Genomic DNA, 112013 nt, shown 5'->3' with positions numbered 1-112013 from the left:
TACTGCCGAGGCCGCTTTGATTTTGCGCGCCGGAATGCCGCCCCAGATTTCGCCGGCGCCGATGTGGGTATCCTTGGTCACCACCGCGCCGGCCGAGACGATGGCGTTGTCGCCGATGCGCACGCCCGCCATCACCACCGCCTTGGCGCCGATGGTGACCGTGTCGCCGATGACGACGGCCTTCAGTTCCAGCCGGCTGCCCTCGATCACGTGCGCGAAGATCACCGCGTCGTGGCCGATGATGGTGTTGCTGCCGATGCGCGTGAGCGGCGGATCGAGCAGGGCGCCGGCGCTGTAGGTGTTGGCGCCCAGCTCGGCGCCCAGCGCCAGGTAGATCAGCCGCACGATCGGCACCGGGATGAAGTGCGTGCGGATCAGCGAATTGAACAGCAGCAGGTAGAACAGGATGTTGACGTTGGCCGCCAGTTCGTGGCGCGAGTTTTCCGCCACCTCGCCCTCGCGCAGCGGCATGACGAACAGGAAGCCGCGGTACACGGCGAAGGCCGCCAGATAGGTCAGCAGCACGGCCGCCAGCAGCAGCGCCACGCCGCGAAAATCGCCCAGCGGCAGGCCGCCCAGCAGCAGCGCGGTGGCGCCGATGCCCAGCGCCAGGATCGCGGTCAGCAAGCCCAGGAAGACGGCGATCTGCAACGGCTTGATGGCGCGCATCAACGCCCCCCCGCCGGCGGGCCGACCAGCAGTTCGTTCAGCGGCTTGCGGATCGAGCGCGCCGCCGCCGGCTCGCCGGCGCCGATGCGGCCCATGAACACGGCCGTCTCCCACACCTGCTGGCCGACCAGCAGCTCGCCCTGTCGCGACAGGTCGGCCGCGCGCTGCTGCATGCCTTGTGTGCCGGAAAACACCCGGCCCTCGCGCACATAGCGGGAAAAGATCAGCGGCGTCAGTTCCGGCTGCAATTGCAGTCCCAGCGCGGTGGCCGTCAGCCAGAAGCGCTGCATGGCCCGGCCCGCCGCGACGTAGTCGTCGATGCGCTGCGGGCGGCGCTCCGCCGTCAGCACGAAGTGGGCGGCGCAGGCCAGGCCGGGGATCAGGTCCATCTGCAGGCGCGGCGCCACCGTGCCGGCCAGCCAGGTGTTGAAGAATTCCACGCGGCGCCAGTCGCGCATGATCCAGCGCATCAGCTTGGCGGTCATCGGGTCCACGCCCAGCGCCTGGTCGGGCATGCGGTCCTCGCTGTAGCGGGCGTTCCATTCGATGACGGCCTGGTGCACCTGGTGCGCCTCCGGCATCGTCAGGCGCAGCTTGGCGTTGCGGTACATCAAACGCGCCGCCGCCACGCGCTGGCGGCCTTCGAGCCAGGTCACGCGGAAGCCCGGCGGCAGGGTGGCGGTCAGCGCGGTCTTCTCGGCCGTCGTCAGCGGGCGCCGGCTCAGCGGCCGGCGCTGCACGCTGCGCGCCAGGATGGCGTCGGCCAGCGGATCGCCTTCGCGCTGCGGCGCCGGCACGAAGTCGACGATGAACATGGGGCGCGCCTCCGGCGCCTCCGGCCGCCGCGCGGCGAGCATCGCCAGCCCGAAGGTGCTGGCGGCGATGGCCATCGTTTCCAGCAGCGCGCCCAGCGAGATCTGGCTCGGGTGGCCGTCCAGGTCGTAGACGCAGTGGTCGCGCGTGTCGCGGCCGTGCACGATCAGGCGGCGCGTGTCGAGGATCTCGAAGCGCCACGGCTGGGTGTTGTCGCCGCTGGGCGCCCAGCGCGCCAGCTCGAGTATCTGTTCCAGGGTGGCATCCAGATGTTGTTCCATCTTGCTCATGATTCGTCTCCGGGACGGCGCCGCCTGGCCAGCATCATCGCCAGCCGTTGCAGCGGGTGGCGGTGGCCGCCGGGACGCCAGGTGCGCACCAGCTTGTTGCGGTAGCCGTCGTACTGATAGCCGCGCGGGGCGGCCAATACCTCGCCGCGGTTGAGCATGATCTTGAGCGCCTCTGTGGCGGCGGCACCGGCGCACAACTCGCAGCCCATGATGGTGGAGGGGCCGCGCTTCTCCTTCAGATTGATGCTGGACGGATCGACCAGATAGCGGCCGTGCAGTCCCGCCGGCGCCAGCCCCACCAGGAAGCGCAGCGCCTTCTCGTCGTCGGGCAGGTCGCCCCAGCCGAAGTATTCTTCGAACGTCATCTCCCCCGGCAGGAAATTGAGCACGGCCGTGCCCATGCCCAGCGGCGCGGCCGTGATCGCCGGAATGCCGAGCCTGGCGCAGGCGGCGAACGTGGCCTGGCGCGCGCCGAAGGCGAAGAAGTCCAGGCCGTCGACATACAAGTCGACACCGTTGAAGAACCGGCGCATGTTGACGTCGTCCACGCCGGTCGGAAAGCTGGTGATCTGCAATTCCGGATTGATATCGCGCGCCATCGCCTCCAGCACCTCGACCTTGGGCAAGCCCAGGGTGGACATGTTGGCGCCGATCTGGCGGTTGAAGTTGGCGATATCGAAGGTGTCGAAATCGGCGATGTGGAACGCGCCCACGCCCAGCCGCGCCAAGGTCAGCAGATGAAAGCCGCCGACACCGCCCAGTCCGGCGATGGCGATGCGCGTGTCCTTGAGCAGCGATTGTTCGGCCGGCGTCACCCAGCCGAGGTTGCGCGCGAACGCGTGGTGGTAAGAAAAGGTCTGCGCCATGTGTCTCCCGGGGAGCTGCCGCCATGCGGCTCAAGGAGTTTGGACAGATGAGTTAGATCAAAAGTTCCGCAAATATTTGTAATAGGTGAAAAAAAAAGCCGGTTCAACAGAACCGGCCTTCGCCACTCAGCACGTTAGCAACAACCGCCGCGCTTGCCGGCGCCGCCGTAGCGCGCCTCCTGGCGCTCGCGGAAGAATTCCTCGTACGTCATCATCGGCTCGTCGGGATGGGTGGCTTCCCGATGGCTGACATAGGTGTCGTAGTCGGGCAGGCCCATCATCAGGCGCATGCTCTGCCCGAGATAGCGGCCCGCCTTGGCGATGTCGCCCAACATCATTGCACCTTGGCAGCCAGCACCATCGGGCTTTCCATGGCGGTCGGCTTGCTGTTGGCGCGCGCCACCATCACGGTGCGGATGCCGAACACCAGCACGCTGAGCACGACGACGACGAAGAAGCCGGCCAGCGACGCGTCCAGATAATCGTTGAACACGATCTGGTGCATCTGCGCCACCGACTTGGCCGGCGCCAGCAGCTTGCCCTCGTCGAGCGCGCCCTGGTACTTGGAGGCGTGCGCCAGGAAACCGATCTTCGGATCGGCGTGGAAGATCTTCTGCCAGCCGGCCGTCAAGGTGCACAGCAGCAGCCAGATGGTCGGCACGACGGTGACCCAGGCGAACTTGCCGCGTTTCATTTTGAACAGCACGCAGGTGCCCAGCATCAGCGCGATCGCCGCCAGCATCTGGTTGGCGATGCCGAACAGCGGCCACAAGGTGTTGATGCCGCCCAGCGGATCGACCACGCCCTGGTACAGGAAGTAGCCCCAGGCCGCCACGCACAGCGCGGTCGCGGTCAGGTTGGCGAACACGTTCTCGGTCTTTTTCATCGAAGGCACGAAGGCGCCCAGCAAATCCTGCAGCATGAAGCGGCCGGCGCGGGTGCCGGCGTCGACGGCGGTCAGGATGAACAGCGCCTCGAACAGGATGGCGAAGTGGTACCAGAAGGCCATCATGGCCTGGCCGCCGATCACGTTCGACAGGATGTGGGCCATGCCGACCGCCAGGGTCGGGGCGCCGCCGGCGCGCGAGATGATGCTGTGCTCGCCGACATCCTTGGCGGTCTGGGTCAGCATTTCCGGGGTGACATAGAAGCCCCACTGCGAGATCGCCGCAGCGGCGGACTCGGCCGTGGTGCCGATCAGCGCGGCGGGAGAGTTCATGGCGAAGTAGATGCCCGGCTCGATGGTCGAGGCGGCCACCAGCGCCATGATGGCGACGAACGATTCCATCAGCATGGCGCCGTAGCCGATGAAGCGGGCGTGGCTTTCATTCTCGATCATCTTGGGCGTGGTGCCCGACGAGATCAGCGCGTGGAAGCCGGACACGGCGCCGCAGGCGATGGTGATGAACAGGAAGGGGAACATCGAGCCCGACCAGACCGGACCGGTGCCGTCGATGAATTGCGTGATCGCCGGCATTTTCAGATACGGGGCGACGAACAGGATGCCCAGCGCCAGGCCGACGATGGTGCCGATCTTGAGGAAGGTCGACAGGTAGTCGCGCGGCGCCAGCAGCAGCCACACCGGCAGCACCGAGGCGACGAAGCCGTAGCCGATCAGCATCCAGGTCAGCTCGGTGCCGGTGTAGTTGAACATCGGCGCCAGCGCCGGATTTTCCTGCACGTACTGGCCGCCGAAGATGGCCGCCATCAGCAGCACGAAGCCGATGATCGACACCTCGCCGATGCGGCCGACACGGATGTAGCGCGAATACACGCCCATGAACAGCGCGATCGGGATCGTCATCATGACGGTGAAGCTGCCCCACGGCGAGCCGGTCAGCGCCTTGACGACGATCAGCGCCAGCACCGCCAGGATGATGACCATGATCATGAAGGTGCCCAGCAGCGCGATCATGCCGGGGATTTGGCCCAACTCCGATTTGATCAGGTCGCCCAGCGAGCGGCCGTCGCGGCGCATCGAGATGAACAGCACGATGAAGTCCTGCACGGCACCGGCGAACACCACCCCGGCCAGTATCCACAGCATGCCGGGCAGATAGCCCATCTGCGCGGCCAGCACCGGCCCGACCAGCGGACCGGCGCCGGCGATGGCGGCGAAGTGGTGGCCGAACAGCACGTATTTATTGGTCGGCACATAGTCGAGGCCATCGTTCAGCTTGGCGGCCGGCGTCATGCGCTTGTCGTCGAGCCCCAGCACCTTGTCGGCGATGTACAGGCTGTAATAGCGGTAGGCGATCAGATAGACGCACACGGCGGCGATGACGATCCAGATCGCGCTGACGGACTCGCCGCGCTTGAGCGCGACCACGCCGAGGGCGGCGGCGCCGCACAGGGCCAGCGCCGCCCAGCCGAGCTTGCTGGCCAGGGTCTGGGGTGTACTAGTGGGTAATGATTTCATGCTTCCTCCAAGGTAGTCCTGCACTTCGTCCGGTGCTGCCTTGGCCTTATCAATCCGGCATCGTGGCAGCTTATGGCGAGTATTCATGAAGCTGATAATTGGCGCAAGCGCAGCACTACGCAGTCGCGTTAGGTAGTACTACGTACGGCCGGGGACGCGCGGGGGCGTAAAATCGCGGGGTTCGGATAATTGGATGGGCGGTCCCTTATGAAGTTGCGGCAAAAAGTCATATTCCTGGCCATCACGCCGCTGATCCTGGCGCTGTGCGCGATCGCGCTGGCGGTGCGCCACCAGTCGGTGTTGCTGGCCCAGCAGCAGCGCGACACCATCCAGCAGGCGTATCTGAGCAGCAAGGAGGCCGAGCTCAAGCATTACGTCGCGCTGGCCTCGCATTCGATCTCGCACCTGTACAATTCCGGCCGCAACGACCCGGCGACCCTGGAGGAGGCCAAGCGCATCCTGTCCTCGCTGAGCTACGGCGACGACGGTTACTTCTTTTTGTACGATATGAACGGCAACACCCTGATGCATCCGCGCCAGCCGGAGCTGGTGGGGCAGAACCTGTTCGAGCTGCGCGACGCGCTGGGACGGCCGACGATCCAGAACCTGCTGCAGCGCGCCCGCGCCGGTGGCGGGCTGGAGCGCTACATGTGGATCAAGCCGTCGACCCGCAAGCCGGTCGCCAAGCTCGGCTATGTGGTGGCGATGCCGAACTGGGGCTGGATGATGGGCACCGGCATTTATCTCGACGACGTCGACCGCGCGCTGGCCAAGATCGACATCCAGCAATCGGGCAACATCCACAACACCATGCTGTGGATCGCCGCCATCGCCATCGCCGCCTCGGTGACGGTGGCCAGCACCGGGCTGGCGCTCAACATCAGCGAGTTCCGCGTCGCCGACGCCAAGCTCAAGGTGCTGGCGCAGCGGGTGGTCGAATCGCAGGAGGAGGAGCGGGCGCGGCTCTCGCGTGACTTGCACGACGGTATCAGCCAGTGGCTGGTGTCGATCAAGCTGCAGATCGAGGCTGGTATGATCAGGCTGTCGTCGGACAAACCGGAGCAGCGGCAGGCCGCGCACGCGGTGTTCGAGCACGCGGCCGGGCAGCTGAGCAACGTGATGGGCGAGGTGCGGCGCATTTCGCACAACCTGCGTCCGGCCATCCTTGACGATTTGGGCCTGGCGGCGGCGCTGCACCACCTGGGGCAGGAGTACACGCTCAGCAGCGGCACGCCGGTGCGCTTCGAGGCCGGCGGCATCACCGACGGCCTGCCCGACGTCGCCAACACGGTGCTGTTCCGCATCGCGCAGGAGGCGCTGACCAATATCGAGCGCCACGCCGGCGCCAGCGCGATCGAGATCGCGCTGACCGGCGACGGCAAGGGAGTGAACTTGCGCATCAGCGACGACGGCGTCGGCTTCGACGCCGAGGGCATCGCGTTGCATCCCAAGCACGGCATCGGATTGCGCAATATGATGGAGCGGATGGACGCCATCGGCGGCCGGTTCGAGATCGTCTCCTCGTCGGACGGCACGGTGCTGACCGCCTACGCCGCGAACAATAGCTGAACAAAGCCAGTACAACGGCTAATATGAATCATCGCAGCATTAATACAGTACCGGGAACGCCATGACCTCTACAATCAAAATCCTGCTGGTCGACGACCACCCCCTGGTGCGCGACGGCCTGCGCGCGCGGCTGGAGGCGATGCCGCAGTTCGAGGTCGTGGCCGAGGCCGGCGGAGCCGCCGAGGCGCTGGAGCAGGCGGGCCAGTGCACGGTCGACCTGGTGCTCATGGATATCAATATGCGCGGCACCAACGGCATCGAGGCGACCGCCCAGTTCAAGCAGGCGTTCCCCCGCATCGCGGTGCTGATCCTGTCGATGCACGACAAGCTCGAGTATGTGTCGCAGGCGATCCAGGCGGGCGCGCGCGGCTACGTGCTCAAGGACGCGCCCGGCAAGGACATCGTCGTCGCCATCGAGACCGTCATGTCCGGCGGTATTTATTACAGCGCCGCGCTGGCGCGCCAGCTGGCGCAGCCGCAGAACCAGGACAACCAGTTGACCTCGCGCGAGCACGAGGTGTTGCGCCACATCGCCAACGGCGAATCGAACAAGCAGATCGCCCGCGCGCTCGACCTCAGCGTGCGCACCGTCGAAACGCACCGGCTCAACATCAAGCGCAAGCTCGGCATAGAAGGGCAGGCTGAATTGATCCGTTTCGCGGTGCAGCATGCGCAATGACATAACTTTCACCATGATTCTTTGTTTGGATGCAACAAAATCGCGGCGAAGCTGCAATACTGTTGAGCAATTTCTAATATTCCGTGTTTGTCCGGCAATATCTGATATATTCTAGCTGCTTAGAAAATTGCAATTGTGTAAAAAGAAAAATGTTTTTGTGTGCAGTCAGTTGTTCCTATACTGGTCATATTGCAAATTACTCTACTGCCCCATGGTATTGGTTTGCCCCGTCATAGTCGAACGATCGCTGCGCGTACAACCCTCGATGAGAAATTGATGTCCGCGCCAGATACTAGCCCGTTCCCCCTCGTGGAATTCCAAGCGGTGTCCAACGCTCGCAACGAGTGGGTGGCGCTGACTTTCGAATTGTCCGCCGACGCGGGTGACGCCTTCCAGTCCACGCTGACCCTGTTCCGGACCCCCGACGTGTTCGCCGCGCTGGCGCCGCTCGACTGCATCGTGCCGGTGCCCGATCCGGCGTCGCTGGAACTGTCGCAACTATCGAGCCTGCCGCCCAGCCGCGTGATCCTGCGCGTGCCGGCGCAACACTGCGCCGACGTGCCGGTGCAAAAAAAACTCGCCACCGTCGCCGAGGCCGGCTATCGCATCATGATTGAAGGCGTGACCGCCGGCTCGGCCGCCACCATGTGCGGCGCCACCTCGCTGATGGTGGACGCCTCGGCCAGCCTGCCGCCGGTGCTCGCGCTCATCGCCCAGCCCGGCCCGCACCTGGCCGCCGGCATGCACAGCGAGCTGCGCATCGCCGAATGCGCGCACGCCGGCTTCCACTGGTTCAGCGGCGACTACGCGCTGCATCCGCCGCGCGAGACCGCCAACGACGGCACCTCGCGCAAGCGGCTGCTGGCGCTGCTCGGCATGCTGGCGCGCGACGCCGACTCGCGCGAGCTCGAAGTGCTGCTCAAGCAGGACCCGGCGCTGTCCTACCATCTTTTAAAACTGGTCAACTCGGCCGCTTTCGCGCTCAGTTCGCCGATCCACAGCTTCGGCCAGGCGATCAACGTGCTGGGGCGGCGCCAGCTGCAACGCTGGCTGCAATTGCTGCTGTACGCGCGGCAGCAGGAAGACGGCCTGGCCAACCCGCTGCTGCCGCTGGCGGCGGTGCGCGCGGCCCACATGGAAGCGCTGAGCAAATCGCTGGGCTGGGACCGCGACCAGCAGGACATGGCCTTCGTCGCAGGCGTGTTCTCGCTGCTCGATGTGCTGCTGGGCATGTCGATGACGGAAATCGTCGCCGCGCTCAGCCTGGATCTGGATGTCGTCATGGCGCTGCTGGACCGGGGCGGCCCGCTGGGTGAATTGCTCAGCCTGGTCGAACACCACGACCGCGACGCGCTCGACAAGGCCGGCATCGGCGCCGACACCTACTGGCAAGCGCAGCTGCAGGCCTACCACTGGGCCATCCAGGTCAGCAGGAATCTATAACCTATGGCCGACCATCCCGTCTCCGACTTCCTCAACCACAGCGCCGCCGTCTGCGACGCGGTGCTGCGCCTGCGCGGCAGCGCGATGGCCGAGGAACTGGGACGCATCGTCCGCATCGTCACCAACAGCCCGCTGGGCGAATACATGCCGGCCGACGCCGTCTCGCTGCTGGTCCCGCCGCCGGTGGAGGAAATCGTCGCCGCCAACGACGACGCCGTCCCCAGCCTGACGCAGGACATCTGGTTCGAGGACCGTTATTTCGGCCGCTTCGTCGTCTCCGGACGGCTGGGCTACAGCGACGCCGACCGCCAGCACCTGGCCAGCCTCGCCACGCTGGCCGGCAGCGTGCTGCAAGTGCACTCGCTGGCGCAGCGCAGCACCCACGCCTACGTGCAGGTCGAATCGCAGCTGCAACACCAGGCGCAGATCCTCGACCACATCCACGAATCGGTGGTCACGATGGACATGAACGGCTTCATCCTCAGCTGGAACAAGGGCGCGGAGCGGCTGTTCGGCTACACCTCGGTGGAAGCGGTGGGGCGCAACATCCTGTTCCTGTACGACGAGGAAGACATCGACGCCCACGACCCGTTCCTCGAGCAGGGCGGGCGGCTGATGGAAGTTCGGCGCAAGAAAAAATCGGGCGAGGTGTTCTGGGCCAGCCTGTCGCTGTCGCCGCTGTGCGACCTCAACAAGCGATCGATGGGGCTGATCGCCTACCTCACCGACATCACCGAGCGCAAGCTGGCCGAAGAGCGCATCCACCACCTCGCGTACTACGACGCGCTGACCAACCTGCCGAACCGCACGCTGTTGACCAAGCTGGTCGACCAGGCGCTGATGGTCGCGCAGCGCGGCAAGCTGCAAGGCTGCGTCCTGTTCATCGACCTCAACCGCTTCAAGATGATCAACGACACGCTCGGGCGCAAGATCGGCGACGAGTTGCTGTGCGAGGTCGCGCGCCGCTTCCGCACGGTGCTGCGCGACCAGGACCTGGTGGCGCGGCTGGGCGGCGACGAATTCGCCATCGGCCTGTTCGACCTCGGCCAGCACTTCGAGGCCAGCATGGTCGCGCAAAAGCTGCTGGCCACGCTCAACAGCCCGATCGTGATCCAGGGCCACGATTTACGGGTCGGCGGCAGCATCGGCATCAGCGTCTATCCCCAGGACGGCGACGACGCCGAAACCCTGCTGCGGCTGGCTGACATCGCCATGTACCGCGCCAAGCAGGAGGGCGGCGTCAACGGCGACCATGTCGCCTTCTACAGCCAGGACATGAACCAGGGCATGCAGGAGCGCATGCGCATCGAAACCGGGCTGCGCCACGCGCTCGGCAACGGCGAGCTGCTGCTGCACTACCAGCCCAAGTTCTCCATCGACACCGGCAAGATCATCGGCGCCGAAGCGCTGGTGCGCTGGCGCCATCCGGAGCGCGGCCTGGTGCCGCCGGTCGAGTTCATCCCGCTGGCCGAGGCGACCGGGCTGGTGGTGCAGGTCGGCGAATGGGTGCTGGAGGCGGCCTGTTCGCAGGCCAAGCAGTGGAAGGACGCCGGCTTGCCGCCGATACGGCTGGCGGTCAACGTGTCGGCGCGCGAGTTCACCGCGTCGCTGCCGGGGCGGGTGATGGATACGCTCAACCGGTACGGGCTGGAGCCGTCGTGGCTGGAGCTGGAGATCACCGAGAGCACCTTGATGCACAACATCGACCGCGTGATCGGCATCATGGACCGGATCACGGCGCTGGGCGTGACGTTGTCGCTGGACGATTTCGGCACCGGGTATTCGAGCTTGTCGTACCTGAAGCGCTTCCCGATCGACACGTTGAAAATCGACCGCTCGTTCACGATCGGCATACCGAGCGACGCGAATGATTGCGCGATTGCCAACACGATCATCAGCATCGCGCAGCAGTTGAAGCACAAGGTGATCGCCGAGGGCGTGGAGACGGTCGAGCAACTGGCGTTCCTGAAGAACTCCGGCTGTGACGAAGTGCAGGGGTATCTGTTCTCGCAGCCGCTGGAGGCGGCCGCCTTCGAGCTGGCGTTGCGTGAGAACTGGACGCCGGGGCAAGCTAGCAGAGCAGCCTAACATCGTGCCTGCGACCGCATGCGCCCGGTATGCCGGGGGCCACGTAGGGCGGATTAGGCGGAACGCCGTAATCCGCCAAGAGCCGCCAGTGCCGTATTTTCGGCCAGCGAAGCGCGATTACCCATCAACTGGTTGAATTCTGTATAATGCTGCGCCATAGGAAGCGTGGCCGAGTGGTTGAAGGCAGCAGTCTTGAAAACTGCCGACGGTGTGAGCCGTTCGTGAGTTCGAATCTCACCGCTTCCGCCAGTGCATATGATTAAGCCCTTGATTATCAAGGGCTTTTTTGCTTTTGGAACTGGCAATAAGAAGTATTGCGGTCGGAATTTACGAGGATTTTTAGACTAGTTGCGGAAATGGTTTCCGCAACTAGTCTAAGCGGAAGTGATTTTAGACGGAGTAACTCCGACTTGACCTGACACCAACTGCCGGATGAGTTAGAGTTCTCGTGTGTCCGCTAATGGCCCATTTTCAGACGTCGATAGCGATAGCGAAGTTCACTCACTCGGCGTTTTACGATATATAACAACTTAGCTCTCAATGGCACCTGAAGAAATCATCGACGCCCTGACAACGTACCTTGAGGAACTTGGCAAGATATTGGCGCGCTTTAGTCACACCCGCACTGGGATGCACATAGAGCGGCAAGACAACTATCGTTTCCGGACAATCGTCACGGAGCTTCTAGACCTTTTCCGCGATCACGTCCCTGGCTCGCGGCAGCACATTCAGCTTGTGAGTAGTGCGTACAACGAAGGCGTCAGTAACATCTCTCAATCGGCCTCGTACGCAAGCGTTGAGGAAGTAAGAAGTACCGTTTCAGCCGTTCTTACTCGAATTGAGCGCAACAAGAATCTCTTTGTAGCGGCAACTGGTCCCGTGTTGATTGCTGAGTCGGAGCGGAAGCTTGTAGACGCTCTGGACCAACTTATTCTTCGCTTTCATGCTGTTGCGGTTCAACTTCGGTCTCGTCACTCAGATCGAAATACGTTAGACGTAAACGATGAGTACGATGTTCAGGACCTCATGCACGCGCTATTGAGACTTCACTTCAATGACGTCCGCCCTGAGGAATGGGTGCCGAGCTATGCGGGAAGTGCCTCGCGCACCGACTTTCTACTTCCAGAGATTCTAACTGTCGTTGAGATCAAGAAAACGCGCCAAGGACTGAACGCGAGGTCCGTTGGCGAGCAATTGATTATCGATATTGCGAAATATAAAAGGCACCCTCAATGCAAGCGGCTCGTGTGCTTTGTCTATGACCCTGAAGGCCGAATTGCGAATCCAGTTGGGATCGAAAATGACCTTGCCTCTGGTGGCGAGGGCATAGACGTCCGAGTATTTATTTTGCCCAAGGCAGCGGGTTGAACCCGCAGGCGAAAGCCGCCCTTGGCCTCACTCAATGCAGAGGCAGGCCAAGGCTATTTTCTGCTAGCGCGTAGGTTTGACAGACTGGCCGACGCGGCGATAGACGCGGTCGGTAATCTCTTGCTCGGTGTGCCCCAGCAGCGCGCTTGCGTCGGCCGCATCGACGATCTCGCTCGCCGACTTGGCCCGAATGTCGCGAAACTACGAGTGAGCAGTAAAGCCGGATACATGTCCTATATTGAAAGCATGCGGGGCAAAGTAACTCAGACCGGCGAAAAGATGCCTGATAGAAATTTTTTCTAACCCCAACGTATCTCTGGGTGGGCGTGCAGCGACGGCATTAAAGTTGGGTCAGGATCATTCTGTAGAGCGGATATGTTAGCATTTCTCTCATGCAATCGGAGAGCGACGATGTCGAAATATTTGAAGGATGTAGAGATCACCAATGTGCGCGTTACCTTAGCGAATGTGGAAGAGATTGCTAATTTATTTGACCGACTTTGGCATGAACTTGCCGCCCTTGCTCGGGCTACTCCTGGACTGGCACCCCTATACGTTTTCATGATCCGATACGATGGGCAAGGCGTAAAAGTTTATGACCCTGCGACATTGATGGATGTCTTCAAAATGGCAAGGCGAGTAGAACGGATTATCTTTTCTATCGAAACCGACGACTCTAGGAACTCCAACCGTCTTCGTGGAAGGTTCGCCGAGATGGTGCTCGACAGGTTAAATCCGCACTGCCTTCTTACTGTGTCGTCTGATACGGAGGACTGGATGGAGTCAACTTTTTCACGGCTTCGGACGACCGTCGAAAAGATGGCGGCTTGGCATCGCGGCATGGGGCGGTCTAAGCCAGTCATGTTGTTAGTGCAGTTGCTCGGCGTGTTTTTAATCTTCGTGGTCAGTGTGGGTGCCGCGCGGGCATACGAGGCGAAATATCCCGGCAAAGATGCGTTTCTAACCGTATTTCTATTTTCGTTGCTTATGCTGTCTAACGTGTGGACGGCTGTGGGGCCGGCCCTTAACCGGTTGCTTGCAAGAACCTTTCCGAACGTCGGTTTTGTCAAGCCAGGGCGGGAGACAGCCCATTGGGGAGTTCAGGCTGGGATTACGTTCGTTGCGACTATCATCGTGACCTACGTGTTAGATAGGGGTATCGCGATGGGGATTGCATTGTTGCAGGGCGTCCTCCCGTAGACGTTAATAACGTCACGCTGCTTCCGATTTTTATGTAGGTAGGCTTATAGGTAGTGAATACTTGACTTCCGACGGAAGCCGCATTGTTGCTTGCCTAGTGGATTACACCGCTTAAGTCGAAAGCGGCCGCAAAAAGTAGGCGAAAAGCCCCTCTCCAAAGTGCGTTTTTGTGCCGATCCCAAGGGCTAAAAAATCACGATTGGTTGTGATTTTGGGGAGTAGTAATCGCCTTGCGAGCCACATTTTTGCAGGATTGTTTAGATTGCTTCCCAAGCTTTCATAGGGAGCAAAGGCAGATGCATCATCGGAATTTGCAGGATGGAACAAATGTGTCCACATTGAAATAAAAACGTGATTGTTCCATCCGTTAGGGGTTGTATGAGTGATATCGGAAATATTGATGAGTATATACATTATGTTGATTTCCACGGGGGCTCAACTGAAGAGTGTGATTTCATTTTTCAGGTTGCGGAGATCGTTAATGATTTTCTGCGATTTGTTCATTCGAAATATTCTTATATGGGGGGCGCAATTGAATTGCTCATTAGGGCCTCGCAAAAAACTAATGCAAGCGCAAGAATCGATAATAAAATAATAATAAACAGAGGCCTTATAGATTTTTTTATTCTGCATGAAGAGCAGTCTGGTAACGGGAAATATTCTGCATTTTTGTCGCTAGACCAACAAGATAAAGTGCAACGTTTGGGTGGATTACTTTGGGTCGTGGCGCACGAATTCTTTCATTTTGCTAGAGGCCATCATAAAGTAAGAGCGACCTCGAAATTGATGGCCCAAGCGCTGGAGTTCGATGCTGACTGCTATGCGGTAGCTGGGACGTATAGATATTTCATGTATCGTATGCAAAATGAACATTCGCGAATTGATATAAAGAACATTGTTTGTAGATCTTTCTACTTCGGGATTCGACAATTAATTGAGTTAGACGATATCGAAATTGCTAAGGAGGGAAGTCACCCACGATGGCACGTGAGGTTAAAGGCTGCTCATGATAAGCTTGTTGATCTGGATATGCCTTTAGTAAACTATGGCATTACAAAGAAGTTCTGCGATGAATGCGATATTTTGATTCACTCCCTAGTGGACTTTGAACGAGAATTCCTAATAAAAAATGGAGTCGAGAATATTGGAGATAGTAAATTTTTCTTAAGTATGTTTAGAGATGAGATGCCGCCTCCGGAATATTCGAAAATTATGGACGAGTGGGAAAGGATTGAACCTCTTGTCTTGAACGGATCGAATCTTTTTGGGGATAAATTTATTCATGGAGGCCCGTTCACATCTTTTGGAGACGGCGGGATAGTTAATTTCCAGCAAGGAATTCGGTACACTGCGAAATCCGTGAATTGGCGCCTGCGTCCGAAGTTTCACATGCATTCATCCTCTTTGGATGTGGAAGTATATGCAGCAACGATGATCATTCCGAACGCGTACTGGGTAATATATTGATTGCTGGAATTCTCAATTGCGATCAAGCTTGCGCGATCGGGGAGATCGTGTGTAGGTATATTTGTAGGTATGATAGTGTCGCAGCCCGGAAGGCGCCTAGAACCGTCATATGTGAAGGTCACCGCTTGAGTCGAAAACCGCCGCAAAAGTACGCGAAAATCCCCTCCCCAAACGGCTTTTTCTCGCTGATCCAAAGGGCTACAAAATCACGATTGGTTATGATTTTGGGGAGTGGTAATCGCCGGGCGCGCCGCATTTTTGCAGGATTGTTTACATTGCTTCCCAAGCTTACGACGAGGGTTCGATTACAGTATTCTTTGTGCAGTCGTCTGCACAAAGACAGCGTAAACCCAATCAGTGGCCGGCAGACAGCATACAGCCTCAAATTCCGTGGGTTTGATTTCCCCGGGATATGACCTTGAGCCAAGTCTAAACACATTGCATAATCATTTCCGCAACGGGAATAAAACACTAGTTAAATCAATGGCTTATGACGCGCAAAGTTGGAATTGGTGCGGAATCGATTTGCAGGTAAGTCGTTGATTTTTAAACCAAGATTTGAAGACTTGAAAACTGCCGACGGTGTGAGCCGTTCGTGAGTTCGAATCTCACCGCTTCCGCCAAGTATTCAGTAAGAAGCCCCATCGATGGGGCTTTTTTTCGCCTTCTCAAATTCAATCGCCCTTGCCATCCCCGGCGAGCGCATGAAGGCAGGCAGCGAATACCGTGTACCCTTGTCAACCGGCGCAATGGTCCTTCTAGCGTCCACACCGCACCTTGTTGCGTTTATTTTCGCGAGCCGGTGTAGCGACGGCGCCCAATCACCAAGCGCATAGCGCTGAGGCAGGCATAGTTCCACTACCGCAATCAAAAAAACAGCCTAGAAGCTGCAAACTAAATTACTTGTATAACAGGTATTTGACGGATACCTGTTATAAGCGTAATCTGCAAATATTCGTTACAAAGGTAAAACGCGGGTATCCCATGAGGCAAATTCTGTCCCTCTCCAAACAGCTTGGTCCGCTTATCCAGTCGGCGCGCAAGTCCGCCGGGCTGTCGCAGACGCAACTGGCGCAACGCCTGGGAATCAGCCAGAGCCGCATCTCGGCGATGGAGCTCGATCCGGGATCGATCAACGTCGAGCAGCTGCTGGCGCTGCTGGCCGTGTTGAATCACGAAGTGCTGGTGCAGCCGAAGACGAGCGTCGCCGAGGAGCGTGGTCCGAACACGCCGGAATGGTAATCCATGGGACGCAAATCGCATTCTCGGTCGCTGTCGGTGTGGAGCAACGGCGAGCGCGTCGGAACCTGGACCATCCCGCCGCGTGGCGAAACGCAATTCCTTTACGATAAATCCTGGAGGGAATCGGCGATAGGACGGCCATTATCGCTATCGCTGCCCTATACCGGCGATCTGCCATTGCGGGGCGATGTCGTCCGCGATTTTTTCGACAATCTCCTTCCCGACAGCGAGCCGATACGCAAGCGCCTGGCGTCCCACTACAAGCTCGCCTCCATCGAAGCATTCGACTTGCTGCAAGAAATCGGTCGGGACTGCGTTGGCGCGGTCCAGTTGCTGGAGGAGGACGAGGCACCGAGCGACGTCAAGCGCATCGAAGGCAGTCCCATGTCCGAGGAGGACGTTGGGCGACACTTGATCCAGTTGACGCAGTCGGGACCGTTAAGACGCCGCGAGGACGCCGACGACCTGCGCATCTCGCTCGCGGGCGCGCAGGAAAAGACCGCGCTGCTGTGGCACAACGGCGGCTGGATGCGTCCGCATGGCTCGACGCCCACCACGCACATACTCAAACTGCCGTTGGGCTTGGTCGGCCACCGCAAGACCGACTTGAGCGCATCGGTCGAGAACGAATGGCTGTGCATGAACTTGCTGGCGGAATTCGGCCTGCCGGTCGCCAAGACCGCCATCTTAAATTTTGGTACTCAAAAGGTGTTAGGCGTCGAGCGCTTCGACCGAAAAATGCACTCGTCCGGAAAATGGATCATGCGCCTGCCGCAGGAAGACTTCTGCCAAGCCCTTGGGGTCCCGCCGCATCTGAAGTACGAGAGCGACGGCGGTCCCGGCCTGTCTGAATTGGCGACGGTGCTGCGCGGCTCCGAGCGCGCGGAGGAAGACTTGACCACGCTGCTGACCAGCCAAGTGCTGTTCTGGTTGATGGCCGCGCCGGATGGACATGCCAAGAACTTCAGCATTCACTTGTTGCCCGCAGGTCGCTACGCGCTTGCACCCTTATACGACGTCATGTCGATCTGCCCGATTGAAGGCGGCGGCCCGAATCAATATTCGCTTCACAACGCCAAGCTTGCGATGGCCTTGTTAGGCAAGAACAAACACTATCGATTCGCAGACGTGCAGCGCAGGCACTTCAACAGCACTGCCGCCAAGTGTTTCCTACGCGCCGATGCCGAAGATGTTATCGAAAGCGTGCTGGAGCGAACCTCAGGCGCGATCCAGGCAGTAGCGGCACGGTTACCATCTGGCTTTCCCGTCCGAGTTGCGGAGACGGTCTTCGCAGGGATCAAACGATCGGCACAGCAATTGGGCGCCGGTTGATCCCAGGCGCTTAAGATTCTTCGTTGAATTTGAGCATGATGAAACGCCCGCGGCATGAATCGCGATCGAGCGGGTTCTTTCAAGCGCGATTCTTGCGGCGCCGTGCGATCAAGCCGGTCATGGCCAGCCCCGCCAGCATGAGGGCGTAGCTGGATGGTTCAGGGACGGCGGAGATGGTGACGGTAATACTGTCCGGCGTGCCGCCGAACATCGTACTGATGTCCGGACCGGTGATATCGTTTGTGAAGTAGAAAGAGGCGCTCTTGTTGAACTCAGCGCCGCTCACGTCTTGCGAGAAGGTTTGAGACTGGTTGAAACTTCCCGTCGGAACAAACGCTGCGGAATAGCTGCTCGCATAAGTCTGTACTTGCAACACCTGGACACCGCCCGTCACGCCCAACATGCGGCTCGACACTTCAGCGCCATTGATGTTGCTCGAAAGCGCGCTTGAAATGAGCTGGCTCCCATTGACGGTCGCGTTGGCGCTGAAGGTCTTGGTGTGGCCGTTGACGGTGACCGTGACGGTGTATCCCGGACCGTTGCCGTACAGCTCAGCTGCGGAACCTGCGGTGTTGCTGAACTCCCACTGCGCCGGGTCGGTGCTGACGGTAATCGTTTCCGTGTACGCCAGGCCAGTCAAATCCCGTCCTATCCAGGAACCCGTGTCCGGTATGTCGCCAAAAAGTTGCATGTGGTCATATCCATAGTCGATATGGCCGGTCGTGGTGACGGTCCAGGTTTGCGCTTGTGCCTGGCTGCAGAAGGCGCTCAGCGCCAGGAGGGCGCCTGCCGCGAATAATTTGATAGGCATGTTTTCTTTTCGTACGGGGGGTGGAAAGGACCGCGAACAACCATGACAATGGTGGCCGGACGGTTGGCATTGCGCCACTAAGCTTAGCCCGCTTGCTGCGGCGGGCCGAAGCGCCCCAGACGGCCAGGCCGGCGAGAGCATCGAGGCCGTCGTGCCGCGACAGGCAACTGGCGTCCATTCGAGCGCGGCATAATGGCTTTCGTTGATATTTAGATCACAATGATATCATCAAGCCATGCCGACAAAAATTTAAATTTTAATAATTTCACTGGGCCTAAAGTGATTCCTCCAATGGCAGGATTTCTATCCGGCGAAATTCGGTAGGATGGGTCTCCGCCTGGATGGCGATGTATCCGCTCTCCAGCATCTGAGGGAAGCCTTTCGCCATGAGTTGCCGGCTGTGCGGATCGCTCGGGTTGAGTTGTGGCTGGCTGTAGCTGATCACGGTCTCGCCATCAAGGATATGCTTGATTAATTTTCCGCCGCGAACTTCCACCTCGATGGTGACCCAATCGTCCCCCATATACACCTTTGAGTTGGCCGAGGTACGGTGGGTAGTGGTCAGCTGCCCGTTAAATACCGCCTTGGTGTGAGGGGTGCAGAACGATCCGTTGTTCTGGTCACCAGGCCCGCCTCCGCCAAGCATCTGCACCTCGATCGATGCGGGAAAGTCCTGGTCGAGCTCCATGGTCTCCGGCGGTTCGCTAAAAATCATGATGCCGTTATTGCGAAAGCCCCAGCCCGGAGCGCCCGCGAGCTGTTTGCCGACGAAACGATATTCCGCCCGAATACGGTAGTGCGACAGTTTCTGCTTCCAGAACAGGTGACCGAATTCGCCGTTGAATTTGTCGTACTCGCTGTAGTCGACTTTGAGAATGCCGTTTTCAACCTTGAATGTGTTTTTGTAGTTGACGCCAGCCGGATAGCCCTTGAATTTCGGGGTCCAGCCGGATAAGTCTTTCCCGTTGAATAGCTGAATCCACTCAGCTTGCTTCGGCTGTGGCCCGATGGCGCCCTTTGATTCTAGCGAGTTGTTGTGGACGCCGACGCACCCGGTCAACGCAAACGCGCAAAGCAGGCTTGCTAGTTTTATTTTCTTCATTGCCCATTTCCGGATGGCGGTCAAAAAACGCTGGCGGCAGCGGTATTCGACAGTGTCGTTGAAATTGCTGGCTGGATCAAGTAAGTGTCTGGCCTTCCGAGCGGTCCTACGGGGCGGCAACGGTCGAGGTGGCAAACAATTTCCTGATTGTCGTTGGCGTGACGTCGAAATCGGTGAGATGGCGCATCTCGAGTCCGCGCGCATGGCGAATGGAGAACGCGTAGGCGGGAGTCCACCGAATCTGTTAGCTGCGTGTGGCAGACCTTGTCAGTGACGAGAGCATCAGGCAGGGTTGTAAATCAAGCAGGCGAGGCCCGGTGATCAATTCAGACTGTCCGGCGCAAGACGGGTCAGTGCCACACGCGGCCAGGCATGGCACCATCTTTCGTGACGGACAAGCGGCGTTGCCGCTCGTCTCAGTCCTTCCGCAACGGCGAACGAACGCCCCATCCACCAAGGAGTTTTACATGCCCAAGACCGGCCTTCCCGCACTGCTACGCCCCGAAGACAGCATCGTCGTGCTCATCGACCACCAGCCATACCAATTCGCCAACCTGCACAGTCACGAACCGACGATGATCGTCAACAACGTCGTCGGCCTGGCCAAGGCCGCAAAGGTGTTCGGCGTCCCGACCATCCTCACCACGGTGATCGAAGACCGGGGCGGCAACCTGATCAAGGGGCTGCAAGACGTGTTCCCCGACCAGAAGCCGATCAACCGCACCTTCATCAACACCTGGCAAGACCCGAATGTGACCGACGTCGTGAAAAAGAGCGGCCGCAAACAGCTCATCCTGGCGGCGCTGTGGACCGAGATCTGCCTGGCCATGCCGGCGATCCAGGCGTTGGGCGAAGGCTACGACGTGTTCGTCGTGACCGACGCGTCGGGCGGCGTCTCGGCCGAAGCGCACGACATGGCGGTGCGCCGGCTGGTGCAGGCCGGCGCCGTGCCGATCACCTGGATGGCGGTGATCTCCGAGTGGCAGCGCGACTGGGCGCGCGTGGAATCGGCCACCGAACTCTCTAGCGTCGTGCTGGAGCACGGCGGCGCGAGCGGCGTCGCGCTGGCTTGGGAGCTGCAACTGCTGCAATCGGCGCGGGCCTAACGGCGGACCGGGCATGCGCGGCGCATCCGCCTAGCTGAGGCGGTCCCTGCGCCAGGCTGACGGTGTCGCGCCCGTCAGCTTGCGAAAGGTCCTGCCGAAGTGCACGGCGTCCGCGAAGCCGGTCGCTTCGGCCACGTCTTCGAGCGAACCGCAAGTGTTTAGCAACAGCGCCTTGGCGCGTTCGATGCGCGCCTGCAGCTGCCATTGGTAGGGCGCCAGGCCGGTGGAGGCCTTGAAGGCCCGGTGGTAGTGGGATTGGGACAGGCCGGCAAGGTTCGCCAGCGTCGCAAGCTCCACCCTGGAGGGAAGGCTTGTTTCCAGGAAGCCCAGCGCGTCGCGCAACTGCAATGGCGACAGTTTGGCCGGACCCTTGACGGCGGATTGGTTGCCGCGAAACAGCCGGAGCGCAATCGCGGTCACGAGCGCGTCGCCGTATAGTTGCGCGGACGGATCCGGATCGCGCACCGCGTCCGCCAGCAAGTTGATGAGCGCGCAGGTTCCATCGTCGGTGAACCGCAGTCGCGGCGTGTTCGCGAGGTCTTGCCGTCCCTCGATGGCGCAGCGCTCGCCCAGCGCGCCGATATCGAAGCACAGGTTGACGTCACGGGCGTAGCGAATGTCGTCGCTGTATCCCCACAGCTCCATCCCCGCGGGTGTGAAGTGCATCTGGCGCGGCTTGTAGTCGACCGGGCAGGGCGTATTGCGGCGTAGCCGGGGCTCGGCGCGGCCTTCGCCGACTTCGTCCAGCATCATGCCAAGCCGCGACTGCTCATCGTGTGCCAGCTGATGCAGAACCCGGCCGTTGCCGAAAAACTCGGTGATCACGACGGCGACGCCATTCCAGGTGCGGTCAACGCTCGTCACATTGATCAGGTTCTCCGGAAGGTCGTTTTGGTTTGCCATGAGAGGGACTAGGAAGTGAATGGATACCTATTGTAGAGATGCGGCGAAGGTGGTGCGGGTGGCATCGGCTCGACCAGATTTCCGGCAGCGGCATACAGCATACGTCGACCTTTGTGGTGGCCGACAGCGGTCAGCGATCTGATCGCACCGGGGTGCAACGGCGTCAGTGTAGCATCACCGCCATGAGGTCGATCTCGGGAGTGGCGGGCATGAGGGTTCCCAACTGCGCGCTGAGTTCGCAATGGCGGAGCTGGCCGGGCGCCATCTTGTCGATCTGGTTCAGCACCTCGGCAGCTTCGGCCGTCAGCGCCAGATCGTAGCCGCGCTTTTGCACGTGTGAAATTAGAATCTGCGCCGTGTTGAAGAGGATGCGCAGATTTCCCGGCAATTTCAGCCGCGCGGCGCGCATCCACTCGACCGCTTCGTCCAGCTTGTCGGTCTTCCACAACAGCACGCCCCGGTTCATGATGTCGCTTGCCTCCTTGCGCGCGTTCGCGATCAGATTGGCTCCTTCTTCGTCCATCCCGGCGTACTCGAAGACTTTTTGCACCTCGTCGCGCACGATCTTGTCGTCGTCGTTATTCTGGACGACGTGGCACAGCAGTTTGACCGCCGGCTCTTTCATGCCCACTTCCAGCAGCAGCGTGGCGATATCCATGCACGTGCTCGGGGAGGGGAGGACGGCGGCGGTGGCCGTGGCCAGCATCGCTTCGAGCTCCCCGGCGATGACGGTGGCGCTACGCGTGTCGCCATTGTCCAGGCACACCAGCCCTTCCGTGATTTTAGCGCGCAGATCGCTGACGTCGCCCGCGAATTTCTTTTGCACCGACGCGAGGATTTGCATGGCCTCCTTGGGGGCCTTTTTGATGCCGCACACGCGCGCCAAGCCGAAATAGGGATCGGCCGATCTGTTGATCGAATGTTCGCCGACGCTGATACATTTGCGAAAGGCTTTTTCGGCGGCGGCGACATCGCCCAGCCTCAGTGCGACTTCCGCCAGCGTCTTTTGGCGCGGCGCCGAATTGGGCGAGAGCCGGGCCGCACGATCGAGCACGGCGCTGGCCTGCTCGGACTGCCCCAGATGCTTGTGCGCGGTGGCGAGCTGGTCGTAGGCGTCGAGGTACAGGCCGTTGCCGGCGATGACATCCTGGAGCATTTGGCAGGCGCCGGCATAGTCGCCGTCCTGCAGTCGGAGCTTGGCCAGGCCGGCCTTGGCCCAGGTGCAGTCGCGATGGCACAACACGTTCTCAAAGATGGCGCGGGCGTTGTCGCGCTGGCCGCATTTGAGCAGCAGGGAGGCCTTCATGCGCAACAAATCGTTTTCGTGCAGCTTGTTGTCGCCGATCTGCATGTCGCACAACATGGCCGCATGGGCATAATCCTTGCGCGCATAGGCCAGGTCGATTTTCCGGAATACCTGTTTTTTCTGCCACGCGCGGTTCAGGCGGGTGGTGAGCATACCCTCGGTGATGGGTTTGAGCAGATAGGCGTCCGGGCAGTGTTCGGCGGTGCCCATCACCGAATCGGAACTCTTCTCGGCCGAGACCATCATGAATATGCTGCTGGGCATGAGCGAATTGTTGCTGCGCGCCTCTTCCAGGATTTGCTGGCCGTTCCGCCCCCCGTCCAGATGGTAGTCGCACAAAATGACGTCGTAGCGCTTATTGGTGAGCATGGCCATCGCCTCCTGGCCATCCATGGCCAGGTCGATGTTCTTGGCCCCCATGTTGCGCAGGCTTTCCCGCAGCAATTGACGGATGCTGGCGCAATCGTCGACCACCAGGTAATGCTTTTCGGCCCAATTGACCGCTGGCGTGTCGGCAGCGTTTGGCGCTTTGCGGGTGGTCGTCTGGCTCATCATATTCCCTCTCGGATTAAGTGGCAGCCCGCCATATATGCGACCCGTACTGTCAATATAGACTTACCTGACTAACCTGTCAACGATGCGGCCAATATGGCGATCACATATTGCCTATTCTGGATGAACTGACTATCCTGTCAGCGCGAATTTGTCGCAACGGCGCGAAAAGAAGGGGCGGGACATGTCGGACGTTTTGACTACAGGAGAGGCCGCGCGCATTTGCGGCGTCAATTTCCGGACCGTATCACGCTGGATAGAGCGCGGATTGCTGCCGGCGTACAAATTACCCGGCAGGGGCGATCGCCGGGTGTTGGTCGACGAGCTGCATGAATTTATGCGCAAAAACGGCATCCCCGACCACACGCTGGCCGTGGTCCAGCCCAGGCGCGTATTGATCGTCGATGACGAGCCGAACATGGCGCGCGCCATTGAGCGTGTGCTGCGCGGCACGGGCTTCGAGACCGCGGTCGCGTCGAACGGCTTCGAGGCCGGCGCCATGCTGCCCATCTTCAAGCCGGCGCTCATGACGCTGGATCTGCGCATGCCGGGCCTGGATGGCTTGGACGTGCTGCGTTTTCTGAAAAAAAACGAGCTGCCCGCGCCGTTGAAGACGCTCGTCGTCTCGGCCGACTCCGAGGAACGTCTGCAAATGTCGCTGGCGCTCGGTGCCCATGGCGTTGTTCGCAAACCGTTCACGAACGAAGAACTGCTGGCGGCGGTGGAGCAGATGCATGTGCGCTGAGTTGGCATCCGCGGTGCACAGCCAGCCGATTCCGCAGTCCGCGCGAGTCGATGCGAGCGGTGGCAGGACAACCGCATAGGCCATTCACCCGATACCGCCTTACCAGCATTCTCCCTACACTGGTTTCACTTACCCAACAAACCAAACGGAGAACGCCATGACCACCATCAAAACCTCGCTGCGCCTGCTCGCCATCGCAACCGCCTTCGCAACTATCGTCCCGCAAGCAAGTGCGGCCTCTATCGATCCCAGCGCCAAGCCCTCCGTCGTCATCGTGCACGGCGCCTTCGCCGACGGTTCCGACTGGGCCAAGGTGATCCCGCTGCTGCAGGCCAAAGGCATCAAGGTCACCGCCGTCCAGAACCCGCTCACCTCGCTGGCCGACGACGTCGCCGCAACGCGCCGCGCGATCGCGGCCCAGCCGGGCAAGGTTGTGCTGGTGGGCCATTCGTGGGGTGGCACAGTGATCACCGACGCCGGCCAGCACGACAAGGTGCGCAGCCTGGTGTACGTGGCCGCCTTCGCGCCCGACGCCGGCAAGTCGACCGCCGAAACCGGCGAAGGCTATCCCGCGGCCCCGGGCACCAAGCGTTTCGTCGCCGACGGCGAAGGTTTCCTGAGCCTGCCCGAAGCGGCGATGCGCGAAGACTTCGCCCAGGATGTGACGCCGGCCCAAGCCGCCGTCATGACCGCGACCCAGGGACCGATCCAGGCCAAGGCCTTCGCCGACAAGGTGAGCGCCGCCGCCTGGACCAGCAAACCGTCGTGGTTCATCGTCAGCGCGCGCGACCGCATGATCGACCCGGGCTTGCAGCACGCGATGGCCAAGAAGATCGGCGCCAAGACCACCGAACTGCCGGCCAGCCACGTGCCGCAGCAGTCGCGTCCCGCCGAGGTGGCGAAGGTGATCCTCGACGCGGTCGCGGCAACCAAATAAGTAGGCATTTGGGTACTAGCGGGCGCAGCTGACATCCAGCGCGCCTTCGTCGGCAAGCCGGGACACCTGCTCGATCAGCGCGCGCATCTTCGGCTGGTTCTGGGTGCGCATGGGGAAGTAGAGGAACAGTCCGGATGTCTCCGGCACGAACTCCGCCAGCACCCGCACCAGTCGCCCGCGCCGCACGTCCTCGTCGATTTCAAGGTCGGGCAGGTAGGCGATGCCCATGCCCTGGCGTGCCCACTCGGCAAGCATTTGCGTATCGTTGGCGGTCAGCGCGGCGTCGGTGTCGAGCAGCAGTTCGCCGTCGCCGCCGGTCAAGCGCCAGGGCGGCAGGCGGCTGGAGGTGGAGAAACGATAGCGCAGCGTTTGATGCCCCAGCAGATCGCGTGGCCGTTCGGGAGTGCCGGAGCGCTCGAAGTAGCCCGGCGACGACACCAGCGACCACGACAGCGGCCGGCTAAGCCTGATGGCCACCATGTCCTGCGCGATCGCCTGTCCCAGCCGGATGCCGGCGTCGTAGCCCGCCGTCACCAGGTCGACCAGGCCGTCGTCGAGCGACAGGTCGAAGGTGATGTCGGGGTAGGCGGCGCGCATGCGCGGCACCAGGAAGCGGGCGACGAGAAAGCCGAAGGCGCGCGGCGCGGTCAGGCGCAGATGGCCCGACGGGCGGCTCTGGAACCGCGACAACTCGTCGAACGCCTCGTCGATCTGGCCGACCGCCGGCTTGAGCGCGGCCAGCAGCCCAGCCCCGGCATCGGTCAGCGAAACGCTGCGGGTGGTTCTGACGAACAGCGGCACGCCGTGCCTTTTCTCAAGCGCGCGCACCCCTTTGCTCACCGCCGTCGGCGTGATGTTCAATCGCCTGGCCGCCCGGGTGAAGCTCCGATCATCCGCCACCGCGAGAAACAGTCGAATCAAATCAAGCGAACTCATAACGGCCTATTTTGAACCATTGGTTCATAGCGCATGTCCATTGACATCCTTTTTCTTCATGATGGCCGAATATACACTGGCTTCACACATTGAGGAGAATGACATGAACAAATTTCCACAAACCATCACCGAGTACGTCGAGGCCACCAACGCCCAGGAAGCGCCGCGCGCCGCGGCGTGTTTCCATGAGGAGGCCATCGTCCATGACGAAGGCCACACGCATCACGGCCGGGAAGAAATCGCCGCATGGGTCGCCGAAACCGGCGAGAAGTACCGCGCGACGATAGAGCCGGTCGATCTGGAGGAAACCGATGGCCGCCACATTCTGCGGGCGACCGTCCGGGGCAGTTTCCCGGGCAGCCCCGTCGCGTTGAACTTCAACTTCGTGCTGCGCGCCGGAAGCATCCAATCGTTGGAGGTCAAGCCATGAGCCGCTATCTCTTCGAAGGCAAGCACGCCCTGGTCACCGGCGGCACAAAGGGGATGGGGGAGGCTATCGTCCGCAAGCTGGTGGAGGAAGGCGCGACGGTCATCGCCCCGGCGCGCCACTTGCCGCCGGAGCCGCTGGCCGGGGTGCGCTACCTCGAAGCGGACGTGTCCGGCGCGGAAGGGGCGGCTTACGTCGCCGACGCCGTCAAGCGCGAGTTCGGCCATCTCGATTTCCTTGTCAATAATGTGGGCGGCTCGTCCGCCCCCAGCGGCGGCGCGCTGGCGCTGACCGACGACATGTGGGACGCGGCGTTCCAGGTCAACCTGATGGCGGCCGTGCGGCTCGACCGCGCGTTCCTGCCGGCGATGTTGGAGCTCGGCGCCGGCGCCATCGTCCATATCACGTCGATCCAGCGGCGGCTGCCGTTGTTCGAGTCGACCGTGGCGTACGCCGCCGCCAAGGCCGCCCTTGCCAACTACAGCAAATCGCTGGCCAACGAATTCGGCCCGCGCGGGATTCGTGTCAACGCCGTCTCGCCCGGCTTCATTGAAACGACCGCCGCTCAGGCCCTGATCACCCGCATGGCGACACACAGGCAAGGCAGCGAGGACGAGGCGCGGGAGGAACTCATGGCGTCGCTGGGCGGAATCCCGATCGGCCGTCCCGGTAGGCCCAACGAGGTGGCGGAGCTGGTGGCGTTTCTGCTGTCGCCGCTGGCGGCCTCGGTCCATGGCGCCGAATTCGTGATCGATGGCGGTACCACGCCGACCGTTTAGACGGCGGAAGTGGACAAGGCCGTGCGCCGCTTCGGGTTGCCGTGGACAGGGTTTTCCTCTACAGTACAAAAATGCAACAAGACCACACCGTCACCGTCGAGGAAGCCGTCCAACTGCTGGCCATGGTCGGCGACTTGAGCATGGGCCAGCCCACCAATCAATCGATACGCTCGGCCCATCTGGCCGAGCGGCTGGCGCTGGCCGACGGCGCCGAGCCGGGGGCGTGCGGCCACGTGCGGCTGGTGACCTTGCTGCGCTGGTCGGGATGCACGGCCAACGCCAGCGGTTTTTCCGCGCTGCTGGGCGACGATGTCGCGGGGCGCGACGCGATGCTGCTGGGGACCCTCCCGCCCGACAACCGCATGACCTTTACCAGCGTGGAGCCGCTCGCCCGCATCCATTGCGAGGTGTCGGGCGCGATCGCACAGGTGATGGGCTTGCCGGAGGAGGTCGAGACCGGGCTGCGGCGCTTCTGGGAGCACTACGATGGCGGCGGCACACCCGAACGCCTGTCCGACCCGCAGATTCCACGCCTGGTGTACCACGCCAACCTGGCGGGGGATCTGGAGCTTCTGACGCGCGCCCGTGGCGTGGACGAGGCGCTGCGGCTGATCGCCACGCGCGCCGACAAGAAATATCCGGCCGATCTGGTGCGCCTGCTGGCCACGCATGCCGGGGCATGGCTCGAGGCGATCGAGGCGCCGGCCTGTCCGGCGCAGATTCCGGCGTTGACCGAACATGTGTCCCTGACCATCGTGGCCGACACGATCGAGCTGAAATTGCCATGGTTGCTGGGCTATTCGCGCCGCGTGGCCGACCTTGCCGAACGCGCGGGGGCACTGGCCGGCCTGTCGCCGTCCCAGCAGCGCTGCCTGGGACGCGCCGCGCTCATCCACGGTGTCGGCCGCGCGGCGGTGCCGAACATCGTCTGGGAGCGCGCCGGCAAGCTCGGGATGGCGGACTGGGAAAAGGTGCGTCTGGTGCCATATTGGATGGCGCGTGCCGGCGTGCAGATACCCTCGCTGCGGGCGGAGGCGGCGCTCGCGTCCCATGTCTACGAACGGCTCGACGGCAGCGGCTATTACCGCGACCTCGATGCCGACTCGCTCAACATGCCGCAACGGATACTGGCGGCAGCTGCAGCGTATGCCGCGTTGTGCATGCCGCGCCCCTGGCGCGCCGCGTGCGCGGCGCCGGAGGCGGCGCGTATCCTGTCGGAGGACGCGGCGGCCGGGCGCTTCGACATGCAGGCCGTGAACTTCGCGATCGCCGCCGCCGACGGCACTTGCGTCGAGGCGGGCGAACCCGCGTCGCCGCGCAGGAAGCTGCTGTCGGAGCGGGAGATCGCGGTACTGCGCCGGCTCAGTCTTGGAGAAAGCAACAAGGAGGTGGCGCGCGAGCTGCAGATCAGTCCCTCCACGGTGGGCACCCACGTCGAGAGCATCTTCCGCAAACTCGAATGTTCAACCCGGACCGCCGCCACCTTGAAAGGGCTGACCCTCGGTTTGATCCACGCCGAGTGATCAACCGGAGCGCGTCCGGCTTTACCTCGCCTCGGGCGGGATGGCTTTTATTTCAGCGGCGAAGGCGGCGTGCGTCGCCGCATCCACCGGCTTGTGCTTGATCTCCGTCCTGGCCGGATCATTGCCGAGGTAATTGTTGTTCTTCCAGTTCTTCGACGGCCTGACCGGCCTTGGCGTGAAACCGCCGCCGCAATTGGGGCAGACGTTCGACACGACGTTCTCGACGCAGTCGGCGCAGAAGGTGCACTCGTAGCTGCAGATGCGCGCGTCCAGCGCCTCTGGCGGCAGGGATTTATCGCAGTGTTCACAGGTCGGTCTGAGTTCAAGCATGGGTTTTTTCTTTGGTTGGCTGCGCTGCTTGCAAGTATAGCAATAACAGCGCAGCGCGTCGCCAAAGGGGCGGCCACATGTTTTGCTTCTTAGTTGGCTTTGTCCGCCGCCGCTTTGGTGGACACCGGGACCGGGGCTGTCAGGCCGTCCACATAAAAATCGAAGAAGCGCCGGTTGTCGAAGCGTTGCACCACGGTCGCAGGTTGCAGTCCCGGTTGCGCCGTCGCGTGGCCGATCGAGCGGCCGTTGTTGGCGCCGACCGTGGTGTCGACGTCGATCCAGCGCCGCGCGGAGCGGGTGGCATAGGTCGGATCGGCCAGGTAGGCGAGGGTGAGTGTGTCCCAAACGTCGGTGCGGTAGGCTGGATTGGTTTCAAAGCCGTTCTTCCCGTCGTAGCCATAGCCGTTGAGCTGTTTGAATAATCTGGCGATGATGCCATCCCTGGCCGCGCCGTTGACGACGCGGTCGTAGACCTGCTTGTCGATTTGAACGGTGTTGGTGACGTCGAGCGGGAATATGACGTGACGCAGCGGCAGCCGCAGGACTTCGCGCGCGGCTTCCGGATCGAACCACCAGTTGAACTCCGCCGTCGGCGTGGTGTTCCCGGCCACGTCGAACGCGCCGCCCATGTAGATGATCCGGCCGATCAGCGGCACGATGTCGGGGTGGCGCCGCACGGCCAGCGCGATGTTGGTCAGCGGGCCGATGGCCAGTATCGTGACTTGTCCCGGATGGCGCCGGACACTGTCGGCGATGAAGTCGGCGGCCTGTTGGTCGCGTACCTTGGTGTGTTGCGCGGGACCGTCGGGTGGTGCCTTGATATCGGTGTCGGACTTGGGTTCGGGCCAGTTCCACGCGCCCAGGTAGCCGTCGCCGCCCGGGTGTTGTCGCTGTTCTTCGCGGATGGTGGCAAGGTCGTGCGACAGCGCGAGGTTGGCGCCGGCGTAGACGCCCACTTGTTGTTCGATGCCCAGGCGTTCGACGGCTTTCAGCGCGTCGCCCACCTCCTGGCGCAGCCATTTGTTCCCCGAGACGACCGTGAGGCCGAGTACCTCGATGCGGCCGCGCGCCTGGAGTTGGGCGGCGATGGCAAGCAGTTGGCCATCGTCGTTGAGGGTGCCGAAGTCGCTGTCGATGATGATCTTGGGGATGGTCGTCGTTGCCACGGCGTTCTGCGTGCCGATCAGCGCCAACGCGCAGGCCATGATCATAATTGTTCGCCGCACTATGCTCTCCAGTGAAATTGATTTTCGTAGGGCGGATTAGCGCAGCGTAATCCGCCATAATCCGCCGACGGAGCTTGGCGGATTACGCTGCGCTAATCCGCCCTACGTGTTTCAGATGTATTCAGTTGACGCGTTATTTAGCGAGTCGCAGTTCATCGAACACCATGCGGCACACCGCTTCGCATTTTGCCAGGTCGAAGCGGTTCTCCGTGCGCACGCCGGACTCCATGTCTATCCAGTAGCTGGCGTCTCCGGCGATCTGGAACTTTAGCAGAGTGTCGCGGACCGTGTCCGGACCCAGTCCCCCCGAGTAGCCGCAGAACGGCAGGCCCGCCCTCACCGCCGGCCAGGTGGTCGGCCGCACGCCGGTCCCGAACGAGACGTCGTACAGCCAGTCCACCCGCGTGTCGGACGGGAAGTCGCCCTGGCATTGCAACGCGGCCCGCACGCCTTGCCGCGCGCCGAAGATGGCGCTGTTGCGGATCTCTCCGTCGCTGCTGCCTGCGCGCCCATGGTTGATCTGAACCCTGGAAAACCCCGCGAGGTCGATCGCGGCGTCGCCGGTTTCGACGATGCTGCGCGCGGCGGCGCCGCAGATGTGGGCCGACAGCCGCAGCGGCGCGCTTTGCAGAACGCGGCGCACGCCGGAGGTGGGGAACAGCGGCGATCCCTCCTGCGCGGCGTCGAGCAGCACGCCCCATTCGATCGGGTAGCGCGCCGAGAGCGCGAGCATCCCAGGCAGAAGATCGGCGCGGTCGATGCCGGTGAAGGTGATGTAGGCGGGTGGTGTGTAATCGGTTGTCATTTTTGTTTGGATGTTTAGTGGTACGTACCATGATTGCATCTATGTGGAAGAAACTCAACCTTAATTCGCTGTAAACGCAACAAATATCTAAAATAAAAAAATAAATTAACTTGAGGTCCGTACCACTATAGAATTTACTACGGACATAAAAGCTAATCTAATCAACGCGGGAGGAATTGTATGCGGATGCTCAAAATTGAAGGCGCGGCCATGGTGGGTGTGGCCTTGGCCGTGGCGGCGGTGCCTGTCGCCGTGCGGGCGCAGGAGCAGGGGGCGGAGCAGAAGACGGAGCAGACCCGGTCGCCGGCGACCGCCGGCCAGTTGCAGACCGTGACGGTAAGCGCCGAGCGGCGCGCGGAGAATGTGCGCAACGTTCCCGTCTCGGCGACCATCATCGGCGAGGAGACCTTGAACGCGCTCAACTCCGGTGGACAGGATATGCAGATGCTGGCGGGCCGCGCGCCCAGCCTGCAGGTGGAGTCCTCGTTCGGACGTGGCTTCCCGCGCTTTTATCTGCGCGGCTATGGCAACGTCGATTTCCATCAGAACGCCTCGCAGCCGGTCTCGCTGATCTACGACGACGTGGTACAGGAGAGCGCGGTGCTGAAGGGCTTCCCGGCTTTCGACCTTGAGCGCATCGAGGTGCTGCGCGGGCCGCAGGGTTCCCTGTTCGGCCGCAACACGCCGGCCGGCGTGGTCAAATTCGATTCCGTGCGGCCGTCGCAAACTCCGGGTGGCTATCTCACCTTGTCCGGCGCCACCCACAACACCTCCAGCGTCGAGGGTGCGCTCAATCTGCCCTTGGGTGGCGACTGGGCGGCCCGGGTGTCGCTGCTCGGACAGCACCGCGACGACTGGATCGGCAATTCGCGCCAGGGCACGTCCGACCAGTATGGCGGCTACAACGACACCGCCGTGCGCGCCCAGTTGCTGTATAAGCCGAGCGGCGGCTTCGAGGCGCTGGCCAATCTGCACCAGCGCACGATGAACGGCAGCGCGTCGCTGTTCCGTGCCAATATCATCCAGAAGGGCAGCGACGCGCTGGTGCCGGGCTTCGACGTCGGCAGCGTCGCCACCGATGGCCAGAACGGCCAGTACCTGAAAAACCACGGCGGCAACCTGCGCCTGAAGTGGCGGCTGGACGGCGTCACCCTGCATTCGGTGACCGGTTACGAAACCGTTCGCGTATTCAGCCGCGGCGACATCGACGGCGGTTACGGAGCGGTCTACGCGCCGCCTTCCGGCCCGGGCTTCATCCCGTTCGTGGTTGAATCGGCCGACGGCACCAAGGGCCATCACCAGTTCACCCAGGAGCTGCGCCTGGAGTCCGATGCCGGGCAGGCGCTCAAATGGCAGGCCGGATTGTTCTACTTCGATGAGCGCTACCAGATCGACAGCTACAGCTACGACACGCTGGGCGGCGGTGCGCTCACGTCGGACATCCGCTCGCACCAAAAGAACGACGCCTACGCCGTCTTCGGGTCGGCCAACTACGACGTCACGCCGCGCGTCAACCTGCGCGCCGGCGTGCGCTATACACGCGATAACAAGGATCTGGTTACGGAGCCGAACAACAAGCCCGGCGGCGGTTCCGACATCGACGCTTCGACCGGGCTGGCCACCAGCACCGGCGTTTCCAAGGTCAACTGGGATATGAGCGGCGTCTACAAGCTCAGCGAGGCGGCCAACCTGTACGCGCGCGTCGCCACCGGCTTCCGGGGCGCGACCATCCAGCCGGCGGCCACGTTCAATCCGATGTCGGTGGCGCGGCCGGAAACCATCACGTCCTATGAAGTGGGCTTCAAGACGGACCTTTTCCAGCGCAAGGCGCGTCTGAGCTTCGACGTCTACAGCTACACGGTCAAGGACCTGCAACTGACGGCCGTCGGCGGCACCTCCAACTCGGCGATCCTGTTGAACGCCGACCGCAGCGCCGGCCGTGGCGCGGAGCTGGACCTGGACGCCTACCTCGGCGAGAACCTGCTGTGGAGTTTTGGCGGCAGTTACAACCACACCAGGATCAAGGATCCCGGCTTGACGGTCGGCGCCTGCGCCGCCTGCACGGTGCTCAATCCGACGGTCGTCAAGGGTGGTTCGACCCTGGTTCTGATCGACGGCAATCCGCTGCCGCAGGCCCCGCGCTGGAGCGCCAACACCTCGCTGAAATACACCTACCCGGTGGCCAACGGCGAATTCTACGTCTACACCGACTGGGTGTATCGCAGCGCCGTCAACTTCACCTTGTACCGTTCCGCCGAATTCACCGGCAAGCCTTTGTTGACAGGTGGATTGCGGCTCGGGTACAAATGGGACAATGACCGCAACGAGGTGGCGCTGTTCGGCCGCAATATCACCAACCGCGTGCAACTGGTGGGGGGTATCGACTTCAATAATCTGACCGGCTTTGTCAACGATTCCAACCCGCGTATCTTCGGCGCCCAGTTCAGTCGGCGCTTTTGAGCGGAACGGTCTTTCAGGAACATGTGCATGCGTGATCTTTTCAGTTTTCCAGACGGCCGCCGTTTCGACCTGCTGGCCTTTGGCGACCCCAATATCGATCTGCTGTTCACGGTCGAACGGGCGCCGGCGGCCGACCAGAAGGTGCTGGGGCGGCGCCTGCCGCCGTTCGCCGGCGGCACCGTCGCCAACGTGGCTTGCGCGGCCAGTCTGCTGGGCCGGCCGACCTTGGCCTACGGCCGCATCGCCGGCGATGCCGAGGGTGCGTTCCTGAGCCGGGAGTACGAACGCTTCGGCGTCGCGCTCGATCATGTGCGGGTGGTACCCGGGGCGACGTCGCCGACGGCTTTGATCATCATCGAGGCCAGCGGCGAGAAGGCGCTGGTGTATTCGCCGATGCCGGGGCCGACCCTGCAAGAGGAGACCTTCGCCGCGGCGCTGGCGCAGTGCCGCCTGTTGTATGCGATGCCCTACAACCTGCCGGAGTTCGAGCGGTTGCAGCAGCTGGCGCGCGAGGCGGGCGTGCCGCTGGCGATCGATATCGAGGCGGCGATGGTGGCCGGTCCGGATGAAATGCATCGGCTGCTATCCATGGCCGATCTGGTGTTCATGAACGACAGCACCTACCGCACCGTCATCGGCGCCGAGCCGGATGCCGCCGGCATGGCCGGCCTGCTGTCGCACGGACCGCGCATGCTGGTGGTGACCTGCGGCGCGCGCGGCGCCATGCTGGCGGCCCGCGATCCCGCTCAGTTTTTAACACAGCAGGCTTTCCCCGCCCGCGTGGTCGACGCCACCGGGGCCGGCGACAGCTTCAACGGCGCCTTCCTGGCCGCGCTGCTGGAAGGGCAGGCCCCGGCGAGCGCGTTGCGCTACGCCTGTGCCGCCGGCAGCATCGCCGTCACCGCCATCGGCGCCCGCTCGGCGCTGCCGACCCGCGCGCAGATCCAGGCGCTGCTCGATCATGCATAGCCCGACAACCACCGAAGGACGCGCCATGAGCCTTGCCGCGCGGGCCGACCGCTTCTTCCAGCTCAGTGCGCGCGGCACCACGCCGGCGCGCGAAGCGATCGCCGGCTGCACCACCTTCGCCGCGATGAGTTACATCGTGGTCGTCAACCCGTTGATCCTGGCCGCCGCAGGCATGGACCGCAACGGCCTGTTTTTGGCCACCATCGTCTCGGCCATGGCGGCCACGCTGGTGATGGCCTTGTGGGCCAACCTGCCGATCGCGCTGGCGCCGGGCATGGGCACCAACATCGTGTTCGCCCAGGTGGTGGTCGCGCAAATGGGCGTTCCGTGGCAGACCGGCCTGGCGATGGTGCTGCTCAACGCGCTGGTGTTTCTGGTGCTGTCACTGACTAAATGGCGGGCGCGCATCGTGGCCGCATTTCCGGAGCCGGTGAAAATCGGGATGCAATGCTCGATCGGCGTGTTCATCGCCTGGCTCGGATTGCGCAGCGGCGGCCTGCTGGTGGGCGACGCGGGCTCGCTGGTGGCCTTCTCACGCCTGCACGACGGCGCCGCGTGGCTAACGCTGGGCGGCATCCTGTTCACCGCCATGCTGCTGGTGCGGCGCGTGCCGGGCGCATTCCTGCTGACGATGCTGGTGGTGAGCGCGGTCGGCTTGTTCGTCGCCGACGCGGAAGGGCGCGCGTTGACCCGGCTGCCGGATCACTGGTTCGGGGTGCCGACCTTCACAGGGGAACTGCTGTTCGCGCTCGACTTCCGTGGATTTTCCTCGCACTTCATGTTGCTGCTGCCGGTGACGCTGTACTTTCTGCTGATCGAATTCTTTTCCGGCACCGCCACCATGTTCGGCGTGATCCGCAGCGCCGGGCTGTTGAGACCTAACGGCGACTTGCCAAGCGCGCGGGCGGCCTTCGCATCCGACGCCTTGGGCAGCGTGATCGGCGCGGCCGCGGGCACCTCCACCGTCACCGCTTTCGTCGAATCGGTGGCCGGGGTGGAGGCTGGCGCGCGCACCGGCTTGAGCGGCGTGGTGGTGGCCGCGCTATTCGGATTGGCGCTGTTTTTCGGGCCTTTGCTGACGGCGATTCCGGCCTGCGCGACGGCGCCGGTGCTGGTGATGGTGGGACTGTGCATGCTCGACGGCCTGCGCGACCTCGATACCAGCACGCCGGAGAATTACCTGCCGCCGCTGCTGATGTTGCTGGTCACCGCCTGTTGTGCGGACCTGATGGTGGCGCTGGCGCTGGGCTGCTTCGTCTACACGCTGATGCTGGCCGCGCGGCGGCGTTGGCCCGGCGCCATGGTGCTGGGGCTGGACGCGGTGTTCGTGCTGTACCTGGTGCTGCGCGGCGCCATCGTTTGAACGTCAGGACGCGCTGCCCTTGCTGATGCGGGTTTTGTAGCGGTAGGGCGGCACGTACTTCATCTCGCAGTATTCGACCGGTTCGCGCCGGTCGGACAGCATCACGCGCTCGCACAGCAGCAGCGGGGTGCCGGCCTGCACGCCGAGCAGCGCCGCATCTTCGGCGTGGGCGGCCACCGCGCCCACGCTCTCCAGGCTTTCGGACGGCTTGATGCCGAACTTCTCGATCAGGATGCGGTACAGCGAGCCGACTTGTTCCAGCTCCTTTTGCTCCAGCTTGGCGCCGGCCGGCAACCGCAAAAACGATTCCTGCAGCCCGATCGGTTTGCCGTCCATCAGGCGCACGCGTTTGATGCGCAGCAGCGGCTCGTCCGGCTGCATGTGCAGCAGACTGGCCACGGCCATATTGGCTGCCACCGTTTCCATCGCCAGGATGGTTTGACCGGGCACGCCGCCGCGCTTGATGGTGTCGTCCGTGAAGCTGTCCAGGAAGCGCGACATCTGGCGCACCGACTCCGGCGCGGCGAAGGTGCCGCGCCCATGGTCGCTATAGAGCAGGCCCTGTTCCTCAAGCAGACGGATCGCCTTGCGGACGGTGTCGCGGCTGACCTGGTAGGTGACCGCCAGATCACGCTCGGCCGGCATCGGCTCGCGGGCACCGATTTTCCCCGACTCCATCAACTGCTTCAAGGTTTCCGCCAACTGCTGGTACAGCGGTACGGCCTTGGTGGCGGTGGCGGCAGTGTCGGTGGTTCGTGATCGCATTCAATGTACCTGCTGTCGAGTGAATGATGGATGGAAGCGTATTGTAACCAAATGGTTTGCGGCCCGGTGAAAGCGTGTAAAGAACCGCCCGGATTATGACAGTTCCGTTACATTGGTACGAACCTTTTGCAACATGCTATCGATATAGCTAGCAATATATGGCATTTACATTGCAAAGTGGTACGAACCACTATAACATGATCTTAAATTAAACGAGACCGCCGGAGACAAGCGGTCCGACACAACAAGTTCGCCTCTGTCACATGGCGCTGAAACCACAATTAGGGGAATTCGATGTATGCACGACTAGGGATGTTCGCTGCCGGATCGGCGGCGGTGATGCAGTTGGGGGTGGCGCACGCGCAGCAGCCGGCCACGGAAGCGGCGGGCGAGGTGGCGCCGACGGTGGTGCAGGTCACCGGCCAGGCCCTGGGCAAGGGCGAGGCGCGCGCCAACAGCGTGATCGACCTGGCCGTGATCGCCGAGCAACCGGCCGGTCTCGATCCGCTGAAGTTATTGGCGCGGGTGCCGGGCATGCAGGTCAGCTCCAGCGACGCGCTGACGGGCAGCTTCTCGATGCGCTTGTCGATGCGCGGCTTTAACAAGGAGCAGATCGGCATCTCCATCGACGGTATTCCCAACGGCTCCACCTTGTCGAACGGCGGCACGATGCCCAACCGTTTGCTGGACCCGGCCAACCTGATACGCGTCGACGCCTCGCAGACGGCCGGCGACCTTGGCACGCCGTCGAACCAGGCGCTGGGCGGCTACATCGACTTCAAAACGCGCGATCCGTCCAAGGAACGCGGCGGCGAGATCGAACTGGCGACCGGTAGCTTCGGCTACCGGCGCGGTTTCGTGCGCGTCGACACCGGCAAATCGGCGGCGGGCACCAGCGCCTACCTGGACTACTCGCATGAATACGTGCGCACCTGGCCGGGCGACGAATCGGGCCGCAACAGCCGCCGTCATGCCGACCTGCGCGTGCTGCAGGACCTGGGCGGCGGCTCCAGCCTGCGCGGTACTGTCAGCTACAATAAATTCAGCGACAACGACTACGATGCCGTCGCTCTGCTGGCCGAGTCGTCCAGGTTTTACAAGGCCACCTTCTACGGCAATCCGACCACCGACGGCCTGACCGACCACTGGACCGGCAATCCCGCCATCGACCAGAATTATCGCGGCACGCGTGGCATCAACAGCGAGGACATCCTGGCGCATGTCGACTGGACCCAACGCTTCGGCCAGAGCGGAAAACTGACCGTCAAGCCTTACTGGCACAAGCAGGAGGGCAACGGCTGGTTCTATGTGCCTTACGTTCAGTTGCCGGCCAACGGCCAGGTGTACAGCGCCGTCGCGGCGGGTGCCAGGCCGACTGCCACGGCCCAGGAGTGCTACCAGAATCAGTACCGGCGCGACGCCAACGGCGCCTTGATTCCTGTCGGCGCGGTGACGATTCCGGCCGGTTCCAGCAGCGCGGCGCTGTCGTCGGCCGGTTGCCCGGCGGCGGCCAGGTATGCGATGAATCCCGTCAGCCAGTGGGGCGCGCGCGAGGCCAGCACGCGCCGTAGCGATAATGCCATCGACCGCAAGGGGACGTTGGCGGAAGTCTCGGACACCTTGGGCGAGCACCAGCGCATCCGCATCGGTGGCTGGATCGAACGCACCAAGCGTGACAAGGACCGCAACTGGTTCGCCGTCACCGATCCGAAGGTCAGCGGCGCCTTCGAGGAAAGCGCGCTGTATTCGATCACCCAGGACCGCCACTATTCGTCCGACACCGCCATGGTCTACGCCCAGGACAAGGTCAGCCTGCTGGACGACCGGCTGCTGCTGGACCTTGGCGCGACCTATCAGCGCTTCAAGGAGGATTACTCGTCGCCGGTGGAATTCAGCGGCACGCGGTCGCTGAAGGTGAGCTCGAAACTGCTGCCGAAACTGGCCGCGCTCTACCGCGTGAACGACGACTGGGAAGTCTTCGCCAGCGGCTCGAAGAACTTCAGCGCGATTCCCGACAGCGTGTTCGAAGGAACGGCGGCCGTGGATTCGAAAAACGGCATCAAGCCGGAAACCTCGGTCAACAAGGATGTCGGCGTGCGCTGGACCAGCGACAACGGCTACGGCGCCGCGCTGACCGCCTACAAGATCGCCTACCGCGACCGCATCTCGATCCAGAACGGCAATCCGAATGGCGACATCTTTTCGCGCGACGCCACCACCACGTTCGCCAACCAGGGCGGGATCAGTTCCGAAGGCTTGGAGCTAACTTTGCGCGCGATGGGAACAGCCTACGAGTTGTACGCCAACGCCTCGTATAACGACGCCCACTATTCGAGCGACACGCCGGCAGAAGGCATCAAGTCGGGTGACCCCGTGCTTGGCGCGCCGCGCCGCAGCGCCTTCGCCGAAGCGACCTGGAAGCCGACACCGGAATGGCGCCTGACGGCCAACGCGCACTATGTGGGCGAGGCGGCCGGCACCTACGGCGCGGTGCCCAACACCGTCATCGCCGGCGGGCCTGCCGTGTATCCGCGCCAGTACATGCCGGCTTACACGCTGGTCGGCCTGAACTTCACCTACAAGCCGCGCGGCAGCCTGTTTGGCTACGGCAGCCGCACCGAGTTCGCGCTCAACGTCGACAACCTGTTCGATCGCCACTACCTGGGCGGTGTGGGCGCCGAGCTGTCGAGCTCCAATCCGCTCACCACGGGGCGCTACTTCCTGGGCAGCCCGCGCACACTGTATGCCTCGATGCGGGTTCGCTTCTGATGAAGGGATCGGTCGTGCTGGCGCGCGCCGTTGTCGCGGCGGTGTGCGCGGGCATATCGCTTGGCGGGTGTGCGGCGCGGAAGTCGGAGGTTGCGCATCCGGTGGCGGGGCTGCGCTTCATCGGCGAGCAGCGCATACCGCACCGCCAGGTGTTCCAGGGTACGCTGGTGGGCGGCTTGTCGGGCATCGACTATGATTCCCGCACCAGTACCTGGATCATGGCCAGCGACGACCGCTCCGAGCTGGGGCCCGCGCGGTTTTACACGGCGAGGCTTGATTACGACGCGCGTGGGTTCAGAGCGGTCAAGCTGGAGTCTGTGCACACGTTCCGGCAAGCCGACGGCAGCGCCTATCCGGCATTGAGGGACGCCGCGACGCGTGGCGGCGAGGTGGCCGACATCGAGGCGGTCCGCTTCGATCCGCTGGGCGACGGCATCTGGTATGCGAGCGAGGGCAGCGACGCCTTGGCGACGGGGCCGTTCGTCAAGCAGGCAGGCGGAGAGGGCGCCTACCGTTCGACGCTGCCATTGCCCGACATGTTCAAGTCCAGGCGTGACAAAACGGCCGGACCACGCGGCAATCTCAGTTTCGAGGCGGTGGCGTTCGCGCCGGACGGCCGGTCGCTGTGGGTGGGCATGGAGGCGCCACTGTACCAGGACGGCGCGCCGGCCAGCCCGGAGCGCGGCGCGGCGAGCCGCTTCACGCGGTTCGACCGCAACGGCAAGGTGCTGGCGCAATACGCCTATCCGATCGACCGCGTGCAAGGACGTCCGGCGCCGGGGCGCTTGGGCGACAACGGCGTGTCCGAGATGCTGGTGGTCGACAGCCGTCATCTGCTGGCGCTGGAGCGCTCGGGAGTACAGGACGCGGCGGGACGCTTCGCGTTCTTCATCCGCTTGTATCTGGTCGATGTGGATGGCGCCACCAACATCGCCGCTTTTCCGACGCTGGATGGCGCCGTCTACACGCCGCTCAAAAAACACCTGCTGATGGACTTCAACCGTGCAGGGTTGGACAAGGTCGACAACCTCGAGGGCATGAGCTGGGGGCCGGTGCTAGCCAACGGCCACCGCAGCCTGGTGCTGATCTCCGACGATAATTTCAGCGCCGACGAAGTGACGCAGTTGCTGGCTTTTGAGATGCTGCCCGGCGAATAGGCCGCCATCGGCATACGCTCTTTACAGGTGAAAAAAATTGACGACGGGTGTAGACTTGTTCTACCAAACCGTAATGAGGTGTGTTCATGGAACAAAGTGCACCCGATAAAGTCTATGAGTTGGATGAGCAACAAAATGCCGAGGTGGTAGCATTGGCCCGTCTGCGAAGCGAATCGCCTCAGTCGCTGGTTCGCGAAGCCGTCGCTAAGTATTTGTTGGACGCTGACTATGAAATGCGGCGCAAAGCCGCTTTTGCCGCATTAAAGCATCCTGAGCGGGACAACACGATGTTTGGTGGATGGAAGGGCGCTGGTGTTGATGGAGTCGAGTACCAGAATGAGTTGCGTTCTGAATGACTCATCTCGTCTTCGACACCAACATCCTGATCGATTATTTGAGCGGCCAGATAGAGGCTCTTTCGATTATTGATGGCTGTGCCAATCCCGCCATCAGTAAAATCGTTTACATGGAAGTCATGGGCGGGTGCAAACACTTCGCTTTGCTTCGGTGAACAAGCAAGAACGGGCTTGCCACGTTCACCCGGTTCCTTCACGACGTCGTTCTGCTTTGCTGATAACGCGGCAGATCCTGCGGCCAATGCAGCGCATCGGCCACGAAGATCTCGGTCTGTGGTAGCGCCTTCTCCGGGGTGTCCAGGCTGCTCGTGGTGATGTCGATCTCGTCGGGACTATCATCGTCGGTGAAGGTGAGTTGCGTGCCGCAGTGCGGGCAGAATGTGCGCGTGGCGTGCGAAGAAGAGCGGAAGCTGGCCGGCTCGCCGGCGGTGAAGCGGAAGTCGCCGGTCGCCACGGTGAACCACGCCACCGCCGGCGCGCCGGTGGTGCGGCGGCAGATGGTGCAATGGCATAGCGTCTGGTTGCGGATGTGCTCGGCGGCTTCGTAGCGGACGGCGCCGCAAAAACATTGTCCGGTCAGCATAGGGCCTCCTGAGCGTATTCGGTGCGGAGCTTTACGATACCCCAAATGCGCGAGTCGCCACGGTACCTTACTCCGAACCCATCGACCGTCTGCCCGTTTCCCTTGTCATGCGGCAATTACACGCCGAATCGCTTCGTGCTATGCTTTTCCTCACTTTCGTAAGGAGGACAATCATGCCCGCTTCCCACGACACTTACACCCGTCAGCAGGGGTTGAAAAACACCTATGACGTCGAATACACGGCGCTACGCTACCGGATTTCGCTGGATGGCAGAACGCTGAAAGACATTCAACTCGATATCCACAACACCTCCTCGCTCGATCCGGAGGCGGCATGGTCGCGTGCCGTGTACGACATCGAATTCCTGCGCGGAATGCCCGAAGCGTAGCGGCTACAGCCTAACCGGCTGATCACTGCCCGGCCACCACCGCGCCGGCCTGGGCGGCGAACCATGGCTGCATGCGGCGGATCGCCTCGGCGATTTCCGGCGTCGACACCGCAAAGCTGAAGCGGATGAAACGCTTGCCCTCGACCGGATCGAAATCGATGCCCGGCGCCGTCGCCACGCCCGTGTCGTTGAGCAGGCGCTTGCAGAAGTCCAGGCTGTCGTCGGTCAGGTGGGCGATGCTGGCGTAGATGTAGAAGGCGCCGTCCGGCGGGGCGATGGCGTTCAGGCCCAGCCCCGGCAGCGCGTCCAGCAGCAGGCGGCGGTTCTCGGTGTACACCGTCAGATGGCCTTCAAGCTCGTCGAGCGCGTCGAAGGCGGCCAGCGCCGCGTGCTGGCTCAGCGATGGCGCCGTCAGGAACATGTTGCCGCAATAGGTCCAGGTGCGGTCGATGTGTTCGGCCGGCACCAACAGCCAGCCCAATCGCCAGCCGGCCATGCTGAAGTATTTGGAGAAGCTGCTGACCACCAGCGCGTCCGGCGCGTACGCGAGGATGGTTTGCGCCGGTTCGACGTAGCTCAGGCCGTGGTAGATCTCGTCCGAGATGATGCGGATGCCGCGCGCCCGGCAGACCTGGGCGATCGCCTCCAGTTCGTCGGCGGCGATGATGGTGCCGGTCGGATTGGCGGGGCTGGCGATGATCACGCCGGCCGGCGCCGGCTCGATCGCTTCCAGCGCGGCGGCCGTGAGCTGGTAGCGCACCTCGGCGCCGCAGGCGATTTCCACCGGCTCCATGTGCAGCGCCTTGAGCGTGTTGCGGTAGGCCACGTAGCCGGGCCGCGCCAGCGCGATGCGGTCGCCCGGCGAGAACAGCGAGTTCAACGCCAGCACCAGCGCCGGCGACGCGCCGCAGGTCATGACAAAGCGGCTGGCGTCGACCTTGATGCCGTAGCGCTCGTCGTAGAAGCGCGCCAGGCGTTCCTTCAGCGGCGTGCTTTCCCAATATCCCATGTTGTCGGCGTCAAGCACCTGGTGGGCCTTGGCGATGGCCGCCTTCGGCGCGCCGGTCGACGGCTGGCCGAATTCCATGTGGATGATGGAGCGGCCTTCCGCCTTCAATGCGTGGGCGAGGCGGCTGATGCCGACGGCGTGGAACGGGTCGAGTTGCGCTTGCATGGATGTCCGATGGTCGAGGAGGTCGCATAGTGTAAGGCAAAACCGGAAAACCGCGTCCGCGGGCGGAGTTAAAAATAATTCAATGTCAGGCTTGTAATTTGTTTCGGGTAGCCAAAGATGAGGTCGGTCAAATTCTTAAAAAGACCTTAAGATGAATCGTTACCCGTTGTGGAAGTACCTGGTGATCGTCGCCGCGATTTTGCTCGGCGCGCTGTACACGGCGCCGAATTATTTCGGCGAGTCGCCGGCGCTGCAGGTGACCAGCGGGAAAGTGAGCGCGCGGCTGGACGGCGCCATGGTGGGGCGCGTGGCCGAGGTGCTGGAACAGGCGAAGATCCCCACGCGCGGCATCGTCTACGATGGTGGTTATTCCTCGGTGGTGGCGCGCTTTGCCGATACGGACACGCAGTTCCGCGCCAAGGCCGTGCTGGAGCGCGGGCTGAACACAGACCCCGCCGACCCGGCCTATCTGGTGGCGCTGAACCTGCAGGCCGACACGCCGCAATGGATGCGTTCCCTGCACGCGTTGCCGATGTACCTGGGCCTCGATCTGCGCGGCGGCGTGCACTTCCTGATGCAGGTCGACACCAGGGCGGCGCTGTCCAACAAGGTGCAAGGCATCCAGGCGTCGGCGCGCGGCCAGCTGCGCGATCAGAACGTGCGCCATCTCGGCATCGAGCGCGTCGGCGACAGCGTGGAAATCAAGTTCCGCGACGAGGCGGCGCGGCACAAGGCCAGGGACGTGCTGTCCCGCCAAAACCCCGATCTGGCCTTTGCCGACACGGGCGGGGGCGCCGAGCTGAAAACCGTGGTCACGCTCAAGCCGGAGGCGCTCAAGCAGGCCATCCAGGAAGGCATCAAGCAGAATATCGCGACCTTGTCCAAGCGCGTCAACCAGCTGGGCGTGGCCGAGCCCATCATCCATCAGCAGGGCGCCGACCGCATCGTGGTGCAATTGCCCGGCGTGCAGGACGTGGCGCGGGCGCGCACGGTGATCGGCCGCACCGCCACGCTGGAAGTGCACATGGTCGACGAGAGCGTGACGCGCGGCACCGAGCTGTCGGCGTCGATTCCGTTGAACTCGCGGCTGTACACGGCGGGCCGCGACGCGCCCGCCGTGCTCTACAAGGACGTGGTGCTGACCGGCGACTACATCACCAGCGCCACCGCCGGGCTGGACGATAACCAGCAGCCGGCCGTGTTCATCGATTTGAGCAGCGAGGGTGGGCGCAAGATGCGCGACGCCACCAGCGGACGCGTGGGCAAGCATATGGCCATCGTGCTGCTGGACAAGGGCAAGCCGGAGGTGATTTCGGTGGCGACGTTGACGAGCGAGCTGAGCAGCCATTTCCGCACCACCGGCGTGGGCAGCGCCGAGAACGCCGCCGAGCTGGCGCTGCTGCTGCGCGCCGGCGCGCTGTATGCGCCGATGGAGGTGATCGAGGAGCGCGCCGTCGGACCGCAGCTGGGCGCCGAGAACATCGAGAAGGGTTTCAACTCGACCTTGTACGGCTTTGCCGCGATCGCCGTGTTCATGATCGCCTACTACATGCTGTTCGGGGTGTTCAGCGTGCTGGCGCTGGCCTGCAATGTGCTGCTGCTGGTGGCGCTGCTGTCGCGGATGCAGGCGACCTTGACGTTGCCGGGCATGGCCGCCATCGCGCTGGCGCTGGGCATGGCGATCGACGCCAACGTGCTGATCAACGAGCGCGTCCGCGAGGAGCTGCGCGGCGGAGCACCGCCGCAAAAGGCGATCGCCGTCGGCTTCGACCGCGCCTGGGCGACCATCCTCGATTCCAACATCACCACCTTGATCGTCGGGGCGGCCTTGTGGATATTCGGCTCCGGCCCGATACGCGGCTTCGCCGTGGTGCACTGCCTGGGAATATTGACGTCGATGTTCTCGGCCGTCTTCATCTCGCGCGGCGTGGTCAATCTCTGGTACGGCGGCAGGAAGAAACTCAAGTCGATCTCGATCGGCACGGTGTGGCGCGGCTAGCCTTGGCGCCGGCCGCCGCGCCTATGGATCGCTGACTTTTTAGTCGTTGACTTGCACTTCACGACCGTTGGACGCCTGCACGGGACGGGCGTTCATCTTGTAGACATGGCCGAACTGGGCGATCTGCTCGGACGAGACTGGCACCGGGGTCTTCATCACGAACCACTTCACGCCTTCGCTGCATGGCGGCGTCGTCAGCGAGCCGTCGAAGGTGTAGTGGGTGTGGTTCTCCGGCAGCAAGGTGGCGATGTTGATGCTCACGCCGGGCACTTCCACTTCCTTTTCCTTTTGCAGCGGCAGGTTGTCGAAGATGGTCTTGATCATCGGGCGCTTGGCGCCCGGCTCCATCAGCACGCCGACCACGGCCAGTCCGCCCTCGGCGTTCTTGTGCACCAGGTGGGCGACCAGCGCGTAGCGCTTGCCGTCGATGCGTTCCTCGCTGGGCTTGTGGAAGTGGAATTGCAGCAGCTCGTAGCGCTTGCCGTCGACCGTCATGAAGCTGCCGGGGGCGTAGTTGACCTGGATCGTGTGGCCGTTGTCGATCAGCTTGAGCGGGCTGGCCTGGTAGTCGAATTTGAGCTCGGACAGCGCGGCATGCTTGGCGTCGGCGGTATGGATGTCGATCGGCGATTGCACCTTGCCCTGCGAGCACGAGGTGAATTTGCTGTCGATTTCGCTCCACTTGCTCGGACCGGTGTGACCGCTGTACGACCAGTGCGGGTGCGCTTGCGGTTCGGCGCAGTGGCCGGCGATCGATAGCAGGGCGAGGACGCCGCCGGCGGCGGCGGTGCGCAAGGTGGCGCGGATTGCGGTTTTCATAAGTTCTCCAGCGGATTTAACGACGAAGGCAAGGCGCTAAGAAGATAGCAACTTTAATTTCCATTAGACATTAAATTTACAACTAGTTATATATGTGAGGGCACGTGAAACACTAAGAAATATAAATATGTTGTTTTTGGGAATGTTTTTGATGTCCAGTAAGAAAGCCTTGCACTTGCTATACTGTTACGTGTTGAACATAAATCACGGGAAGCGGTTTTGCGGGCGATGACGATACGATGGAAGCGGTGGGGCTTGGGCGTGGCTGGCGCGGTGGGAGTGTATGCGCTGGCGGGCGGCTGGGCGTTGCCGTGGTTGATCAAGAGTCAGGTTCCCAAATTTGTCGAAACCGAGTTGGAGCGCAAAGCCAGCATCGGCGACGTCAGTTTTAATCCGTTTACCTTGCGGCTGGAAGCGAAGGACGTGCGCTTGACCGAGGCCAACGGCGCGCCGCTGTTCGGCGTCGGCGCGCTGGCGGTGGAGATGCAGTGGCGTTCGCTGGTGCGCCGGGCCTGGAGCCTGGCCGAGATCCGCGTCACCGCGCCGTCGCTGCAGCTGGCCATTGCGCCCGACGGCAAGTTCAACATCGCGCAGCTGATGGAGACGCTGGACAAGCGCAAGAAGGACGACAGCGACGGCGGCATGCCGCGCCTGATCATCGAACATTTCGCGCTCGAGCAAGGCAAGGTGGAGATGCATGATCGCCATGCCGGTTATAACGACACGTTCGCCCCCATCGCCTTCGAGCTGAACCATCTGAGCACGCTGCCGGACGAAAACGGCGACTACACCTTGAGCGCCGACGCCGGCCTGGGTGGCAAGCTGCGCTGGAAGGGCGCCGCCGCGCTCAATCCGATCGGCGGCAGCGGCATGCTGTCTCTGGAGAACGTGGCGTTGCCGGGCATGTCGACGTACCTGAAGTCGTTCATGCGGGTGGTTGTCGGCGACGGCCGCCTGTCGGCCAAACTACCCTACCGATTCGCCTACAAGGACGGCAAGCTGGACGCTGGCCTGGCCGGCGCCAGCCTGGCGTTGAACGACCTGGCGGTCCGGCATGCCGGCGCGGCGGCCCCGTTCGTCAAGCTGAAGTCGCTGGATGTGGGCGGCGTCGGCGTCGATCTGGGCCAGCGCTCGGTCGAAGTTGGCGGGCTGAATTTGACCGGCGGCGCGCTGGCGCTGCGGCGCGATGCCCAAGGCCGGATCGACCTGGCGAATTTGATGGTGCCGCCTTCCGCTTCCGCGCCCGTTGCCGAGCCCGCCGCCGCGGCCAAGCCGGCGGCGAGGGAGGCGGGCGGCTGGAAAGTGCGCTTCAAGCAGATCGGCCTGGACGATATCGCCGTCAACGCGCTCGATGAAACCGCCAGTCCGGCACTGAAGATCAGCACCGACAAACTGAAGCTGAAGCTGCAATTGCAGCTGGAAACCGCTGCGAGCGGGCTCAAGCTCAACATCGATGATGCCGCGTTCTCGATGGACAATCTGGCGCTGGTCGGCGGCGCGATGACGCCGTTGAAGCTTGGACAGCTGGGCTTTGAGGATGGTGCGCTCGATCTGGCCGCGCGCCGCGTCAGCCTGGGCCGTCTGTACGCGGATGGCGGCTTGCTGGATCTGTCGCGCGACAGCGCCGGCCGGTTCCTGTTCCTGGACCGCCTGCCCGGCGCGGGCTCTGGTGCCGCGGCGCCGGCCGCTTCGCCGGCGCCGGTCAAATCCGGCGAGGCCGCATGGGCCGCGTCCGTCAAAACGGTGGAGCTGAGCAAATTCGGCGCGCGCTATGACGACGCCAGTACCGGCATCAAAGCCACTCTGCGGGACTTCAATCTGAAGCTGACCGACGTCGGCGGCGACCTGAAAAAGCCGCTGGCGTTCCAGGGCGGTGTCGGCCTGCGCGAGGGCGGCCAGTTGACGGCCAAAGGCAAGGTGGTGCCGGCCACCGGCGCCGTCGATGCCGAGCTGAAGCTGACCAAGCTGGCGCTGGCGCCGGTGCAGCCGCTGCTGGGAAAATACGTCAAGCTCAAGCTGGCCGATGGCAGCGTTTCCGGCGAGGGCCGCCTGCGCACCGGCGCCGGTGGCAGCAGGGCCAATCCCGCCGTGCGCTACGATGGCTCGTTTGAAGTCGCCCAGCTGGCGCTTGACGAAGAAGACAACGACCACTTCGCGCGCTGGAAGTCGGTGCGCGCAGACAAGCTGGCGCTGAGCGTGTCGCCGAATTTGCTGGATGTCGCCGAGCTGCGCGTGGTGGAGCCGAACGCCATCCTGATCATCGAGAACGATCGCAGCTTCAATGCGCAGCGGCTGCTGGTGAAAAAGGCCGAGCCCGCGCCGGCAACAACTCCCTCGCCAACCGCGTCGGCGGCGCCCGCCGCCAGCGAGCCGTTCCCGATGCGCATACGCCGCGTGCGCTTCCAGAACGCCAAGCTGGACTTTACCGACTTGAGCCTGCGCCCGCAATTCGGTGCCAAGATTTACGAGCTCAGCGGGCTGATCACCGGGTTGTCGTCGAAGGCCGACGCCCGCAGCCAAATCGAGCTCGACGGCCGCGTCGACGACTACGGTCTGGCGCGCATACGCGGCCAGTTGAATCCGTTCGTCCCGGCGGACAACACCGACGTCAATGTCGTGTTCAAGAACGTCGACATGGTGTCGGCGTCGCCGTACTCGATGAAATTTGCCGGCTACAAGATCGCGCAGGGAAAAATTTCGCTCGACCTCCAGTACAAGGTGCGCAACAGCCAGCTGGAAGGCAACAATCAGATCGTGCTCGACAACCTGACGCTCGGCGAACGCATCGACAGTCCGGACGCGATCAAGCTGCCGCTGGAGCTGGCGCTGGCCATCCTCAAGGACAGCAACGGCCGCATCGACCTGGGCGTGCCCGTGTCGGGCAATATGAGCGATCCGCAATTCAGCTACGGCTCGCTGGTGTGGAAAGCCATCGGCAACATCTTGAGCAAGGTCGCGTTGTCGCCGTTCCGCGCGCTGGGCAATCTGTTCGGCGTCAGCGGCGACAAGCTGGACGCGGTCGATTTCGATGCCGGCAGCGACACCGTGTTGCCGCCGGAGCGAGAGAAGCTGCGCCAGGTGGCGAAAATATTAGAAAGCAAACCGCAGTTGAAGCTGTCGGTGCCGGGCCAGTACAACGAGGCGGCCGATGGCGCCGCGCTGCGGACGCAGGCGGTGCGTCGATTGGTGGTAACGCGGGCGGAGATCAAACTCGCGCCGGACGAACAGCCAGGGCCGCTTGATATCGGCCAGCGCAAAGTGCGTGGCGCCTTGCGCGACCTGTACGCCGAGCGCTTCGGCGCGGCCGAGCTGGACAAGCAGAAGAAGGCGGCCGAGGGGGCGGCCACCGTCAAGCCGGCGGCCGCGGAGGCCGACGACGAAGCCAAGGCCGCCGATCCCGGCGCGCAGAAGAAGCTGCCAATGTTGCAGCGCCTGGGCAAGATCGTCCAGGGTGAACCCCAGGTGGCCGACGCCAGCGCCTTTTACGGCAAGTTGCAGGAACGCCTGGAGCAAAACCAGCCGTTGCCGGAGGGCGCCTTGCCGCAGCTGGGCGCCAAGCGTGCCGCCGCGATTGTGGCGGCGCTGAAAGAGGCTGGCGTCAACGCCGCCGCGATACAAACGGCCGCGCCGGAAAAGACCGATGCCGCCATCGGCAAGCCGGTCGCGCTCAAGCTGGGACTGGCGGCGAAGTAGATGACCGCTGAAAAATCCCACGTCGGCGGCGGCGGCGCGCTGCTGGCCGGATTCGCGCTGTTATGCAGCCAACTATCGCTGAACGTCGGCGCGGCCGTCGCCAAGCATTTGTTTCCGCTGATCGGCGTCGAGGGTGTGACGGCTTACCGCGTGGGCTTCGCCGCGTTGCTGATGATGGCCGTGTTCCGGCCGTGGCGCACGCCGCTGACGTGGCAGCAGGCGTGCAACGTGGCCGTCTACGGCAGCGTGATCGGGCTGATGAATCTGATGATCTACCGCTCGTTCAATCTGATACCGCTGGGGATCGCGGTGGCGATCGAAGTGGCCGGTCCGCTGACGGTGGCGGTGCTGTCGTCGCGCCGGCCGCGCGACGTGGTGGCGATCGCGCTGGCGGTGGCCGGGCTGTATTTTCTGCTGCCGATACACGGCCATGTCGATCAGCTCGATGCGGTCGGCGTCGCCTACGCGGCCGGGGCGGCGGTGTGCTGGGCGCTGTACATCGTGTTCGGCAAGCGGGTCTCGGTCATGCATGGCGGGCAGTCGGTGGCGTGGGGCATGACGGCCGCGTCGCTGTTCATCCTGCCGGTCGGCGCGTGGTACTCGGGCGCGGTGCTGTTGACGCCGTCGTACATGGCGATCGGGCTGGCGATCGCGGTGATGTCGAGCGCCTTGCCGTACACCCTGGAGATGCTGTCGATGCGCAACCTGTCGTCGCGCACGTTCAGCATGTTCAGCAGCGCCGCGCCGGCGCTCAGCGCGCTGGCCGGCATGCTGCTGCTGGGCGAGCATCTGACGTTGACGCAGTGGCTGGCGATCGCCGCCATCGTGATGGCGTCGGCGTTGACGACGTTGAAATAGCGCCCGCGGCCCGCTAGTGTTGCTTTTAGTGCCAGATCGTGGCAGCATGGTCGCTTGATCCAGGAGAAGCCATGCAAGTCGCCCGCGCACAACAACCGATCGCCGCCGCCGCCGTCACGCTGGTGATCTGGATCGGCTGCATCGCGGCGTTTCTGCCGCCGCTCGTCAAGCACACGACGGCTTCGGTCGCGCTGATCATCCTCGCCGGACTCGGCATCGCCGTCAGTTCCATTTTGCATCTGATCTTTGTCGGCGTCGCCGCCAAACGCCTGGGCCGCTCGCCGGCCTTGTGGGTGGTGATCGCCGTGTGCGGCTTTCCGATCGCCTCGATCGTCGGCCTGATCCTGTTCGAATGGTTCAGCGACGAGCAAAACCAGTCGCCCGCGTAAGGTCTTGCCAGAACGCGAATTGATGAGCTAGTATGGATGCCGATGCAACATTGCATCGACGTCGCTCGGACGGTTCCGGGCGCTTACGTGAGACATCCATGACTGACACCCAAACTCCGCGCAGATTTTCGCGCATCGATCGCCTGCCTCCCTACGTTTTCAATGTCACCGCCGAGCTCAAGCTGGCGGCGCGCCGTCGCGGCGAAGACATCATCGATATGTCGATGGGCAATCCGGACGGCGCCACGCCGGCGCACATCGTCGACAAGCTGGTCGACACCGTCCGCCGCCCCGACACCCACGGCTACTCGGCCTCCAAAGGCATCCCACGGCTGCGGCGCGCGATCACCAAGTGGTACAAGAACCGCTACGAGGTCGACTTCGATCCGGACTCGGAAGCGATCGTCACGATCGGCTCCAAGGAAGGCCTGGCGCACCTGATGCTGGCCACGCTGGACGCCGGCGACACCGTGCTGGTGCCGAACCCGAGCTATCCGATTCACATCTGGGGCGCGGTCATCGCCGGCGCCAACATCCGCTCGGTGCGGATGACGCCGGGTGTCGATTTCTTCGACGAGCTGGAACGCGCGGTGCGCGAAAGCTATCCGAAGCCGAAGATGATGATCCTCGGCTTCCCGTCGAACCCGACCGCGCAATGCGTGGAGCTGGAGTTTTTCGAGCGGGTGGTGGCGCTGGCCAAACAGCACGACATCCTGGTGGTGCACGACCTGGCCTACGCCGACATCACCTTCGACGGCTGGAAAGCGCCGTCGATCATGCAAGTGCCGGGCGCGCGCGACGTGGCGGTGGAGTTTTTCACCATGTCCAAGAGCTACAACATGGCCGGCTGGCGCATCGGCTTCATGGTCGGCAACAAGGAACTGGTCGCGGCGCTGGCGCGCATCAAGAGCTACCACGACTACGGCAGCTTCACGCCGGTGCAGGTGGCCGCGATCGCCGCGCTGGAAGGCGACCAGAGCAGCGTTGGCGAGATCTGCGCGATGTACCAGAACCGCCGCGATGTGCTGCACAAAGGACTGTGCGAGGCGGGCTGGCCGGTCGACAAGCCGAAGGCGTCGATGTACATCTGGGCGCGCATACCGGAGGCTTACCGCCACCTCGGTTCGCTGGAATTTTCCAAGCTGTTGCTGTCCGAGGCCAAGGTGTGCGTGTCGCCGGGTATCGGCTTCGGCGACTACGGCGACGACTATGTTCGCTTCGCCTTGATCGAAAACGAGGCGCGCATACGCCAAGGGTTGCGTGGAATCAAAGCGATGTTGCGCAAACTGTAGCAAAAATCTGCGCGCTCTTTAAGCCGCATCAAACGCATGGTTCGATGCGGCGGCTAATGTAGCTCCTGAACCCACCCAGGAGCTCCATTATGCCCCCACTGCCTATCGGCGACAGCACGCGGCGCCTGATCGCCGCCGTCAAGAAACTCGAGAATACTTTGAACACCGTGGGCCTGCCACGTTTCGTGGCGCGCCTGCCGGTGTGCTGGCTATGCTGGCACTACTGCCGCACGCTCGATCAGAAAATCATGCGCATTCGCCGCATCGCCGGCAAATTCGAGCAGTGGTTGCCGACCATACGCGACTTCGGCAAGGAAGGGCCGGCGCAGCTGGAACTGATCGACGTCGACCACAGCATGCGCGACGATATCGAAGTCACCAAGAGGACCATGTGGGAGCTGCGTGGCTATTGCATCGACGTCGGCCGCATGTTCGAGCAGCTTGGCTACCAGTCGCAGGGACTGAAACGCCGGCAGGCGACCTTCCTGCAGGTGCTGGAGACGTCTTGCGTATCGGCCAGCACCATGCAGGAGGCGCTGGTCGCGCATGACAGCGCGGTACTGGCCGTGCTGCGTGCCCAGCAGACGCGCGAGCGCGCCGCCGCCGGGTCCACGTCTTGAATCTTAAAACCCTTCCAGCACGATCTTGCCCTTGGCGCGATTGCTCTCGAGCAGGGCGTGCGCCCGCTTCAGGTTGGCGGCATTGATCGTGCCGAAACGTTCCGCCAAGGTCGTTTTGAGCACGCCGGTGTCGACCAGCTTGGCCACATCGTTCAGCAGTTGATGCTGCTTCTGGATGTCGGCGGTGTTGAACATCGAGCGCGTGAACATGAATTCCCAGTGCAGCGACACGCTCTTGCGCTTGAGCAGGCGCACGTCGATCGCGGCCGGATCGTCGATCAGCGCGACCTTGCCTTGCGGCGCGACCAGTTCGGCGATCGCGCCCCAGTGGTGGTCGGTCTGGTTCAGGCTGGCGACATAGGTCACCGGCGGCAGGCCCAGGCGGGCGATTTCCTCGTTCAACGGCTTGCTGTGGTCGATCACATGGTGGGCGCCCAATTCTTTCACCCATGCGGCGGTGTCCGGACGCGAGGCGGTGCCGATGACCGTCAGCCCGGTCAACTGGCGCGCCAGCTGCACCAGGATCGAACCGACGCCGCCGGCCGCGCCGATCACCAGCAGCGATTTGCCTTGGACGCCCTTGTCACGGCTTACTTCCAGACGTTCGAACAGCAGCTCCCAAGCGGTGATCGCCGTCAGCGGCAGCGCGGCGGCCTGGGCGAAGTCGATATTTTTCGGCTTGTGGCCGACGATGCGCTCGTCTACCAGGTGCAGCTCGCTGTTGGTGCCGGGACGGGTCAGGTCGCCGGCGTACCAGACCTCGTCGCCCGCTTTGAACAAGGTCACTTCCGGACCGACTTCCTTGACCACGCCCGCCGCGTCCCAGCCGATGACTTTGGTGTCGCCTTCGGCCGGGGCGGCGTTGGCGCGGATCTTGACGTCGACCGGATTGACGGAAATGGCTTTCACTTCGACCAGCAGATCGCGGCCCCGGGCCTTTGGCGCGGGCAGCTCGATGTCGATCAAGGACTCGGCATGGTCGATGGGAAGGGACTTGCGGTAGGCGACGGCTTTCATGAACTTCTCCTGAAAATGGAATGGGATGCGGATGGGGAGTATCATCATTTATTTCGCGGCGCGGAAAAAGAGGCGCTTCAACGAAACACTTTCAACAAAACGAGGAAAATGCTGCGACTTGATGATTTGACTGTTTTTGTCCGCACCGCAGACCGTGGAAGCTTGTCGGCGGCCGCCCGTGAATTGGAGATTTCCCCGGCGCTGGCCAGCGCCGGTGTCAAGCGGCTGGAGCGGGAACTGGGCTTGCGGCTGTTCGCCCGCACCACGCGCTCGCTGCGGCTGACGGAGGAGGGCGAGCACTACCTGCGGCACGCGCGCGAGGCGCTGCGTTTGCTGAAGGATGGTCACGACGCGCTGATCCAGGGGCAGGAGAGCCTGGGCGGGACGCTGAAGATTTCGATGCCGTCGGATCTGGGGCGCAATATGCTGGTCGGCTGGCTGGACCAGTTCCAGGCGCGGTATCCGAAGGTCAGCTTCCAGCTCAGCATCAGCGACCGCGTCTCGGACATGTACCGGCAGCCGGTCGACATCGCCATCCGTTATGGCCGGCAGGAGGACTCCAGCCTGATCGCGTTGCCGCTGGCACCGGATAATCGCCGCGTGCTGGTCGCCTCGCCGGATTACATCAAGCAGCACGGCCGGCTGATCGATCTAAAAGATTTAGCGCGTCACAACTGCCTGCGCTTCATGCTGGAGGATGTGATCCATGACCGCTGGAGTTTCTACCCGGATGCCGACAGCGAAGCGGTGGCGATCCACGTCAACGGCAACCGCAGCGCCGACGACGCCGACGTGGTGCGGCGCTGGGCGGTGGCGGGACTGGGAGTGGCTTATAAATCGCGGCTCGATCTCCGCGACGATATCCGCAGCGGGCGTCTGCACATCCTGATGCCGGACGTGCTGGGGGAGCCGACGCCGCTGAATATGTTGTGCATGCACCGCTCGCAGATCACGCCGACGGTGCTGCAACTGCGGGATTTTCTGCGCGCGCAGTGCGAAAAGGCATAGCGTCGACATCGCGGCGGGCGCGGCGGGACTTTGAAAATTCGCTTAAAAAGTCATTAAAGCAACAGCGCGCGCACTTGTAGAGATGGCAAAACCCCTTAACATGGCTTCATGGCTCAACGTTGCTTGTCGTTGAACTGCGCTTCGGCTACCGGCTGGGCGCGTTCGACGGCGGAGCCGCGGCAAGGCGCATCTGTCTGATGACGGCTCGCCAGCTGCCAGATCCAGGTGAGGAGCGCGAGCGAGGTCGCGGCATCGGCCGGCCTGTCTTGCGACTGGATAGGGCAGCTGGCACCGGCAATCATTAGTGCGCCTTCGACAGGATCAGCAGCCAGCGGCGGCACAGCAGAACCTCCAGGTGACCGGCTTGCACGCCGGTGTCGCATTCGATGACAGGATTGACCGCGTAGTAGCGCTTGCGGAAATCACGGCAAACCAGCAATTCGCGTTTGCCCATGCGGACCAGGAAGGAAGTAGGCATATATTCCAGGCCGAAGCGGGAGCTGAAGCTGTTATTAACTGTTGTCATGACATTTTCCTTTTGGGAGAAGCGTTTAACGAGGAGTTCAGAATAGCATAAGTACTGTATGAATAAACAGGTACTGTGTAAATAAACAGTAAATTCGTTGTTTCGTAGTTTTTCCGCCAACTTCAACGGCCATCTATCCGGGAGCACCAAATTTTCAGCAAATTCTTACGTTTCATGGGGGCAAGACTGTCGCCGGGCGGCCAGTTCGGCCTGCACCTGACCATCGGCGTGCTCATGATGGTGATCGCCGTCTCCATCTTCGGCAACCTGGCGTCCGAGGTCATGGAACAGGACGACCTCACCGTGCTCGATTTGCATATCGCTAACTGGTTCAACGCCAACCACTTCGAGCCGATGACGTCCATCATGATGGCGATAACGACCGTACACATGATGCCGGGCGTGATCCTGATGGCGTCCGCGTTCGGCTACTATTTATGGAAGCGGGGGCAGGGCTACTGGATCTGGGCGCTGCTGCTCAGCGTGCCCTGCGGAATGCTGCTCAACGTGCTGCTCAAGTACACCTTCCAGCGCAGCCGCCCCGTGTTCGAGGAGCCCCTGGTCATGTTGGCGACCTACAGCTTCCCCAGCGGGCACGCGTCGGCCGCGACCCTGTTCTACGGCTTGGTGGCGTGCTATGTGATGATCGCCCGCAAGGGCTGGAGTGTGCGTTTGGGCACAGCGGCAGCCTGTACGACGATGATATTGTTGGTGGCCTTCAGCCGCGTCTATCTTGGCGCGCACTATTTGAGCGATGTCCTCGCCGGCATGGCGGGCAGCGCGGCGTGGCTGACGATTTGCATCACGGCGATTTCCACGCTGCGCCGCCGGCGCGAGGCGAAAAGCTTGTCGAACGATTCCGGGGGAATGCTCTGAACAGTATTGTAGTCATCGTCAACGCCAGCGCCGGGCTGGGTTATTGCGGCGGTTGGTCCGCCGCGCTGGCGGAGAAATTCCGTGCGCAGGGCACCGAAGCCGATATCACCTTGGCCAAGAGTGGCGAGGAAATGATCGCCCGCGCCAAGCGCGCCGTGGCCGATGGCGCGCCGGTGGTTGTGGCCGGCGGCGGCGACGGCACCATCAACGCGGTCGCCTCCGCGCTGGTGGGCAGCCGGACCCGCCTGGGCGTGCTGCCGCTCGGCACCTTGAACCATTTCGCCAAGGATTTGAATATCCCGCTGGACCTGGACGAGGCCGTCGCCAACGCGGTGCATGGCAAGCCGGCGCAGGTCGACGTGGGCGAGGTCAATGGCCGCATCTTCCTCAACAACTCCAGCCTGGGCATCTACCCCGACATCGTGCGCGACCGCGAAAAGCAGCAAAAACATCTGGGGCGCGGCAAGTGGCACGCGTTCGCGCGCGCCGTGTTCGTCGCGGCGCGGCGTTTCCCCTTCATGAGCGTGCGGCTCAAGATCAACGGCAGCGAGCATTTGCGCCGCACGCCGTTCGTCTTCATCGGCAACAACGAATACATGCAAGGCCTGACCATGGGCGAGCGCGAGCGGCTCGACAGCGGCAAGATGTATCTGTACGTCGCGCAAAAGCCCACCCGGCTGGGCCTGCTGATCTACGCCATCCATGCCTTGTTCGGCCGGCTGTCGGAGGCCAAGGATTTCGACGTGCTCTCGTCCACGGATCTGGTGATCGAAACGCGCCACCGGGAAATACGCGTCGCCACGGACGGTGAAGTGACCGTGATGACACCGCCGTTATGCTATCGTTCCAGGGCCAAGGCACTGAACGTGATCGTCCCTGTCGTGCCGGCCACGTAGAAGGGTAAGCATGCGAACCATCGTTCATTTATCGGACCTGCATTTCGGCAGGGTCGACCACGCCTTGCTGGCGCCGTTGCAGGAACTGACCGCGAAGCTGGCGCCGGATGTCGTGGTCGTTTCCGGCGACCTGACGCAGCGCGCCAAGACCGAGGAGTTCAAGGCCGCGCGCGCCTTTCTCGACACCTTGCCGGGGCCGCAGATCGTGGTGCCGGGCAATCACGACATCCCCTTGTACAACGTCGCCACGCGGTTTCTGACGCCGCTGCGCAAGTACACGCGTTATGTCACCCTGGATCTGGCGCCGGAATATATCGACGACGAGATCGCCATCCTCGGCATCAACACCGCGCGCTCGCTGACCTTCAAGGACGGGCGTATCAATCAAGAGCAGGTGGCGCAGATGCGCCAGCGCATGAGCGCGGTCAATCCCAATCTCACGCGCATCATCGTCACGCACCATCCGTTCGATTTGCCGGAGACGTTCGACAAGGACGACCTGGTCGACCGCGCGCCGATGGCGATGCGGGCGTTTTCCGAGTGCGGGATCGATTTGCTGCTGGCGGGGCATTTGCATGCGAGCCACGCGGGCAATAGCGAGAAGCGCTACAAGCTCAGCGGATATGCGGCGCTGGTGGTGCAGGCCGGCACGGCCACGTCCACGCGCGGGCGCGGGGAATCGAATTCGTTCAATGTGATACGGGTGGATGCGCAGCGGATCGAGGTCGATCGTTACAGCTGGATCGACGGCACCGGCAGCTTCGAGCGGGTGATGACCGAGTGCTTCCAGCGCATCGGGGAGGCGTGGCATATGGCCGCGAAGGCCTGACGCTTCGAGTTACCACGAAAACACGTAGGGCGGATTAGGCGGAACGCCGTAATCCGCCATCTGTGAGCCGCTGACGGCGCATGCATGGCGGATTACGCTTCGCTAATCCGCCCTACGTGGTTTAGATGTTGGCGGATTGTGTTGCCGCCGCACGCCCGCACGCCGCACGCATCACAACCAATAATTCATCATCCGCGCAGCCCATTCCTTCATGCGGTCCGCGAACGGCCGGTTGCGCCAGTCCGCCAGCGTGATCTGCTTCGAGTCGCGCATGTCTTCCTGGAACGCCTTTTCCATCTCGTTGCCGAACGCCGCGCCCAGCACCACCACATTGAGCTCGCTGTTGTGCAGGAAGCTGCGCATGTCGATGTTGGTCGAGCCCACCGTCGACCAGGTGCCGTCGATGACCGCGGTCTTGGCGTGCAGCACGGCCAGTTTGAGGTGGTAGATCTTGATGCCGTTCGACAGCAGCTCGTCATACAGCGAGTGGCTGGCGTGGAACACCAGCCCGCTGTCCGATACCCCCGGCAGCACGATCTTGACGTCCACGCCGCGCTTGGCGGCGGCGATCAGCGCGTCGATCGTCTGACGGTCCGGCACGAAATAGGCCGATGTCAAATGGATGCTCTTTTTCGCCCCCTGGATCGCCAGGCTGTAGGCTTTGAAGATTTCAAACTGTCCGCCCGGGTCGCTCGCCAGCACGCGCACCACCTTGTCGCCGGCGATCACCTGTTGCGGGAAGTACTCCGCCTCCGGCAAATCGGTGCGGTCCTGCGTGGCCCATTGGCGCACGAACAGCCATTGGAAGGCGTGCACCGCCGGCCCCTCGATCTTGATGTGGGTGTCGCGCCAGCCGACGTCGTCCTTTTGCTTGGCCTGCTTGCCGCTGGAGCGGAACAGCGAACCCTTGGAGTAGTCGGCGCTGATGTTGATGCCGCCGGTGAAGGCGGTCTTGCCGTCGACGATCAAGACCTTGCGGTGGTCGCGGTTGTTGACCTTCCAGTCGTCGCCCTTGACCTTGGCCGGATTGATCGGGTTGTACTCGAGCAGGTTGATGCCGGCCGCGCGCATGCGGTCGAAAAATTCGGCCGGCACGCCGATGGTGCCGACGCTGTCGTACAGAATGTTGACGGTCACGCCCGATTGCCGCTTGGCGATCAGCGCGTCGGCGAACTGTATGCCCAGTTCATCCTGGTCGAAGATGTAGGTTTCCAGATTGATGTTGTTGCGCGCGCCGTTGATGGCCTTGAGCATTTCGCTCATTGTTTGCGGACCGTCGAACAGCAGGGTGACCTTGTTGCCGTCGATCAGGGGCACGCCGGTGGCCGCTTCCTCCAGCACCGCCTGCTGCTTCAGGTCGAGCGAGCCCTTGGGCCAGCGCTTGGCCAGCAGCGCCTTGGTGCGCGCCGCGCCGAGATCGCCGTTCTTGCCCTTGACGCTGGGCGTGGCCGCCGGTTCGAGCTTGTCGCCCATGGCGGCCACATCGGGCAGCGAGGCGCATGCGCCCAGCAAGCCCCAGCACATCAGGAACATGGGAAGCCAGATACGCATGCTTGAGGGTTTCATCTGTTTGCCTTTTGCGGTGATTTCGATTCATCGGACAGCGCCAGCGGCGCCGCCTCTTCTGCGGAAGAGCCGAAAAAGAACGAGATCGGCCCCTGTATAAACCTGCGGCCCAGCACCTTCATCAGCTGCCAGCCGTGCTTGAAACGTACCTGGCGCGAGCGCAGCGCCACCCACAACGCCAGGCCGAAGCTGACCAGCAAATTGACCGTGCCGATCAACACGAAGCCGGCCACCGACGTCGCCACCAGCTGCCAGCTGACGTTATAGTCGAGGCCGACCATGGCGGTGGCGAAGTTGGCCGACGAGAACGTCACGTGGCGGATGTCGAGCGGCATGCCGAACAGGAAGCCGAGCAGCGGCATGACGCCGAGCAGGATGCCGAAGAAGAAGTTCCCCATCAGGCCGCCGAGGTTGTTTTCCATATAGACGCCGAAGCGGTCCAGGCGTTCCTGGCCCAGCAGCCAGCGCAGGCCGCGCAGTTGCGCGATGCGTTGCGCCCAGCGCGTGTACAGCGCCTTGTTGTCGTAGTAGCCCGAGATCAGGCCGGCGACGAACAGGCAGACGCCGGCGATGGCGGCGTACACCAGCGCCGGACCGCCGAAGGGATCGATGTCGGCCAGCAGGTGCATGGCCTTCCCGGGCGTGACCAGATGGTGGCCGGTCAGGTGGGGCCAGGCCATGGCGATCAGCCATGCGGTGGGAATCGCGGTGGCCAGGTTGCCCAGCACCGCCATGTTCTGCGTGCGGATGACCTTGTTGCACAGCTCGGCCATGCTTTCGATGTCGATATTGCGGCCGTCCCGGCTGTGCAGGCCGGCGGCGATGCGCGAGGCCGTCATCGCCGGCTGCTTGGTGGCGACCGTGAAGTGCAGCACGTGGATGAACATGAAGCCGAGCGAATAGTTCATGCTGAACAAGAAGGTTTCGACCAGCGGTGCGGCGCGCAGGTAGGACATCAGGATCTTGAACAGCGCCATGAAGCCGATGACGACGCCGGCGCCGGCCGACGACATGAACATGCCGCCGAGCTCCTTGCGGTGGTCGGCCACGTAGTGCTCGCCGGTGTGGCTGGCGTTCTCGGTGACGTTGCGCGCCAGCAGATCGATATTGTCGCGCAGCAGGTCGCGGACGGCGTATTTGTTGTTGTGCGCCTCGACCAGTTCCAGCGCCAGGCCGACGGCGGCCGCGTGGCGCGGACTCGGCGGACCTTGCTGGTCGAGCGGCTGAGGATGATGCGCCTGCAGCTCGGCCGGCGCGATCAGCAGCGCGGCCGGTGCGACGGCCTCGGCCTTCAGTTCGCCGCTGACGTCGACCAGGAACAGCAGCTTGCGCAGCCGGGCGATGCTTTGCGTGAGCGCCACCAGCAGGTAGGTCAGCGCGATGCTGGTGCCCTGGTACAGCGCTTTCTTGCGGATCTTGCCGACCACCACGTCGCACTGGTCCAGCATCACCAGCAGGTGGCGGGCGTCCTCGACCTCGATATCCTCGCCGGCAAGGTTGCGCGCGTAGTTGTCCAGATAGGCGTTGACCTCGAAATTCTGGCCCATGAAAGGCGATTCATAGGTCTCCATCTCGGTGTGGAAATTGGTCAGCTTCGGTTCCAGGCCGATCGCGCAGATGCGGTAGGACAGCGTCCGTATCGCTTCGAGCAGGCCCGGCAGCATGAGGTTGGGCGCGCAGCGGGTGGTGGCGTCGTTGCGGCTGGCTTCGCGCCGGTCGGGCGGATGGCAGATCACGTCGATCAAGGCCAGCCAATCGGCGGCGGGTACCGCGCCGATCCAGATATGGTCGGTGCGCTTGTAGATCACCTGGTCGAGCGCCTCGCTCAGGTATTCGTTGCCCAGCGCCGGCGGCAGGATGCGGTAGGCGACGCGGCGCCGCAGTTCGGAGAAAAAGCCATCGTTGGAGAGTACGCCGATTTCGGTGTACAGGCTGGAATGGCGGCGGCTGGACAGCAGGCTGCAGGCGTAGCCGCGCAACGCCAAAGCGTGCGCCGGGCTGCCTTTCAATAATTGGGCAAGGGTGCGCACGTTGGCCGTGGCGCGGGCGCCATCGCCGGGGCGCTTGGGACGCAGTGTATCGAACAGTTCGACCATCAGGCCGATGTCCGTGCTTTCCGCATCTATACGTTGTAATATTTCGAGCATGCAAAGGGCGGACTTAGCGCAGTTTTGACTAAAAACCGCAGTATATCCAGTCAGCATCATCCGGTATGTACGCTGCCGTACATATTCCTGTCTGTCAGGAAATTCCCCTGCTTAACATAACAAGATTCTTTGGGCAGCCTCGCGCAACTCGGCGCGGAAGTCCGGGTGGGCGATGCCGATCAGCGCCTCGGCGCGCTGGCGCGCCGATTTGCCGCGCAACTGTGCCACGCCGTATTCGGTGACGACGTAGTTGACGTCGTTCTTGCCGGTGGTGACATGGGTGCCCGGCGTGAGCGTGGGCACGATGCGCGAGATCGCGCCCTCCTTGGCGGTCGACGGCAGCACGATGAAGGCCTTGCCGCCGTTCGAACGGTTGGCCGCGCGCACGAAGTCGACCTGGCCGCCGGTGCCGGAATAGGGCAGGTGGGCCAGGCTCTCGGAGCCGCATTGCCCCAGCAAATCGACCTGCAGGCTGGCGTTGATGGCGACCAGCTTGTCGTTCTGGCCGGCCAGGTAGGGATCGTTGGTGAAGCTGACCGGATGCATCTCCAGCATCGGGTTGCGGTGCATGAAGTCGTACAGCTTGCGCGAGCCCAGCGCGAACGTGGCCACCATCTTGCCGGGCATGAAGGTCTTGCGGCTGTTGTTGACCGCGCCGCATTCGACCAGCTTGAGGATGCCGTCGCCGATCATCTCGGTATGCACGCCGAGGTCGCGCTTGGACGTCAGTTGCTGGACGACGGCGTCGGGAATGCCGCCGTAGCCGATCTGCAAGGTCGAGCCGTCCTCGATCATGTCGGCCACGTGCCTGCCGATGGCCTCCTGCACGGCGCCGATGGCCGGCAGGCCGACCTCGATCACCGGCTCGTCGCTTTCGACGATGGCTGTGACCTGCGACAGGTGGACGATGCAGTCGCCATTCGCCACCGGCACGTTCGGGTTGACCTCCAGCACCACCACGCGGGCCTTGCGGATCGCCGCCATCGTGTAGTCGGCCGCCAGGCTGAGCGCGAAATTGCCATGCTCGTCCATCGGCGAGGCCATCGAGAACACCACGTCGGCCGGGATCAGGTCGCGCTGGATCAGGCCGGGCAGTTCGGAAAAGTAGGCCGGGATGAAGTCGGCCCAGCCGGCTTGTCCCGCCGAGCGCGAGGCGCCGCCGAAGAACAGCGCGACGTGGCGCACGTGGCGGACGGTGTCGCAGTCGAAATATGCGTATTTGCGCATGGCGAGGATCTGCGCCACTTTGACGTCCTGGAAGCCGGTCCGCCTGGCCGACAGCGCGTGCAGTAGCGCGGGCGGCTCGCCGGCGCCGGTCGGCACGATGATGGTGTCGCCGTTCCTCAGCAATTCCAGGGCCTGGTCGGGGGAGCGGCGTTTGCTGGCGTATTCAACATGCATGGCGTCTGCCTTTCACATAATGAAATCCCACTATAAACCAAGTCGCGAAGAATTTGACGTTAACGTGTTAAGCCGCACAGAGCAGCGACGAAGGGCGACCTATTATGAACCTAACAATTCACTAAAGTTCCCTGCTCATCATGAAACCGAACCTTCTCGTTACCGCGCTGTCCCTGATCGCGCCGCTGGCCGCGGGAGCGCAAGAGTCGTCCTCCGCCGAGGTGTACGGGTTGCTGGACGCGGGTGTTGTGGTGGAAAGCGGTTGCAAGACCGACTGCGCCCGGACCAAGGTCGATAGCGGTGTCGCCTCCGGTTCCCGGATCGGCGTGCGCGGCCGCGAACAACTGGGCGGCGGCACGTCGGCGGTGTACACGCTCGAAGCCGGCGTTTTGAACGACACCGGCGTCTCCGAGCAAAACGGCAAGCTGTTCAACCGCCAGGCCTACGTCGGCATCGACGGGCCGATGGGGCTGGTGACCATGGGCCGTCAATACAACCTGGTCTACGAGACCTTGACCGACGTGGCCGATCCCTTCCAGGGCGGCATGGCGGGTGCCGCGTCCAACCTGGTCGGTTACACCACCAAGCGCTATGACAACGCGGTCAAGTACAAGACCAAACGCGCCCGTAGCGGCCTGATCGGCGCGGTCCAGTACAGCTTTGGCGAGTCGCCGTTCAACAGCAAGGTCAACCGCGCATACGGCGGCAGCCTGGGCTACGACAAGGGACCGGTCAAGATCGGCATCACGCACCAGCGCAAGGACAACCTGCTCGACGCCACCGGCACCACGCCGGCGGTCGACCAGTCGGCCCGCAACACCCTGGTGGCGGCCAATATCGACTTCGGCCGCTTCATCGGTTACGCCGCATACGGCCAGAGCCGTGGCGAGGGCAGCTCGCACTGGGACATGTCCAACCCCTACGGCGCGGTCGCCCAGACCTTGCCGACCGATAAGAGCCGCGACGCGTTGTTCGGCGTGGCCGTGCCGTTGGGCGCGACCACCCTGCTGGCCTCGTTCATCCGCAAGGACGACCGCACGGCGCTCGACCGCGACGCCGACCAGATCGCCATCGGCGCCAGCTACGCGCTCTCCAAACGCACCGATTTCTACGCCTCGCTGGCCAGGATCAAGAACCGCAACGGCGGCGGCTACACGGTCGGCAACGCCACCAGCCCGGGGCGTGGCGACAAGGCGTTCAACATCGGCATGCGCCATGCGTTCTGATCGGCACGTCCCACGCAGCATTTAAGGCCGTCCGCCCAAACGTGATAAATTGCTTGTTTCTCTGATTTCGGAACAAGCATGCATCTGACTTACTTCAACGGCGAATGGGCCGAGGGCAACACCCCACTGTTTGGCGCGATGGACCACAGCGTATGGCTGGGTTCGTCCGTATTCGATGGCGCGCGCGCGATACGCGGCCATTTGCCGGATCTGCGTCTGCACTTGCAGCGCGTTATCACCTCGGCCGAGCGGGTGGGGCTGGCATGTCCGTTGAGCGTCGATGACATGGAAAAGCTGGTGCGCGAGGGCGTGGCCAAGTTCCCCGCCGACGCCGAGCTCTACGTCCGTCCACTGGTGTTCGGCACCGACGGCTTCCTGGTGCCGGTTCCCGAAAAGAGCGCTTTCGCGCTGACGCTGTTCGACGCGCCGATGCCGGCGTTCACCGGTTTTTCCGCCTGCCTGTCGGCGCAGCTGCGTCCGGACGCCTTGATGGCGCCGACCGACGCCAAGGCGTCCTCGCTGTACGTCAACACCGCCAAGGCCATCCGCGAAGCGCAGAAGCGCGGTTTCGACAACGCCGTCGTCTGCGACAGCGGCGGCAAGGTGGCCGAGTTCGCGTCGGCCAACCTGTTCTTCGTCACGCCGGACGCCAAGGTGGTGACCCCCGTGGCCAACGGCACCTTCCTGTCCGGCATTACCCGCGCCCGCGTGATCGCGCTGCTGGCGGAAGAGGGCATCATGGTCGAACAACGCACGGTATTGCCTGAGGAATTGGAGAGCGCCGTCGAGATCTTCAACACCGGCAACTACGGCAAGGTCATGCCGTGCATCCGCTATGAAACGCGCGATCTGGCGGTCGGCCCGATCGCCACCCTGGCGCGCGAGCGCTACATGGCGTTCTCGGACAGCCAGTAACGAGGCAATGCCCGTTCGTCGACGCCGTTGAAATGACAACGGTTGCACGTAGGGCGGATTAGCGGAGCGTAATCCGCCGATGCATGCTCCGTCGGCGGCGCAGAGATGGCGGATTACGCCTTCGGCTAATCCGCCCTACGTGTTTCCTCGTTTAGCTTGAAACTTAGCCTTGTGGCTTCGCGGGGCAATTTGCCGCGACCCAGCGTCCGGTCGAATTGACCTTGACCTTCTGCGGCGCGCCGGTCGCCTCGGTGTTGACATCCATAATCATCGTGTAATGGCTGTCGTCGCTGAAGCGGATCTGGCCCTGGCCGCTGGAGGTCGGATTGGTGCAGCTGAACGACACGTCCAGCCCGCCCGCCGCCGGCACCGTCTTCGAGGTGCAATTGCCCTTCTGGTTCAGCGGCAGTTCTTTTTTGGCCGCCATCTCCGGCGTCACGCACGCCGTCACCGTCATGCTACCGTCGCCGCCGACCTTGGGCACCGACACGCCGTTCTGCGCCAGCATCGCCTCCATTTGCGCGCGCTGCGCCGGTGGCATATTGGCCAGCTGCTGCATCGCCATCTGGATGGCGGCGTCGGTTTGTATATCGCCGGTCTTGACCGTGTTATTCAGTTCCCACAAGCCGGGTTTGATGGTTTGCGCCTGCGCTTGCGCCGTGGCCGTGGACAACAGGGCCAGCGCGATCAAAAAACGTTTCATAGTCACTCCGTGGAAAAGCCAGCGCACAGCATAAACGAAAAAGCGGCGCACCACCGCGAGGGTGGGGCGCCGCTTCGATCAGGTCGCGGTGTGTGCTACACGCCGCGTCCACTAATCAGGCGCAGTAGCACCATGATGATCGCAACGACCAGCAGTACGTGAATGAAGCCGCCAATGGTGTACGAAGTGACCAGGCCCAGCAGCCACAGGATAAGCAGAACTACAGCGATGGTATAGAGCATGATTCTCTCCTCAAGTTGTTATTGCGACGTCCATTCCGGGCATCGAAGGCGATGTCGAACTGTTGTTCGTATCTTGGAATCTATTATCTTTAAAACCAGCTTAAGCTTCTGTACGCTGCCGTACGTACGATCGATTTCGGCTGAATAATTTACAAATCCCTATCAGTCGGCCGAACGCAGCTGGCCATTGACCACGCGCACGGCGTCGCCCGAGCCCCATGCCGGCTGTGCCGACTGGTTGAACGTGCGCGTGGTGCCATTGTCCATGCGAACCACGATGCGCCAGGTACGCGTGGTCTTCATATGGGTTTCGACCTGGTTGCCGGCCACCGCGCCGCCGACGGCGCCCGCCACCGTCGCCAGTTGACGGCCATGGCCGCCGCCGACCTGATTGCCGAGCAAGCCGCCCAGGATGGCGCCGCCGGCCGCGCCGACCCCGCTACCTTGCGGACGGTGCTCGATCGCACGCACCGATTCGATCACGCCGCAGCTCTTGCAGACGGCCGCCGCTTGTTTGGCTTCCGGTTCCGGCGCGCGGTCCTGGTCGCGGCCGGGCGCGTCGTTGTGGGCGTTGCGGTCAGTGTTGTTATGGGCCGCCGCAGGCTGCCGCTCCGCCGGCGGCGCCGACGACAATTGACCGGGCAGCGGCGCCGCGCCCGGCACGCTGCCGTTGGCGTTCGAGGTCGGCAGCCAGCCCATGATGGCGGCGGTGCCCACGCCGCAGAACAGCACCACCGCGACGGCGGCGATGATCATCAGCGGATGCAAAGTCTGTTTGGTTGGGGTGTTCTGGGTAGTCATGAAGGTGTCCTTTTTTCGTGTTTGTACGCTTGTTCGCGAGCTCTTCTCTTACGCGCGGAATTTTCCTATAGGACATGTTTAGCTTCCGTGCGTCAGCGTACATACATGGTAAATGATTACCTTTACGCTCAATTCATGCATACCCATCTCTCACACCTATCCGAAGAAGACAGGAGCCAGCCACGACCGGCGGTCAATCGCTTACTGTCGAGCTTGCCAGAGGAAGAACAAGGCCAGCTCGCCAGGCTCAGCGAACCCGTCAGAGTCGAAGTCGGCGACGTGTTATACGAACCCGGCCAGAGCATCCGTTACATCTATTTTCCCATCGACAGTTTGATCTCGCTGCTGGCCGTGGCCGAGGGCCGCATGACGCTGGAAGTGGGCGCCGTCGGCCGCGAAGGCATGATCGGCGCCTCGGTGGTGCTGGGCCACGAAATGGCGCAAGTGCGCGCGGTGGTGCAGCGCGCCGGCCGCGCCACGCGCATCGACGCGACCGAGTTCGCCACCGAGTTTACCCGCATGGAGGCGCTGCAGCGGCTGCTGTACCGCTATACCGACACCTTGCTGGCGCAGGCGATCCAGATCGCCGTATGCAGCCGCTTCCATGTGCTGGAGGCGCGGCTGGCGCGCTCGCTGCTGATCACCCGCGACCGTCTGCAATCGGAAAAATTCCATCTCACGCATGAGTTCCTGGCGCATGCGCTGGGTGTGCGCCGTGTCGGCGTGACCAAGGCGGCCAGCGCCCTGCAAAACCAGAAGCTGATTTCCTACAGCCGGGGCAACATCGAGATCCTCGATTCGGCGGGCCTGGAAGCGGTATCCTGCCGTTGCTACGAGCTGGTCAAGGACGACGGCGCCATCGGCATGGGCAACGTGTTTTTGTAGCCAATCCTGCGTCAACGTTGTGCTAAACGCACAATCAATCAATCACTTGCTTGATTTTATAGGCAACTGTATCTATTTTGCAATGTTTGCGGAAGACATTACGGCTAGCATCGGCTTGCTGTACTGATTTTTCGACAAACACTGTGAGGAGATACGCGTGAAAAACTATAAATATTCGGGGGCACTTCTGATCGTTGGCGCAACGCTGGCCGGTTGCGGCGGCGGCGGTTCCGCCGATACGGCATCCGGCGGCGCCGGGGCCATCACCGCGGCGGAGGTTACCGTCAATGCGGCGGCAGCCGATCCCATCCTGAACCAGACGGGCAACCCGGCCTACAAAGAGATCGAGCGTTATAAAAGCTGGCTCAGCACCAATAGCGACAGCGCGGCCGCACTGGCCGCCGACAAGACCAAGGCCGCCAACATCGTCTCCTGGCAGATGCCGCACGGCGGTTTCTACAAGCTGCCGGCCTGGTATGGCGCGCCATGGAACGGTTCTGCCCCGCGGTCCGAGTGGTTCGGCGCCAACGGTGTCGAGCTGGGCACCATCGACAATGACGGCACCGTCACGGAAATCATGTTCCTGGGCGATGTGTACGCGCGCACTGGAACGGTGGCCTATCGCGACAGCGCGCGCAAGGCGATGGACTTCATCCTGAACATGCAATATTCGTCCGGCGGTCTTCCGCAGGTGTATCCGGCGCGCACCGGCACCTCGTATTCCAATCACGTCACCTTCAACGACAACGCGATGGTGCGCGCGCTGGTGTTGCTGGACCACGCGGTGAAACAGAAGGCGCCTTTCACCGGCGACTTCTTCACGTCGGCGCAGCGCACCCGCATGACGAACGCGCTCAACCTGGCGGTGGGCTACATCCTCAACGCGCAGATCGTGCAGAACGGTGTCAAGACGGTCTGGTGCGCGCAGCACGATCCCGTCAATTTCGCGCCGCGCGGCGCCCGTTCGTACGAGTTGCCATCGAAGAGCGGCAAGGAGTCCGCGCAGATCGTGGCGTTCCTGATGACACGCCCGCAATCGGCGGCCATCGCGGCGTCGGCCAAGGCGGCGATCGCGTGGTACAACAGCAGCCAGGTCAAGCTGGCGAACACGGCGTATGAGAAGACCAACTCCAAAGCGACCAACACCTCGCCGTTCATCACCAAGGCGGGATCGACCACGTGGTATCGCTTTTACGATCTGAACGCCGATACCGGCTTCTTCAGCGGCCGCTTGCCGACCGATAATCCTCCCGGCGCCGGCAAGCAATACGACATCATGAATGTCGAAGCCGAACGTCGTTACGGTTACGAGTGGGGCGGCAGCTACGGCACCAGCCTGTTCGCCTATACCAGCACCGTCGGGTACTAATCGGGCGGTGGCTTGTCGACGTGGTTAACGATCACGTCACCGACCGTGGCGACCGTGCCGACCGCGCTATCGCCGGTCGGCACGCCGAACCGGCAACCGCGCCGGCTATTGGCCCACGGCGAAATAGGAAATGCTGGTGTTGGGCGGGCCCATGATGCCAGCCGCTTGTGCCGCGCCGCTGCTGTTGGTCAGTTTGCTTGCGTCATTGAGTACGAAGGCTTGTGCGTCGAAGCCCAGGTACAAGCGGTCATTTGCGGCATCGATTGTCACCGCGCTAGCGAAGCTCGGTGTCGGTAGCGAGAACGTGGTGACCGCAGGGTTTCCGGCCGCCTTGCTTGCACCGTCCAGTATCATGGCGCCGCCCGTGCCCGTGACCATATAAAGCCGGTCACGGTTACCGTCGATGGAAAGCCGTTTTACGACGTTCGGCATGCTGATGCGGCGAGCGATAGCTGCCTCGCCGTTAAAGGTATCGATGTGCTCGAAGACATACACTTCCGCCAGGGTCGTGTCGTTCGCGCTGGTGTACAGCAGGTTGCGCTTCAGATCCAAGGTCAAACTGTCTTGAGATATGTTGCCCGAAATAATGCGTGAAGGAGCAACCGTTCCGTTGAGCTTGCTAGCTTGTTCAAACACGGCCAGACCGCCACTGAACGGTGCCTTGAAGCCGATGTAGAGGCGGTCATTGGCCTTGTCAAGGACCACCCGCTTGAGACTATTGTAGCCGTTGATCGCCGGGATGATGGTGCGGGAGGCAGTAATAGTCCCGTCCAGTTTGCTCGCATTGGCGTACACGTTGATTTTGGTGAACGCAGCAACATAAAGTTCATTACGGGTGCTATCGAACGCAGCATCAAACCAGGAGGATTCGTCGGTGGCAAATACCTTGGCGGTCAAAGTGCCAGGCGTGGGCGTCAGCGTATCGATGGCAGCCATTTTTTGGTTGCCCTTGTCTCCAATGAAGATCATGTTGCCGGATTGTACTGGCGGGACAGGTGGCTGAGGAGTCGACGTGGCGGTGTTGCTACCACCGCCGCCGCCGCCGCACGCCGTCAAAGCTAAAAAACAAAGCAAAAACAGAGAGGAATTCAGTCGCATGATTGGAACTTTAATTAAAATAAAACAACTATTTTAACAGGTTTCCTTAAGGAATTTTTTCTGAAAAGTATTATTTAAACGCCTACACCGGCAGCGTCGGCTATTGATCCGGCGCCCATGCAAAACCGCCCCATTCAAGCCGGGCTTCGGCTTGAATGGGGCGGTTCGTTTGCCGCGTTAAATGTGCTGGGATTAACGCGGTGGCTTGTTGACCTGGTTACCGATCACGCCGCCGACGGCCGCGCCGCCGACCGTGCCGACCGCGCTGCCGCCGGTCAATACCGAGCCGGCCACCGCGCCCACGCCGGCGCCCACCGCCGTGCTTTTATCTTGCGAAGACATGCCGGCGCACGCGCTCAGGCCCAGGGTGGCGGCCAGGATTGCCGCGGTCGATGCGATACGTTTGATGTTCATAATCTTCTCCTTACGCTGTTAAGGCGCGGCGTCCGGCCCGCTCCAATGACGTCAGAGTACGTCTGCGCGTCGCCAATTTCCGTACGACAGCGCACATTGAAACACCTTGTTACCCTTTAGGTTGCGGCTTGACGTTTTGGGCGTTCTTGCCGGGCTTTTCCCGCAAGCTCTGGCCAGGCGGCGGCGCCACCGGCTTGCCGCCGCCCTGGGCCAGCAGGGTTTCGCAGCCGGTCGTTTCGCCCGGCCCGGCGTTGATCAGCGGCAGTATCGCCGCGACCGGGGCCACCACGGCCAAAGCCAGCGCGCCGCCGGCGCGCATCGCCAGCACGCCCTTGTCGATGCTCACGTCGGGGTCCTTGAAGGTGCCGCGCACATAAATCGGCGCCCGCAGCGAGATCACGCGCACACCCTTGGCGTCCGGCCGCAAGGTCAGGTTCAGTTTCTCGTTCTCCAGGTTGACCGTGCCGGCGACGTCGATCCTGGCGTCGGAGGTGTCGACCACGAACAGGCGCGAGCGCATCAAGCCGTTGGTGACGCTGAAGTCGGTCACCATGCAGTTGAGCTTGACCTGCTTGTCGCCGATCAGCTTGGTCAGCACGACATTGCCCAGGTTGAGTCCCATTTCCTCCAGCAGCAGCTTGCTGACGCTGCCCTCGTTGATCACGCCTTTGAGTTCGCCGTTCGACGAGCCCAGCAAACTTGCCACCGAGTTGCCCGTGGCCGACAGCGACATGTCCGCGTTGACCTGGCCGACGGTGGCCTGCATGCCGTCGATGGTGGGGAACAGCTGCTTGAGCTGCAGCTTGCGCGCGCCGGCCTTGAGCTCGGCGCGGATGGCGTTCGGATTGATCTTGCCGCTGCCGTCGAGCATGATGTTGGACGTGAAGCGCCCACCGGCGATGTCGAAGTTCATCGGCGTCAGCGACAGCACGCCGTCCTTCATGTGGATCAGGGTGTCGAGGTTGTGGATCGGCAGGCCGCCGTCGCGCGTGATGCGCTGCGCCTTGAAGCTGACGTCGGCGTCGAGCGCGGTCCAGCGTTCGGTCTTGAAGGTCTCGACCGGCAGCACCCGGTTGCCCGGCTGGACGGCCTCGACGCCGCGCGCCTGCTTGCTGGCGTTGGAGTCGGCGCCGACCAGCGGCCCGAGGTCGGAGAACTGCAGCAGCTTCGATTCCACGGCGCCCGTAAGCACCGGACGCGGCTGGCCGGAACGGTAGTCGAGTTTGCCGTGGATGTCGCTGTTGCCGACGCGGCCGGTGAATTTGTCGTAGATCCAGTGGCTGGCGTTGGTGCCGATGTTGCCGGTCAGATGGCCCTCGGTGGCGAAGGCGGGCGTCTCCGGCAGCAGCACGCCGGTGATGCCGTACAGGCGGGCCATGCTGGGGCCGGAAATCTTTAGGCGCATGTCGAGCGCGGTCAGCGCGCTCGGCTTGGTCAAGGTGCCCTCGACGGCGATGCGGGTGCCGCCCACGTCCAGGCTGGCGGCGAGCGGGAAGGGCACGGTCTGCTGCTGCAGCGACAGCACCGCGCCGGACTTGCCGCTGCCGGTGATGGCTTGATTGTTCCATTTGCCGCGCAGCTTCCACGACACGCCGTAGGTCGGATCGGCGTTGATCGAGTCGACGGCGGCGGTGGCGTCCACATGGGTCATGGCGTCGATGTAGTGCACCGCGCCTTTGGAGAAGACCACGCGCTGCAGGTCGAGCTTCCACGGCGACGGCTTGTCGGCCTGCTTGAAGGTCCAGTTGTTCTTGCCGTCGGCATCGCGCTGCAGCAGCACGGTGGGATTGTCGAAGCGCAGCACCGGGATAGCGATCTTGTGTTGAAGCAGCGGCAGCAGTTCGACGCCGAAGGCGAACTGGCCGACGCTGGCCATTTCCGCCGGCGCCCGCATGCCGGCCGGATTGCCGACGTGAACGTCCTTGGCGACCAGGTGCGGCAGCGGCAGGTAGTCGCGCCACGTGCGGTCCGCGCCCGACAATCCCTGCTGTTGCCACGTCAGCGACAAATCGCCGCGTATGTCGAACGGCCGGTCGATCGCTTCGCCGATCTTGTCGTTGAGCCAGGGACGCGCCTTGTTCCAGTCGTAGTTCGCCAGCACGATGGCCGCGATCACGGGAACGGCGATCGCCACGCCGGCGACGGCGACGGCAATGCGGGTCTTGCTCGGGAGACGGCGGGTGCTCGAAGTGGCGGGGGCGCTGCGGTTCTGGTCCTGCGGGGTCATCGGTTGGCCTTTCTTATTGGTAACGGCATTTTACACACCCTACGCGGCGCAAGCGGCCCCGGTTGTGCGCTGGCGCACCCTCTGCGGCGCCCCGGGCGGCTCCCCTTGTTCAATGTGCGGCAGCGTACTGAAGCACCGCAGGCAACGGCCTATAACGTTATCTGTCCACATAAACTTTCAAGGAGAACAATAATGACGACGACCTTACACCAAAGACTGACCATGATTTGCGGCGCCGCGGTGCTGCTGGGCCTGACCGCTTGCGCTAGCAACAAAACCCCGGCCACCGCCGATGTCGCCGTATCGCGCGCCGCCGTGGCCAACGCCACCTCCGCCGGCGCCGCCGAGCTGGCCCCGGCCGAAATGCAATCGGCCCGTGAGAAGATGGCGCGCGCCAACCAGGCGCTGGCCAACAAGGATTACAAGACCGCCCGCGATCTGGCCGCGCAGGCCCAGGCCGATGCCCAGCTGGCGCAGAGCAAGGCCAATTCGACCAAGGCCACCGCCGCCGCCGACGAGCTGCAACAGAGCATCCGCGTGCTGCGCGAAGAGCTGAACCGCAATAGCACCACCACCCAATAATAGACGAGGGAATCATCATGAAACAGCTGAACCTGAAAAAACTGAGCGTCATGCCAACCGTGCTGGCGGTGTCGATCATGCTGGCCGCTTGCAGCTCCGCGCCCACCACCACCAGCCTGCTCGACCAGACCCGTGGCGACTTCTCGGCCGCGCAAAGCAATCCATCGGTCGCGGCCAACGCCCCGGTCGAGTTCAAGGCCGCCGCCGAGGCGCTGGACCGCGCCAACGCCGCCGCCGACAAGAAGGAAAGCGTGGAAGCGATCGACAAGCTGGCTTATCTGGCCAAGCAGAAGATCGCCGTCGCCCAGGAAGTGGCCAAGAGCAAGCAGGCCGAGTCCGACGTCGCCAACGCCGGCCGCCAGCGCGACGAGATCCGTCTGCAGCAGCGCACCCAGGAAGCCGACAAGGCCAAGGTGAGCGCCGAGCAAGCCAAGGCCGATGCCGACGCCGCCCGTCGCCAGGCCGAGGCGGCCACCGCCAGCGTGCGCGAAGAGCAATCGAAAAGCGCCGCGCTGCAACAGCAGCTGGCCGATCTGCAAGCCAAGCAAACCGACCGTGGCCTGGTCATCACCTTGAACGACGTGCTGTTCAATGTCGACAAGGCCGAGCTCAGCGCCGAAGGCATGCGCACCGCCCAGAAGATGGCCGATGTGCTGCTGCAGGAACCACAGAGCGCCGTGTTGATCGAAGGGTTTACCGACTCCACCGGTTCGTCGGCGCACAACCTGGACCTGTCGCAGCGCCGCGCCGAATCCGTGCGTAGCGCCCTGATCCGTCTGGGCGTGAAGGCCGACAAGATCGCCACCCGTGGCTATGGCGCCGCTTACCCGGTCGCCAGCAACAGCGACGCCGGCAGCCGCCAGCTGAACCGCCGCGTTGAGATCGTGCTGTCGCAAAACGGCGCGCCGATCGCCAACCGCCGTTAATAGCCGGCTTTGGGACGCCCGCGCCGCACGTTCCGGCGCCGGCGCCGACGCATCGCTATCAAGACTTTCTGTACTTTTTTAAGGAAAATATCATGGCTGAATCCAACCCCACCCAACCGGCAGGCATCGATCGTGAAGCCATCCGCGCCGCCGCCCGCAATCTGGAGGACGGTCCGGTAACGGCCGGCTACAAGGGTGACCGCGCCGCCGTCATCAAGATGCTCAACGAGGCGCTGGCGACCGAACTGGTGTGCGTGCTGCGTTACAAGCGTCACTATTACACGGTCAGCGGTTTGCAGAACGGTCCGATCAAGGCCGAGTTCCTAGAGCACGCCCAACAGGAACAGGAACACGCCGATTCGCTGGCCGAACGCATCGTCCAACTGAACGGCCAACCTGATTTCAATCCTGCAACGTTGCTCGATCGCAGCCATGCCGAGTATGATGCGTCGGAAGACGTGCAAGCGATGATCCGCTCGAACCTGATCGCCGAGCGGGTGGCGATCGAATCGTACCGCCAGATGATCGAACAGATCGGCGACACCGATCCGACGACGCGCCATCTTTTGATCAGTATCATGGCCGTGGAAGAAGAACACGCCGATGATATGCGCGATTTGCTTGAATAACGACTAACATTCTGATTTTGCTGTAAAGTTTTCACACCTCACAACCATAATAGGAGCTCCATCATGCTGGAACAAAATATCTCTACCGTGAATAACGACGTGAAAACTCTGGTCAAAGATGCGCAAGCATTGTTTACCGCCGCCACCGCCCTGACCGGTGAAAAGGCTGAAGAACTGCGCGGCCGCGGTATGCGCGCGCTCGACACCGCTCTGGCCAAGGCGCACGACGCGCAAATCAGCGCTCTCGCCGCCAGCAAGGAAGCGGCCAAGCAGGCCGACGTCTACGTCAAAGAAAATCCATGGCGCTCGATCGCCGGCGCGGCAGCCGTGGGCCTGCTGATCGGTGTCATCATCGGCCGCAAGTAATCCATGGCGCAAGCTGACGAGTTGACACGTCCGCCAGGCCTGATCGCGTCGCTGGGCAATATCGCTCGCAACAGCATCGGCCTGCTGCTGACGCGGCTGGAGCTGGCCGCGCTGGAATTGTCGCAGGTGCGCAACCACCTGATGCATCTGGTGCTGGCGTTCGCGCTGGCGGTGGTGGCGGGTTGCTTCGCGCTCGCCTATGCCACCGTCACGATCGCTTATCTGGCGTGGGATACGCTGGGCTGGACGATCCTGCCCATTATGACCGGCGTCTTCCTGCTGCTCGCTATCGGCCTGATGGTGTATGCGCGCGGGTTGATCCGCAGCGGCAAGCTGGGCATGCCCGCGACCATGGCCGAACTGAAATCCGACCGCGACATGCTGTTGTAACAGGAGCACATATGACGAAAGACGCGGAAAGCGCGGCATTCGACGCTGACAAACAGCGGCTGATCCGCGAAGGCGAGTTGTATCGCATCAAGGTTGTGCACTCGAAGGCCCTGGTGGCCAACGCGCTGCATCCGGATGCGTTGTTTCATGGCGCGGTAGACCATGCCGTCGGACTGGCGCAGGCCCGTCTTGGCGGGCTGCTGCAGCCGGGCGGCCTCAGCGGTTTTAATTACAAGGCGTTGATGCCGTACGCGCTGACGGTGGGCTCGTTCATCGCCCGCAAGAAGCTGGTCAAGCCGGCGCTTGGCGTGGCCGCTGTGCTGGGGCTGGGCACTGCCTGGCTGATGCGCCGCAAGCGCGCCACGGACTAGCGCCTTGAGTGCCACGTCCAACAAACTGAACCCCTCGGGCATGCGCATCGTGCTGGTGCTGCAAGGGGGCGGGGCGTTGGGCGCCTATCAGGCCGGCGTTTTCCAGGCACTGCACGAGCATGGCCTGGCGCCCGACTGGATCGTCGGCACCTCGATCGGCGCCATCAATGGCGCCATCCTGGCCGGCAATCCGCACGAAACCCGGCTGGCGCGCCTGCGCCAGTTCTGGGAAGGTGTGTCGCACCGCGACCCCTTCGACATGGCGCGCCTACCGGACGCGCAGCGCCGCTCCAATATTCTGATGCAAACCTGGGACACGTTGTTACGCGGCGTGCCCGGCTTCTTCAAGCCACGTCTGTTGAGCCCCTTTGCCGCCGGCACGGCCGTCGCGCCGGAGGAGGCCAGCTTCTACGATACCGCCGAGCTGGGCGAGACGTTGAATTCCCTGATCGACTTCGACTACCTCAATGGTCCCGAAGGCATGCGCCTGACCGTCAACGCCCTCAAGGTGACGTGCGGCACCTTGCGCAGCTTCGACAACCGCGACCTCGACATCAATGTCGACCACATCCGCGCCAGCGGCGCCTTGCCGCCCGGTTTTCCGGCGGTGCGCGTCGACGGCGACCTGTACTGGGATGGCGGCCTGTATTCCAACACGCCGCTCGAGACGGTGCTGGACGACCCGGCACCGGTCGATACCTTGTGCTTCATGGTCGACCTGTGGAGCGCAGACGGCGAGGAACCCACCACCCTGGACGAAGTGCAGACGCGCCAGAAGGATGTCACCTTCGCGTCGCGTTCCAAGCGTCATCTGGACGATTACGTGGCCCGCCACAAGATGCAGCAAAAGCTGCGCAGCCTGTACGCCGCGTTGCCCGAGCATGCGCAAACGGAGCAGGGCGAGCAGGATCTGGCCGAACTGGGCTGCGGCACCACCTTGCATGTGGTGCGCCTCGAATACGCGGGACGGGACTGGAATATGGCGGCCAAGGACATCAATTTTTCCAAGGGCTCGACCGAGTGGCGCTGGGACCAGGGCTACCAGGACGGCATGCGTGCCGTCGAGGCGGCGGGCTGGCTGGCCTTCGTGTCGGAAGATACGCCGCTGGTGGTCCATGAGCTGCCACCGCTGCCCGCCGCCATGCCGGCCGGCGCACGTGGAAAAGCCGCCTGATCGCTCAGGCGGCTTGTACCCATCGTACCCACTTCATAAATACTATTGCCGTTTATTCTCCGCGAGAACCTGCGGCACCTTCTCCATGTCGCGCTTGTAGGTCTCGCGCGCTTCGCGGATGCAGGCGTCGCGTTCGCTCGCCGGCCCTTTCTTGCAGGCGTTGGTGGACTCCGCCAGCGCGGCGCCCATTTCCTTGCGCAAGGTGCGCGACTGCTCGGCGCTGGTGGCGTCCTCCTTGTACCATCGCGCCGGATCGCCCTTGGCGATTTCCTGCTGTTGCAGCTGGACGTTTTGCGGCGGCGTGTTGTCCTGCGCCTGCGCCGCCAGCGCCGCGCAGGCCAGCGCGAAGCCGCATGCGATATGATGGAAACGAGTCATGCTGTCCTCCCGTGTTTACAGTCGGCCCGTCAGCAGCATGATCAGCAGGATCAGCACGATCAGGCCGGTGATACCGCTGGGCGCGTAGCCCCAGTTGCGGCTGTGCGGCCAGGTCGGCAGCGCGCCGATCAATGCCAGGACCAGAATAATCAGAATGATGGTGCCCATGGTGTTCCCCTTAGTTAGTATGCGTTAATGTAGAACAGCATCAAAATCAATAGCGGTACAGGCGGCCATCGACCAGGCGCACGCGGTTGCCGACGCGCAGGTCATACACGCTGTCCTGGTTCACCATGCGGTAGTCGCCGTTGTCCATGCGCACGCTGATCTGATATTCCTCTTTCGCTTCGTTGCGGTTGCCCTCGACGGTGTTGCCGACCACGGCGCCGCCGACGGCGCCGGCCACGGTGGCGGCGGCGCGGCCGCTGCCCGAGCCGACCTGGTTACCCAGCAGGGCGCCCACCAGGCCGCCCGCGACGGCGCCGGCGCCGCTGGTGCCGGCCTTCGCTTGTTTGATCTGGATCGACTCGATGGTGCCGTAGCTGGCCGATTCGTTTTGATTCTGGTACGAGACTTGTTGCGGCGCGCTATTGGTGCTGGCGCAGCCGCTTAACACGGCGGTGCCGGCGATCATCAGTGCAGCCAGGGTTTTTGTGTGGTTCATGTTGTTCTCCTGAAAATGTGATTCCAGAATAGTGAGGCGGCATCGGTGGGTCTGTGCGGTCTCGCACGAAGGTTGCCAAGTGGGGGGGCGGCGGGGCGGGTATGCCACCCGGCGCCAAAATTTTATCTGTGTACGGTACCGTACAGATGTCCATTTGGAAACCACGTACAACGTCTACATCGGTAGCAGAGATGTCCAAACGTCCCGCTGGCTGACAAACTCATTTAGTTAATAACTCCAAGGAGAACCGCCATGAAAATCGCACATAAAATCGCCACCGCCCTGTTCACCGTTTCGCTGCTGGCCACCGCCGGCTGCGCTTCGACGGCCACCAAAGAAGGCACCGGCGAATTTGTCGACGATTCGGTCATCACCACCAAAGTGAAAGCCAGCATCTTTAACGAGCCGACCCTGAAGTCGACCGAAATCAATGTCGAAACCTTCAAAGGCACCGTGCAGCTGAGCGGCTTCGTCGCCCAGCCGGCCGACATCGCCAAAGCAGGCGAAGTGGCCCGTGGCGTCAAAGGCGTGACCCAGGTCAAGAACGACATCCGCGTCAAGTAAGCTTTATCTGCCGGCGCGCCGTGCTCCCTGGAGCATGCCGCGCCGGGATTTTTTTGTGAGTCATCATGAGCCAGCCGCCTGTAGAGATTTCCCTCCCTCCAACTCCGGCCAGCAATGTGGCCACCGGTCCGACCCTCGCGGCCGAACCCGATACAAGCAATCTCCCCCGCATTCCCCTGCATGTCAACGCCCGAGGCCTCGCGCTCGGCGTCATCGCCACGGTCGCCTTTGTCTACGCGCTGCAATGGTCGCGCGGCTTCCTGGTTCCCCTCCTGCTCGGCATTCTGATCAGTTACACGCTCAGCCCGCTGATGGGCTGGCTGGAGCGCCGCCGCGTTCCGCGCATCATCGGCGCCACCCTCATCACCTTCGCCATGGTTGGCGGTTCGGCGCTGGTGGTCGACAAGCTGCACGGCCAATTCGAATCCATTGTTGAAGAGCTGCCCAGCGCCGGCCACAAATTGTCGCGCCTGGTCTCGGAGCGCTTGCACGGCGGCTCCAGCGCGCTGCAGCGCATCCAGGCGGTCGCCACCGAATTGCAGCAGGCCACCGCCGGCGCCCAGGAACGACGCAACTCGCGCCGCTCCACGCCGGCCCCGGCCTCGGATTTCCCGCTGATGGATTGGGTCTGGGCCGGATCGATGGGCCTGGTGGGTTTCCTGAGCCAGGCCACGATGGTCATCTTCCTGGTGTTTTTCCTGCTGCTGTCCGGGGACACGTTCAAGCGCAAGCTGGTCAAGTTGACCGGGCCGTCGCTGTCGAAGAAGAAGATCACCGTGCATATTCTCGAGGACATCAACACCTCGATCCAGAAATACATGCTGATGCTGCTGGTGACCAACGGCCTGCTGGCGCTGCTGATGTGGGTGGCGCTGCGCTGGATCGGCCTCGAGAACGCCGGGGCCTGGGCCATCGTGGCCGGCTTGCTGCACTTGATGCCGTACTTCGGCCCGCTGCTGATCATGCTGGCCACCGGCATCGTCGCCTTCCTGCAATTCGAATCGCTGCAGATGAGTTTGCTGGTGATGGGGAGTTCGCTGGCCATCGCCACCCTGGTCGGGACGGTGATCACGACCTGGATGACGGGGCGTTTCGCGCGCATGAACGCGGCGGCGGTGTTCGTCAGCCTGCTGTTCTGGGGCTGGTTGTGGGGCGTCTGGGGCTTGCTGCTGGGCGTGCCGGTGATCGTGATCGTCAAGGTCGTCGCCGAGCGGGTCGAGGGGATGGAAGTGGTGGCGGAGTTGCTGGGCGAGTAGCCGGACCGCCGAACATAGCGAAAGGCCGGCAATGCGCCGGCCTTTTTTTTGTCACGGGAATGACGACCCGTGGTGTGTTTACGTGTTTTGTTTGGTGACCTTGGTGGTTTGGGGCGGTGGCCGATGGCGCAAGCTCCCCAGCTGCAGCGCATACTGCCGCGCGAACTCCGCACCCAGGAAGAAGATCTGCGCCGAGTAGTACACCCACAGCAGCAGCGCGATCACCGAGCCGGCCGCGCCGTAGCTGCTGGCCACGCCGCTGTTGCCGATGTAGGCGCCGATCGCGTACTTCCCCAGCGAAAACAAGGCCGCCGTGCCCAACGCGCCGATGGTGACGTCGTGCCACGACAGCTTGACCCTCGGCAGCATCTTGAAGATCACGCCGAACAGCGCGGCGATCACGGCGAAACTGATCGCATAGTTGATGCCGGTCAGCAGATCGCCGGCGTTGACCCAGACGCTGTGCACGTATTTCTCCAGCACCGTCAACACCGCGCTGACCACCAGCGACACCATCAGCAGGAACGCCAGCACCAGCACCATGCCGAACGACAGCAAGCGGGTGCGGACGACGTCCCACACCGTGCCGGTTTCGAGCGGCGGCACCTGCCAGATCGCGTCCAGGCTCGCCTTGAGCTCGGCGAACACGGTGGTGGCGCCGAACAGCAGCAGGGCGCCGGCGATCATGGTGGCCAGGCGTCCTTCCTCCTTGCTGCGGGCGCCGGCCAGCACCAGCTGGATCGCTTCGGCGCCCTGGTTGCCGACCAGGCCGCGCAGCTGCGCGAACAGCTCGCCCTGGGCCGCCTGCGGGCCGTAGAACCAGCCGGCGATCGCCAGCACCAGCACCAGGATCGGGGCCAGCGAAAACAGCGTGTAGAAGGCCAGCGCCGCGCCCATGCTGCCGCCGCGATGGTCGAGCCATTCGTAGACGGTGCATTTCAGTACCGAGACTATGTTTTTGTTCATATAAAAAAAAAGCCCCGCGACTTGCGTCGCGGGGCTCCTCAATTAATTAATTAATTGACGCGGCGTTCGATCGTGATCTGTTCGACTTCGACGCGACGGTTAGGTTCCAGGCACTTGATCAGGTCGGCGCGCTTCTTGTTGTCGCAGGTGACAACAGGATTGGCCTCGCCCTTGCCTTCGGCGACCAGGCGGTTGGCGGCGACGCCCTTGCCGACCAGGTAGCCCTTGACCGTGTTGGCGCGCTGCTCGGACAGCTTCTGGTTGTACTTGTCGCTGCCCAGACGGTCGGCGTAGCCGGTGATGACGACGTTGTCGACGGTCGGGTTGGCGTTCAGCACGGTGGCGATCTCGTCCAGCTTAGGCTGGTTCGGGTTCAGCTTGGCGCTGTCGAAGGAGAACAGCTCGGTCGACGACATCGTCACTTTTTCGAAGCGCGCTGGCGGTGGTGGCGGTGGCGCGACCGGTGCCGGCGGTGGCGGCGGCTGCACGGCTTCCGGCGCAGGCGGCGGTGCCGGTGGGGCAGGGCGCGGTGGCGCGGCGAACGCGAAGTTCAGGCCGATGGTCACGTAGACGTTGTCCGCTTTGCTAGGAGGGAAGGCATCGCCGCGCAGGAAGGCGTGCTGGTTGCGGATGTCCGCCTGGAAGCTGGTGCGCTCGTTCAGGTCGGCCTGGAAACCCAGGCCGGCGCTGACGTACGGCGAGTTCTTGGCGATTTCGCCGAAGGTGTTCAGATTCGACTTGTCGCGCTCGACGCCGGCGCCGACCAGGATAAATGGACGGAACGATTTACGGGAGAACATATACAGGGCGTCCGCGCCCAGGCTCTGCTGCTGATAGCGCTCGCCGTTTTCCTTCGAGCGGGCGTAGGTGCCGCCCAGCTGGACATCCCACTGCTCGTTCAGGGCTTTACCGAACTTCAGGCCGCCGCCGTAGCCCTTTTTGTCGACGCCGAATGCGTCGTTGTCAGGCTTCATGCCGTTGATGCTCGGCTGTACGTACCACGATGGATTGATGACCGCGTCTTGAGCGACGGCGGAGAACGACGCGCAGAGGGCTGCGACGGCGAGGACGATTTTCTTAGTTTTATTCAAAGTATGCTCCCGATTGATAAATATGGCGTGTAGCGTTTGTTTCTTCGTTTGTTTCTCAAACTTATCGCTTCATCAGCAGCAGTTCAGTGTTTACCGCTGTTGGACCGAAGAATAGGTAACTTTCATGATGTGGTCGGTTCGCTACCGCACAAAAGCTTGCGCTGTATCAAATCGTACACAAAACTTGAAACTTTTGCTTGATTCCTTTGGTCCGAAGACTATAGGGACCAAAAGTCATGCGCCGGCGCCGCCGAAAACGGGTTCACAGATCAATAAGTCTGAAGTTCTGTCACTAATGTTCGTTGCCGCACAGACTGGTGCGCCACGAAACGGCATTCTTGAGTCAGATGCAGAGACTGTGGCGTTTCAAACCGTAGGCCACCCCTCTCGCTGCCACTAATCTCGGCAAATTGTTATAAGGAGTGTTCAAATGCATGCAGTTAGACAACCTCAACATCTGGTTCAGAACGAGATGAAAGCTTCGCCGGAAATGCAGGCGACCACCAAGCTGATGCTGGTGGAGCGTCCGGCTCCGGCTCCGCTGGACCGCAAACCGGCGCTGTCGATGGCGTCGATCGAGCGTGTGCGTTCGACCTCCGCGACCCTGCGCCGCATAGAAAACATGCAAAAACTGATCGGCGAGCTGTCCATGCACGAGATGCTGGCCGACGAAATCGCCTGGTTCCTCAAATTCTCGCCGTCCGGCGCCCGCAAATATATCCGCGACCTGCGCGAAGCCGGCGTCATTGAACTGGCCCGCTATGTCGAAGGCACCGCCACCTACCTGGGCAAGGCCGTCTACCAGCTGACCCCCGACCCGGAACGCGTCGCCGCCTTCCTGGCCGCGATCGTCCAGCCGAAGCGCGAAGGCGCGCCGCCGCGCAAGGAACGCCCGGGCATCCGCGAGCAGGCCATGGCCGGCAGCGGCCGCCATTTCCACATCCTGGCCGACGACACCCACTACGCGATCCGCGTCAACCGTGGCCCGGTGATGCGCGATCCGCTGGTCGCCGCGCTGTTCGGTTCGGCGCCTTCGGAGCAAAAAGCCGCCGACTAAGCCGCCGAGGCCGGCGCACACGTGGTTATCGACAGCCGGGCATGCCCGGCTGTTGCATATTGAAAAGCAGACAAGCCGCCCCATTTAGCCTGCACTGGATAGATAACACGGACGCGGCACATGGAAGCTTTGATCTGGATCGGCCTGACGGCGCTGGCGATAGCGCTGCCCTTTTATGTGCCCCGCTGGCGCCTGCAAAGGGTGCTGGCCCGGCCGTTGCCGGCCGAGGCGCAGGCCGTTTTACACCGCAACATCCCCGTCTACCGCCGCATGACACCGGAGTTGCAGCAGCAGCTGCAACGACTGGTGGTGCAATTTTTGCATCAGAAAAAATTCGTCGGCTGCGAAGGCGTCGAGGTGACCGACGAGATGGCCGTCATCATCGCCGGCCAGGCTTGCCTGCTGCTGCTCAACCGTCCCACCAAGGTCTACCCGGCGCTGCACACCATCCTGGTCTATCCGAGCGAGTTCGTGGCGCGCCGCGCCGAGGTCGGCCCGGGCGGCGTCGTCACGCCCGGCCACCAGAGCATGCTGGGCGAATCGTGGGACGACGGCCGCGTGGTGCTGTCGTGGGACGATGTGCGGCGCGGCGCCGACGACTGGACCGACGGCCACAACATCGTGCTGCACGAGTTCGCGCACCAGCTCGACAGCGAGTCCGGCCGCGCCAACGGCGCTCCCTACCTGGGCAGCCCCGACAGCTACAACGAGTGGGCCGAGGTCTTGTCGCGCAATTTCCAGAACCTGCGGCACAGCGCGATGTACCGCCAGCACAGCGTGATGGACCATTACGGCGCCACCAATCCGGCCGAGTTTTTCGCCGTGGCCACCGAAACCTTCTTTGAAAAGCCGTACCAGATGGCCGAGCACCACGGCGAGCTGTTCGCCGAGTTCCTCAAGTACTACCGCGTCGACCCGCGCGAGTGGCTGCCGCCGCCACCGCCGCCCGAACCGCCAACCGACCCGTCACACGGCTGGACGCCGACCTGGTCCCACTGACCGTCGCGATCGTGGCAGCCGGATGCACGCGATGGCCGATTACGCCACGCTAATCCGCCCCACGCGATCACTGTTGAGGCATAATTGGTAATGAGCGACGCCAATGAGGCTATCACCATGCAATTTGACGAGTTCGAATTATTTTCCTCCGACGCCAGCGCGCCGCGCGCCGCCCCGGCCGCCGCCGCCGAGGCGACGTCGCCCATCGTCCGGCTGCAGTACCTGGTCGACAACACCCCGGGCATCATCTATTGCACCGTGCCCAGCGGTGACTTCAAGATGACCTTCGTCAGCAACAACGCCTTCAATGTGCTGGGCTACCGTCCGGAGCAGATGGTGGCCGACCCCAATTTCTGGTTCGACCACATCCACCCCGACGACGCCCCCAACATCTTCTCCAGCCTGGCGCTGATATTCACCGAGGGCCAGCGCGCCTACGAATACCGCTTCCGCATCCACGACGGCAGCTATCTGTGGATGCACGATTCGCTGCGCCTGATCCGCGACGAGAAGGGCGCGCCCCTGGAGGTGATTGGCTCGCTCACCGACATCACCCAGCGCAAGCTGATGGAGGAGGCGCTGCAGGCGCGCGGCGTCGAACAGCAACAACTGATCGGCGAACTGCGCAGCGCCCACGAGCAGCTGCTGCAATCGGAGAAGATGGCGTCGATCGGCCAGCTCGCCGCCGGCATCGCGCACGAGATCAACAACCCGGTCGGCTTCGTCAATTCCAACATGAGCTCGCTGAAGAACTATGTCGGCACCCTGCTCGGCGTGATCGACAAGTACGAGCAGGCGGCCGCGCCCCATCCCAACCTGGCGGCCCAGCTGGCCGCGCTGCGCAGCCAGGCCGACCTGGAATTCCTCAAGGAGGACGTGACCGACCTGGTGCGCGAGTCGATGGACGGACTCAAGCGGGTCAAGGACATCGTCCAGGCGCTCAAGGATTTTTCGCACGTCGGCGAGACGGAGTGGCAGGTGGCCGATCTGCACCACGGCCTCGACAGCACGCTGACCATCGTCAGCAACGAGATCAAGTACAAGGCGCGGGTCGACAAGGCGTACGGCGTGCTGCCGCCGGTCACCTGCCTGGCCTCGCAACTGAACCAGGTGTTCATGAATTTGCTGGTCAACGCGGCCCACGCGCTGCGCGACCAGGGCGGTGTGATCACGATCCGCACCGGCACCGAGGGCAGCGGCCCGGACGGCTGGGTGTGGATCGAGGTCGGCGACAACGGCGTCGGCATCGAGCAGGCCAACCTCAATCGCATCTTCGAACCGTTCTTCACCACCAAGCCGGTCGGCAGCGGCACGGGCCTGGGGCTGTCGCTGTCCTACGGCATCGTCAACCGCCATGGCGGGCGCATCGACGTCGCCTCGGTGGTCGGCAAGGGCACGCGCTTCACGGTGCACCTGCCGGTGCGCCCGCCGCAATCTTTGGAATCCGCTGCACCGTCAAAGGGATAGCCGTCCATGGAGACATGTAGGGCGGATTAGCGCAGCGTAATCGGCCATCGTTTAGCCGTCGGCGGCTCGTCGATGGCCGATTACGGCGTTCCGCCTCCAAGCCCTACCGGCAGGTAGGGCGCTCTTTCGATGGGCCTCGGGGCGGTTAGCGGGCCTCGCCCGCTAACCGCCCTGCGGGAATTAATATCAGTCCGCTTTCGGGTTGCGCACCCAGATCGACAGCCGGCCGCCGCTCTTCGATTCGAAATCCTGCACCTGCTGGATCATGCGGGCGTCGAGCGTGTGGTCCATCGTCAGCAGCATCAAGCCGTCGCGGCTGATCAGGTCGCGCGCCAGCACCATGCCGGGCAACAGCTCGCCCGACAACACCTCGACCCCGACCACCGCCGCGCTGACGCCGCCGTCCATGATCTGGCGGAAGGCCGCCACCACGTTCGGATCGTAGCGCTTGCCGCTGGCGTCGAGGATCAGCGACTTAGCCTCGTCGGCGCGCAGGTGGCGCTGCACCATGCCGCCTTGTTGCAGGTTGTAATAGTCCACCGCCAGCGACAGGATGCGGGCGCCGAGCGGAATGGCCAGCCCGGCCAGGCCGTCGGGGAAGCCGTTGCCGTCGAAGCGTTCGAGCTGGGCGCGCAGGATGGCGGCGCTGCCGCGCAACTCCTCGAGCGGCATCAAGAGCTCGGCGGCGCGGATCGGATGCTTGCGGAACAGGCCCAGCGAATCGCCGGTCAGCATCGTCAGCGGCGTCGACAGCATGTCGTCGCTGAAGCCGATCTTGCCGATGTCGTGCAGCAGCGCGGCGATGAACACGTCCTGGCTTTCCTTGTTGTCCAGTTCGAGGCGCACCGACAGCTGGCGCGCCAGGTCGGCCACCTGGCGCGCGTGGCCGGGCTGGTTGTGCGCGCGCAGTTCGATCATGGTCGAGAAGATCTTGATGGTGGTGACGAAATTGGTCTTGAGCTTGTTGTTGGCCGCCACCGTGGCCTCGTGCTCGACCTTGAGCAGCCTGGTGCGCGCCTCGACCTTGGCCTCGAGGCTCTGGTTGAGCAGCTTGAGTTCCTCGTTCTGGCGCAGCGCCAGCGCTTCCAGCCGCTGCTTGTCCATCTCGAGCTGGCGGCGTTCGAGCGCGTGGCGCACCAGCAGCAGCATGTCGCTGTCTTCCCACGGCTTGGTGATGTAGCGGTAGATCTCGCCGCAATTGATGGCGTCCTGGATCGACTGGATGTCGGAGTAGCCGGTCAGCAGGATGCGCAGGGTGTCGGGCCAGCGCGCGCGCACCTGGGCCAGGAAGCGCGCGCCGTCCATCTCCGGCATGCGCATGTCGGAGATGACCAGGTCGACCGCCTCCTTCTCCAGCACCTCCAGCCCCAGCGCGCCGCCCTCGGCGGTGAGCACGCGGTAGCCGTTGGCGCGGAACAGGCGCCGCAGCGACGACAGGATGTTCGGTTCGTCGTCGACGCACAGCACGGTGGCCGCGGTTGGGCCGGGACCCGCCGGCGCGTTCGGCGAGATCGACGTGGTGGTGGGAGTCGGTGGAGTGAGCGCTTGATTCATGCTGGTGGGTCCTCGGTGGCGGCGCCATGGCGGATCGGTAGCCGCACGCGGAAGCGGGTACCTTGGCCGAGCGCGGTATCGACGTCGATACTGCCGCTGTGTTTTTGTACGATGCCGTAGGCCAGCGACAGGCCGAGGCCGGTGCCCTTGCCGACGGCCTTGGTCGTGAAGAAGGGGTCGAAGATGCGCGACACGGTCTCCGGCGCGATGCCGCTGCCGTTGTCGCCGATCTCCAGCCAGACGTGGTCGTCGCCGTCGCGGCCGGTGCGCACGGTGATGCGCCCGCGCTGCTCGCCGATGGCGTGGGCGGCGTTGACGATCAGGTTCATCACCACCTGGTTGATTTGCAGCGGCAGGCATTGGATGTCGGGGATGTCGCCGTACTCCTTGATGACGTCGGCCTTGTATTTGACCTCGTTGCTGACGATGTTCAAGGTCGAGTCGATGCCGCGGTGCAGGTCGGCCCAGACCCATTCCTGGTTGGCGTCCACCCGCGAGAAATCCTTCAGGTCCTGCACGATGTGGCGCACCCGCACGATGCCTTCGCCCGACTCTGCCATCAGGGTCGGGATGTCCTGGCGCAGGAAGTCGAGGTCGATGCGCTCGCGCATCGCGCGCAACGTGGCGGCGTCGGGCGCCGACAGCGACGGCTCGGCCCGTTGATAGGCGTCGAGCATGCCGAACAGCTGGTCCAGATAGTTTTGCAGGGTGCGGAAGTTGGAGAAGATATAGCCGATCGGATTGTTGATCTCGTGGGCCACGCCGGCGGCCAGCTGGCCGATCGAGGCCAGCTTGTCGGCCTGCAGCAATTGCTGCTGGGCGCGCGACAGTTGCTGGTTCAGCTCCGTCAATTCCAGGTTGCTGCGGCGCAGCTCGGCCTCGGCCAGCAGGCGCTGGGCGATGTCCTCCTGCAGCTTGGCGTTCATGTCGGCCAACTGGCCGGTGCGCTTCTCGACCACGTGTTCCAGATTGTCGTGGGCGCGGCGCAGCGCGTTTTCCGCCACCCGCCGCTCGGTGACGTCGCGCAAGGTCTCGATGGCGCCGACCACGCGCGCGCCGCCGTCGCGCAGCGGGGCGGCGGTGAAATGCAGCCAGTGGCCGCTGGCGCCGATGTTGGGGAAGAACTCCTCGACCTCGTAGGCGCCCGGGATCAGCGGCGAGCGCCGGTGCTTGCCCGGATACAGCCGCTCGAGTTCGCGCTCCAGTTCGTCGGCGTCGCCGGCGATGATCAGGTCCGCCAGCAACGGCCTGGGCCTGGAGTAGAAGGCCTGCCAGTGGTTGGCGGTGCCGACCATGTCGGCCTTGGCCCAGCCCAGCAACTGTTCGCAGGCGCGGTTCCAGTGGGTGACCACGTGCCGGGTGTCGATGGCGAAGGTGGCCACCGGGTGGCCGTCGAAAAACTCCGACAGCGCGATGTCGGCGGGAGTGTCGTGCTCGGCCGTCATGGAGGTGGTGGCGTGGTTCATGGCGTCAGCGTCTGGCACATGTCGTGGAACAGCTGCTCGGCCTCGGCGAACGCGCTGTCCCAGCCGCCGTCGCCCAGGTCCAGCGCCTGCCATACCTCCAGCGACACCGGCGGCACCTGGTCGTCCTCCTGGCCGGACATGTCGAGCGCGTGGGCCAGGATGTTGGCCATGTAGATCACCGTGGTCAGGGTGGGGACGGCGCCGGCGCGTCCGGCCGCCGGCGCGGCGGCCTCGTCGGCCAGGTGGTGGCCGGCCACCGCCGCCTGGATCTGTTGCGGGAATTTCCAGTGGGCCGTCAGCGCGCTGCCGACGGCGGCGTGGTCGATGCCGAACACGGCCAACTGGGCGGCCGAGGTGACGCAATCGTGTTCGCGCCGGTAGGCCGCCACGCGCCGGTAGTCGGCCGGAAAGCGGGTGCACAGCACCAGCGTGCCGAGGTCGTGCAGCAGGCCGGCGGTGAAGGCGGTGTCCGGATTGATGCCGCAGCGCGGCGCCAGCACGCGGGCGCACACTGCGCTGCCGATCGCATGGCGCCAGAACGCCTGGAAGTCGAACTCGACGTCCTTGTTCGGCGTGAAGCTGGCCGTCACCGAACAGGCCGTCACCAGGGTGCGGATGCTGTGGAAGCCGAGCACCGAGATGGCCTGCTGGATGGTGGTGACCTTGGACTGCAGGCCGTAGAACGAGGAGTTGGCCAGGCGCAGCGTCTTGGCCGTGAGCGCCTGGTCGAGCGCGATCTTGGCCGCCAGCACATGGGTGTCGATGTCCTCCTGCTCCATCGTGGCCAGCAGTTCGGCCACCACCGCCGGCAGCGACGGCAGGTCGCGCACGCACTTGATGACATCGTCGGCCGCGATCACGCCGGGTCCTTGTCGCGGTAGGCGCGCAGCACGCGCAGCAGCAAAGGTCCGCCGGTGTCCGCGCCGGCGTCGTCGCCGCTGTGGCGGAACAGCCGCTCCAGCCTTTGCATGCGCAGTTCGCGCTCGCGCGCCAGTTGCGCCGGATCGGCTTCGGCGGCGTCCTCCTCGGTCCACACCACGCAGCGCTCCACGCCGCGCCGGCGCAGCGACGCCAGCATGCTGTCGGTGAGGGCGGCGTCGCGCGGCAGCAGCACGCCGCCGTGGGCGTCGAGCAGGGCGCAGGCCAGGGTCATGCCGGCGGCGGCGTGGTCGAGATCGATCTCGGTCGATTTGGCGGCGTTCATGGCGTCTCCCCGGTCAGGCTCAGTGTGATCAGGCTGCCGCGCGAGGCCGAGCTCTCGCCCATCGGGTACACCACCACCGCGTAGCGGCGGCCGTCGATGTCGGCCAGGTGGCGGGTCGGGCTGGCGTGGTGCGGCGCGTCGTCGGCGGCAAGGCCGGGATCGCCGGTCCCGGGCGGTGGAAACAGTTGCGGCAGCACGCTGCCCGCTTCGTTGCCCAGCAGCGCGCCGCTGTGGCGGAACAGGCCCTCGGCGGCGCCGTTGATGAAGGCGATCATGCCGCCGTCGTCCATGCCGATCACCGGCAACGGCAGATGTTGCAGCACTTCGCGCGCCACGCTCAGGCTGACCTCGTCGCGGCTGATCTGCCGCTGCTTTTCCAGCAGCAGTTCTTCCAGCTGGCGGTTGGCGGCGGCCAACTCCAGATTGGCGCTGCGCACCTCCAGGTGCAGGCGCTGGTTGTCGTCGGCGATTTCCTTGAGGCGGAACGCCTCGGCCACATGGCCGCGCAGCAGTTCGTCGTCCCACGGCTTGGTCAGGAATTTGTAGATCGCCCCCTCGTTGACGGCGTCGGTGACCGACTGCAGTTCGGTGTAGCCGGAGAGCATGATGCGTATGGTTTCCGGATACTGCTGCTTGGCCTTGCGCAGGAAATCGGCGCCCAGCATGCCGGGCATGCGCTGGTCGGAGATGATGACGTCGACCGGCTGCCGGGCCAGCAGTTCGAGGCCCTGCTGGCCGTCGTTGGCGCTGTAGATTTCGTACTGGTCGGTGCGCAGCAGGCGCTTGAGCGCGGAGACGATGTTGGGCTCGTCGTCGACCAGCAGCAGGCGGCGGGCCGGCTTGTGCATGCGCCGCAGGTGCGGCGCCAGCGCGCGGCCGCTGGCCAGCAGGTGGCCGACCTCGTCGGCGGCGAGCGGCGGGGAAAAGAAATAGCCCTGGATCAGGTCGCACATATTGCGCCGCAGGAAGTCGCACTGGGCCTCGGTCTCGACGCCCTCGGCCACCACCTTCATGCCCAGGTGGTGCGCCATGGCGATCAGGGTCTTGCACATGGCCGCGTCGTGGCCGCTGGTGACGACGTCGCGGATGAAGTGGGCGTCGATCTTGAGCGCGTCGAACGGAAAGCGTTTGAGGTTGCTCAGCGAGGCGTAGCCGGTGCCGAAGTCGTCCAGGGTCAGGCTCAGCCCCGAGGCCTTGAAGCCGGCCAGCAGGGCGTCGCAGTCGGCGCCCGCTTGCGTGAGCGCGCTCTCGGTCACTTCCAGGGTCAGCATGCCGGGCGCGATCTCGCAATTCTTCAGCATGGCGGCGACGGCGGCGCCAAGGGCCGGGTCGCGGAACTGGCTGGGGGCGACATTGATCGCCACCTTCAGCCCGCTTAGACCGGCCGTGTGCCACGCGTGCAGGTCGCGGCAGGCGCGTCCCAGCACCCAGTCGTCGATGGCGCCGGCCAAGCCGGCAGCGTCGGCCAGCGCCAGGAATTCGCGCGCGGCCAGCATGCCCTGGGCCGGGTGGCGCCAGCGCACCAGCGCCTCCAGGCTGGCCACGGCGCCGCTCTGCAGATCGACCAGCGGCTGGTACAGCAGCACCAGCTGGTCGGACGCCAGCGCCTGCCGCAGGCCGGCGCCCAGGTCGGCGTGCCCGCCGGCTGGCGGCGACGCCAGCATCGGCGCGCGCGTGGCGCCGGCGGTATCGTCGGCGACGGTGGCCTGGGCGAACAGGGACCGCGGGTATTGAGCGGTAGTCATCGGCGTTCCTATTGAAATGCAAGCTGGTTGCTGCAAAAAAAAACATATGCCGTCACGCGGTCGATTATACGGCGAAGCAAGGTTTAGTTGTCATCCGGTACGAACCCGTTGCACGCATGGGACAGTGCGCCGGCCATGCGCCGAGGAACCGGGAGCCATGGTGCGCAAGCGCACGGAAATGTTGACCTTAGCGGCGCATATTGCGTTGATCGGGCTACGGCCGAACAGGAGAACAGCATGAGCAATATTATTGCGGGGCATTTCCAGTTGCAGGATGAAATCGCGGATGCGCGCATCGCCTTGCTGCGCGCCGGCTTCGCGGCCGACCGCATCAGCGCGTTCTATGTCAATCCGGCGGGGCAGCACGACATGTATGAGCTCGGCGGCGACCATGACAAGTCGCCCGGCGCCAAGGAGACCGACGACGGCGTGGTGCAGGGCGGCGCCACCGGCGCGGTGGCCGGCGCGGTGGCCGGCGCCGCCGCGATCCCGGTGGCCGGCCCGCTGGGTCCGGTTGTCGGCGCGCTGGTCGGCGCCCACGTCGGTTCGCTTTTCAGTTTTTCGAAGATGAAGGATGCCGGCGAAGCGGAGGAGGGCAGTTCGGAAAATACGCGCGCGCCGCGCAAGTCGGGCATGATGATCGCCGTCGAGGTGGTCGACGGCGGCCAGGAGCAACAGGCGCTCGACGTGCTGCGCGGCCTCGGCGCCAAGGATGTCGAACGGGCCGAGGGCAGCATCAGCGGCGGCGACTGGCGCGACTTCAACCCGAACTCGCGCCCCGTGCCGGCGTAGGGCGGATTAGCGGGCGAGGCCCGCCAATCCGCCCCGGGGGGCCATCGAAGAGGCGGCCTACCTGCCGGTAGGCCTTGAGAGCGCAGCGTAATCGGCCATCGCCGAGCCGTCGACGGCTGCTGGCCGATTACGCCGTTCGTTGGAAAGTTACCGGCGCTTCTAGAGAGGTCATCGCCGTCGTTGCTCCATGCGCGTCTGGCAACCGATGCACAGGCGCGCCTCCGGCCGCGCGTCGAGCCGCGAAAAGCCGATTTCCTCGCCGCAGTTTTCGCATAGTCCGTAGCGCCGGTCGTCGAACTTGGCCAGCGCCTGCCTGACCATGGACAACTGCTTGGTGGTGTGGGCCGCCGTCTCGTGGACGAGGGCGGTGAGCGTGCGCTGGCTGGCGTTGTCGGCCGGCGAGGCTTCGGCCTCGTGCGGCAGCGGCAGGCGCACGTCGGTGCTGCGGTCCAGATCGTCCGCCAGTTGGCTGAGCAGGGCCTTGCGGGCGCGCTCCAGCCGTGCCTGCAAGGTCCGCCATTGATGTTCTTCCAGTCCGTTCATGCCGCGCGCTCCTTACGTCATTGGACCGGTGATGGCGCGGTTTTGTTCGGCCCAGCGGGAAGCGGGCGCCGATGATGCGGGGTCAGCCAGGTGGCGCGTCCATCGCCTCCAAATGGTGCTTGATGGTTTCGAACGGCTTGGCCAGTTTGTCGGGTTTACCGGTGGCGATGGCCGCCGCCAGGCTCAGAAGTTCTCCCGTCAGCTGGATCAAGTCCTTGGTGTGCTGGATTTTGCGGATTTTTTCCTGCGCGCGGTCGGTCACGTCCAGCAACTGTTTCTGGGCGCCGCCCAGTCCGCTCGCGGCTAGCACCGCCGCCTCCAGGTACAGGCTGTTGGCGCGTTGGCGCAGCGCCACTTCGTTTTCGAACAGCGCCTGCGCGACCGTCTGCGCGACGCCAGGCGGTTTCTGGCGGATATCGCGCATCAGGCGGGTGTGCAGGGCGTCGGCGCTGGCGGACAGGCTGTCGGCCAGCGCTTCGATGTCCAGTTGGATGGGATTGGTAGTCATCGCTGCTCCTGTGTGGGCTTAGTTGGGCGGGATCTGGTCGAGCAGCGCGCGGTGGCTCTGTTCGATCGCCGCCAGGTTTTTCTGCGCCAGGGTCTGGCGCTGGCCGATCAGGCGGTACTCGGCTTGTTTGTTCTGCTGCTGGCTTTTGGCCAGCGCCGTCAGCAGGCGGTCGCGGGTCGGGTCGAGGAAGGGGATCTCCGACTCCAGCATGCCGATGACGATGCGTTCCTCGTTCTCGCTGGACTTGTCGTACAGCCTCAGCAGCGTGGTCATGGCCTCGAGCAGGTCGCGCACCGGTTGCTCGGCGTCGCGCATGACCTGGTTGACGGCGCGTTCCTGCGCCGGCGCCGTGATCGCGCGGGCGATCAGGGTGGTCAGCCGGGTGAAGGCGTTGACGTGTTTCTCCTCGATGCCGGAGTCCGGCCAGGCGTTGATGCCGCCGCCGATGGTCTTGAGCTGGTCGCGCAGCTCGTACTGCTCGTCGCCGGCCAGCACGCCGAGCGTCTGCATGTACGCCTGCACGCCGTATTGCAGCTTGACGAAATCGTCGCACGCCTGCCTGCGCTTGGCGTCGAGCTCCGCCTCGCGGGCGTCGGCGGCGGCGGTCAGGAAGGGTTGTTCGCGCTGGTAGGTTGTGCGGTAGCGCTCGGTCAATTCGTGATAGGCGTTGAGCTTGGGCGCCTGGGCGGCGAAGGCGCGCACCTCGGCCATGCGCGGCGTGCTGCTGGCGCAACCGCCAAGCAGGGCCAGCAATCCGAGTAGCAGGAAAAGACGCGGCAGTTTCATGGGTGCTCCTCTAGGGTTGGGACTATTGTTACGCTGGGTGTTTACGGCCGTTTTGAGCATGCGCAGCTTAGGGTGCCAAGGCGGGCGCCAGGGCGGATCGCCAGTCCAGGCCGGCGATGGTGTCGCCGGCGGGAATGTATTCGCAGCCCAGCCAGCCGGTGTAGCCGAGCCCGTCAATCAAGCCGAACAGGTGGCGGTAATTGATCTCGCCGGTGCCCGGTTCGTGGCGGCCCGGGGTGTCGGCGATCTGCATGTGTTTGATCATCGGCAGGTTGGCGCGGATGGTGTTGCTCAGCTCGCCCTCCATGCGTTGCATGTGATAGATGTCGTACTGCAAAAACAGGTTGGGGCGGCCGGCCTCGGCGATGATATCCAGCGCCTGTGCGCTGCGGTTGAGGAAATAGCCGGGCATATCGAAGTGGTTGATCGGCTCGATCAGCAGATCGATACCGTGCGGCAGGGCCAGATCGGCGGCGTAGCGCAGGTTGTCGACGTAGGTGGCGCGCGCCGCCTCCGGCGCCAAGCCGGCGGGCACCTTGCCGGCCATGCAGTGGAGCCGGGTCACGCCCAGCGCCAGCGCGTAATCCAGCGCGGGCCGCACGCCGGCGCGGAACTCCTCGACGCGCAGCGGGTCGCAGGCCATGCCGCGGTCGCCGGCATCCCAATCGCCGCAGGGCAGGTTGAACAGCACCAGCCGCAATTCATGGCGTCGCAAACGTTCCGCGATGCGCTCCGCCTCGTAAGCGTAAGGAAAGAGAAATTCGACGCCATCGAAGCCGGCCTCGCGCGCCAGCGCGAACCGGTCGAGGAAGGGAACGTCGGTGAACATCATCGACAGGTTGGCGGCGAAGCGGGGCATGGACGTTCCGATAAGCGTTAGCAATACGATATCGTAAACGATATTTGCCCGGCCACACAAAAAAGCTTCTCAACCCCGGGGTCAGTGCCGACATTCGGACAAACCCGACGAGATGCGGAACCTTTCAGTGTGAAAAAAGTTCCGCGATGTCCGAATGTCGGCACTGACCCCCGGGGTGGGGCGAAAAAAATGCCGTTCAATTCGCATTGAACGGCATTGCATTAGTGCGGGGCCGGCTTATCGGCCGCGACCGCCCGAGCGGTGCGGGGACGCCGGGCGCGGGGCGCTGGTGCCCGTGCGCGGACCGCCGCCGTTGCCGCCGGCCGAAGCGCCAGGCGCGCGTGGCTTGTTGCCACCGCCACCGCCGCCGCTCTTGGCACGGCCTTGGCCGCCGCCACCGCCGCTACGGCCGCCGCCGGGACGGTGGCCGGCGCTGCGCAGCTGCACAGGTTGGGCGCGCGCGGTCGGATCCGGCTCGAAGCCCGGGATCACTTCGCGCGGCAGGGTTTGCTTGATGAGCTTTTCGATGTCCTTCAACATGTCGTGCTCGTCCACGCAGACCAGCGACACGGCTTCGCCGGTGGCGCCGGCGCGGCCGGTGCGGCCGATGCGGTGCACATAGTCTTCAGGAATGTTCGGCAGGTCGTAGTTGACCACGTGCGGCAACTGGTCGATGTCGATGCCGCGCGCGGCGATGTCGGTCGCCACCAGCACTTGCAGCTTGTTGTCCTTGAACTCGGACAGCGCCTTGGTGCGCGCCGATTGGCTCTTGTTGCCGTGGATCGCCATGGCGCCGATGCCGTCCGCGCCCAGCTGTTCGACCAGCTTGTTGGCGCCGTGCTTGGTGCGCGTGAACACCAGCACCTGCGACCAGTCGTTCGACTTGATCAGGTGCGCCAGCATCGGGTGCTTCTTGTCGCGGTCGACCGGGTGGATCTTTTGCGCGATCACTTCCACGGTCGAGTTGCGGCGCGCCACTTCGATCGTCGCCGGCTTGTTCAGCAGGCCGTCGGCCAGCGCCTTGATCTCGTCCGAGAAGGTGGCCGAGAACAGCAGGTTCTGGCGCTTGGCCGGCAACGCGGCCAGCACTTTCTTGATGTCGCGGATGAAGCCCATGTCGAGCATGCGGTCGGCTTCGTCCAGGATCAGGATCTCGACCTTCGACAGGTTGACGGTGCGCTGCTCCATGTGGTCGAGCAGGCGGCCCGGCGTGGCGACCAGGATGTCGACGCCGTGCTTGAGCTGCTTGATCTGCGGGTTGATGCCGACGCCGCCGAAGATCACGGTCGAGTTCAGCTTGGTGTACTTGCCGTAGACGCGCACGCTTTCCTCGACCTGGGCCGCCAGTTCGCGGGTCGGGGTCAGGATCAGCGCGCGGATCGGGCGCGTGGTGGTGTTGCTGGTCAGCGCGGCGCCGGCGGCGTCGGTCGACAGGCGTTGCAGCAGCGGCAGGGTGAAACCGGCGGTCTTGCCGGTGCCGGTTTGCGCGCCCGCCAGCAAATCGCCGCCGTTCAGCACTGCGGGGATCGCCTGCAGTTGGATCGGGGTCGGCGTGGTGTAACCGGTTTCGGTCACAGCACGGACAATAGCGTCGGACAAACCGAGGGAAGAGAATGACATGGTAACTTTATATGGAGATCGGCCTGTCGCCTCGGAGGGCGCCAGTCGCAGGCAATCGGATTTTTGGATTGCGGCGCAAAGGACTGGTCAGATGCCGCAGCTATCAGTATAGCAGCTTAGTCCGCTTGATGTTTCAAATGGGAAATGGAAAAGGGAGCATACGCTCCCTTTTTTTGTAACAGATTGTCTATTTACGCCCCGTGATGGGGCAAATCGCGGCCGATCAGGCGAACGGCGTCAGCAGGCCGACCATCTGGCCGAAGATTTTCGGGCTGGCGGCGATGATGTCGCCCTTGTACAGGTAGTCCGACTCGCCGTTGAATTCGCCGACGATGCCGCCCGACTCGGTCACCATCAGCGAACCGGCGGCGATGTCCCAAGGCTTCAGGCCCTTCTCGTAGAAACCGTCGAGGCGGCCGGCGGCCACGTAGGCCAGGTCCAGCGCGGCGCTGCCCGGACGGCGCACGCCGTGCGAGCGTTCGGCCATGATGCCGTACATCTTCAGGTATTCGTCCAGCGCCTTGGCGTTGCCGGCCTGGTAGCCGGTCGAGAGCAGGGCGTTGGCGATGCGGTCGAGCTTGGTGACGCGGATGCGCTTGTCGTTCAGGTAGGCGCCGGCGCCCTTGGTGGCGGTGAACAGATCGTTGCGCACCGGGTCGTAGATGACGCCCTGGGTGATGACGCCGCGCTGCGACAGCGCGATCGAGATGCAGTACTGCGGGAAGCCGTGCATGAAGTTGGTGGTGCCATCGAGCGGGTCGATGATCCAGGTGTATTCGGTCTCGTCGTTGGCGTTCTTGGACGGACCCGATTCCTCGGCCAGGAAGGCGTGGTCGGGATAGGCTTTGGACAGCACCTCGATGATCGCCTGTTCGGCGGCCTGGTCGACGTCGGTGACGAAATCCTTGTGGTTTTTCTCGGTCACGATGACGCGATCGAGGTCGAACGAGGCGCGGTTGATGACGGCGGCGGCGCGGCGGGCGGCTTTGATCGCCGTGTTGAGCATTGGGTGCATGTAAGCTTTTCCGTTAAAAGAACGCTAACGCCCACCGGCGGACAGGGCCGCGGCGGCGCGCTAGAGGACAAGAGTGAATTAAAGAGCGGAGCGGCGCCGACAGGGTAAAATCCGGATTTGCGGGCTGGCTGTTGGCCGGGCCGCAAGGTTGAAGTTATTGTATCGATACCGCGCAATAGCGCTATTTTAAATGAACCTGCCCGAAATCAACACGAATCTTTTCACGCGACTGCGATTTATTCTGGTCGAAACCAGCCGGGCCGGCAATATCGGGGCCGTCGCGCGGGCCATGAAAACCATGGGATACAGCGATCTGGTGCTGGTCACGCCCCGTTTCGAGAACGCGGCCCAGGACCCGGAGGCGGTCGCCTTCGCCAGCGGCGCGCAGGATATCCTGGCCAACGCGCGGGTGGTCGGCAGCATGGCCGAGGCGCTCGACGGCATCAACTTCGCCGCCGCCGTCTCGGCGCGGCTGCGCGAATTCTCGCCGCCGGTGCTGACGCCGCGCCAGCTGTCCACGCAGTTGGTGGCGCAGCCCGAGCTGCGCGCGGCGCTGATCTTCGGCAACGAGCGCTTCGGCCTGCCGAACGAGCTGGTCGAAAAATGCAATGTGCTGATCAACATCCCGGCCAACCCGGAGTATTCGTCGCTGAACTTGTCCCAGGCGGCGCAGGTGCTGGCCTACGAGTGCCGGATGGCGGTGCTCGACGGCGCCGGCGTCACCCATACGCCGCGCCAGCCGGCCGGCGACGCCAGCGACGTCGGCTTCCAGGGTGAGGCGGCCAGCCTGGCGCAGATCGAAGGCATGTACGAACATCTGGAGCGGGCGCTGGTGGGGATAGGCTTTCTCGACGCGGACAATCCGCGCAAGCTGATGCCGAGGCTCAAGCGGCTGTTCTCCCGCGCGCAGCTGGAGAAGGAAGAAGTCAACATCCTGCGCGGCATCGCAAGGCATATGACGGGCAAGCAAAAGGCGGGCAATAGAGACACGTAGGGCGGATTAGCGAAGCGTAATCCGCCATCGCGTGCGTCACGACGGCGCATGCAGGCGACACGCGAACACAGCACATAAAAAATATAACAACCGGGTGGGGACGATGGATTCAAACCGCAGATCTTTTCTCAGGATCGGCGTGGCCGGCGCGATCGCACTTGCCGCCGGCGGCGCCGTCTATCGCCTGGCCTACGCGCCGACGGCGGGCCACAGCTTCGCGCTCGACGGCCCCACCGGCACACTGCTCACGGCCGTGATTCCGTCGATGCTCGGCCCGGTGCTGCCGACCGAACCCGCCGCCCGTGCCGCCGCCATCGGCCAGACCGTCGACCATGTCGGCGGGGCCATCGCCGGCCTGGCGCCGGCCTCGCAAAAACAACTGCAAGACCTGTTCGGCATGCTGTCGCTGGCGCCGGTGCGGCGCCTGCTTGCCGGCGTCTCGGGCGGCTGGGCGCACGCCTCGTCGGCGGACGTGGATGCCTTCCTGCACAGCTGGCGCCACCACCGTCTGCAAACCCTGCAAACCGCCTACCTCGCGTTGCACGATCTGATCATCGGCGCCTGGTACGCGCAGCCGGCCAACTGGTCGGCGATCGGCTACCCCGGCCCGATCAAGGAGCTTGCATGAGCAACACCAACATCCCCATCTCCACCCAGAAAGGCCCGGTCCCCGATCCGATCCACGTCGGCCTGGCCGCCGGCTGGCGCGTGACCGACTGCGCGCGGCTGAAAGAAGACCTGGTCATGGAAGCGGACGTGGTGATCGTCGGCAGCGGCGCCGGCGGCGGCGTCACGGCCGAGATCCTGGCGCGCGCCGGGCTGCGCGTGCTGATCGTCGAGGAGGGCGCGCTGAAGTCGTCGACCGACTTCAAGATGCGCGAAGCCGACGCCTATCCGGCGCTGTACCAGGAGTCGGCGGCGCGCAAGACGCGCGACAAGGGCATCAACATCCTGCAGGGACGCACCGTTGGCGGCAGCACCACGGTCAACTGGACCAGCAGCTTCCGCACGCCGCCCGGGACGCTGGCGTATTGGAACCGGCACTACGGCCTTGCCGGCTACACGCCCGAATCGATGGCGCCGTGGTTCGCCATGATGGAACGCCGCCTCAACATCGCCGAGTGGGCGCCGCCGCCGAACGAGAACAACGATGTGCTGCGGCGCGGGGCGGCCAAGCTGGGCATCGCGACCGGCATCATCCACCGCAACGTCAATGGCTGCTGGAACCTCGGCTATTGCGGCATGGGTTGTCCGACCAACGCCAAGCAGTCGATGCTGGTCACCACGATCCCGGCGGCGCTGGAACTGGGCGCGACCCTGCTCACGCGCGCCCGCGCCGAGCGGCTGGTAATCAAAGGTGAGCAGGTGGCGCAGCTCGATTGCGTGGCGCTGGACGCCGCCGGCCTGGCGCCGACCGGGCGCCGCATCACCTTGCGCGCCAAACACTTCGTGCTGTCCGGCGGCGCCATCAACACACCGGCGCTGTTGCTGCGTTCCGTCGCGCCCGATCCGCGCGGGCTGCTGGGCAAGCGCACCTTCCTGCATCCGACCCTGGTCTCGGCCGCCGTCTTCGAGCAGCGCGTGGAGGCGTACGCCGGCGCGCCGCAGTCGGTGTATTCCGACCACTTCCTGCATACGGACGCCATCGACGGCGCCATCGGCTACAAGCTCGAGGCGCCGCCGCTGCATCCGGTGCTGATGTCGACCACGATGGCCGGTTTCGGCGCGCAGCACGCGCGCATGATGGCGCAGTTCCCGCACGCGCAGGCGTTGCTGGCGCTGCTGCGCGACGGCTTCCACGCGGACGCGCCCGGCGGCAGCGTGGCGCTGTCCAACGATGGCGCGGCGCTGCTCGATTATCCGATCGGCGACTACCTGTGGGACGGCGCCCGGCGCGCCTTGCTGAGCATGGCCGAGATCCAGTTCGCGGCCGGCGCGAAGACGGTGATGCCGGTGCACGAGGCCGCAGGCGAGTACGGCAGCTGGCAGCAGGCCAAGTCCGCCATCGCGGCGCTGCCTTTCAAGTTGCTGGCCACGCGCGTGGTGTCGGCGCATGTGATGGGCGGCTGCGCGATGTCGGCCGACGAGCGCTTGGGCGTGACGGACGCGGGCGGCCGCTATCGCGGCCTGCGCAATGTGTCGGTGCACGACGGCTCGCTGTTCCCGACATCGATCGGCGCCAATCCGCAGTTGTCGGTGTACGGCGTGACGGCCAGGTTGGCCAATACGCTCGCATCGGAAATGACGCGGAAATGACGCGGAAATACGTAGGGCGGATTAGCGCAGCGTAATCCGCCAGGCTCCGTCGGCGGCTCATGGCGGATTACGCGCCGCGCGCTAATCCGCCCTACGAAATCGGTTGTTGTGCCGACAGGTTTTGCAGCTCGTTCGGTTCGCTTGATCCCTACCTCCGTCCGTATCGCGGAGTATGATGGGACCATGATCAAACGTTTCCTTATCGTTCTATTAGCGGTCCAGATCGGCGCGATGCTGGCGTTGTCCCTGTCGCTGTACCGCTGGTGGCATCCGGCGTGGCGCGCCGCTGTCGGCGCGCCCGTCGCGGCGCTCGTTTGCTTGGCGATCGCGGCCGCCTTCGTGCTGCTGGTGCGCCTGCTTATCAACGCCAACAACTTCCGCCTGAGCCGGCGCGCGCGCAGCGCCACGCCGGCCGGCCACGCGCTCAATCCATTCGCCGCGATCAAACTGTTCGCGCATGAATTTTTGTCATCGATGTTGACATCGTCTTATTACATGCTGCGGCCGGTGGGACTGCGCCTGCAGCCGCACGCGCGCGGCCTGCCGGTGCTGCTGATCCACGGCTACGCCTGCAACAGCGGCTATTGGCTTCCAATGAGCAAGCTGCTGACGCACGCAAACGTGAGCCACTACGGCATCGACCTGGAGCCGCCCGGCGCGTCCATCGACGACTTCGTGCCGCAGGTGCGCGCGGCCGTCGAGCGCTTGTGCGCCGAGACTGGCAGCACGCAAGTCATCGTGCTTGCGCACAGCATGGGCGGGCTGGTGGCGCGCGCGTATCTGCGCCGGCATGGCCACGCCCACATCGCCCGCGTGATCACGCTCGGCACGCCGCATCACGGCACCGCCTTGGCCGGCTTCGGCCCCGGCAGCAACGCCGTGCAGATGCGGCGCGGCAGCGCATGGCTGGCCTCGCTTGCGGGCACTGAGGCGGATTTGCAACGCAAATTATTTTCATCTATTTACTCTGTCCACGACAACATCGTCGCGCCCCAGGATTCCAGCGATTTGCCCGGGGCGCGCAATCTCGTCTTTGGTGCAATTGGCCATGTTGCGCTGGGCCGGCACCCGGAAATCATGCGTTGCGCGTTGTCAGAAATCAAAACCGCAACACCTGTGTGATTTTGTGTGATTTTTTGCGTGATTTGTTGCTGTATGGTTACTCGTATGAAGTACAGTAAACAGGTGGAGCGATGGCAACAGACTTCGGCACCCTTATCCTCGACCAGACCCCCGACGCGGTAGTGATCACGCGGCTCGACGGCGAGGTGGTGCACTGGACCAACGGCGCGCGGATGGTGTTCGGTTACAGCAGCGAAGAGGCGATGGGCCGCAAGTTGGCCGAGCTGATCGAGGTGCCGGGATTGGACGATGGCGGCGCGGTGGTGCGGCAGACGCTCGGCGCCGGCGCGGCCAGCTACGAGTCGGTGCGCCGCGCCAAGGACGGCGCGCTGGTCTACATCGACAGCACCAGCAAGCTGCTGCGCGACGCCGCCGGCGCGCCGGAATATATTTTGTGGAGCAAGAAGGACGTCACCACGCTCAAGGTGCTGCGCGACGCCAAGCTGGTCGAGGCGCGCTTCGACGGCATCCTGGAGCTGATGCCGGACGCGATCATCGTGGCCAACGCCAGCGGCCGCATCGTGCTGGCCACGCGCCAGGCCGAGACGATGTTCAAGTACGAGCACGGCGCGCTGCGCGGCGTGGTGCTCGAGATGCTGATGCCGGCGCGTTTCCGCCAGGCGCACCGGACGCACCGCAACGACTATGGCGCGCGCCCGGCGCTTCGGCCGATGGGCAGCGGCCGCGATCTGTACGGCTTGCGCAGCGACGGCGTCGAGTTCCCCGTCGAGATCAGCCTGAGCCCGATCGAGACGGAGGAGGGCACCTTGAGCCTGAGCGCGATCCGCGACGTCGGCGAGCGCAAGCGCATCGAGCTGGCGCTGCAGGAGAAGAATGTCGAACTGGCGAAGGCGGTGGCGGCCAAGGACCGCTTCCTCGGCGGCATGTCGCACGAGCTGCGTACGCCGTTGAACGCCATCATCGGTTTTACAGGTACTATGTTGATGAAGTTGCCTGGGCCCATTAATTCCGAACAGACCAAGCAATTGCGCATGGTGCAAAGCAGCGCGCGCGACCTGCTCTCCCTGATCAACGACCTGCTCGATTTGACCAGGATCGAGTCGGGCAAGGTGGAGCTCGATCTGGTGCCGCTGCCGTGCCGGCCCGTGATCGACGAGGTGCTGGCGCTGTTGCAGCCGCAGGCCCGCAACAAAGGGCTGGCGCTGGCGCTGGTGGGTTCCGAACAGGAAGTGACGGTCAAGGCCGACCGCCGCGCCCTGCAGCAGATTTTGATGAACCTGGTCGACAACGCGATCAAGTTCACCGACAGCGGCACCGTACTGGTGCGGCTGGAGAAGGCGGAGGTGGACGGGCGCGCACGCGCCACCATCAGTATCAGCGATAGCGAGTGCGGTGCCGACGCCGGTCAGGGCGGGCGGCACCAGGCGGTATCGCAGTTGCAAGCCAGTTCGATGCGCCAGTTCGAGGGCACGGGGCTGGGACTGCATTTGAGCCAGAAGTTGGCGACCCTGCTACATGGGGAAATTTTGTTTGACAGCGAGTATGGCGTCGGCAGTATTTTTACACTGACGCTGCCGCTGGAGTCATGACAAGGGGAGTCACAAGGTGTCAGCACGTATACTGATTATTGAAGACAACGCCACCAACATGGAGTTGATGGTCTACCTGCTGCGCGCGTTCGGCTACACGCCGCTGTCGGCCGTCGATGGCGAGGCGGGTGTGGCGGCGGCGCTGCGCGAGCTGCCCGACCTGATCATCTGCGACGTCCACCTGCCCAAGCTCGACGGCTACGGCGTGGTCGCCGCGCTCAAGGGCGACGACACGGTGCGCCACATCCCGACCCTGGCCGTGACGGCGCTGGCGATGGTGGGCGACCGCGAACGCCTGCTCGCGGCGGGCTTCGACGGCTACATCGGCAAGCCGATCGAGCCCGACACGTTCGTCACGCAAATCGAGTCTTTTTTGGACGGGGAGATGTCGACCCCGTCTAAAAACGACATCGCCACGATCCTGATCGTGGACGACCACGTGCTCAACCGCGAGTTCCTGATGACTTTGCTGGGCTACGGCGGCCACCGCCTGCTGGAGGCGTCCAACGGCGCCGAGGGCCTCAAAATGGTGCTGGCCGAGCGGCCCGACCTGGTCATCTCCGACATCCTCATGCCCAATATGGACGGCTACGAGTTCGTCACCCGCATGCACGGCAATCCGGAGACGGCCGACGTGCCGGTGATCTTCTACACCGCCACCTACCGCGAGCGCGAGGCGATGGCCGTGGCGCAGTCGTGCGGCGTGCGCTGGGTGCTGCCCAAGCCGTCCGATCCGGACGTGATCCTGCGCACCGTGCACGAGGCGCTGGGCCTGGCCGTGGTCGGCGACGACGAGGGCCAGGAAGCGCGCGACCTGCCGGCCTTCGCGCCGGAGCCGCCGCAGGAGGGGCGCTTCCACAACATCGACGACAAGGTGGCCGAGTACCTGGGCGAGCTCGAATCGAGCAGCCAGCTGATCACGCAGTTCGCCAACGGCGCGACCGAGGCGGCCGACGGCGCGCCCGAGCACCTGTCGCTGATGACGCAGCGGCTGTCGAGCTCCCTGTCCAGCCTGCAGGCGGTGAGCCTGCGCCTGACCGCGTTGATCGAGCTGGGCATCGAGCTGGGCACCGAGCGCGATCCGCGCGCGCTGGTCGAGATCGGCTGCCGCGTGGCGCAGAACATTTGCGTGTCCAAATACGCCTGCATCGGCGTGCTCGAGAGCGGGGCGAGCGAGCTCAGTTACTACGCCAGCTGCGGCGCCGGCGTGCCGATCCGCCAGATCGCCCAGTCGCCGCGCGCCGGCGTGCTGCGCGGCCTGCTCGACCAGCGCATGCCGTGCCGCATCAACGACCTCGACGGCGACCCGGCCAATATCGGCCTGCCCGCCGGCCATCCGCCGGTGCACTCCTTCCTGGGCGTGCCGATCGCCTCGCGCGAGCGCACCCACGGCTGGCTCTACCTGGTCGACAAGCTCGGCGCGGACGGCTTCTCCGAGGTCGACGAGCGCGTCGCCGCCACGGTGGCCGCGCAGATCTCGGTGGCCTACGAGAACCTGCTGCTGTACGACGAGATCAAGCGCCACCACGCGCAACTCACGCTCGACATGAACGCCCGCATCCGCCTCGACGAGGACCTGCGCCGCTTCCGCCTGGCCATGGACGCCACCGCCGACGCCATCTTCCTGGTCGACCGCGCCGGCATGTGTTTCGTCGACGTCAACGCCACCGCCTGCCGCATGCTCGGCTACGAGCGCGAGGACTTCCTCAAGATCGGCCCCGGCGTGGTGGCCGAGGGCGACCTGCGCAAGCTCGAGGAACTGTACGAAAAACTGCTGTCGGGCGACCAGAGCGGCGCCATGACCGAGCTGCTGCTGCAATGCCGCGACGGCAAGCCGCTGGCGGTCGAGGTGCAGCGCCGTACCTTGCGCTCCGGCCCGAGCTGGATCCTGGTGGCGGTGGCGCGCGACATCACCGAGCGCAAGGAGGCCGAGCAGCGCCTGCTGAAGTTGGCGCACTTCGACACCCTGACCGGCCTGCCCAACCGCAGCCAGTTCTACGATTCGCTGACGCACTCGCTGCGCCAGGCCGGCGAGCACAAATGGTCGCTGGCGGTGCTGTTCCTCGACGTCGACCGCTTCAAGAACGTCAACGACACGCTGGGCCACACCATCGGCGACGAGCTGCTGCGCCAGTTCTCCAGCCGCTTGGTCGACTGCCTGCGCGTGCGCGATACCATCGGCCGCTTCGGCGGCGACGAGTTCGCCGCCATCCTGATGCTGCCCGAGGGCGCGCAAAACGCCATCGCCGTGGTCGACAAGATCCGCGACTCGATGCGCCGGCCGTTCGACCTCAAGGGCCACGAGGTCACCGTCACGGCCAGCATCGGCATCGCCGTGTTCCCCGACGACGGCAACGACCCCGACACCTTGATCCAGTACGCCGACACCGCCATGTACCGGGCCAAGGAGGCCGGGCGCGACGCCTTCCGTTTCTTCACGGCCGAGATGAACGCGCAATCCTTGGCGCGCCTGGACCTGGAGAACGCGCTGCGGCGCGCCATCGACAACGAGGAGTTCGTGCTGTATTTCCAGCCCAAGGTCAACATCGGCACCGGCCGCATCAGCGGCGCCGAGGTGCTGATCCGCTGGAAGCGGCCCGGCCACGGCATGGTGTCGCCGGCGCTGTTCATCCCGATCCTGGAGGAGACCGGCCTGATCGTGCGGGTCGGCTCGTGGGTGATCCACGAGGCCTGCCGCAAGATCGCCGAATGGCGCCGCGCCAACGGCTGGGCCGTGCACCTGTCGGTCAACGTCTCGGGCATCCAGTTCTTCGTCGGCGGGCTGGAGGAGGAGGTGCTGCGCGCCATCAAGGAGCACGACATCGCCCCCGAGCTGCTGGAGTTGGAACTGACCGAGAGCTCGCTGATGTCGAACGCGGAAGAGACCATCACCGTGCTGCAGAACCTGAAGGCGCTGGGCATCAAGATCTCGATCGACGACTTCGGCACCGGCTACTCGTCGCTGGCCTACCTGAAACGCTTCCCGATCGACAAATTGAAGATCGACATCGCCTTCGTGCGCGAGGTCACCAGCAACCCGGACGACGCCGCCATCGTGCTGGCCATCATCAACATGGCGCACAGCCTCAAGCTGGAGGTCATCGCCGAGGGCGTGGAGAAGGACGCCCAGCTGGCCTACCTGCGCCGGCACGGCTGCGACGAGCTGCAGGGCTACTTCTTCAGCCGTCCGCTGCCGGAGCAGGAGTTCGAGCTGATGATGCGCGAAGGGCGCCACCTGCAGGCGCCGGTCGACGAAACGGTGCTCGACCAGCAAACCCTGCTCATCGTCGACGACGACGCCTTCATGCTCGACGTGCTGACCGACTTCCTGTCGCAGGACGGCTACCGCATCCTGACGGCGCAGACGGCGGCCGAGGGCTTCGACATCCTGGCCAAGCACCGGGTGCAGGTGATCCTGTGCGACCAGTGCATGCCCTTGATGAGCGGCACCGAGTTCATGGAGCGGGTCAAGAACCTGTGCCCGGACACCTTCCGCATCATGCTGTCGGCCTACGCCGACCTGACGCCGATCATGGCGGCCATCAACCACGGCGCCATCGACCGCTTCTACACCAAGCCGTGGAAGGGCGCGGTGCTGCGGGAAAACATCCGCGAAGGCTTCCGCCTGCACGCCCGCGCGCACGGCCCGCTGCGCATCTCCGACGCGGCCAAGGCCCCGGCTTGACGATGTGCCGGGCCGGTGCAGGCAACGCGCGCCGGGCCGGCGGCGCGGTGTCGCTATGGACTTTGTTGCTGGCGTCGCTGCTGCACGCCGGCGCGGCGCGGGCGCAGGCGCCACCGCCGCAAGCGCAGGCACAGGGTGGCCCGCTCAAAATCTACGGCATGGAAAACAAGCCCATCAGTTTCATGCGCGACGGCCGGCCCGACGGCTTGGTGGTCGAGCTGGTCGCGGGCATCCAGCAAAGGCTGGGGCGGCCCGAGAGGGTGGGGATTATCCCGTGGACGCGCGCCAACGCGCTGGCCAAGGCCGAGCCCAATGTCGTGCTGGCGGCGGTGGTGCGCACGCCCGAGCGCGAGGCCATCCTGCATTTCGTCGGCCCGGTGTTTACCACGCGCATCTCGGCCTACGCCGTCAAGGGCCGGCTGGACGAGCTGCGGCGCAAGGATCCGGGCCTGCGCAAGGTGCGCGCCGGCGGCCAGCGCGCCAGCGTCTTCGTCAGCCTGCCGCGCCGCATGGGCTACAACGTCACCGACGAGGTCGGCACCGCCGAAACCGCCGCCAAAATGCTGATGAGCCGGCGCTTCGACCTGTGGTTCGTGGCCGAGGAACTGATGCCGGCGTCGATGGAGCTGGCCGGCTACCGGCCGGACGCGGTCGAGCTGGCGTTCAACCTGGGAGTGAACGACGTCTATTTCGCCTTTTCCAAGGGCACGCCGGCGGCCACCATCGTGGCCTGGTCCGACGCCTTGCGCGACATGAAGCGCGACGGCACCTTCCTGAATATCCACCAGAAGTGGCTGCCGGCGTCCCGGCTGCCACCGGATTTGCCGTTTTAGCATTCTCCACCGCGGCTGGACGCCTGCATCGATAAAACCTCGCGGGCTGAAGGCTGCCATCGGCCCATATCAAATGTCCGCCGTTGCCGCCATCGTCACCCTGTCGACTCTAAGGTCGTCGGTTTCCAATTCTCGACTACGCGCTTGGCCCGGGGACGACGCAGGCGCTGCCGGCGCCGGCGCCGGCGCTGTGGCGGGCCGTTCGAGGAAAGCGGCCGGCGCGGTCAAGGATTGAGGCCGGGAATGTACGCGGCCGCCTGCTTGACACAGCTCAAACTCGCTCGGTAATTGTCGTGACCGCCGGGACCAGTTGGAGTCCACTTGAGTAGGGGCCAACGCTCCCGGTTCAGCAACCACCATTCAACCCGCGATTTGTTCCACTCTTTTGTTAAAGCACGGTAACCAATCACCAGTAGTTGGTAAAAAACCAATAAAAGGAGTCAACATCATGGCAACCAAGAATAAAGAGGTCCAAACAGAAAACCCCGGAGAAATCGACAACTCCGGTGGGCAACCCGTTGGTAAGCCGGCGGCGAACGGCCCCGAAAATCCAGATGCTTCCCCCGCCAGTCTCGATGCGCTGAGCTATGAGGCTGAGCAGCAAGGGATCTTCTTGGCCGCAGGGGTGTCGAACGATCTGCTCGCCCTTCGCGACGCGGTGGAGGCCACGCTTCTTGCCGCGTCGGGCGAGTTCGCAGCCCTGGCGGATGCTCCGTCGGGAAATGGCATTGTCGGCGTCGGTATCGGCCTCTCCGATCCCGATAGCATAGCCTTCGGCGGCAGCGGGCCCGGAGAGCCGACGTTGACCCTGTACACCGAGAGCGCCCTGCCGCGGGACGAGCTGCTGGCGCAGCTTGCGCAAATTGCCGGCACGCACGCTTTGTCGAGCATGCCACTACAGCAGATACCGGTCGGCGTGGTCGACGCTTATTCGCACCGCGCCCGCCATCGTCCCGCTCCGGGTGGCGTGTCGGTCGGACATGTCAGCGTCACGGCGGGCACGCTCGGCAGTCGGGCGATCGGTTTAACGGCTCCCTGGAACAATCGCCATCTGGTCCTCAGCAACAACCATGTGCTCGCGAATACGAACGCCGGGCTGGTAGGCGATAGCATCATACAGCCGGGCGCGGCGGATGGCGGCCGGCATCCGGCCGACCAAATAGCGGTGTTGGCGCGGTGGGTCCCGATTCTGTTCGGCGGCGCGCCGAACTACGTCGACGCGGCAATCGGCTGGGCATGGCACGAACGCGTCCGTGGCGAGCAGTATTATTTGTCGGGCGGCAGTCCGGCCTATTACACCACGGGCACGGTACCGCTCGCGGCGTCGCTTGGTTTGATCGTTGGCAAAAGCGGCCGCACAACCGGCTTGACGCAGGGACGCGTGACGCAGATCGGTGTGTCGGTGAATGTCAATTATCCGGGCAGGGGCGTCGCGCTGTTTCGCAACCAGATCGCTATCCGGTCGGTCGACGCCAACCCGTTCTCGGCCGGCGGCGATTCCGGCTCGCTGATCTGGCATTGGGCTACCGGCGTGCGGCCCGTCGGCCTGCTGTTCGCAGGTGGGGGCGGCATTACATTCGCGAACCCGATCGGTTCGGTGCTCGCGGCATTGAACATCCGCTTGCTCCCATAGCAGCCATGGCTGCCTTTTGCACGCAGGGGCGGCCAACCGTCTATACTTAGATGGCGACATATTTTGAGGGGACGACATGACCGACAAATCCCGTTCGCCACCGGACTTTTCCGGTTCCGGCCCGGTTGAATACAATCCGATCCCAGCCGTTCCGGCGCGCGGGCTGGCGGCGGTGCTGGCGCGCGAAGAGGCGCGGCTGCTGGCCATCGAGGGCGTGACCTCGGTTGGCATCGGTGATGGGCCGCCAGGCGGGGAGGCGCTGGTGGTGGGTGTGGTCGATGCCGGCGTCGCGGCGCGCCTGCCCCGGGCCATCCAAGGCTACCCGCTGGTCGTCACGGTGACCGGGGCGGTGGACGCGCTACCCAAGCGCTGATGATGGTGGAGTGCGCTTACTTCATCCCTGCTTGACGATGTCCGCGTTGGCACAAGGCCGGAGCACCCGACGCGCTGGTGGTCGAGCTGGTGGCGCGCATCCAGCAACGGCTGGGACGGCCCGAGCGGGTCCGGATCATCCCGTGGACGCGCGCCAACACGCTGACCAAGGCCTAGCCCAACGTCGTGCTGGCGGCGGTGGTGCGCACGCCCGAGCGCGAGGCCATCCTGCATTTCGTCGGCCCGGTGTTCACCACGCGCATCTCGGCCTACGTCGTCAAGGGCCGGCTGGACGAGCTGCGGCGCAAGGCTCCGGGCCTGCGCAAGGTGCGCGCCGGCGGCCAGCGCGCCAGCGTCTTCGTCAGCCTGCCGCGCCGCATGGGCTACAACGTCACCGACGAGGTCGGCACCGCCGCAACCGCCGCCAAAATGCTGATGAGCCGGCGCTTCGACTTGTGGTTCGTGGCCGAGGAACTGATGCCGGCGTCGATGGAGCTGGCCGGCTACCGGCCGGACGCGGTCGAGCTGGCGTTCAACCTGGGCGTGAACGACGTCTATTTCGCCTTTTCCAAGGGCACGCCGGCGGCCACCATCGTGGCTTGGTCCGACGCCTTGCGCGACATGACGCGCGACGGCACCTTCCTGAATATCCCCCAGAAGTGGCTGCCGGCGTCCCAGCTACCCCCGGATTTGCCGTTTTAGCATGCTCCGCCGCCACTGGACGCCGGCCTCGATAGGACTTCACGGGCTGAAGGTGGCTATTGGCCCATAGGTCCGCCGTTGCCGCCTTCGTCACCCTTGCCGAATCAAAGGTAGTCGGTTTCCAATTCTTGGCGTACGCCTATCAGCAAAGCGTTCTCACTCCCGGAATCGGATATGCGGTTGCCGCCCATGCTATAAGCTGAAGTCGTCCCGTTTGCCGAAGTCGGCACGGCCACCACGAGGCGATCAATGTCCGCGCTAGTCCATGTCACTCCATTGCTGAACTGGAATTGCTCAATCTTCTGCGCTGGATAAGAGGTATTGAAATACTCAATGACAGTGAGCTGGTCGGTTATGCCTTGTTTGAGCACCAGATCATTGCCTTTACGTTCAAGCGCGCTCACTTCGGTTGATTGAATGTCTTTGAATACGACGACGTCCAATTCGGTTGTCGATGTGCCCGAGTCTTTGAGGCTGTCGACACCGTAACCTTTGGCGAACAGGTAGGTGTCTACACCGGCGCCTCCCAGGAGGACATCGTTGCCAGTTCCGCCCTCCAGCGTATCGTTGCCAATGCCGCCATCCAAGGAATCGCTACCTTCACCGCCAATAAGAGTGTCGCTGCCCTCATAACCGGTCAACGTGTCATTTCCCACGCCACCATCCAGCATGTCATCTTTGTCCCTGCTGGTAATGGAATCATTGCCACCAAGTCCGAACATTCGGTTACCGGCGCCAGTGTAGCCATTCATGCTGTCTGCAGTCTCTGTACCCACGGTGTTGACCTTCGCCAAAATAGTTGCAGTATCCCAAGTGACGCTGTCACTGAACTTAAATTGTTCGACCTTTTTGCCGGGGTAGGAACTATCGAAATATTCAAACGCCGTCAATTGATCGGCGGTGCCATACCGTAAAACCAGATCATTGCCCTTGCGCTCGATCGTCGTCAATTCGGTCGATTGAACGTCGGTAAATTGTACGATATCGACAACCGTGGTCGATGTGTCTTCCTTGATGGTGTCGAGGCCGGCCCCTTTCGCAATCAGGTAGGTATCCGCGCCGGCGCCGCCATTGAGGACATCGGAGCCCACGCCGCCGTCGAGGAGGTCGTCGCCGTTGCCGCCCTCGAGCGAGTCGTTGCCCTCGCCGCCGAACAGGTA

The 112013-nt window shown here is 63.6% G+C and carries 106 protein-coding genes and 1 tRNA gene (1 of these 107 only partly in view); 61 read left to right on the top strand and 46 right to left on the bottom strand.

Annotation, left to right across the window (positions count from 1 at the left end):
* From AC07P1_RS18630 to AC07P1_RS18610, 5 genes are all read right to left on the bottom strand, one after another.
* A protein-coding gene (locus tag AC07P1_RS18630) for an acyltransferase (RefSeq protein ID WP_494697212.1) crosses the window boundary here: on the bottom strand, nucleotides 1–669 show its 5' portion. It extends 21 nt beyond the left edge of the window; the window shows 669 of its 690 coding nt (coding positions 1–669); the start codon lies at nucleotides 667–669; its stop codon lies off the left edge, out of view.
* Nucleotides 669–1772 (bottom strand): nitroreductase family protein, encoded by a 1104-nt coding sequence (locus AC07P1_RS18625; RefSeq protein WP_494697211.1) that lies wholly within the window; start codon nucleotides 1770–1772, stop codon nucleotides 669–671. Before AC07P1_RS18625 ends, AC07P1_RS18630 begins: the two co-directional genes overlap by 1 nt.
* Complete coding sequence (locus tag AC07P1_RS18620; protein WP_494697210.1) at nucleotides 1769–2638, bottom strand: ThiF family adenylyltransferase; 870 nt, start codon at nucleotides 2636–2638, stop codon at nucleotides 1769–1771. Before AC07P1_RS18620 ends, AC07P1_RS18625 begins: the two co-directional genes overlap by 4 nt.
* A 134-nt stretch (nucleotides 2639–2772) precedes the next feature.
* The gene (locus tag AC07P1_RS18615; protein WP_209720512.1) at nucleotides 2773–2973 is read right to left on the bottom strand and encodes a YbdD/YjiX family protein; all 201 of its coding nucleotides are present in this window, start codon (nucleotides 2971–2973) and stop codon (nucleotides 2773–2775) included.
* Nucleotides 2973–5057 (bottom strand): carbon starvation CstA family protein, encoded by a 2085-nt coding sequence (locus tag AC07P1_RS18610; RefSeq protein WP_494697209.1) that lies wholly within the window; start codon nucleotides 5055–5057, stop codon nucleotides 2973–2975. Before AC07P1_RS18610 ends, AC07P1_RS18615 begins: the two co-directional genes overlap by 1 nt.
* A gap of 207 nt (nucleotides 5058–5264) precedes the next feature.
* Here AC07P1_RS18610 and AC07P1_RS18605 point away from each other — a divergent pair, with 207 nt between their 5' ends.
* From AC07P1_RS18605 to AC07P1_RS18560, 10 genes are all read left to right on the top strand, one after another.
* Nucleotides 5265–6626: a cache domain-containing protein gene (locus AC07P1_RS18605; RefSeq protein WP_494697208.1), complete on the top strand. Its 1362-nt coding sequence runs from the start codon at nucleotides 5265–5267 to the stop codon at nucleotides 6624–6626.
* Nucleotides 6627–6687: 61 nt separating this feature from the next.
* Nucleotides 6688–7305: a response regulator gene (locus AC07P1_RS18600; protein ID WP_315221097.1), complete on the top strand. Its 618-nt coding sequence runs from the start codon at nucleotides 6688–6690 to the stop codon at nucleotides 7303–7305.
* Between the two features lie 276 nt (nucleotides 7306–7581).
* On the top strand, nucleotides 7582–8748 hold the full coding sequence (locus AC07P1_RS18595; RefSeq protein WP_494697207.1) for an EAL and HDOD domain-containing protein: 1167 nt from the start codon (nucleotides 7582–7584) through the stop codon (nucleotides 8746–8748).
* Nucleotides 8749–8751: 3 nt separating this feature from the next.
* Nucleotides 8752–10836 carry a putative bifunctional diguanylate cyclase/phosphodiesterase gene (locus AC07P1_RS18590; RefSeq protein WP_494697206.1) on the top strand — a complete coding sequence of 695 codons (2085 nt, stop codon included), beginning with the start codon at nucleotides 8752–8754 and terminating at the stop codon, nucleotides 10834–10836.
* Between the two features lie 159 nt (nucleotides 10837–10995).
* Nucleotides 10996–11085: transfer RNA gene (locus AC07P1_RS18585), tRNA-Ser, on the top strand.
* A 291-nt stretch (nucleotides 11086–11376) separates the two neighbouring features.
* The gene (locus AC07P1_RS18580) at nucleotides 11377–12204 is read left to right on the top strand and encodes a PD-(D/E)XK nuclease domain-containing protein (protein ID WP_494697205.1); all 828 of its coding nucleotides are present in this window, start codon (nucleotides 11377–11379) and stop codon (nucleotides 12202–12204) included.
* 411 nt (nucleotides 12205–12615) lie between these two features.
* Nucleotides 12616–13404, top strand: a complete 789-nt coding sequence (locus tag AC07P1_RS18575; protein WP_494697204.1) for a hypothetical protein — start codon at nucleotides 12616–12618, stop codon at nucleotides 13402–13404.
* Nucleotides 13405–13782: 378 nt separating this feature from the next.
* A complete protein-coding gene (locus AC07P1_RS18570) occupies nucleotides 13783–14871 on the top strand; it encodes a hypothetical protein (RefSeq protein WP_494697203.1) in 1089 nt (362 codons plus the stop codon).
* Between the two features lie 984 nt (nucleotides 14872–15855).
* Complete coding sequence (locus AC07P1_RS18565) at nucleotides 15856–16113, top strand: helix-turn-helix domain-containing protein (protein ID WP_494697202.1); 258 nt, start codon at nucleotides 15856–15858, stop codon at nucleotides 16111–16113.
* A 3-nt stretch (nucleotides 16114–16116) separates the two neighbouring features.
* A complete protein-coding gene (locus AC07P1_RS18560; protein ID WP_494697201.1) occupies nucleotides 16117–17445 on the top strand; it encodes a type II toxin-antitoxin system HipA family toxin in 1329 nt (442 codons plus the stop codon).
* 79 nt (nucleotides 17446–17524) lie between these two features.
* Here the strand turns inward: AC07P1_RS18560 and AC07P1_RS18555 are convergent, their stop codons facing one another.
* Complete coding sequence (locus tag AC07P1_RS18555) at nucleotides 17525–18256, bottom strand: PEP-CTERM sorting domain-containing protein (protein ID WP_494697200.1); 732 nt, start codon at nucleotides 18254–18256, stop codon at nucleotides 17525–17527.
* A gap of 274 nt (nucleotides 18257–18530) precedes the next feature.
* On the bottom strand, nucleotides 18531–19358 hold the full coding sequence (locus AC07P1_RS18550) for a 3-keto-disaccharide hydrolase (protein WP_494697199.1): 828 nt from the start codon (nucleotides 19356–19358) through the stop codon (nucleotides 18531–18533).
* 467 nt (nucleotides 19359–19825) lie between these two features.
* Here AC07P1_RS18550 and AC07P1_RS18545 point away from each other — a divergent pair, with 467 nt between their 5' ends.
* A complete protein-coding gene (locus AC07P1_RS18545) occupies nucleotides 19826–20464 on the top strand; it encodes a hydrolase (RefSeq protein WP_494697198.1) in 639 nt (212 codons plus the stop codon).
* 30 nt (nucleotides 20465–20494) lie between these two features.
* Here the strand turns inward: AC07P1_RS18545 and AC07P1_RS18540 are convergent, their stop codons facing one another.
* Together AC07P1_RS18540 and AC07P1_RS18535 are read right to left on the bottom strand one after the other, a co-directional pair.
* Nucleotides 20495–21367, bottom strand: coding sequence for a helix-turn-helix domain-containing protein (locus tag AC07P1_RS18540; RefSeq protein ID WP_494697197.1), 873 nt, complete (start codon nucleotides 21365–21367; stop codon nucleotides 20495–20497).
* A gap of 163 nt (nucleotides 21368–21530) precedes the next feature.
* Complete coding sequence (locus AC07P1_RS18535; RefSeq protein WP_494697196.1) at nucleotides 21531–23225, bottom strand: response regulator; 1695 nt, start codon at nucleotides 23223–23225, stop codon at nucleotides 21531–21533.
* Nucleotides 23226–23409: 184 nt separating this feature from the next.
* Between AC07P1_RS18535 and AC07P1_RS18530 the strand changes: the two genes are divergently transcribed.
* Nucleotides 23410–23970, top strand: a complete 561-nt coding sequence (locus tag AC07P1_RS18530; protein WP_494697195.1) for a response regulator — start codon at nucleotides 23410–23412, stop codon at nucleotides 23968–23970.
* 157 nt (nucleotides 23971–24127) lie between these two features.
* A complete protein-coding gene (locus tag AC07P1_RS18525) occupies nucleotides 24128–24907 on the top strand; it encodes an alpha/beta fold hydrolase (protein WP_494697194.1) in 780 nt (259 codons plus the stop codon).
* A 15-nt stretch (nucleotides 24908–24922) separates the two neighbouring features.
* On the opposite strand, the gene AC07P1_RS18520 is transcribed toward AC07P1_RS18525, so the two are convergent.
* Nucleotides 24923–25843: a LysR family transcriptional regulator gene (locus AC07P1_RS18520; RefSeq protein ID WP_494697193.1), complete on the bottom strand. Its 921-nt coding sequence runs from the start codon at nucleotides 25841–25843 to the stop codon at nucleotides 24923–24925.
* Nucleotides 25844–25946: 103 nt separating this feature from the next.
* Between AC07P1_RS18520 and AC07P1_RS18515 the strand changes: the two genes are divergently transcribed.
* The 3 genes from AC07P1_RS18515 (at nucleotide 25947) to AC07P1_RS18505 (ending at nucleotide 28572) form a co-directional block, all read left to right on the top strand.
* Complete coding sequence (locus tag AC07P1_RS18515) at nucleotides 25947–26273, top strand: nuclear transport factor 2 family protein (RefSeq protein WP_494697192.1); 327 nt, start codon at nucleotides 25947–25949, stop codon at nucleotides 26271–26273.
* Nucleotides 26270–27049 carry an SDR family oxidoreductase gene (locus tag AC07P1_RS18510; protein WP_494697191.1) on the top strand — a complete coding sequence of 260 codons (780 nt, stop codon included), beginning with the start codon at nucleotides 26270–26272 and terminating at the stop codon, nucleotides 27047–27049. The genes AC07P1_RS18515 and AC07P1_RS18510 overlap by 4 nt, the downstream gene beginning before the upstream one ends.
* 71 nt (nucleotides 27050–27120) lie before the next feature.
* Nucleotides 27121–28572, top strand: a complete 1452-nt coding sequence (locus AC07P1_RS18505) for an HD domain-containing phosphohydrolase (protein WP_494697190.1) — start codon at nucleotides 27121–27123, stop codon at nucleotides 28570–28572.
* A gap of 21 nt (nucleotides 28573–28593) precedes the next feature.
* On the opposite strand, the gene AC07P1_RS18500 is transcribed toward AC07P1_RS18505, so the two are convergent.
* The 3 genes from AC07P1_RS18500 to AC07P1_RS18490 all read right to left on the bottom strand — a co-directional run bounded on the left by AC07P1_RS18500 (nucleotide 28594) and on the right by AC07P1_RS18490 (nucleotide 30933).
* On the bottom strand, nucleotides 28594–28902 hold the full coding sequence (locus AC07P1_RS18500) for a DUF1272 domain-containing protein (RefSeq protein WP_494697189.1): 309 nt from the start codon (nucleotides 28900–28902) through the stop codon (nucleotides 28594–28596).
* Nucleotides 28903–28991: 89 nt separating this feature from the next.
* Nucleotides 28992–30128 carry a nucleoside hydrolase gene (locus AC07P1_RS18495; protein ID WP_494697188.1) on the bottom strand — a complete coding sequence of 379 codons (1137 nt, stop codon included), beginning with the start codon at nucleotides 30126–30128 and terminating at the stop codon, nucleotides 28992–28994.
* Between the two features lie 133 nt (nucleotides 30129–30261).
* Nucleotides 30262–30933 carry a hypothetical protein gene (locus AC07P1_RS18490; RefSeq protein WP_494697187.1) on the bottom strand — a complete coding sequence of 224 codons (672 nt, stop codon included), beginning with the start codon at nucleotides 30931–30933 and terminating at the stop codon, nucleotides 30262–30264.
* Nucleotides 30934–31119: 186 nt separating this feature from the next.
* On the opposite strand from AC07P1_RS18490, the gene AC07P1_RS18485 reads away from it, so the two are divergent.
* The 3 genes from AC07P1_RS18485 to AC07P1_RS18475 are packed head-to-tail and all read left to right on the top strand — an operon-like array spanning nucleotide 31120 to nucleotide 35725.
* On the top strand, nucleotides 31120–33393 hold the full coding sequence (locus AC07P1_RS18485) for a TonB-dependent receptor (protein ID WP_494697186.1): 2274 nt from the start codon (nucleotides 31120–31122) through the stop codon (nucleotides 33391–33393).
* A gap of 27 nt (nucleotides 33394–33420) precedes the next feature.
* Nucleotides 33421–34362: a carbohydrate kinase family protein gene (locus tag AC07P1_RS18480; RefSeq protein ID WP_494697185.1), complete on the top strand. Its 942-nt coding sequence runs from the start codon at nucleotides 33421–33423 to the stop codon at nucleotides 34360–34362.
* Nucleotides 34355–35725, top strand: coding sequence for an NCS2 family permease (locus tag AC07P1_RS18475; RefSeq protein WP_494697184.1), 1371 nt, complete (start codon nucleotides 34355–34357; stop codon nucleotides 35723–35725). The genes AC07P1_RS18480 and AC07P1_RS18475 overlap by 8 nt, the downstream gene beginning before the upstream one ends.
* Before the next feature lie 3 nt (nucleotides 35726–35728).
* Here AC07P1_RS18475 and AC07P1_RS18470 read toward each other — a convergent pair whose 3' ends face one another.
* Nucleotides 35729–36490, bottom strand: a complete 762-nt coding sequence (locus tag AC07P1_RS18470; protein ID WP_494697183.1) for a GntR family transcriptional regulator — start codon at nucleotides 36488–36490, stop codon at nucleotides 35729–35731.
* A 294-nt stretch (nucleotides 36491–36784) separates the two neighbouring features.
* On the opposite strand from AC07P1_RS18470, the gene AC07P1_RS18465 reads away from it, so the two are divergent.
* The 4 genes from AC07P1_RS18465 to AC07P1_RS18450 all read left to right on the top strand — a co-directional run bounded on the left by AC07P1_RS18465 (nucleotide 36785) and on the right by AC07P1_RS18450 (nucleotide 40927).
* Nucleotides 36785–39259 carry a TonB-dependent receptor domain-containing protein gene (locus AC07P1_RS18465; RefSeq protein WP_494697182.1) on the top strand — a complete coding sequence of 825 codons (2475 nt, stop codon included), beginning with the start codon at nucleotides 36785–36787 and terminating at the stop codon, nucleotides 39257–39259.
* A complete protein-coding gene (locus AC07P1_RS18460) occupies nucleotides 39259–40416 on the top strand; it encodes an esterase-like activity of phytase family protein (protein WP_494697181.1) in 1158 nt (385 codons plus the stop codon). The genes AC07P1_RS18465 and AC07P1_RS18460 overlap by 1 nt, the downstream gene beginning before the upstream one ends.
* An 86-nt stretch (nucleotides 40417–40502) precedes the next feature.
* On the top strand, nucleotides 40503–40772 hold the full coding sequence (locus AC07P1_RS18455) for a hypothetical protein (protein WP_363507783.1): 270 nt from the start codon (nucleotides 40503–40505) through the stop codon (nucleotides 40770–40772).
* On the top strand, nucleotides 40769–40927 hold the full coding sequence (locus tag AC07P1_RS18450; RefSeq protein WP_494697180.1) for a PIN domain-containing protein: 159 nt from the start codon (nucleotides 40769–40771) through the stop codon (nucleotides 40925–40927). Before AC07P1_RS18455 ends, AC07P1_RS18450 begins: the two co-directional genes overlap by 4 nt.
* 38 nt (nucleotides 40928–40965) lie before the next feature.
* On the opposite strand, the gene AC07P1_RS18445 is transcribed toward AC07P1_RS18450, so the two are convergent.
* A complete protein-coding gene (locus AC07P1_RS18445; RefSeq protein WP_494697179.1) occupies nucleotides 40966–41355 on the bottom strand; it encodes a GFA family protein in 390 nt (129 codons plus the stop codon).
* A gap of 173 nt (nucleotides 41356–41528) precedes the next feature.
* On the opposite strand from AC07P1_RS18445, the gene AC07P1_RS18440 reads away from it, so the two are divergent.
* Nucleotides 41529–41744, top strand: a complete 216-nt coding sequence (locus AC07P1_RS18440; protein ID WP_494697178.1) for a hypothetical protein — start codon at nucleotides 41529–41531, stop codon at nucleotides 41742–41744.
* Nucleotides 41745–41766: 22 nt separating this feature from the next.
* On the opposite strand, the gene AC07P1_RS18435 is transcribed toward AC07P1_RS18440, so the two are convergent.
* Nucleotides 41767–42918, bottom strand: a complete 1152-nt coding sequence (locus AC07P1_RS18435) for a pyridoxal phosphate-dependent aminotransferase (protein ID WP_494697177.1) — start codon at nucleotides 42916–42918, stop codon at nucleotides 41767–41769.
* Between the two features lie 151 nt (nucleotides 42919–43069).
* Here AC07P1_RS18435 and secD point away from each other — a divergent pair, with 151 nt between their 5' ends.
* Nucleotides 43070–44917, top strand: coding sequence for a protein translocase subunit SecD (gene secD, locus AC07P1_RS18430; protein ID WP_494697176.1), 1848 nt, complete (start codon nucleotides 43070–43072; stop codon nucleotides 44915–44917).
* Between the two features lie 39 nt (nucleotides 44918–44956).
* Here the strand turns inward: secD and AC07P1_RS18425 are convergent, their stop codons facing one another.
* Nucleotides 44957–45736: a carbonic anhydrase gene (locus AC07P1_RS18425; RefSeq protein WP_494697175.1), complete on the bottom strand. Its 780-nt coding sequence runs from the start codon at nucleotides 45734–45736 to the stop codon at nucleotides 44957–44959.
* Nucleotides 45737–45964: 228 nt separating this feature from the next.
* Between AC07P1_RS18425 and AC07P1_RS18420 the strand changes: the two genes are divergently transcribed.
* From AC07P1_RS18420 to AC07P1_RS18400, 5 genes are all read left to right on the top strand, one after another.
* A complete protein-coding gene (locus tag AC07P1_RS18420) occupies nucleotides 45965–49429 on the top strand; it encodes a DUF748 domain-containing protein (RefSeq protein WP_494697174.1) in 3465 nt (1154 codons plus the stop codon).
* Nucleotides 49430–50287: an EamA family transporter gene (locus AC07P1_RS18415; RefSeq protein ID WP_494697173.1), complete on the top strand. Its 858-nt coding sequence runs from the start codon at nucleotides 49430–49432 to the stop codon at nucleotides 50285–50287.
* Nucleotides 50288–50358: 71 nt separating this feature from the next.
* Complete coding sequence (locus AC07P1_RS18410) at nucleotides 50359–50676, top strand: hypothetical protein (protein ID WP_494697172.1); 318 nt, start codon at nucleotides 50359–50361, stop codon at nucleotides 50674–50676.
* A 98-nt stretch (nucleotides 50677–50774) separates the two neighbouring features.
* Nucleotides 50775–51968: an alanine transaminase gene (alaC, locus tag AC07P1_RS18405; protein ID WP_494697171.1), complete on the top strand. Its 1194-nt coding sequence runs from the start codon at nucleotides 50775–50777 to the stop codon at nucleotides 51966–51968.
* 89 nt (nucleotides 51969–52057) lie between these two features.
* Nucleotides 52058–52588: a hypothetical protein gene (locus tag AC07P1_RS18400; protein ID WP_494697170.1), complete on the top strand. Its 531-nt coding sequence runs from the start codon at nucleotides 52058–52060 to the stop codon at nucleotides 52586–52588.
* A 3-nt stretch (nucleotides 52589–52591) separates the two neighbouring features.
* Here AC07P1_RS18400 and AC07P1_RS18395 read toward each other — a convergent pair whose 3' ends face one another.
* The gene (locus tag AC07P1_RS18395; protein ID WP_494697169.1) at nucleotides 52592–53605 is read right to left on the bottom strand and encodes a zinc-binding alcohol dehydrogenase family protein; all 1014 of its coding nucleotides are present in this window, start codon (nucleotides 53603–53605) and stop codon (nucleotides 52592–52594) included.
* A gap of 108 nt (nucleotides 53606–53713) precedes the next feature.
* Between AC07P1_RS18395 and AC07P1_RS18390 the strand changes: the two genes are divergently transcribed.
* Nucleotides 53714–54613 carry a LysR family transcriptional regulator gene (locus tag AC07P1_RS18390; RefSeq protein WP_494697168.1) on the top strand — a complete coding sequence of 300 codons (900 nt, stop codon included), beginning with the start codon at nucleotides 53714–53716 and terminating at the stop codon, nucleotides 54611–54613.
* A gap of 113 nt (nucleotides 54614–54726) precedes the next feature.
* Here AC07P1_RS18390 and AC07P1_RS18385 read toward each other — a convergent pair whose 3' ends face one another.
* Together AC07P1_RS18385 and AC07P1_RS18380 are read right to left on the bottom strand one after the other, a co-directional pair.
* Nucleotides 54727–54915 carry a hypothetical protein gene (locus AC07P1_RS18385; RefSeq protein WP_494697167.1) on the bottom strand — a complete coding sequence of 63 codons (189 nt, stop codon included), beginning with the start codon at nucleotides 54913–54915 and terminating at the stop codon, nucleotides 54727–54729.
* Nucleotides 54915–55139: a hypothetical protein gene (locus AC07P1_RS18380; RefSeq protein WP_209719781.1), complete on the bottom strand. Its 225-nt coding sequence runs from the start codon at nucleotides 55137–55139 to the stop codon at nucleotides 54915–54917. Before AC07P1_RS18380 ends, AC07P1_RS18385 begins: the two co-directional genes overlap by 1 nt.
* Before the next feature lie 174 nt (nucleotides 55140–55313).
* Between AC07P1_RS18380 and AC07P1_RS18375 the strand changes: the two genes are divergently transcribed.
* The 3 genes from AC07P1_RS18375 to AC07P1_RS18365 are packed head-to-tail and all read left to right on the top strand — an operon-like array spanning nucleotide 55314 to nucleotide 57740.
* The gene (locus AC07P1_RS18375) at nucleotides 55314–56015 is read left to right on the top strand and encodes a phosphatase PAP2 family protein (RefSeq protein ID WP_494697166.1); all 702 of its coding nucleotides are present in this window, start codon (nucleotides 55314–55316) and stop codon (nucleotides 56013–56015) included.
* On the top strand, nucleotides 55925–56911 hold the full coding sequence (locus AC07P1_RS18370) for a diacylglycerol/lipid kinase family protein (RefSeq protein ID WP_494697165.1): 987 nt from the start codon (nucleotides 55925–55927) through the stop codon (nucleotides 56909–56911). The genes AC07P1_RS18375 and AC07P1_RS18370 overlap by 91 nt, the downstream gene beginning before the upstream one ends.
* A 10-nt stretch (nucleotides 56912–56921) precedes the next feature.
* On the top strand, nucleotides 56922–57740 hold the full coding sequence (locus AC07P1_RS18365) for a metallophosphoesterase family protein (protein ID WP_494697164.1): 819 nt from the start codon (nucleotides 56922–56924) through the stop codon (nucleotides 57738–57740).
* 171 nt (nucleotides 57741–57911) lie between these two features.
* On the opposite strand, the gene cls is transcribed toward AC07P1_RS18365, so the two are convergent.
* The 3 genes from cls to AC07P1_RS18350 form a co-directional block, all read right to left on the bottom strand.
* Nucleotides 57912–59306, bottom strand: coding sequence for a cardiolipin synthase (gene cls, locus AC07P1_RS18360; protein WP_494697163.1), 1395 nt, complete (start codon nucleotides 59304–59306; stop codon nucleotides 57912–57914).
* Complete coding sequence (locus AC07P1_RS18355) at nucleotides 59303–61453, bottom strand: site-specific recombinase (RefSeq protein WP_494697162.1); 2151 nt, start codon at nucleotides 61451–61453, stop codon at nucleotides 59303–59305. Before AC07P1_RS18355 ends, cls begins: the two co-directional genes overlap by 4 nt.
* A 111-nt stretch (nucleotides 61454–61564) precedes the next feature.
* Entirely contained in the window at nucleotides 61565–62854 is a 1290-nt protein-coding gene (locus tag AC07P1_RS18350; protein ID WP_494697161.1) for an acetyl-CoA hydrolase/transferase family protein, read from the bottom strand.
* A gap of 140 nt (nucleotides 62855–62994) precedes the next feature.
* Between AC07P1_RS18350 and AC07P1_RS18345 the strand changes: the two genes are divergently transcribed.
* Nucleotides 62995–64080: a porin gene (locus AC07P1_RS18345; protein ID WP_494697160.1), complete on the top strand. Its 1086-nt coding sequence runs from the start codon at nucleotides 62995–62997 to the stop codon at nucleotides 64078–64080.
* Nucleotides 64081–64158: 78 nt separating this feature from the next.
* Nucleotides 64159–64995 (top strand): branched-chain amino acid aminotransferase, encoded by an 837-nt coding sequence (locus AC07P1_RS18340; RefSeq protein WP_494697159.1) that lies wholly within the window; start codon nucleotides 64159–64161, stop codon nucleotides 64993–64995.
* A gap of 163 nt (nucleotides 64996–65158) precedes the next feature.
* Here AC07P1_RS18340 and AC07P1_RS18335 read toward each other — a convergent pair whose 3' ends face one another.
* The 3 genes from AC07P1_RS18335 to AC07P1_RS18325 form a co-directional block, all read right to left on the bottom strand.
* Complete coding sequence (locus AC07P1_RS18335) at nucleotides 65159–65698, bottom strand: DUF3617 domain-containing protein (protein ID WP_494697158.1); 540 nt, start codon at nucleotides 65696–65698, stop codon at nucleotides 65159–65161.
* A gap of 95 nt (nucleotides 65699–65793) precedes the next feature.
* Nucleotides 65794–65940, bottom strand: coding sequence for a lmo0937 family membrane protein (locus AC07P1_RS18330; protein WP_019921959.1), 147 nt, complete (start codon nucleotides 65938–65940; stop codon nucleotides 65794–65796).
* Nucleotides 65941–66102: 162 nt separating this feature from the next.
* Nucleotides 66103–66741 (bottom strand): glycine zipper 2TM domain-containing protein, encoded by a 639-nt coding sequence (locus AC07P1_RS18325; RefSeq protein WP_494697157.1) that lies wholly within the window; start codon nucleotides 66739–66741, stop codon nucleotides 66103–66105.
* Between the two features lie 135 nt (nucleotides 66742–66876).
* On the opposite strand from AC07P1_RS18325, the gene AC07P1_RS18320 reads away from it, so the two are divergent.
* Both AC07P1_RS18320 and pelA read left to right on the top strand, forming a co-directional pair.
* Nucleotides 66877–67626 carry a Crp/Fnr family transcriptional regulator gene (locus tag AC07P1_RS18320; RefSeq protein WP_494697156.1) on the top strand — a complete coding sequence of 250 codons (750 nt, stop codon included), beginning with the start codon at nucleotides 66877–66879 and terminating at the stop codon, nucleotides 67624–67626.
* A gap of 157 nt (nucleotides 67627–67783) precedes the next feature.
* Nucleotides 67784–68995, top strand: coding sequence for a pectate lyase (gene pelA / locus AC07P1_RS18315; protein WP_494697155.1), 1212 nt, complete (start codon nucleotides 67784–67786; stop codon nucleotides 68993–68995).
* 105 nt (nucleotides 68996–69100) lie between these two features.
* Here the strand turns inward: pelA and AC07P1_RS18310 are convergent, their stop codons facing one another.
* From AC07P1_RS18310 to AC07P1_RS18300, 3 genes are all read right to left on the bottom strand, one after another.
* Nucleotides 69101–70093 (bottom strand): hypothetical protein, encoded by a 993-nt coding sequence (locus AC07P1_RS18310; RefSeq protein WP_494697154.1) that lies wholly within the window; start codon nucleotides 70091–70093, stop codon nucleotides 69101–69103.
* A gap of 192 nt (nucleotides 70094–70285) precedes the next feature.
* Complete coding sequence (locus AC07P1_RS18305; protein WP_090320315.1) at nucleotides 70286–70507, bottom strand: YMGG-like glycine zipper-containing protein; 222 nt, start codon at nucleotides 70505–70507, stop codon at nucleotides 70286–70288.
* 109 nt (nucleotides 70508–70616) lie between these two features.
* Nucleotides 70617–72734 (bottom strand): AsmA family protein, encoded by a 2118-nt coding sequence (locus AC07P1_RS18300; protein WP_494697153.1) that lies wholly within the window; start codon nucleotides 72732–72734, stop codon nucleotides 70617–70619.
* 192 nt (nucleotides 72735–72926) lie between these two features.
* Between AC07P1_RS18300 and AC07P1_RS18295 the strand changes: the two genes are divergently transcribed.
* The 7 genes from AC07P1_RS18295 (at nucleotide 72927) to AC07P1_RS18265 (ending at nucleotide 77172) form a co-directional block, all read left to right on the top strand.
* The gene (locus AC07P1_RS18295; protein ID WP_494697152.1) at nucleotides 72927–73316 is read left to right on the top strand and encodes a DUF4398 domain-containing protein; all 390 of its coding nucleotides are present in this window, start codon (nucleotides 72927–72929) and stop codon (nucleotides 73314–73316) included.
* A gap of 17 nt (nucleotides 73317–73333) precedes the next feature.
* Complete coding sequence (locus tag AC07P1_RS18290; protein WP_494697151.1) at nucleotides 73334–74242, top strand: OmpA family protein; 909 nt, start codon at nucleotides 73334–73336, stop codon at nucleotides 74240–74242.
* A gap of 92 nt (nucleotides 74243–74334) precedes the next feature.
* Nucleotides 74335–74871, top strand: a complete 537-nt coding sequence (locus tag AC07P1_RS18285) for a ferritin-like domain-containing protein (RefSeq protein ID WP_363507865.1) — start codon at nucleotides 74335–74337, stop codon at nucleotides 74869–74871.
* A gap of 63 nt (nucleotides 74872–74934) precedes the next feature.
* Nucleotides 74935–75237 carry an ElaB/YgaM/YqjD family protein gene (locus AC07P1_RS18280; RefSeq protein WP_090320330.1) on the top strand — a complete coding sequence of 101 codons (303 nt, stop codon included), beginning with the start codon at nucleotides 74935–74937 and terminating at the stop codon, nucleotides 75235–75237.
* A gap of 3 nt (nucleotides 75238–75240) precedes the next feature.
* Nucleotides 75241–75627: a phage holin family protein gene (locus AC07P1_RS18275; RefSeq protein WP_494697150.1), complete on the top strand. Its 387-nt coding sequence runs from the start codon at nucleotides 75241–75243 to the stop codon at nucleotides 75625–75627.
* Between the two features lie 11 nt (nucleotides 75628–75638).
* Nucleotides 75639–75998, top strand: a complete 360-nt coding sequence (locus AC07P1_RS18270; RefSeq protein ID WP_494697149.1) for a hypothetical protein — start codon at nucleotides 75639–75641, stop codon at nucleotides 75996–75998.
* A gap of 40 nt (nucleotides 75999–76038) precedes the next feature.
* A complete protein-coding gene (locus AC07P1_RS18265) occupies nucleotides 76039–77172 on the top strand; it encodes a patatin-like phospholipase family protein (RefSeq protein WP_494697252.1) in 1134 nt (377 codons plus the stop codon).
* Between the two features lie 42 nt (nucleotides 77173–77214).
* On the opposite strand, the gene AC07P1_RS18260 is transcribed toward AC07P1_RS18265, so the two are convergent.
* The 3 genes from AC07P1_RS18260 to AC07P1_RS18250 are packed head-to-tail and all read right to left on the bottom strand — an operon-like array spanning nucleotide 77215 to nucleotide 78214.
* On the bottom strand, nucleotides 77215–77550 hold the full coding sequence (locus tag AC07P1_RS18260; RefSeq protein WP_494697148.1) for a hypothetical protein: 336 nt from the start codon (nucleotides 77548–77550) through the stop codon (nucleotides 77215–77217).
* Nucleotides 77551–77565: 15 nt separating this feature from the next.
* Entirely contained in the window at nucleotides 77566–77718 is a 153-nt protein-coding gene (locus tag AC07P1_RS18255; protein WP_315218932.1) for a DUF3309 family protein, read from the bottom strand.
* 46 nt (nucleotides 77719–77764) lie between these two features.
* Entirely contained in the window at nucleotides 77765–78214 is a 450-nt protein-coding gene (locus AC07P1_RS18250; RefSeq protein ID WP_494697147.1) for an outer membrane lipoprotein, read from the bottom strand.
* Nucleotides 78215–78466: 252 nt separating this feature from the next.
* Here AC07P1_RS18250 and AC07P1_RS18245 point away from each other — a divergent pair, with 252 nt between their 5' ends.
* Both AC07P1_RS18245 and AC07P1_RS18240 read left to right on the top strand, forming a co-directional pair.
* A complete protein-coding gene (locus tag AC07P1_RS18245; RefSeq protein WP_494697146.1) occupies nucleotides 78467–78778 on the top strand; it encodes a BON domain-containing protein in 312 nt (103 codons plus the stop codon).
* Nucleotides 78779–78843: 65 nt separating this feature from the next.
* Entirely contained in the window at nucleotides 78844–80034 is a 1191-nt protein-coding gene (locus AC07P1_RS18240) for an AI-2E family transporter (RefSeq protein WP_494697145.1), read from the top strand.
* Nucleotides 80035–80112: 78 nt separating this feature from the next.
* On the opposite strand, the gene AC07P1_RS18235 is transcribed toward AC07P1_RS18240, so the two are convergent.
* Nucleotides 80113–81000 (bottom strand): YihY/virulence factor BrkB family protein, encoded by an 888-nt coding sequence (locus tag AC07P1_RS18235; RefSeq protein ID WP_494697144.1) that lies wholly within the window; start codon nucleotides 80998–81000, stop codon nucleotides 80113–80115.
* A 50-nt stretch (nucleotides 81001–81050) separates the two neighbouring features.
* Complete coding sequence (locus AC07P1_RS18230) at nucleotides 81051–82091, bottom strand: OmpA family protein (RefSeq protein WP_494697143.1); 1041 nt, start codon at nucleotides 82089–82091, stop codon at nucleotides 81051–81053.
* Nucleotides 82092–82563: 472 nt separating this feature from the next.
* Here AC07P1_RS18230 and AC07P1_RS18225 point away from each other — a divergent pair, with 472 nt between their 5' ends.
* The 3 genes from AC07P1_RS18225 to AC07P1_RS18215 all read left to right on the top strand — a co-directional run bounded on the left by AC07P1_RS18225 (nucleotide 82564) and on the right by AC07P1_RS18215 (nucleotide 85614).
* Complete coding sequence (locus tag AC07P1_RS18225; protein ID WP_315218941.1) at nucleotides 82564–83148, top strand: winged helix-turn-helix domain-containing protein; 585 nt, start codon at nucleotides 82564–82566, stop codon at nucleotides 83146–83148.
* A gap of 120 nt (nucleotides 83149–83268) precedes the next feature.
* Entirely contained in the window at nucleotides 83269–84147 is an 879-nt protein-coding gene (locus AC07P1_RS18220; protein WP_494697142.1) for a M90 family metallopeptidase, read from the top strand.
* A 117-nt stretch (nucleotides 84148–84264) separates the two neighbouring features.
* On the top strand, nucleotides 84265–85614 hold the full coding sequence (locus tag AC07P1_RS18215) for an ATP-binding protein (RefSeq protein ID WP_494697141.1): 1350 nt from the start codon (nucleotides 84265–84267) through the stop codon (nucleotides 85612–85614).
* A gap of 186 nt (nucleotides 85615–85800) precedes the next feature.
* On the opposite strand, the gene nosR is transcribed toward AC07P1_RS18215, so the two are convergent.
* The 5 genes from nosR to AC07P1_RS18190 are packed head-to-tail and all read right to left on the bottom strand — an operon-like array spanning nucleotide 85801 to nucleotide 91583.
* Nucleotides 85801–87168: a response regulator c-di-GMP phosphodiesterase, NosR family gene (gene nosR, locus AC07P1_RS18210; protein ID WP_494697140.1), complete on the bottom strand. Its 1368-nt coding sequence runs from the start codon at nucleotides 87166–87168 to the stop codon at nucleotides 85801–85803.
* Nucleotides 87165–88634, bottom strand: coding sequence for an ATP-binding protein (locus tag AC07P1_RS18205; protein WP_494697139.1), 1470 nt, complete (start codon nucleotides 88632–88634; stop codon nucleotides 87165–87167). The genes nosR and AC07P1_RS18205 overlap by 4 nt, the downstream gene beginning before the upstream one ends.
* Nucleotides 88631–89494 (bottom strand): HDOD domain-containing protein, encoded by an 864-nt coding sequence (locus tag AC07P1_RS18200; RefSeq protein WP_494697138.1) that lies wholly within the window; start codon nucleotides 89492–89494, stop codon nucleotides 88631–88633. Before AC07P1_RS18200 ends, AC07P1_RS18205 begins: the two co-directional genes overlap by 4 nt.
* Nucleotides 89491–89838: a hypothetical protein gene (locus tag AC07P1_RS18195; RefSeq protein ID WP_494697137.1), complete on the bottom strand. Its 348-nt coding sequence runs from the start codon at nucleotides 89836–89838 to the stop codon at nucleotides 89491–89493. Before AC07P1_RS18195 ends, AC07P1_RS18200 begins: the two co-directional genes overlap by 4 nt.
* On the bottom strand, nucleotides 89835–91583 hold the full coding sequence (locus AC07P1_RS18190) for an EAL domain-containing protein (protein ID WP_494697136.1): 1749 nt from the start codon (nucleotides 91581–91583) through the stop codon (nucleotides 89835–89837). The genes AC07P1_RS18195 and AC07P1_RS18190 overlap by 4 nt, the downstream gene beginning before the upstream one ends.
* 237 nt (nucleotides 91584–91820) lie before the next feature.
* On the opposite strand from AC07P1_RS18190, the gene AC07P1_RS18185 reads away from it, so the two are divergent.
* Nucleotides 91821–92375, top strand: coding sequence for a hypothetical protein (locus AC07P1_RS18185; protein WP_494697135.1), 555 nt, complete (start codon nucleotides 91821–91823; stop codon nucleotides 92373–92375).
* Nucleotides 92376–92543: 168 nt separating this feature from the next.
* Here AC07P1_RS18185 and AC07P1_RS18180 read toward each other — a convergent pair whose 3' ends face one another.
* From AC07P1_RS18180 to AC07P1_RS18155, 6 genes are all read right to left on the bottom strand, one after another.
* On the bottom strand, nucleotides 92544–92918 hold the full coding sequence (locus tag AC07P1_RS18180; protein ID WP_494697134.1) for a TraR/DksA family transcriptional regulator: 375 nt from the start codon (nucleotides 92916–92918) through the stop codon (nucleotides 92544–92546).
* 82 nt (nucleotides 92919–93000) lie between these two features.
* On the bottom strand, nucleotides 93001–93426 hold the full coding sequence (locus AC07P1_RS18175) for a hypothetical protein (RefSeq protein WP_494697133.1): 426 nt from the start codon (nucleotides 93424–93426) through the stop codon (nucleotides 93001–93003).
* 18 nt (nucleotides 93427–93444) lie between these two features.
* The gene (locus AC07P1_RS18170) at nucleotides 93445–94212 is read right to left on the bottom strand and encodes a hypothetical protein (RefSeq protein ID WP_494697132.1); all 768 of its coding nucleotides are present in this window, start codon (nucleotides 94210–94212) and stop codon (nucleotides 93445–93447) included.
* Between the two features lie 67 nt (nucleotides 94213–94279).
* Nucleotides 94280–95071 carry a 2-oxo-tetronate isomerase gene (gene otnI, locus AC07P1_RS18165; RefSeq protein ID WP_494697131.1) on the bottom strand — a complete coding sequence of 264 codons (792 nt, stop codon included), beginning with the start codon at nucleotides 95069–95071 and terminating at the stop codon, nucleotides 94280–94282.
* Nucleotides 95072–95308: 237 nt separating this feature from the next.
* Complete coding sequence (locus AC07P1_RS18160; protein ID WP_494697130.1) at nucleotides 95309–96691, bottom strand: DEAD/DEAH box helicase; 1383 nt, start codon at nucleotides 96689–96691, stop codon at nucleotides 95309–95311.
* A 223-nt stretch (nucleotides 96692–96914) separates the two neighbouring features.
* A complete protein-coding gene (locus tag AC07P1_RS18155) occupies nucleotides 96915–97697 on the bottom strand; it encodes an inositol monophosphatase family protein (RefSeq protein ID WP_090320397.1) in 783 nt (260 codons plus the stop codon).
* Between the two features lie 199 nt (nucleotides 97698–97896).
* Between AC07P1_RS18155 and AC07P1_RS18150 the strand changes: the two genes are divergently transcribed.
* The 10 genes from AC07P1_RS18150 (at nucleotide 97897) to AC07P1_RS18105 (ending at nucleotide 110853) form a co-directional block, all read left to right on the top strand.
* Entirely contained in the window at nucleotides 97897–98700 is an 804-nt protein-coding gene (locus AC07P1_RS18150) for an RNA methyltransferase (protein WP_494697129.1), read from the top strand.
* Between the two features lie 103 nt (nucleotides 98701–98803).
* A complete protein-coding gene (locus AC07P1_RS18145) occupies nucleotides 98804–99328 on the top strand; it encodes a hypothetical protein (RefSeq protein ID WP_494697128.1) in 525 nt (174 codons plus the stop codon).
* On the top strand, nucleotides 99325–100956 hold the full coding sequence (locus AC07P1_RS18140) for a GMC family oxidoreductase (RefSeq protein ID WP_494697127.1): 1632 nt from the start codon (nucleotides 99325–99327) through the stop codon (nucleotides 100954–100956). Before AC07P1_RS18145 ends, AC07P1_RS18140 begins: the two co-directional genes overlap by 4 nt.
* A gap of 183 nt (nucleotides 100957–101139) precedes the next feature.
* Nucleotides 101140–102078 carry an esterase/lipase family protein gene (locus AC07P1_RS18135; RefSeq protein ID WP_494697126.1) on the top strand — a complete coding sequence of 313 codons (939 nt, stop codon included), beginning with the start codon at nucleotides 101140–101142 and terminating at the stop codon, nucleotides 102076–102078.
* A gap of 71 nt (nucleotides 102079–102149) precedes the next feature.
* Nucleotides 102150–103628: a PAS domain-containing sensor histidine kinase gene (locus AC07P1_RS18130; protein ID WP_494697125.1), complete on the top strand. Its 1479-nt coding sequence runs from the start codon at nucleotides 102150–102152 to the stop codon at nucleotides 103626–103628.
* A 16-nt stretch (nucleotides 103629–103644) separates the two neighbouring features.
* The gene (locus AC07P1_RS18125; protein WP_494697124.1) at nucleotides 103645–107313 is read left to right on the top strand and encodes an EAL domain-containing protein; all 3669 of its coding nucleotides are present in this window, start codon (nucleotides 103645–103647) and stop codon (nucleotides 107311–107313) included.
* Between the two features lie 2 nt (nucleotides 107314–107315).
* Nucleotides 107316–108146 (top strand): substrate-binding periplasmic protein, encoded by an 831-nt coding sequence (locus AC07P1_RS18120; RefSeq protein WP_494697251.1) that lies wholly within the window; start codon nucleotides 107316–107318, stop codon nucleotides 108144–108146.
* Nucleotides 108147–108594: 448 nt separating this feature from the next.
* Nucleotides 108595–109779, top strand: a complete 1185-nt coding sequence (locus tag AC07P1_RS18115; RefSeq protein ID WP_494697123.1) for a chymotrypsin family serine protease — start codon at nucleotides 108595–108597, stop codon at nucleotides 109777–109779.
* Between the two features lie 76 nt (nucleotides 109780–109855).
* Nucleotides 109856–110152: a hypothetical protein gene (locus tag AC07P1_RS18110; protein ID WP_494697122.1), complete on the top strand. Its 297-nt coding sequence runs from the start codon at nucleotides 109856–109858 to the stop codon at nucleotides 110150–110152.
* A gap of 185 nt (nucleotides 110153–110337) precedes the next feature.
* Nucleotides 110338–110853: a substrate-binding periplasmic protein gene (locus AC07P1_RS18105; protein WP_494697121.1), complete on the top strand. Its 516-nt coding sequence runs from the start codon at nucleotides 110338–110340 to the stop codon at nucleotides 110851–110853.
* Nucleotides 110854–110957: 104 nt separating this feature from the next.
* On the opposite strand, the gene AC07P1_RS18100 is transcribed toward AC07P1_RS18105, so the two are convergent.
* Nucleotides 110958–112013, bottom strand: a 1056-nt coding sequence (locus AC07P1_RS18100) for a calcium-binding protein (protein ID WP_494697120.1), incomplete at its 5' end; no start/stop codon positions are given.

The organism is Duganella sp. GW821-FHT07F09, from assembly GCF_059418705.1.
This window is presented reverse-complemented; position numbering and strand designations above follow the sequence as displayed.

What these genes read in the sequence shown, in the direction of transcription:
- AC07P1_RS18625 (WP_494697211.1), bottom strand. Translation starts at nt 1,772, where the DNA reads ATGAGCAAGATGGAACAACATCTGGATGCCACCCTGGAACAGATACTC.
- AC07P1_RS18620 (WP_494697210.1), bottom strand. Translation starts at nt 2,638, where the DNA reads ATGGCGCAGACCTTTTCTTACCACCACGCGTTCGCGCGCAACCTCGGC.
- AC07P1_RS18615 (WP_209720512.1), bottom strand. Translation starts at nt 2,973, where the DNA reads ATGTTGGGCGACATCGCCAAGGCGGGCCGCTATCTCGGGCAGAGCATG.
- AC07P1_RS18610 (WP_494697209.1), bottom strand. Translation starts at nt 5,057, where the DNA reads ATGAAATCATTACCCACTAGTACACCCCAGACCCTGGCCAGCAAGCTC.
- AC07P1_RS18605 (WP_494697208.1), top strand. Translation starts at nt 5,265, where the DNA reads ATGAAGTTGCGGCAAAAAGTCATATTCCTGGCCATCACGCCGCTGATC.
- AC07P1_RS18600 (WP_315221097.1), top strand. Translation starts at nt 6,688, where the DNA reads ATGACCTCTACAATCAAAATCCTGCTGGTCGACGACCACCCCCTGGTG.
- AC07P1_RS18595 (WP_494697207.1), top strand. Translation starts at nt 7,582, where the DNA reads ATGTCCGCGCCAGATACTAGCCCGTTCCCCCTCGTGGAATTCCAAGCG.
- AC07P1_RS18590 (WP_494697206.1), top strand. Translation starts at nt 8,752, where the DNA reads ATGGCCGACCATCCCGTCTCCGACTTCCTCAACCACAGCGCCGCCGTC.
- AC07P1_RS18580 (WP_494697205.1), top strand. Translation starts at nt 11,377, where the DNA reads ATGGCACCTGAAGAAATCATCGACGCCCTGACAACGTACCTTGAGGAA.
- AC07P1_RS18575 (WP_494697204.1), top strand. Translation starts at nt 12,616, where the DNA reads ATGTCGAAATATTTGAAGGATGTAGAGATCACCAATGTGCGCGTTACC.
- AC07P1_RS18570 (WP_494697203.1), top strand. Translation starts at nt 13,783, where the DNA reads ATGAGTGATATCGGAAATATTGATGAGTATATACATTATGTTGATTTC.
- AC07P1_RS18565 (WP_494697202.1), top strand. Translation starts at nt 15,856, where the DNA reads ATGAGGCAAATTCTGTCCCTCTCCAAACAGCTTGGTCCGCTTATCCAG.
- AC07P1_RS18560 (WP_494697201.1), top strand. Translation starts at nt 16,117, where the DNA reads ATGGGACGCAAATCGCATTCTCGGTCGCTGTCGGTGTGGAGCAACGGC.
- AC07P1_RS18555 (WP_494697200.1), bottom strand. Translation starts at nt 18,256, where the DNA reads ATGCCTATCAAATTATTCGCGGCAGGCGCCCTCCTGGCGCTGAGCGCC.
- AC07P1_RS18550 (WP_494697199.1), bottom strand. Translation starts at nt 19,358, where the DNA reads ATGAAGAAAATAAAACTAGCAAGCCTGCTTTGCGCGTTTGCGTTGACC.
- AC07P1_RS18545 (WP_494697198.1), top strand. Translation starts at nt 19,826, where the DNA reads ATGCCCAAGACCGGCCTTCCCGCACTGCTACGCCCCGAAGACAGCATC.
- AC07P1_RS18540 (WP_494697197.1), bottom strand. Translation starts at nt 21,367, where the DNA reads ATGGCAAACCAAAACGACCTTCCGGAGAACCTGATCAATGTGACGAGC.
- AC07P1_RS18535 (WP_494697196.1), bottom strand. Translation starts at nt 23,225, where the DNA reads ATGAGCCAGACGACCACCCGCAAAGCGCCAAACGCTGCCGACACGCCA.
- AC07P1_RS18530 (WP_494697195.1), top strand. Translation starts at nt 23,410, where the DNA reads ATGTCGGACGTTTTGACTACAGGAGAGGCCGCGCGCATTTGCGGCGTC.
- AC07P1_RS18525 (WP_494697194.1), top strand. Translation starts at nt 24,128, where the DNA reads ATGACCACCATCAAAACCTCGCTGCGCCTGCTCGCCATCGCAACCGCC.
- AC07P1_RS18520 (WP_494697193.1), bottom strand. Translation starts at nt 25,843, where the DNA reads ATGAGTTCGCTTGATTTGATTCGACTGTTTCTCGCGGTGGCGGATGAT.
- AC07P1_RS18515 (WP_494697192.1), top strand. Translation starts at nt 25,947, where the DNA reads ATGAACAAATTTCCACAAACCATCACCGAGTACGTCGAGGCCACCAAC.
- AC07P1_RS18510 (WP_494697191.1), top strand. Translation starts at nt 26,270, where the DNA reads ATGAGCCGCTATCTCTTCGAAGGCAAGCACGCCCTGGTCACCGGCGGC.
- AC07P1_RS18505 (WP_494697190.1), top strand. Translation starts at nt 27,121, where the DNA reads ATGCAACAAGACCACACCGTCACCGTCGAGGAAGCCGTCCAACTGCTG.
- AC07P1_RS18500 (WP_494697189.1), bottom strand. Translation starts at nt 28,902, where the DNA reads ATGCTTGAACTCAGACCGACCTGTGAACACTGCGATAAATCCCTGCCG.
- AC07P1_RS18490 (WP_494697187.1), bottom strand. Translation starts at nt 30,933, where the DNA reads ATGACAACCGATTACACACCACCCGCCTACATCACCTTCACCGGCATC.
- AC07P1_RS18485 (WP_494697186.1), top strand. Translation starts at nt 31,120, where the DNA reads ATGCTCAAAATTGAAGGCGCGGCCATGGTGGGTGTGGCCTTGGCCGTG.
- AC07P1_RS18480 (WP_494697185.1), top strand. Translation starts at nt 33,421, where the DNA reads ATGCGTGATCTTTTCAGTTTTCCAGACGGCCGCCGTTTCGACCTGCTG.
- AC07P1_RS18475 (WP_494697184.1), top strand. Translation starts at nt 34,355, where the DNA reads ATGCATAGCCCGACAACCACCGAAGGACGCGCCATGAGCCTTGCCGCG.
- AC07P1_RS18470 (WP_494697183.1), bottom strand. Translation starts at nt 36,490, where the DNA reads ATGCGATCACGAACCACCGACACTGCCGCCACCGCCACCAAGGCCGTA.
- AC07P1_RS18465 (WP_494697182.1), top strand. Translation starts at nt 36,785, where the DNA reads ATGTATGCACGACTAGGGATGTTCGCTGCCGGATCGGCGGCGGTGATG.
- AC07P1_RS18460 (WP_494697181.1), top strand. Translation starts at nt 39,259, where the DNA reads ATGAAGGGATCGGTCGTGCTGGCGCGCGCCGTTGTCGCGGCGGTGTGC.
- AC07P1_RS18455 (WP_363507783.1), top strand. Translation starts at nt 40,503, where the DNA reads ATGGAACAAAGTGCACCCGATAAAGTCTATGAGTTGGATGAGCAACAA.
- AC07P1_RS18450 (WP_494697180.1), top strand. Translation starts at nt 40,769, where the DNA reads ATGACTCATCTCGTCTTCGACACCAACATCCTGATCGATTATTTGAGC.
- AC07P1_RS18445 (WP_494697179.1), bottom strand. Translation starts at nt 41,355, where the DNA reads ATGCTGACCGGACAATGTTTTTGCGGCGCCGTCCGCTACGAAGCCGCC.
- AC07P1_RS18440 (WP_494697178.1), top strand. Translation starts at nt 41,529, where the DNA reads ATGCCCGCTTCCCACGACACTTACACCCGTCAGCAGGGGTTGAAAAAC.
- AC07P1_RS18435 (WP_494697177.1), bottom strand. Translation starts at nt 42,918, where the DNA reads ATGCAAGCGCAACTCGACCCGTTCCACGCCGTCGGCATCAGCCGCCTC.
- secD (WP_494697176.1), top strand. Translation starts at nt 43,070, where the DNA reads ATGAATCGTTACCCGTTGTGGAAGTACCTGGTGATCGTCGCCGCGATT.
- AC07P1_RS18425 (WP_494697175.1), bottom strand. Translation starts at nt 45,736, where the DNA reads ATGAAAACCGCAATCCGCGCCACCTTGCGCACCGCCGCCGCCGGCGGC.
- AC07P1_RS18420 (WP_494697174.1), top strand. Translation starts at nt 45,965, where the DNA reads ATGACGATACGATGGAAGCGGTGGGGCTTGGGCGTGGCTGGCGCGGTG.
- AC07P1_RS18415 (WP_494697173.1), top strand. Translation starts at nt 49,430, where the DNA reads ATGACCGCTGAAAAATCCCACGTCGGCGGCGGCGGCGCGCTGCTGGCC.
- AC07P1_RS18410 (WP_494697172.1), top strand. Translation starts at nt 50,359, where the DNA reads ATGCAAGTCGCCCGCGCACAACAACCGATCGCCGCCGCCGCCGTCACG.
- alaC (WP_494697171.1), top strand. Translation starts at nt 50,775, where the DNA reads ATGACTGACACCCAAACTCCGCGCAGATTTTCGCGCATCGATCGCCTG.
- AC07P1_RS18400 (WP_494697170.1), top strand. Translation starts at nt 52,058, where the DNA reads ATGCCCCCACTGCCTATCGGCGACAGCACGCGGCGCCTGATCGCCGCC.
- AC07P1_RS18395 (WP_494697169.1), bottom strand. Translation starts at nt 53,605, where the DNA reads ATGAAAGCCGTCGCCTACCGCAAGTCCCTTCCCATCGACCATGCCGAG.
- AC07P1_RS18390 (WP_494697168.1), top strand. Translation starts at nt 53,714, where the DNA reads ATGCTGCGACTTGATGATTTGACTGTTTTTGTCCGCACCGCAGACCGT.
- AC07P1_RS18385 (WP_494697167.1), bottom strand. Translation starts at nt 54,915, where the DNA reads ATGATTGCCGGTGCCAGCTGCCCTATCCAGTCGCAAGACAGGCCGGCC.
- AC07P1_RS18380 (WP_209719781.1), bottom strand. Translation starts at nt 55,139, where the DNA reads ATGACAACAGTTAATAACAGCTTCAGCTCCCGCTTCGGCCTGGAATAT.
- AC07P1_RS18375 (WP_494697166.1), top strand. Translation starts at nt 55,314, where the DNA reads ATGGGGGCAAGACTGTCGCCGGGCGGCCAGTTCGGCCTGCACCTGACC.
- AC07P1_RS18365 (WP_494697164.1), top strand. Translation starts at nt 56,922, where the DNA reads ATGCGAACCATCGTTCATTTATCGGACCTGCATTTCGGCAGGGTCGAC.
- cls (WP_494697163.1), bottom strand. Translation starts at nt 59,306, where the DNA reads ATGAAACCCTCAAGCATGCGTATCTGGCTTCCCATGTTCCTGATGTGC.
- AC07P1_RS18355 (WP_494697162.1), bottom strand. Translation starts at nt 61,453, where the DNA reads ATGCTCGAAATATTACAACGTATAGATGCGGAAAGCACGGACATCGGC.
- AC07P1_RS18350 (WP_494697161.1), bottom strand. Translation starts at nt 62,854, where the DNA reads ATGCATGTTGAATACGCCAGCAAACGCCGCTCCCCCGACCAGGCCCTG.
- AC07P1_RS18345 (WP_494697160.1), top strand. Translation starts at nt 62,995, where the DNA reads ATGAAACCGAACCTTCTCGTTACCGCGCTGTCCCTGATCGCGCCGCTG.
- AC07P1_RS18340 (WP_494697159.1), top strand. Translation starts at nt 64,159, where the DNA reads ATGCATCTGACTTACTTCAACGGCGAATGGGCCGAGGGCAACACCCCA.
- AC07P1_RS18335 (WP_494697158.1), bottom strand. Translation starts at nt 65,698, where the DNA reads ATGAAACGTTTTTTGATCGCGCTGGCCCTGTTGTCCACGGCCACGGCG.
- AC07P1_RS18330 (WP_019921959.1), bottom strand. Translation starts at nt 65,940, where the DNA reads ATGCTCTATACCATCGCTGTAGTTCTGCTTATCCTGTGGCTGCTGGGC.
- AC07P1_RS18325 (WP_494697157.1), bottom strand. Translation starts at nt 66,741, where the DNA reads ATGACTACCCAGAACACCCCAACCAAACAGACTTTGCATCCGCTGATG.
- AC07P1_RS18320 (WP_494697156.1), top strand. Translation starts at nt 66,877, where the DNA reads ATGCATACCCATCTCTCACACCTATCCGAAGAAGACAGGAGCCAGCCA.
- AC07P1_RS18310 (WP_494697154.1), bottom strand. Translation starts at nt 70,093, where the DNA reads ATGCGACTGAATTCCTCTCTGTTTTTGCTTTGTTTTTTAGCTTTGACG.
- AC07P1_RS18305 (WP_090320315.1), bottom strand. Translation starts at nt 70,507, where the DNA reads ATGAACATCAAACGTATCGCATCGACCGCGGCAATCCTGGCCGCCACC.
- AC07P1_RS18300 (WP_494697153.1), bottom strand. Translation starts at nt 72,734, where the DNA reads ATGACCCCGCAGGACCAGAACCGCAGCGCCCCCGCCACTTCGAGCACC.
- AC07P1_RS18295 (WP_494697152.1), top strand. Translation starts at nt 72,927, where the DNA reads ATGACGACGACCTTACACCAAAGACTGACCATGATTTGCGGCGCCGCG.
- AC07P1_RS18290 (WP_494697151.1), top strand. Translation starts at nt 73,334, where the DNA reads ATGAAACAGCTGAACCTGAAAAAACTGAGCGTCATGCCAACCGTGCTG.
- AC07P1_RS18285 (WP_363507865.1), top strand. Translation starts at nt 74,335, where the DNA reads ATGGCTGAATCCAACCCCACCCAACCGGCAGGCATCGATCGTGAAGCC.
- AC07P1_RS18280 (WP_090320330.1), top strand. Translation starts at nt 74,935, where the DNA reads ATGCTGGAACAAAATATCTCTACCGTGAATAACGACGTGAAAACTCTG.
- AC07P1_RS18275 (WP_494697150.1), top strand. Translation starts at nt 75,241, where the DNA reads ATGGCGCAAGCTGACGAGTTGACACGTCCGCCAGGCCTGATCGCGTCG.
- AC07P1_RS18270 (WP_494697149.1), top strand. Translation starts at nt 75,639, where the DNA reads ATGACGAAAGACGCGGAAAGCGCGGCATTCGACGCTGACAAACAGCGG.
- AC07P1_RS18265 (WP_494697252.1), top strand. Translation starts at nt 76,039, where the DNA reads ATGCGCATCGTGCTGGTGCTGCAAGGGGGCGGGGCGTTGGGCGCCTAT.
- AC07P1_RS18260 (WP_494697148.1), bottom strand. Translation starts at nt 77,550, where the DNA reads ATGACTCGTTTCCATCATATCGCATGCGGCTTCGCGCTGGCCTGCGCG.
- AC07P1_RS18255 (WP_315218932.1), bottom strand. Translation starts at nt 77,718, where the DNA reads ATGGGCACCATCATTCTGATTATTCTGGTCCTGGCATTGATCGGCGCG.
- AC07P1_RS18250 (WP_494697147.1), bottom strand. Translation starts at nt 78,214, where the DNA reads ATGAACCACACAAAAACCCTGGCTGCACTGATGATCGCCGGCACCGCC.
- AC07P1_RS18245 (WP_494697146.1), top strand. Translation starts at nt 78,467, where the DNA reads ATGAAAATCGCACATAAAATCGCCACCGCCCTGTTCACCGTTTCGCTG.
- AC07P1_RS18240 (WP_494697145.1), top strand. Translation starts at nt 78,844, where the DNA reads ATGAGCCAGCCGCCTGTAGAGATTTCCCTCCCTCCAACTCCGGCCAGC.
- AC07P1_RS18235 (WP_494697144.1), bottom strand. Translation starts at nt 81,000, where the DNA reads ATGAACAAAAACATAGTCTCGGTACTGAAATGCACCGTCTACGAATGG.
- AC07P1_RS18225 (WP_315218941.1), top strand. Translation starts at nt 82,564, where the DNA reads ATGAAAGCTTCGCCGGAAATGCAGGCGACCACCAAGCTGATGCTGGTG.
- AC07P1_RS18220 (WP_494697142.1), top strand. Translation starts at nt 83,269, where the DNA reads ATGGAAGCTTTGATCTGGATCGGCCTGACGGCGCTGGCGATAGCGCTG.
- AC07P1_RS18215 (WP_494697141.1), top strand. Translation starts at nt 84,265, where the DNA reads ATGCAATTTGACGAGTTCGAATTATTTTCCTCCGACGCCAGCGCGCCG.
- nosR (WP_494697140.1), bottom strand. Translation starts at nt 87,168, where the DNA reads ATGAATCAAGCGCTCACTCCACCGACTCCCACCACCACGTCGATCTCG.
- AC07P1_RS18205 (WP_494697139.1), bottom strand. Translation starts at nt 88,634, where the DNA reads ATGAACCACGCCACCACCTCCATGACGGCCGAGCACGACACTCCCGCC.
- AC07P1_RS18195 (WP_494697137.1), bottom strand. Translation starts at nt 89,838, where the DNA reads ATGAACGCCGCCAAATCGACCGAGATCGATCTCGACCACGCCGCCGCC.
- AC07P1_RS18190 (WP_494697136.1), bottom strand. Translation starts at nt 91,583, where the DNA reads ATGACTACCGCTCAATACCCGCGGTCCCTGTTCGCCCAGGCCACCGTC.
- AC07P1_RS18185 (WP_494697135.1), top strand. Translation starts at nt 91,821, where the DNA reads ATGAGCAATATTATTGCGGGGCATTTCCAGTTGCAGGATGAAATCGCG.
- AC07P1_RS18180 (WP_494697134.1), bottom strand. Translation starts at nt 92,918, where the DNA reads ATGAACGGACTGGAAGAACATCAATGGCGGACCTTGCAGGCACGGCTG.
- AC07P1_RS18175 (WP_494697133.1), bottom strand. Translation starts at nt 93,426, where the DNA reads ATGACTACCAATCCCATCCAACTGGACATCGAAGCGCTGGCCGACAGC.
- AC07P1_RS18170 (WP_494697132.1), bottom strand. Translation starts at nt 94,212, where the DNA reads ATGAAACTGCCGCGTCTTTTCCTGCTACTCGGATTGCTGGCCCTGCTT.
- otnI (WP_494697131.1), bottom strand. Translation starts at nt 95,071, where the DNA reads ATGCCCCGCTTCGCCGCCAACCTGTCGATGATGTTCACCGACGTTCCC.
- AC07P1_RS18160 (WP_494697130.1), bottom strand. Translation starts at nt 96,691, where the DNA reads ATGTCATTCTCTTCCCTCGGTTTGTCCGACGCTATTGTCCGTGCTGTG.
- AC07P1_RS18155 (WP_090320397.1), bottom strand. Translation starts at nt 97,697, where the DNA reads ATGCTCAACACGGCGATCAAAGCCGCCCGCCGCGCCGCCGCCGTCATC.
- AC07P1_RS18150 (WP_494697129.1), top strand. Translation starts at nt 97,897, where the DNA reads ATGAACCTGCCCGAAATCAACACGAATCTTTTCACGCGACTGCGATTT.
- AC07P1_RS18145 (WP_494697128.1), top strand. Translation starts at nt 98,804, where the DNA reads ATGGATTCAAACCGCAGATCTTTTCTCAGGATCGGCGTGGCCGGCGCG.
- AC07P1_RS18140 (WP_494697127.1), top strand. Translation starts at nt 99,325, where the DNA reads ATGAGCAACACCAACATCCCCATCTCCACCCAGAAAGGCCCGGTCCCC.
- AC07P1_RS18135 (WP_494697126.1), top strand. Translation starts at nt 101,140, where the DNA reads ATGATCAAACGTTTCCTTATCGTTCTATTAGCGGTCCAGATCGGCGCG.
- AC07P1_RS18130 (WP_494697125.1), top strand. Translation starts at nt 102,150, where the DNA reads ATGGCAACAGACTTCGGCACCCTTATCCTCGACCAGACCCCCGACGCG.
- AC07P1_RS18120 (WP_494697251.1), top strand. Translation starts at nt 107,316, where the DNA reads ATGTGCCGGGCCGGTGCAGGCAACGCGCGCCGGGCCGGCGGCGCGGTG.
- AC07P1_RS18115 (WP_494697123.1), top strand. Translation starts at nt 108,595, where the DNA reads ATGGCAACCAAGAATAAAGAGGTCCAAACAGAAAACCCCGGAGAAATC.
- AC07P1_RS18110 (WP_494697122.1), top strand. Translation starts at nt 109,856, where the DNA reads ATGACCGACAAATCCCGTTCGCCACCGGACTTTTCCGGTTCCGGCCCG.